Source organism: uncultured Thermanaerothrix sp., assembly GCF_938028735.1.
Classification (GTDB): Bacteria; Chloroflexota; Anaerolineae; order Anaerolineales; family Anaerolineaceae; genus Thermanaerothrix.
Genome location: NZ_CALIMF010000007.1, coordinates 1 through 97,298 on the forward strand (window position 1 = coordinate 1; position 97,298 = coordinate 97,298).

Consider the following 97,298-nt stretch of genomic DNA (forward strand, 5'->3'; position numbering starts at 1 on the left):
GCCTGTTCCACAATGATATTCAGGAGGGTGGTCGTTTCCGGATTACCAATGATGGCCACATCAATGGCGCGTAAGGCGGCCATTTGGCGCAGTTTCTCGTTGACATATAGCTCGGCTTCTTGACGTTCGGTGATGTCGGAAAACATCACCAGAATCGCCGGCTGCGCTTCCCAGGTGATACGTTCGGCATGTAGGAGTAGCCAGCGTGTGGCACCATGTGCCGTGATCGCCCGCAAGGTATAGCGTGGGGGTGGGTTCTCACCACGCAGGCGGGCGGCGTAGCGTGCCATGACCTGGTCACGATCTTCGGGATGAACCAGGGCGGCGACAGGAATACCTTCCAGGGTGACCAGAGGTTGGCCCAGGATTTCGGCTGCCATGGGGTTGGCAAAGGCAATGCGCCCCTCCTGGCCGGCAATAACCAGAATGCCCTCCGTGGCGTTTTCTACCAAGGTGCGGTAGCGGGCCTCACTCATGCGTAGCGCAGTGGTACGCTGACGCAGGCGATGCTGCAGACCAAGTAGGGTGATGAGACTGATCACTAAAAGTGCGGCCAGCAAACTGGCCATGTAGATGTAAGGTTTTAGGGTTTCCCAATTGGGGAGGAGCAGCCCAAATCCTGGGTAACCATGCAAATGCTTCAGAGAGAACGCTGTTACACTTTCTTCTAGAAATAGGAAACTCACCAGCAGATTTGTGCTGTGTAATGAGGCTGTAAAAAGGGAGAGGTTTTCCATCCAGTAACTCGTCGTCACTGCCGGGTCTGGTGTGTAGCCGCAAGGGTGTGATTATACCCCCTTTGTCTAAATTTGAATCGGAGTTTCGAACTTGCCACGCCCGCTTAAACGGCTGCTTGTCAAGCTCTTATTCCATAAATAAAATAACGTTCTTATTCTATCCCAATATCCTTCAGAGGCTCTCTGGCGAGGGTATGTTAAAATGTAAATATGGACCTGTTCGAACATGCGATGGAGCAGGAAATGACCACGGAAGCGCCTTTGGCAATGCGCATGCGCCCGCGCACTCTAGATGAAATTGTAGGACAAGATCACATCATCGGGCCAGGCCGTCTGTTACGCCGCGCCATTGAAGCAGACCACCTGATGACCTCTATTATTCTGTATGGACCGCCAGGAAGCGGTAAGACCACTCTGGCCCAAGTCATCGCCCGACATACTAAAGCCCATTTTGAGCGCATCTCGGCCGTGCTAGCGGGAGTGGCAGATCTGCGGCGGATCATCGAAGAGGCCACTGAACGGCGCAAACTCTATCGTCAACGCACCATCCTTTTTGTTGACGAGGTGCATCGCTGGAACAAGGCCCAGCAGGACGCCTTACTTCCTCATGTGGAAAGTGGTTTGATTACCTTGATTGGTGCAACCACTCAGAATCCTTATTTTGATGTGATTCCGGCACTGGTTTCGCGCTCGCGCATTTTTGAACTGCGTCCGTTGAGCGAGGCTGACCTAAATGAAGTACTGGAACGTGCGTTGAGCGATCCGGAGCGCGGATATGGGAAACGCGCTATTGTGATCGAGCCGGAAGCGCGCGCATTGTGGTTGCGCACAGCAGGGGGTGATGCGCGTAACCTGCTCAACGCGTTGGAATTAGCCGTTGAAACAACCCCCGCCGATGCAGAGGGAGTGATTCACATTACTCGTGAGATCGCCGAGGAGGCTATTCAACAGCGTGCCGTTCATTACGGGCGTGAAGGGGATGCCCACTACGATACTATTTCCGCCTTTATTAAATCGGTACGCGGCTCTGATCCAGATGCGGCGCTCTACTGGTTGGCAACCATGATTGTTGCCGGTGAGGATCCACGTTTTATCCTGCGGCGTTTAATCATCCTGGCTGGTGAAGATATTGGCCTGGCCGATCCACGGGGCTTGCTGGTAGCCGTGGCAGCCGCCTATGCCTTTGAATATATTGGAATGCCGGAGGGCATTTACCCAATTGTTGAAGCCACGCTTTACCTGGCGACTGCGCCGAAATCTAACACCGCAACTACCTTTTTCGAAGTACAGCGTCTCATTGAAGAAGAGGGCCCCGGAGCCGTGCCACGCCATCTAATGGATAGCAGTCGCGATGCCAAAGGGTTTGGACATGGGCAGGGGTACCAGTATCCCCATGGTTTCCCCGGACATTTTGTCCCTCAACAGTATCTGCCTGATCACTTGTTAGGTCGAATTTTTTACCGTCCTTCTGATCAAGGGTACGAAGCGGAAATAGCCACCCGCCTGGCGCAATGGCGGGCGGCCCAGGTTGCGGCCGTTCAATCCCATTCAGCTCCCACGGACACGGATGCCCAGGATTCTGCTATTGATTCGTCACGCCGAAAATGATGTGATGCACCGTCGCCTTGCAGGTCGGTTGCCGGGTGTGCACTTAAATCGCCGCGGGCAGCAGCAGGCGCTGGCTGTGGCTCGAATGCTGCTAGGAGCCCCGGTGCAAGCGCTTTATAGCAGTCCTTTAGAACGTGCTTTGGAAACCGCTGAGCCTTTGGCCCGTGCTTTGGGCTTGCAGATTGAAGTGCGTCCAGGATTAAACGAAGTGGATTTTGGACGCTGGCAGGGGCGTTCCTATAAGCAGTTGCAACGCACCCGGTTGTGGAAACTCCTGCAAGCGGAACCCGCGCAGGTGCATTTTCCGGGTGGGGAATCGTTGGTGGAGGCACAACAACGTGTGGTGAATGAACTAGAGAGTCTGGCGATGGAGGGAGCGGTGGCTTGTGTCACCCACGCCGATGTGATTCGCCTGGCTCTGCTCCATTATCTCAATATGTCCCTCAACGATCTGCACCGATTGGTCATTGCGCCAGCATCCCTTTCCACAATTGTTTTAGGGGAAAGACCACAAGTGATTACTATCAATCGAACCGCTGAGTTTGAGTGGCCAGTAATGCCGGCTCAGGCCGTTTCTCCTGGCAATCCTTCCGCCCGACCCTGATGCACTTGGGCAATTTGCGCTAGGAGTTGCTCGGCGCGCGCTACTCCGCGGTTGACAAAGTGTGGATGCCCCTTGGCGTCTAGAATAAAAGTGGTGGGAATGCTAAAAACGCCCCACTGATTTGCCAATTGAGGATATTCGTAGGCGTTAATCTCGATGATTTGGAGAGCCTCTCCCAAGCGTTCGCGCACGCGTTGTAGTGCCGGGCGTTGCAATGTCTTGCAAGGTACACACTCCGGTGTGGTGAAATAAAGGATGGCAGGTCGCCCAGGACGGAAACCCGGAGGTGAGGTTTGGCTACGCCCGGCGCGCCACAATAACCAGCGGTTGATCAGGGCAAATGCCATTCCTCCTGCTCCCAGGATGAGCAACGCCCAAAGCAAACGGGTCAGAATCTCGGTCTCGGGGGTCATAAGGCCTGTCGTGGGGGACGAAAGCCGGGGCGCGTGCCCGGAGGCGGGGCCTGATGGAAGCCAGGTACGCCTAGCCGATTGAGGAGATAGTAGAGGGCACAGCCCGCGCAGAAGCCAAGGAATAGGTTGAGCGCAGCCAAACCGACCACCAGCCAGGCCAAAACCCACCCCAGCGTAGGGGCGCCGAACAGGAGGGCCAGGGTAGCAGCGGCGACCACAGCGCCGCCAAATCCCTGGGCAAACCGGTGCGGTGCGGGGTTGTCTTGCAAGATTTCGGGCTTAAGCCAGCCCAGGGGCTTGAGAACCCCATGGTACAACCAGCCAAAACCAGGACGCCCAACTAAGGTACCCCCAAGCATGAAAATAGCCACAACTCCGACCAGGAGAGGCTGGTTAAGCACAAAACCCAGAACCAATAGCAAAATGATGATGGCCTGGTTGGTACGTAAAGCAGTGTGGTCAATAGGTTTCAGGGTGGACATGGTGAAACACCTCCAGCAAGAAAATCAAGCAAGCGGTTGCTTTTATTAGGTGGTTAGCAACCGCTTGCAGGACGACACGTGAAAATCCGAACTTTATGCCAGCGGTTGCTACCTCCGCGGCTTACACAAATATATATTTTTCATCTGCTTCTGGAAATTCTTCATGACAAATATTATAAAATATGTCGCCATATACGCAAGAGTGATTTGTGAACGCTTGGGCGCGGAAGGCCGACCTTGACCGATCGGGGGGGGTGTTTTATAATTCAATCACTGAATATTAGCAGGTGTTTATGCCGCTTTCTTCTGAGTCTGCGCGTGATCTGATCATCCTGGAGCAAATTGAGCAAGATCCGGATGCTACACAGGCTTCACTGGCAACGCGACTAGGCGTGGCCGTAGGGACGGTTAATTGGCATCTCAAGCGCCTAATTGCTAAGGGCTATATTAAAGTGCGGCGTGTAGAACGCCGCAAATTACGTTATCTGATCACCCCTGAAGGGATGGCCCTGCGTACTCGCCTGACCTTGGATTACATCCGCGATTCATTTCATCTCTATCGAAAGGTACGGGCTCAGGCACAGGAGATTATCGGAAAGGTGCGACAAGAAGGCTATCACGCGGTGCGTCTGGAAGGCGAAGGTGAGGTGGCAGAAGTTTGCCGCCTGACCTGTCTGGAGCAAGGGCTAACACTGGTGGATAACGGTCACGCGCCAGTGATTCGTGTACAGAATCTCACCATTCAACTCGAAATCCCGAACGAGGCCGCTGATGAATACTGATTCGTTTTGGAAGAAACGTTTTTGCGTCACAGGGGGAGGGGGCTTTCTGGGCTCATTTGTGGTTGAGAAATTGCGCCAACGTGGTGCCACCGAAATTTTTGTTCCCCGTAAACGCGATTATGATTTGGTTGACCCTCAGGCCATCCGCCGAATGCTGGAGGATGCCCATCCGGATATTATTATCCACCTGGCGGCGCATGTGGGAGGCATTGGTGCCAACCGGATGCATCCAGCGGAATTTTTCTACGACAACCTGATGATGGGCGTGCAACTCATGCATCAAGCCTGGCAGCACGGGGTGGAAAAATTTGTGGCCATTGGCACGGTTTGTGCCTACCCCAAATACACGCCGGTGCCGTTTAAAGAGGACGATCTGTGGAACGGTTATCCTGAAGAGACGAATGCCCCTTATGGTCTGGCCAAGAAGATGTTGTTGGTGCAGGCCCAAGCCTACCGGCAGCAGTACGGTTTCAATGCCATTTATCTCTTGCCGGTCAACCTCTACGGGCCACGAGATAACTTCGATTTGGAAACCTCGCATGTTATCCCGGCTTTGATCCGTAAGTGTATCGAGGCTCAGGAGCAAGGCCTGCCGGAAGTGGTGGTATGGGGAGATGGTTCGCCCACGCGTGAGTTCCTGTACGTGGAAGACGCAGCGGAAGGCATTGTCCTGGCCACGGAAAAATACAATGGTTCTGAACCTGTTAACTTGGGCTCCGGCATGGAGATCCGTATCCGCGATCTGGCCGAGATGATTCGTCGGCTAACAGGTTTTGAAGGGCGTTTAGTGTGGGATACTACTCGACCTAATGGCCAGCCGCGGCGTGCCCTAGATACGACACGGGCCGAGCGCTACTTCGGTTTTAAAGCCCAAACGCCTTTCGAAGAGGGGTTGCGTCGAACGATTGCTTGGTATCGCGAAAACCGGCAGGCAGCGCGAGGGGTGGCATCTGCCTGAAACAGGGTGAGTCTATGGCATTACGTGAACAAACTGCGGTCACTATCATTCGACCCTCGCGGGGTTGGGCAGCGCTTGACCTGCGCGATGTGTGGCTTTATCGCGAATTAGTCTACTTTCTCACCTGGCGCGACCTGAAAGTTCGCTACAAGCAGACCCTCCTGGGTGCTGCATGGGCTGTCTTGCAACCCTTTCTGACCATGGTGGTCTTTACCATTTTCTTTGGTAATTTTGCCAAAGTCTCTTCTGAGGGTTTGCCTTATCCCGTTTTTTCCTATACGGCTTTGCTTCCTTGGGGGCTGTTTGCGAAGGCGCTCAATGACGCCAGCCGCTCACTGGTGGGCAATAGCCACATGCTTACTAAAATTTACTTTCCACGGTTGATTCTCCCTCTGGCGTCGGTGCTCAGTGGTGTGGTGGACTTTGGAATTGCCTTCCTCTTTCTGCTGGGGATGATGGCTTACTATGGTATTTACCCCACCTGGGGGCTCCTGATTTTACCTGTGCTTCTATTGCTTGCGCTGATAACGGCGCTGGGGGTGGGGTTGTGGCTCTCAGCTTTGAATGTCCTCTATCGGGATGTGGGGTATGCTTTGCCTTTCTTGACCCAGTTGTGGATGTTCGTCTCACCGATCATTTACTCTATCAACACGGTTCCTGAACAATGGCGGTTGGTTTATGCGCTCAATCCCATGACGGGTGTAGTACAGGGTTTTCGTTGGGCGCTCTTGGGTAGCCAAACCGAGCAATTGGGGTTGATTATTGCCATCTCCAGCGGTATGGCGCTGATCATCCTGATCAGTGGACTGTTCTATTTTCGGCGCATGGAACGCCTGTTTGCAGATCGTGTCTAATTTGTTGGCGGAAAAATCTGTATGAGTCGTTATGCTATTCAAGTCCGAGATCTGGGTAAGCAATATCGTATTGGGACGATTGTGACCCGCTATCCCACGCTACGAGAGGCCATGGTAGATCGGGTACAGTCCCTCTTCCGCCGCAACCATCATCCGACTGAAACTATCTGGGCGTTGCGACATGTTTCCTTTGAGGTAGAGCATGGGAAGGTGCTAGGAGTGATTGGGCGTAATGGGGCGGGAAAGAGCACCTTACTCAAAATATTGTCCCGGGTTACCGAACCCACTGAAGGGGAGGCTGAAATCCACGGTCGTGTGGGTTCGTTGCTGGAGGTGGGTACGGGTTTCCACCCCGAGTTGACTGGGCGCGAGAATATCTACCTCAATGGGGCCATCTTGGGAATGAAACGGACGGAAATTGATCGTAAATTCGATGAGATTGTGGCTTTTGCCGAGGTGGAGCCCTTCATTGACACGCCAGTAAAACGTTATTCCAGTGGGATGTACTTACGCCTAGCGTTTGCCGTGGCGGCGCACCTTGAGCCTGAGATTCTGGTGGTGGATGAAGTGCTGGCAGTAGGGGATGCCGAGTTTCAGCGTAAATGCCTGGGCAAGATGGGAGAGGTGGCGCGTGAAGGACGTACTGTGCTATTTGTTAGTCATAATATGTCTGCTATTCTACGTTTGACTGAAGAGACCTTGGTGCTGGATAAGGGGCGCCTGGTCATGCGTGCCCCGACCCCAGAGGCGGTAGATTTCTATCTTTCCCAGGGATTTTCACAAACTGGAGAGCGCATCTGGCATCCAGACGAGGTTCCTGCCGCGGCGGCTCCCTTCCGCCCGATTGCTCTGCGCATCCGCAATGCGCAAGGGCAGGTTGTGGATACTATTCGTTCGGTGGAGCCCAGCACTATTGAAATTGAATACGAGTTAAGTGCACCTATCCCCGGCTTGCGAGTGGGCCTTTATTTGATGAGCACGCGCGGCGAGTATGTTTTCACCTCGTTCGATACCGACGATCCGGAGCACTTTGAACAGTTTGCGGTACGCCCAGCCGGGCGCTACATCAGCCGGTGTTTGCTGCCGGCAAACCTTTTGAATGAGGGGCGCTTTGTGGTGGGAGTGAACGCCAGCGCCTATCGGGTACGGCGTTATTTCCAGGATGAGCAGGCATTGACCTTTACGGTGGACGCTACTGGTGCGCCGGGCACGCAGTGGCCCGAGCCGCGCTTAGGTGCCGTGCGTCCCCGTTTGGAATGGCAAGTTGAGGTTGCTTGAGATGAAAACCAATGGCAAAGAACTCTTAAAAGAGGTGTTAGGGAGTCTGCCTTTTGCGGCAGAGTTGTACTGGATGGTGCGTCAAGGGGGCAATAAACCGATCCAGAGTCGTTTCGTGCTGCGCAACTTGCAGAATGCCTTGCCCCAAATGGTGGCACAGGCCCAGGCGCTACGCGAAAAGGCGTCCCGCGGGCGTGAGGTCTTCATCTTCGCCACCCTGCATTATTGGATTGAGCACGCGGCGCTCTTGGCCGTTTCGTTGGCCGCACAGGGGCATCGGGTTACTTTGGCGTTCTTGCCCTATGGGGACTGGTACACACCGATTAACCGCTTCGACTTGCGCCGCCAGAATGCTTATGCCCGCAAAGTTCTTTCGGATGCAGAGGGATTGATTAATGTGATCTCCTTTGTGTCGCTGCGCGCGCCTTATACGCACCTCCCCCACGAACTTGAGGAAGCCGTGCGCCAGGTCGCGCTTTTCGATACTCAGTACACCCTGCAGGTCGAGGAGGTGGATCTGGAGAGCGACCTTTACCGCTTGCGCCACTTACGCAATAAGGACGCCGCCCAAGCAGCCCTCGCCTGGTTGAAGCAGCATCGCCCAGATGTAGCCATCATTCCGAATGGTACGATCCAGGAACTGGGTGTTGTTTACCGGGTTGCGCGCTTTTTGAAGATCCCTACTGTGACCTACGAATTCGGTGACCAGCGTCAGCGCATCTGGCTGGCACAGAACGCCGAAGTGATGCGCCAGGAAACGGACGCGTTGTGGCGTGCTCGCAAGGATGTTCCCTTGACGGATGATGAATTAGAGCGCATGCGCGCGCTCTTAATGGCACGACGTCGCGCCACCCGTTGGGAGAACTTCGCGCGCTTGTGGCAAGGGGTGCCGGCTCAAGGAGGGATGCAGGCGCGGGCGGCGCTTGGGTTGGATGAGCGTCCAGTGGTCTTACTAGCCACGAACGTTCTGGGGGATAGCCTGACGTTAGGGCGTCAGGTCTTCAGCAAAACGATGACAGAATGGATTAGCCGCACGGTGCAATACTTTATCGGCCGTCCGGATGTCCAGTTGGTCATTCGAGTGCATCCTGGCGAAGTGCTGACGCGGGGACAGTCCATGGCCGATATCATTCACCATCTTTTACCTCGCCTTCCCGAGCACATTCGGCTCATTCGTCCTAAGGACCCCGTCAACACTTACGACCTGGTAGAAGTGGCGGATCTGGGCTTGGTTTATACCACCACGGTGGGGCTGGAGATGGCCATGCATGGGTTACCGGTCATTGTGGCTGGCCAGACGCACTATCGGCAACGTGGCTTTACCTATGATCCCGATTCTTGGGTGAGTTATTTCAAGTTGCTGGGGCAGATTTTGGAAAACCCAGTTGCTTACCGCTTGAATCGCGAGCAGATTCAGCGAGCCTGGCAGTATGCTTACCGGTTCTTCTTTGAATATCCGCAGCCCTTTCCCTGGCATCTGGTGCGTATGTGGGAAGACTACCAGGCACGCCCCTTAGCAAGTGTGTTAGAGGGCGAGGAACACGATCTCTACGCCCCAACTTTCCGCTATTTAGTTGGTGAACCCATTGAGTGGACTGTCTCGCCCCAGATGGTGGCTTACAACGCGCGTGAGGGTGCCAATGCATGAACGTGCCTGGCTCGATTAAGCAGCAGGTACAACAATTCTATGATCAGGTAGGTTGGCAGCAGGTAGCCGAGGGGGTCTATCAAAACATGCGTTATGAGGACCTGCGTCCGGTTTCAGCTGAGTATCGGCGACGCTGTCACCTGCGAGTGGGGCGTCATCTAGCGCCGCGAGGGCGCTTTCTGCTGGATGCGGGTTCGGGTCCAGTACAGTATCCAGAGTATCTAACTTATTCTCAGGGCTATACCTATCGGGTGTGTGCAGATATCTCACTGGTTGCCCTCAAAGAGGCGCGGACACGTTTGGGTGAGCACGGGTTGTACGTGGTGGCGGATGTGGCCAACCTGCCTTTCCGCGCCGAGGCATTTGAAGGGGCTGTTTCTCTGCATACCTTTCATCACCTTCCCCTAGAGGAGCAGGTGAAGGCTTACCGCGAACTCTACCGCGTGCTGAAGCCTGGCGCTAGTGGTGTGGTTGTCAATGGGTGGACGGACTCCCCTCTAATGCGCCGTTTTGAGTGGGTAATGCGTTTGGCGGAGCGCTTGAAAACTCGTTTGCAGCGTTCTTCACCTTCACCCGTTGCTCAACCCTCATCCGCGCAGGAGGGGGCAACACCCGCAGGTACCTATGTGGAAAAAATGACCCCCGAATGGCTAAAGGCACATATCGGCATACAGATGCCCCTGGAAATTCGCGTCTGGCGCAGTGTGAGCGTGCGGTTTCTCCGCGCGGTTATTCATGAGCGCCTGCTGGGGCGTTTCTGGTTGCGGTTGTTATATGCACTCGAAGAACGCTTTCCGCACTACTTCGGTGAAAAAGGGCAGTACCCCCTCATTATCTTACGTAAATCGAATAAGGAGTCTGCATGAACTGGTCGGATAAAGTGGTGTTAGTTACCGGAGGAACGGGATCCTTTGGACGTAAATTTGTTCAGGTAATGCTGGAAGAGTACCATCCCGCCAAGCTCATTGTTTTCAGCCGGGATGAACTCAAGCAACATGAGATGCGTGTGAGTGGGTTCGATCATCCCTCGCTGCGCTACTTTATTGGTGACGTGCGCGATTTACAGCGCCTGCGTCGTGCTTTTGATGGTGTGGATATTGTGGTACATGCAGCGGCGCTTAAGCAGGTGCCAGCATGCGAGTACAATCCCATGGAGGCCATTAAAACCAATATCCTGGGGAGTAGTAACGTCATCGAGGCAGCGCTGGATGCCGGGGTAGAACGTGTGGTTGCCCTAAGCACAGATAAGGCTGTCAACCCGATCAATCTGTATGGGGCTACCAAACTGGCCGCAGAGAAACTTTTTGTCCAAAGCAATGCTTATGCCGGTGGGAAGTCAACCCGCTTCAGTTGCGTGCGCTATGGGAACGTGGTGGGAAGTCGTGGCAGTGTAGTGCCGGTGTTCTTGCGCCAGCGCGAGAGCGGTGTGCTCACCATCACTGATGAGCGCATGACGCGCTTTTGGATTTCGCTGGATCAAGGGGTTCGCTTCGTCATTCACTGCCTGGAACAAATGATGGGCGGGGAGGTCTTTGTGCCCAAGATCCCGAGTATGCGGGTGATGGATCTGGCGCGGGCCATTGCTCCCGAAGCACGTTTGGAAATCATCGGAATTCGCCCGGGTGAGAAATTACATGAGGTACTGATCTCAGAGGATGAGGCCCGTTCGACAGTTGAACTTGAGCATATGTACGTGGTACAGCCGGTAGAGGCTTTCTGGTTCGGTCGTGAATGGGAGGGACGCGGTAAGCCCCTGCCGGATGGTTTTCGTTACGCCAGCAACACCAATGAAGCCTGGCTTACGATTGACGAGTTGCGGCAGATGATTGCCCCTATTGAGGCTGAGTACTTGCAAGGTAAGTTGTCATGAAACGCTGGTTGGTCACCGGGGCTAGTGGATTGCTGGGGTTAAATTTTGCCCTGCACTTTGCTTCGCGTTTTCAAATCACAGGCGTGGTTAATCACCATTCTTTGCGTCATCCACCATTTGAGATGATCTCGGCTGACCTGACTTACCCGGAGATGGTCAACCATCTGGTTGAAACAGCCAGGCCTGAAGTTGTCTTACACGCCGCTGCGTTGGCCAACCTGGATGTATGTGAGCAGCATCCCGAACTGGCTTGGCGATTGAATGCTGAAGTGCCAGCCGAACTGGCGCGCGTTTGTGCTCAAAAGGGGATACGGTTGGTGCACATCTCAACCGATGCGGTTTTTGACGGGCAGCGGGGCAATTATACCGAAGAGGATGTGCCTAATCCATTGAGTATTTATGCACAGAGCAAACTGGCCGCTGAGCGGTATGTGTTAGAGAGTCATCCCCAAGCCCTGGTGGCACGGGTCAATTTCTACGGCTGGAGCCTGCAGGGGCGCCGCAGCCTAGCCGAATTTTTCTTTTATAATTTGAGCCAAGGGCGTCGTGTCAACGGGTTTGTGGATGTGATTTTCTGCCCCCTGGAAGTAACACAGTTAAGTGAAATTCTGGTCACTCTGGTGGAGCGCGATTGTCAGGGATTGTACCACGTGGTCAGTCGCGAGTGCCTCAGCAAATATGCTTTTGGATGTGCTCTGGCTGAGCGTTTTGGGTTAGATGCCAGCCTGATTACCCCCGTTTCAGTCAACAAGAGTCAATTGCGCGCACCCCGCGCTCCGAATCTGACCCTCTCTACGGCTAAGTTGCAGGCGGTGCTGGGCGAAGTACCGGGGCAACGTGAGGGCTTAGAACGGTTTTATCAGCATTATCGCGAGGGCCGCGCCACCTATTTGCGGGGCATGGCGCTTGATGCGGAACATCTGCAGGCTTGAACCCTTACGAAAGGAGTGCTACTATGGATATTCAGATCGGTCAGCGTTGGATTGGGGATAATCATCCCACTTACTTTGTAGCGGATATTGCTGCCAACCACGATGGAAGCCTTGAGCGGGCTAAGGACCTGATTCGCTTGGCAAAAGAAGCCGGTGCGGACGCTGCCAAGTTTCAAAACTTTCATGCCCCCAAGATTGTCTCGGATTATGGCTTCCGCGCGCTGGGTTCACAGCGATCCCACCAGGCGAAATGGAAAAAATCTGTCTTTGAGGTTTATCAGGACGCTTCGATCCCGCTGGAGTGGACCTATGAACTAAAAGCAGTTTGCGATGAGGTGGGAATTGATTATTTCTCTGCCCCTTATGATTTTGAGTCGATTGATTTCCTGGAACCTTTTATGCCGGCCTACAAAATCGGTTCTGGTGAGATTGACTGGCTGGAAGCGCTCGAGCGGATCGCCAAAAAGGGGAAGCCGGTCATGTTGGCAACGGGCGCGGCCAACATTGGAGAGGTTCAGCGGGCTGTGCACACCATTCTGAAATACAACTCGCAACTGGTGTTGATGCAGTGCAATACCAACTACACGGGCAGTCGTGAGAACTTCAAATATGTCAATCTGAATGTTCTGAAGACTTACCGGGTGATGTTCCCAGAGGTGGTTTTAGGGTTGTCGGACCACACCCCCGGCCATGCGGCCGTATTGGGCGCGGTGGCGCTGGGAGCACGGGTGGTCGAGAAGCATTTCACCGATGATAATACCCGCGAGGGTCCGGACCATCCCTTCTCGTTGACCCCCGCAGCTTGGCGCGAGATGGTTGAGCGCACGCGTGAACTGGAATGGGCGCTGGGATCGGCAGATAAGGTGGTCACTGAGAACGAACGCGAGACGGTTATCCTACAACGCCGTTGTCTGCGTGCTGCCCGTGATATTAAAGCCGGCGAGGTCCTCACCCGAGAGATGATTGATGTTTTGCGACCGGCTACTCCAGGCGCCATCCTGCCCCCGGAGATTGATCGCGTGATCGGGACGCGTGCGCTGGTGGATATCCCTTACGGTAAAGAATTGCGTTGGATCGATCTGGGAAGTTAGGTGGCTCGCGTTCTCTATTTCAGCCGCGATTATACCCCGCACGATCACCGCTTCCTCTCAGCGCTGGCTTCCACTCCCCACCAGATCTACTATTTGCGCCTGGAACGGGGGCCGCGCCAGTTGGAGGAACGTCCGCTACCCGAAAGGGTGACTTACGTGCCCTGGGCAGGTGGGTTGCAGCCTTTTACCTGGACAGCCCTGCCCCGCCTTTGGCGTGATTTGCGGCGTGTTTTAAACGAGGTTAAACCCGATTTGATCCATGCTGGCCCTGTTCAATCCGCGGCTTTCTTGGCAGCACTGAGCGGTTTCCAACCCCTAGTGGTGATGTCGTGGGGGTCTGATTTACTCCAGGATGCCCATCGCAACCGTTGGTGGCGCTGGATTACGACTGCTGCGTTGCGTCGCGCGACCGTTCTGGTGGGAGATTGTCGAGCAGTCCAGGAGACGGCACAGGCTTTTGGCGTGCCCGCTGAACGCATTGTTCTCTTCCCTTGGGGGGTGGATCTCACACATTTTAGTCCGGGGGAGGATGGCGGGCTGCGTGTTCGTCGTGGCTGGCAAGATGCGTTTACGTTGCTTTCGTTGCGTTCTTGGGAACCCATTTACGGCGTGGATGTGGTGGTGCGGGCCTTTGCGGAAGTTGCGCAAGACCTGCCCGACTTACGCCTTTTTCTCTTGGGTGGAGGCTCCCAAGCGCCGCTGATCCAAAGATTGCTTTATGAGAACGATCTTTTAGATCGGGTTTACCTGGGTGGGCAGGTGGGGTATGAGCGTTTGCCATTCTTTTACCGGGCTGCGGATGTATACATCAGCGCTTCACATAGCGATGGCTCTTCGGTCTCGTTGTTGGAAGCCCTAGCGTGCGGCTTGCCTGCGCTGGTCTCGGATATTCCTGGCAACCGTGAGTGGGTAGTGCCGGGCGTGCATGGGTGGCTTTTCCCAGATGGTGATGCGCACGCGCTGGCGGAAGCCATTCGCCAGGCCTATGCCCAGCGGGAGGCCCTGGCGGAAATCCGCCGCCAGGCGCGCTTACTGGCTGAAGAACGGGCAGATTGGAGTAAAAACTTTGCCAGATTGCTCCAGGCTTATGAGCTGGCCTGGCAGATTGCTGCGAGGTGAAGATGTCGGTTGGGATGGCGCTCAACATTGTGGCTATCCTTCAGGCGCGCATGGGTTCTAGCCGCTTACCGGGTAAGGTGATGCTGGATCTAGCCGGACGGCCGGTTTTGGCTTGGGTGGTAGAGCGTACCCGAAGGGCGCATTGGGTCAATCAGGTCGTCGTGGCCACAACGTTGGACCCCGCAGATCAGCCAATTGTCGCCTTTTGCCAGGAACGGGGCTATCCCTGGTGGCGTGGTCATCCCTATGATGTGCTAGATCGCTTTTACCAAGCAGCACGTCATTTCAAGGCAGATATTATCGTGCGGGTGACGGCAGATTGCCCGTTAGTGGATCCACAATTGATTGATGCGACGATAGGGGCCCTGCTCCGCGAAAAAGCGGACTTTGCGGCTAATCGCCTGCCCCCACCGTGGCGGCGTACCTATCCCATTGGCCTGGATGTGGAGGTTTGTACCTTCGCAGCTTTGGAACAGGCCTGGCGCGAAGCCCGAGCACCGCATCACCGTGAGCATGTCATGCCGTATCTCTACGAGATCCCTGGACGTTTCCACACGGTGATTCTGGATGCTGAAGCTGATTATGGGCAGGTGCGCTGGACGGTGGATACCCCTCAGGACTTGGAAGCGGTGCGCCAATTGGTGGCGTTACTAGGTGGGCGAGATGATTTTACCTGGCGAGAGGCTCTGGCTATTTGGCAGGCTCACCCCGAACTGGCGGCGTTGAATGCGCAGATCAATCATCATACCTACAAAGATGTCGACGCTCGCTTTAATCCCGGGGCTGCACCTCACGGGGAAAATACACCATGACCTGGCTCGCCCTTTTCACCACTCCCAAACCATTCACCGATCCGCACATTGCTCGGATTCAGCGCAATGCGATTCGTTCCTGGGTAGCACTGGGAGAGGCAGTGGAGGTGATTCTGGTTGGGGATGAGGCCGGGGTAGCAGAGGTGGCGCGTGAGTTTGGGGTAAAGCATGTCCCAGAGGTGGCACGTAACGCCTATGGGACGCCGTTAATTCCGGCCATTTTTGAGCAGGCGCGCCTTCATAGCAAGTCGCCCGTGCTGGCGTATGTTAATGCGGATATTCTGCTCACTTCCAGTTTTTTACAAGGGGCGCAAGCCGTGCATCGTGTTATGCCGCAGTTTTTGATTGTGGGGCAGCGTTGGGATCTGGATGTCCAGGAGGATTTTGTCATTGGGCGGGGGTGGGAGGAAGAGCTGCGTCAGCGGGTGCAAATGCACGGACGGCGTCACCCGCCAGCCGGGAGCGATTATTTTATCTTTCCGCGTGAATGTTTTCAAAATCTACCCTCGATGGCAGTTGGCCGCGCCGGCTGGGATAACTGGATGATTTACTTCGCTCGCCGGCAGGGTTGGCCAGTAGTAGATGCCTCATCCTTCATCTACATTGTGCACCAGAATCACGATTATCGGCATCTCCCGGGGGGACAGCCCCATTATCGCCTTCCGGAGACGGAGGAAAATGTCCGTTTGGGAGGTGGACGGCGCACGATTTTTACCCTCTTGGATGCCACACATGTGCTAGATAATGAAGGTCTGCGGCGTGCGCCACTCACTTGGGGAAAATTTTGGCGTGAGGTCGAAGTTTTTCCCTTGATTACCCTGCGCTCACGGGTGCTGGGGTGGTTGGCTTTTGCTCTTTTTCATCCCCGCAAGGCCTATTACGAGGCTTATGCCTGGTTAGCGGCTGTCACGCGCCCCTTGCGGCGACGTTAGGCATCAGCGTTTCGGTGTGAGCATGGGGGAAGGGCTAAGTGTGGGACTGGGTAAGAGGGTCGGGTCAATCGCATAGATGCGCAAACGACGAAAACTGACCGAGAGCGCGGAGTCGCCCGCAGCACGTGCAAAAACACCGATCTGTCCTCTGGTGAAAACCGGGTCGCGCAGGCTGAGTTCTTCAAAGCCATTGACAAACAGGCGCAAGCGATCCTGGTACATCCAGACTCCCAGGCGTGTTTCTACCAGGGGGTTGACTTGAATCTCACCTAGGGTAATCCACTCGCTTAAGGGCAGGCTGCGACCGCCCTGGAGACGCTCCAGGCGCATTTGTGCCTGGCAGGTAATGACCCAGCGGTAAGCATTTTGCTCGTTGAGCGCGCGCAGGAGGAGCCCAAAGGCATCCTGTCCCTGGCATAGATTGGGCTGCAAGGCGATTTCAAGATAGACGTTCTCTATTTCGGGGGTGCTGCGCAGGCTGGTTAAATATCCTTTGGAAGCAATAACTGCAAGGGTCAGCTGGCTCTGCTCATAAGCCGCGCTGCCGGTAGTATTGCGGTAAGTTTGCCATGCTCCTGGCGAATCAAAATCATCGCGCAGCACCTCGTCGCCCAGCCCCAGGGCGGGGGTTGGGCTGGGCGTGATGACGCGAGTGGGTAGTAGTGTGGGGGTGGCGGTAGGAGGAAACCACACTGGTGAGGGGGTAGAGGTGGCTGGTGGGGGTAGGGGGGTAGGAGTTTCTGCAACCGAAGTTGTAGGAGGCGTACATCCAAACCCCGAGATGGCAATAATCACAACCAGAAAAGCGCCGCCCCGTCGCTTCATGAAGACACTTGGACCACCTGGCTACGCTCTGGGCCAACCGAGACGCGGCGCACGGGCACTCCGCACAAATCTTCAATGCGGCGCACGTAGTCACGCGCAGCGGAGGGTAGATCCTCCCAGTGACGCACTGAAGTCACATCTTCCATCCAGCCGGGCATTTCTTCATAAATGGGCTCAAAAGGCTCCAAGTGCGCTGGACCCAAAGGCAGATCCTGAATCGCTTGCCCGTTGTAACGATAGGCCACACATAAGCGCAAGGTAGAGAGCCCGCTGAGAATGTCCATCTTGGTGATCATTAACTCGGTTACACCATTGACGCGCACCGCGTAACGCAGGAGCACTCCATCCAACCACCCAACCCGACGCGGGCGTCCGGTGGTAGTACCGAACTCGTCCCAGGGGTTTTTACCTGTACCTCGTAGCCGTTCGGCTGTTTTACCGAAAACCTCAGTCGGGAAGGGGCCGGCGCCGACCCGCGTCTGGAAGGCTTTGGTGACCCCGATGACAGCGCGGACAGGAACAATGCCCAGCCCCAACCCCAGCAAGGCACCAGCAGCAGTGGGGGTGGAACTGGTTACATAGGGATAGGTGCCCAGATCAAGATCAAGCAGAGTGCCCTGGGCGCCTTCTGCCAGCACTTGCCTATCCAGGCGCAGGGCCTGATGAAGTTCCTTACCCACATCGGCAATGAAAGGTTGAAGTATGGTGGCATAATGAGTATATTCGCGCACTACAGCCTGCACGTCCAAAGGTTCAGTTTCGTAGATACGCGTCAGCCAGATGTTAATAGTATGGATGTGATGTTCGAGTTTGTCGCGAAACGTATCCAAGTCAAGCATGTCTTCCATGCGTAACCCATGACGCGCAGCTTTATCGGTATAGGCAGGACCAATTCCACGACCGGTGGTGCCAATCTGCCCACTGCCCCGAGCGCGCTCCTGCGCTTGGTCCAATGCCCGGTGAGCGGGGGTGATCAGATGGGCAGCAAACGAGATCCTCAAGCGCTCTGGCGTAATGTTGACCCCCGCGGCCTTTAGATGATCAATCTCTTGAATCAGCGTGGCAGGGTTAATAACCATGCCATTCCCCAACACTCCGATCGTGTGGGGATGAATAATGCCCGAAGGGATAAGGTGAAGACGAAATGTGTGACCACCCACGTTAACCGTGTGCCCAGCGTTATCCCCTCCGTTATAGCGTGCCACTAGGTCGGCCTGGGCAGCCAGCAGGTCAACAATGCGGCCTTTGCCTTCATCCCCCCATTGGGTTCCAATGACGATATCCAAAGGCATCTCACGGCCCTCCCCAAATGCGAGAAAACTATCCTTCGTGTATTGCAAATTATACCCTGCCCCTCTTAAAAAATGGGGATGGGTAGCGTATGGTATAATTTGCACACGTTTATCTATGAAACATCTTGGTTGGTTGCTTCTCAGTGGTATTTCGCTTTTTCTGATGGCGGCACTCTGGCCGTTGCCCTCTGCAAGTCCGTGGGCACAGGTGAGTTACGCTACCCCAACGGCTTTACCAGATGGACGAATTCTGTATATTGTTCAGCCGCAGGACACTTGTATCCGCATTTCATTGCTCACCGGCGTGTCCATTGATGATCTACGTCTTCTGAACGGGCTGGACGCAAATTGCACACTGCGCGAGGGGCAAAGCCTTTTGCTAGGCACAGTTGCGCCCACCCCCACACCTTTTGGGCCTACGGAGACGCCCACACCTCTTTTACCCTCCCCTACTCCTTTCCAGGGAAATGGGCGTATTTGTGTCCTGCTTTTCAACGATATCAACGGGAACGCCTTGGTAGAGGAAGGGGAAGCAGGGATTGCTGGAGGGGCCATCAGCATCACCGACCGCCTGGGAAGGATCTCGCGTGAGGGCGTAAGCCAAAGCGGGACAGAACCAGTATGTTTCGATGATCTGCCCGAGGGGGATTACAATATCAGCGTGGCAATTCCAGAGGGCTATAACCCTACCACGCGCATGAATTATGCGCTGACGTTGCGCGCTGGGGATACCTCTACCCTCGATTTCGGGGCCCAACTGAGTTCGCGCGCGCAGCCCGGCGATGTCACCGGGGTGCAGCGTTCTCCGCTTCTAGCCATTCTGGGGGCTGTACTCCTCCTCCTTGGCGTGGGATTGGGGGTGTATGCTCGCTTCGTGCTGCGCCGCTGAATGCTCCTCGCACAATCCTCTCCCAAGTGTTTGACCACTTAGTGCCTCGGGGGTGATTTGGCCTAGGAAATTCCAGAAAGCTTCTTGAGCGCGGCCAAGGGGATGGAGACGGTAGCGGCAAAAGAAGATCTCCTCGATTAATTCTACATCGCGGAGGCGCACAACGGCCACCTTGCCTTTTCCCACGTGATCCACTGCCGATTTGGGAACAAAACCCACACCAATTCCTTTCTCCACGGCGATCACAATGGCCTCGGAATTCCCTAGAGTGAGCACAATGCGCAAATCATGGATATTAAGCCCTTGCTTTGCCAAGGCATTGTGGACAACCCGATAGGCCCCCGCGCTTTCTTCGCGCATGATAAGGCACTCGCGTGGCAAATCGTCCAGCGCAACTTCGCCCTGGGCTGCCCAGGGGTGATCAAGGGGGGCAATCAGGAGCACGGGTTCACGGTAGAACGGACGAAATTCGATATGGCGGTCGAGTTCATCAAAACTGCTTGAAAAGGCAAAATCTACCTCACCTTTGCGCAGCATTTCTAGCGCTATGGCGCGAGGGGTGACATGCACGGTGGCCTGAACGCGGGGGTGCTGGGCCATGAAGCGTCCCAGGATGAGGGGGAGCAGGTATTTGCCTGGGGTGGTGCTACAGCCAATCCTCAGATGACCAATGATCTCCCCGCGCAGGCTGTGCATGAGTTCCTCCGCGCGTGAATGGACAAGCAAGATTTGTCGTGCCAATGGAACCAGGGCCATCCCGGCTTCGCTCAAGACCATCTTGCGCCCCTTACGGATAAACAAGGGGACGCCCAGACGGTTCTCAAGTTGATGAATGTGCTGGGTGATTGAGGGTTGGGAAAGGCCAAGTTTCTCAGCCGCGCGGGAGAAGTTAAGGGTTTCGGCAGCGGTCAAGAAAACTTGAAGTTGATAGGGATTCAGCATTTGCATGCCTCCGTATCAGATTTTCTCTATGATAAATTTTTTTGATTATAAACCATAATCCGTTTGGACTATTTTTGTGATTAGAGACGCTAATTTGTTTTGGAGGACATGCTTCTCAAAGCAGGGGCGAAGATGGGAATTGATTAGAGTGGGGGTATGGATTGTGTGATGTGTTTGGGTGGTTCTGCTGTCCTTAGCGCGGGGATGGTCTCGGGAGCGTGTGTCCCTGCTGTCCCGTGAAAGCCAAGGTAATACTTATCCTCTGGTGTCCATAGCCCCATGGGTAAATAACTGTAACAACGTAGCCCATCTGGCGGTCTGAATGCCTGGGTAGCAGCCCAGTTCCCCGTTAGTAAATCCTCTTAAGAAAATACAAAAAAATACAAAGATACAGAACTGATCGGGTGAGGTTATCCACTCACCCGATCAGTCTTTAAGCGGATGATCCCGGTGGGGGCAGTTCCCGCAGGAGTTTCTGTAAAGCCATTTCATAATCGGCTTTGTTGGGAGGATTAAGGGCAATGATTTCGCGAACTATGCGGATGGCCTGATGAGGTTCACCCAATTCAATATAAGCATCTGCAAGGGTGTCCAGTTCTGCTACGGCATGCTCAGTCTGTTGAATCTGTCGGTACAGATGAGCCAGGCGATAGCGTAGAAGCAATTTCTTTTGTGGATACTCCAGAATCAGATCATGCAGGAATTGCACAGCCTCATCTACACGGTTGGCGCTGATTAGGAAGTGGATGTAATTATCTATTTCGTTAAGAGCGGCTGCTTCCTGACCCAGACGGAAGTGAAGTTCAATGATGCGTTTACGCAAATCACGGTCGTCCGGCTGTAATGCTCGCATTTGCTCGTACGTGCTAACGGCTTGTCGCCAGTCGAGGCGCTGTTGGTCAATGTCCGCTATCTTTCCCAAAATGAGCAATGCCCAGCGCCGATACTCGCGTGAGGATTGGGCAATGCGAAGGGCTTCTAAGTACGTCTGGCGGGCCTGGTCTAACTCAGCCAGGTGGTAATGTGTATCGGCCAACGCTATGTTCTCTTGAACCGCCTCATCAGTGCGCCCCTGGTTGAGCAATAATTCGATCAGTTGGTGCCGAATGGAGAGTTCCATGGGGGCCATTTGAACACTGCGCTGTAGCAGGTTTACGGCCTGACCGGTGTCACCGCGCAGGTGATACAGAGAAGCCACCAGGCGGTATTTGGTGACGGCTTCCTGGGTCATTCCCTTTTGCATCATCAGGTCGCCGATCTGAACGTGCAAGGGCAGGTAAGTCGGTGCAAAACTTAGCGCACGGAAAGCTTCTTCCATGGCCGAGTAGAGCATATGTTGAGCAGCCAATTGCCGAACCTGCTCGAGGGCTTCGATCACCTGCGCACTGCGGGTTTGCAGCAACATCTCTGCCAGTGGCAGAAGAGGGGCATTCTCGCCCTTTTGTTGCTGTAATTGCTGACGCGCCTTTCTTAGGAAATCCTGCCAATTAGGTTGAGCAATTTGGCGCTCTATGCTCTCGCAAAGGCTCTGCAACTTTTGCGCATCTTTTTCATTGCGTTGAGCCTCGATGATGGACTCATAAGCCTGATTTAACTCCCCAACCCGTGGGGGTGGAACGGTTTGCCCATCCGCCAGGCGCAGAGCCTGCAGATAGGCTATCGCCGCCTCACTGAGATTGCCCAGGCGGGCGGCGATTCGCCCGATCAGAAGGAAAGCGGCCAGGGCAAAATCGGGGTGAGCCGCCGCGCGGTAAAGATACTGCAGGGCACGGGCCGGCTCCCGTTCGGATAGTAATAGCCCCAAGTTGAAGGAGAGGGCGGGGTGAACGAGTCCTAGTTTTTCCGCATGTTCCAGTTCCTGCAGTGCCTGAGCATCATCGCCATGGGTTTGTGATTCGATGGCTTGGTTAAGGTGGAGGAGCAAGCGCGTTCGATCAGCCTGACTCGTAGGCAAGAGCGTTCCCGTTCCGCGGGCCAGGGCGCTCAGTCCCCGGCGGGAAGAGGGAGAAGAGGGACTAACAGCATGTTCGGCCTGATCGAAAAGCAGGGTGGCCAGTTGAATCAACGCCTGCTGGCGTGCCTCAATAATGGGATCCAGGGCCTGGCGATCTTGATCGCCGGTCTCGGTTTTTAAAATCTCAGCCAGGCGCACCGGGCCGGTACCGCCACGTGGTCGGGTGGGTTTGGGCAGAGGTGTACCATTGCGCAAGGCTTGCAGAGCCTGTGTGGCTTCGGCACTTCCAGGAAGGAGTTCTAAAGCGTGCTGGACAGTCTGAATGGCCTTGGAAACCTGGTTATTCTGCTGTAACAGGCTAGCTACAGCTAGATAGGCTTCCACAGCCTCACTTCTGCGCCCCAAACGTTCATAGATGAGCGCCAGGCGGCTGTGAGCGGTTAGGTTTTCAGGTTGCAAGCTCAGAACGCGAGTAAGGCTGGCAATTGTCTTCTCAACATCGCGGTTCTTCAGGTACAGATCGGCGGCTTGTAAACCGAACCTGACGGCGTCTTTTAGCCGCCCCAGGCGTTCGTAGATACGGGCCATTTTCTCATGCGCCAGGGGATCCTCAGGTTGTAGAGTCGCCAGACGCTGATAGATGGAAAGAGCCTCGGTGAACCGCTGCAACTCAAACAACGCCAACCCAAGGTTGCTAAGCGCTTGGGAATCTTCTGGAAACTCATCCAAAGCACGCCGATAATGTTGAGCGGCGAGTTCCCAGTTCTGGTCCCAGGCCGCCGAATGCCCTTCGTTCATGGCTTGCTGAAAAAGTTCGCGATTGCCGGTCACGTTCCCCTCGTTCTGTAAATCAGATAGTATCGTCAAAAGGGTTCATCTCACCCCAATTCAACCCCCAGCGGGCCTCGGTGAGGAGAGGTACAACCAGTTGATAGGCATTTTCCATCACGTTCTTCACTACGCGCGCCGTGTTCTCCTTCTCTTCCTCGGGACACTCCAATACCAGTTCATCGTGCACCTGTAGTAGTAAGCGGGCGGAAAGCCCGGCTGTCTCTAGGGCTGTTGGTAGTCGCACCATGGCAATTTTCATGATATCCGCTGCTGTACCTTGGATAGGGGCATTGATGGCTTCACGTTCTTCACGTTGACGAACAGCGGGGCTGGGGGGATTCTTGAGGTTGGGGAAGTAACGTCGGCGTCCCAATAAGGTCTCCACATATCCCTGACGGGTCGCCATGGCACGGGTATTCTCAATATAGTCCTTGACGCGAGGGAACTGGTGGAAGTAAGCCCGTACAAAATTCTCTGCTTCGGCTAAGGTCAGGTCGGTGGTACGGGTAAGCCCATATGGGCTCATGCCGTAGATCAGGCCGAAGTTGATGGCTTTAGCGTGTCGGCGTTGTTCTTTGGTAACTTGGTCAAGGGGGACCCCGTAAATTGCCGCAGCCGTAGCGGCGTGAATGTCCTGTCCCGCCAGGAAAGCATTGATCATAGCCTCGTCACCTGAGATATGGGCTACGATGCGCAGTTCGATTTGAGAATAATCTACCGAAATAAGCACCATTCCAGGTGTAGCGATAAAGGCGCGCCGTACTAAACGTCCCGTTTCGGTGCGTGCAGGGATATTCTGCAGGTTAGGGTCTGAAGAAGCGAGGCGCCCGGTAACCGAGCCGGTTTGGTTGAACGAGGTATGCACTCGCCCGGTCTTAGGATTGACCTGCTTAGGTAATGCCTCTACATAAGTGGATTTGAGTTTAGAGAGTTCCCGGTACTCCAAGATCATCTCAATCACGGGGTGCGCAGAACGCATTTCTTCAAGGACCTCGGCTGAAGTGGAGTAGTGTCCACTGCTGGTGCGCTTGCGCCGATCTGGTGGTTCTAGTCGGAGGGTTTCGAAGAGGGCTTTGGATAGTTGCTGAGTTGAGTTGAGATTAAAGGGATACCCTATCACCTCAAAAATCTGGGCTTCAATTTCGGCCAGCCGCTGGGTTAATTCGCGCGACATTTGGCGCAGGAAAGGTATGTCCAGTGCAATACCGGCCTGCTCCATACGAGCCAGGACTGGCACCAGCGGCATTTCTACCTCGTTGAACAAGCGTAGGGCGTTAACTTCTCTTAAGCGCTCTTCAAGAAGGGGTTTCAGACGCAGACAAATCTCTGCATCAGCGGCTGCGTACGCGGCCACCGTTTCAATCGGTACTTCAGCCATGGAACGCTGTTTTTTGCCTTTACCAATAAGTTCCTCAATGTGGGTCATTTGGACGCCCAAGTAGGTTTCAGCCAGTCCCTTGAGGTTGAGGTTGTAGCCTTCAGGATTAAGCAGCCAGGCGGCAATCATGGTATCGAAACTGAGGGGAGAAACCCAAACTCCGTGTTCTGCCAGGGCCAGCAAATCGTACTTAAGGTTATGACCAACCTTGCGTCGTTGGGGATGGTTCAGGTAAGGCTGTAGGCGTTCGCGCACCAGCGCCCAGGGCAGTTGTGCCTCGCCGGTGGTATGTCCAATGGGGATGTAATACCCTTCACCCGGTTCAATGGCCAACGAGATCCCCACCAGTTCGGCTCGAAGAGGATCCAGACTGGTTGTTTCGGTATCTAGCGCAAACTCGTCCGCACGATCCAGACGCTCACAAAGCTCGTCTAACGCTGGGGAAGTGCTCACAATGTGGTAACGGGTTTCGGGTGGGTTGGGAATGCCCACACGGGCGAGTGGCAACCCGAAAAGAGGAAGTTGGGTCGTTGCTGGGGGTGATTTCTGTTGCAGGGCTTTGAGGCGCGGGATCAAACTACGGAATTCTAGTTCCTGGAAAAAGCGTTCTATTGCAGCAAAGTCGAGGTTAGAAGTGCGTGCCTGTTCCAAGTCAAGGGTGATCGGGACATCGGTACGAATGCGTGCTAGATCACGGCTAAGGTAAGCCGAATCACGCCCTTTTTCTAGCAATGTGCGCAAGCGAGGAGGGAGTTCATCCAAATGCGCGTAGATCTCATCCAGAGTGGGGTACTGAGTCAGCAAAGAAACGGCAGTTTTTTCACCAATTCCTGGCACGCCGGGGATGTTGTCTGACGTATCACCCACTAGCGCCTTGTAGTCCACAATTTGCCAGGGATAGATGCCCAGTAGGGCTACCACGTCTTGAGGGCCGTAGTCTTTGGCTTCAGAGAGTTTGTTGCCGGCCAGATTCACGATCACACGCTCGTTGACCAATTGTAGCAAATCGCGATCCCCGGTGAGGATTTTGACTCCCAGTCCATTTTCAACGGCCTGGTGAGCGATGCTGCCCAGAACATCATCGGCTTCGTAGCCCTCTTTTTCCAAAATTGGCAAACCAAAGGCTTCGACCATCTCGTGTAGACGATCAATTTGAGGGCGCAAATCGTCGGGCATTTTGGCCCGGGTAGCTTTGTAATCTGCAAACAAGTCATTACGGAAAGTTCGCCCGGTATCAAATGCAACCGCTAAGAATTCGGGCTGCTCTTGATCCAGCAGACGCAATAACACACTGGTAAAACCATAGATTCCTGTAGTGATCTCACCTTTGGTGGTCATCAGGTGCTGACCGCTTTTGAGGATAGCGAAGTAGGTGCGGTAAGCCAGGGCATGACCATCAATCAAATATAACGTTGGGGGCATGGGAGATTGACCTCAGGAAGCGGGGCGATTTTGAGCTATCAGGGCTTCAATTTCTGCATTGCTTGGAGGAGTCTCGTTGGCAATCGCCAGATGCGCTGGTGCCCAAAAGGAGTCGGGTGCCAGATCAGCCAGCGCCTCAGGCACCCGATGAAAGAGCCGCCAGGCGCTATGATGCCGCACAATGTGAACCATGTGGCGCGGGGTGATGGAGGAAGGGATAGCCATCGTCCATAGGAGGTAATTCGAGGTGACTACCAAACGCTTGAGCGTCCATCCCTGGCGCTGGCACCAATGCGGCATCCAGCGTGTCAATTCCATGGTTGCCTTGGGGTTCTGCAGGGCTTCTGGGAGCGTAGTGACCAGTACAGCCGTGTAGGTTAGGTAGAGAGGGGCCTCTATAGCAGGCCGATTGAGGGCAGCCGGGGATAGCGGTTGGGTGTCCTCTACGCTGAGGGGTGGTGTAGGGGCTTCAAGATCTACGGACGGTTCGGCAGGAAACCCCCCGGTAGCCGCGGCCAAAGCCTCAAAAAAGTCGGGCGGCGGCTCAAAGGCGCCCTCGTGGACTTCTCCAAGGGGTTGAATATCCATTTCACCAGGTTCGAGTGTCCAGATGGCAGACCGGGTAGTTTCTTCCTCGGCTTGGCCGGCTTCGGTGACTAAGCGATCCTCATGGGCTGGGGGCTCTAATGAGGGCTCTTCAGGGGCAAACGTTATTTCAGGCAGCCAGTCTGCTTGTAAGCCTAGCGTTTCCTCGCGGGCAGATCGCTCTGGAGTGGGGGGTGGGGCCTCAGCCAACCATTGCTCCAACAGGCTCAGATCCGGCAGGGATATCTCCTCTTCTTCTCTCTCCTCGGGTGTAGCCCAGCCTTCTGACTCCATCATCCAGCTCAGGGATTCATCCTCAGGGGTTGAGCGTTCGCCCTCAGTGATGATCTCATCAGCGGGGCTGGTGAGAGGAGGAGCGGATGCCTCGGCAAGCAAGAGTTCTGAGGTTAGCCAAGGAGAGGCCTCAAGGGCTTCCGCTAACGACCGTCCTTGTTGCCGTGCCTGACTCAAAGGTATGGAGGTGGCAAAGAATAGCAATAATAGTGTCTGTGGGGTAAGCGGGCGAGCGTAGAGCAGGAGCGGTTCTCCCTGACCCAATGGTGTCACATACCGCAGCCATTCACCGTCTTTCAAGAGGCGTTGCCAGCGCTGCTCCATCCAGGATTCCAGGTGCTTTCGAAGAGATGTTCCAAGGGTACCCGTGTGGACAAGCAAGCGCCCAGCGCTATAAATCCAAGCGGCCTGCGCACTGCTCTGTCCCATGAAAGCATCCAGGTGCTGGCGGAGCGCTTCCAATGCTTGGGGCATTTGAGGCGGGGGCGGGAGGATTTTCTCACCTCGACAGAGAGTCTCCACGGCGAGTAGTAAATCGGGCAGGTAGAAGGGTTTGGAAAGGTAAGCCCAGGCAACAATAGTGGAGGCTTCTGGGTGGTATGGGTCATTCTCCGGCGGGAAGAGCAGGATGGGTAGGTGGGGAAACTGGCGCGATATGGTTTCCAGGCCTTCACGCAGGAGGGTATCGCCCGCAGGGAGGTCTGCAATGAGCAGATCAACGGGTTCCTGGGCAATGCGGTCAAAGATCTCCGCTGGAGAAGCACACAGGGTGACCCGGTAATGACCGGTTTCCTCCAGGCCTAGACGTAGCCATTCGGCGAATTGGGTTTGAGGGCTGAAAACCAGAAGGCTCTTTACATCATTTAGCACATTTTTAAGTCTATCACGCCTGATAAGGCTGAGCAAGCGCAATGGTGGCGAAGTTCGCTTGGAGTCTTGGCAACCCCTGGCGGATATGGGATAATTCAGGGCTGGCTCGGTATTCTCCGAATGTGAGGGAAAACGGCGTGAGGTTCAAAAAAGTTTGCGTTTTGGGTTTAGGCTATATTGGCCTGCCTACCGCCAGCACGCTAGCCACCCATGGTCTGCAGGTCGTGGGGGTAGATGTCAATCCACAGATTGTGCATGGTTTACAAAACGGCAGGCTTCACCTTTATGAACCTGGATTGCGCACGTTGGTTCAGGCGGCTTTGCGTTCGGGCAATCTGGTGGTACGTAGCGAGCCAGAAACCGCAGATGCATTTATCATTGCTGTGCAGACCCCCTTTCTAGAGGATAAACGGGCAGATTTACGATATGTGCGGGCTGCCAGTGAAGCCATTGTCCCTCATTTAAGGACGGGAAACCTGGTTATCCTTGAGTCCACTTCCCCACCCCTGACGACCCTCCAGGTGGTTGCCCCCATTCTTGAGCGTTCAGGTTTACGAGCCGGGCAGGATTTCCACTTGGTTTATTCGCCGGAACGTGTCTTGCCGGGGCAGATTCTGCGCGAATTAATTGAGAATGCGCGTGTGGTTGGGGGGATTGATCGCGCCTCAGCCGAAGCAGCTCGTGACCTGTACGCCACTTTCGTACGAGGCGAGATTGTACTGACCGACTGCACCACTGCTGAGATGGTCAAGTTAATGGAGAATACCTTCCGCGATGTCAACATTGCACTAGCAAATGAATTTGCCCGGTTGGCAGATCGTCTGGGTATTGACGTGTGGGAGGCTATTGCACTGGCCAATCGCCATCCTCGGGTCAACATCTTGCGCCCAGGTCCTGGGGTGGGTGGACATTGCATTAGTGTGGATCCTTGGTTTCTGGTCGAGGCAGCCCCAGACCTGACCCGCTTGATCCGTTCCGCCCGTGAAGTCAATGACTCACAGCCTGATTTTGTGGTGGAATGGGTGGAGCGCAATCTGGGACGCTTGGAGGGGCGGCGCCTGGCCGTTTTGGGCCTGGCCTATAAGCCCGATGTGGATGATTTGCGCGAAAGTCCGGCCATTGAAGTAGTTCATCGGCTGGTCCATGCTGGGGCGCATGTGCGTGCCTACGAGCCCTTCAAACCCGAGGCTCAAATATCGGGTGTGCCAACTGTACCCACACTGCCAGAGGCGTTGGAGAAGGCCGAGGCATTGGTGTTGCTGGTAGGCCATACCAGCCTGCGCGAGATTAACCCCTACGAGATTCAGACACTGACTCCGGCCCGCCTGGCTTTCGATGCCGTAAACGGTTGGGATAAGACAGCTTGGCAAGCGGCTGGTTTTCGAGTTCTGCGATTGGGGGATGGGCGCGAGGATGCCTGAACGTTTGCGCGTGGTTTCTATCTTTGGTACGCGCCCGGAGGCGGTCAAAATGGCGCCGGTGGTGCAGGCACTGGCGGCTTGCCCCGAAATTGAGTCGCGTGTGGTTGTAACCGCCCAACACCGCCAGATGCTGGACCAGGTGCTTGCCGTTTTCAACATCCAGCCAGACTTCGATCTGAATCTGATGCAGCCCAATCAGTCCCTGGCAGCATTAACGGCGAACATCTTGGTCCATCTCGACCCGGTGCTGGAAAAGTTGCGCCCGGATTGGGTGTTGGTGCAGGGTGATACCACCACTGTGATGACCACGGCGTTAGCATGTTACTATCGCCGTATCCGCGTGGGTCACGTGGAGGCAGGCCTGCGCACTGGCGACAAATGGCAACCCTTCCCGGAGGAAATCAATCGCCGCATCGCGGGTGTGGTGGCCGACTTGCACTTTGCGCCAACTGAGCACAGCCGACGCAACTTACTGGCCGAGGGTGTGCCAGATTGGCGAATCGTGGTTACCGGGAATCCGGTTATTGATGCGCTCCATCAGATTGTGCGCCAGCCAGTACCGGGGGAGGTAAAGGCTTTGCTGGCCCGTCATGGTATCGGACCAGGTGGAAAGCGCCTGATCCTGGTGACCGCCCACCGGCGCGAAAATTTCGGTCGGCCCCTCGAAGCCATTTGCCAAGCCCTGCGCCAGATTGCTGAAACTTTTGCTGACTCGGTGCACTTAGTTTACCCGGTGCATCTTAATCCGAATGTGCAAAAGCCTGTGTATACCCTCCTTTCCAATATTTCAAACATTACCCTTATCGCCCCTTTGGACTATCTACCGATGGTGCATTTGATGCGTCAGGCCACCTTGGTGCTGACCGACTCAGGAGGTATTCAGGAAGAGGCCAGCAGCTTGGGGATTCCTACTTTGGTACTTCGGGCAGTCACCGAACGCCCGGAGGGGGTGGAAGCAGGTATCCTGAAACTGGTGGGCACGGATCCTGAAACGATAGTGAATGAAACGGCCCGCCTGTTGAGAGATGAGCGGGCCTATGCTGCCATGGCGCAAGCGGCAAATCCCTTTGGAGATGGACACGCCGCTGAGCGCATCGTGACGGCTCTACTGACCTTTCGTGAGCCCCACATGAACCTGATCAACGATGGCAACCCCAATTAGGAATGTTTGCATTTGGCCAAAACTGGAGGGCTTGGGTGGGCCAACCTCCTTCCAACGCCGTCTAATGGTGGCCTTACAAGCCCGGGGCGTGTCGGTACATCATGATCCCCAGGATCCGGACTGTCAGGCAATCCTGCTCATCGGTGGAACCCGCCACGTAGGTGTGTTGTGGCGGGCTCATCAGCGCGGTCTCCGCATCTTGCAACGCCTGGATGGGATGAACTGGATTCATCGGCGGCGTTTTCAGGGGCTCCGTTATGCTCTGCGTGCCGAGTACGCCAATCTAAATCTGGCCTTCATTCGCCGTTTTCTAGCGGATGGCGTGGTATATCAGAGCCAATTTGCCCGTGCCTGGTGGCAGCGAGTTTACGGGCGGGGAGAGAAGTGGGAGACGGTGATCTATAACGGGGTGGATTTGGATCAGTTTGCTCCCTTTGGTATGCATGAGCGCCCCGCCGAACGCTGGCGCATGCTGGTGGTTGAGGGTCATCTGCGCGGCGGGAGCGCGCTGGGCCTAGAAAGCGCGGTGCGTCTGATGCGTGCTTTGCAGGAACGGGCCAGCCGTCCGGTGGAGTTGTGGGTGGCGGGGGAGGTGCCGACAGCAGAGCGAACCCTTGTCTCTTCGCTGGCTTGCGATCTAACCTTGAACTGGGTAGGGGTGGTCTCGCCAGAACGCATTGCCTATTTGGACCGTTCGTCACATCTATTCTTTTCGGCTGAATTGCATCCCGCCTGTCCAAATGCCGTGATTGAAGCCCTCGCGTGTGGTCTGCCGGTGGTAGGTTTTGACACCGGCGCACTGGGTGAGATTGTGACTCCCGTGGCTGGGCGGGTTGTTCCATATGGTGCCGATCCCTGGCGCCTTCAGTCTCCGCAGATTGAGCCTCTCGTGGAGGCCAGCCTTGAGATCTTATCCAATTGGTCGGTCTTCTCGCGCGGTGCGCGCCAGCGTGCCGAAGCGGCCTTTGGGCTGGAGCGGATGACTTCTCAGTATCTCGAGGCGCTTCAGGTGATTTTGGGGTAATTCCCTCGCAGAATCACAGCCCGCCTAGGATCAGCCCCTGAGTGCCACGACTGATCTCCCAGGGATAGACAATATACGCATCGGTTGTGGCAGCGTAATAATCAGGACGTGCCGTACCGAAAAGACTGCGATAGGGGTTGAAGTGTAACACACAGGTGTAAGGGATTCCCCCCGCTCCAGTAATGCGATTTTTGACCGCAGTGATGGTGCGCCCAGACCCCCAGACGTCATCTACGACCAAAATGCGACGGTTACGCAAAAGGTGATCTTCTGGGAACTGTAAGAACTTGGGCCAGGCCAGCAAGCGAGATTTGTCTTTCTCTTTTTCTTTGAGGTTCTCGTACTCTAGCTCGGCGGGGAAATCCACTGAAGCCGTAAGAATAATGCTCATTTTCAGCGCTTCGGCCAGCAGGCCTCCGGGAATAATACCGCCATGGGTGATCATTACCATGGCGTCGAACTCTACTTCGAACTGAGGAATAAGATGGTCAATTAACTGCTCTACATCATTCCAGGTTAAAACCTCACGCCGCATGCCCTGGCTCCCGGTCAGTTTTTAAGGTTGGTTAGTTCCAATTATACTCGCCCCTACTACTGGGTGAAGTCCAATTGCCACCCACCGATAAAGGTTTGTCCATCTGGTGTTTTACACTGTGGGGGTTGGAGCCCCCGTACTGTTTCTCCCACATCGCCGGGTCGAACATCATATACTAGATGAGGGTCCAACAAGGCATCGGCGTAGCCAGGGCTGATCGTGGGGTAAAGCCCAGTATAGAAGACATTCTGCCCACTATTCCAAAGTAATGTAATCGGAATGCCTGGCAACGGCTGCCCGTTATTATCGGTCAGGTAAATCTGGAGCAGGCCCGCGGGGACGCCGCTTTCGCATAACTGACGTTGTTCGACTAGTTTGAACGGCGCCTGAAGGGCTGCGCGCTGAGTAGGTGAAGGCCGGGGGGTGAAAGTCGGCCAGGGGGTCACAGTGGAAGTAGGGGAAGGCGTAGGAGTCGGTGTGGCGATGGCCTGACCAAGATCGAGCGTCGGTAGAGGGGTTGTGTAAGCAGGAGTGCCAGAACCAGAGGCAGGGGTTGCCGATGATGAAGGAGAGAGGGTGGATGAAGTGAGGTCAGTCACCAACTGGGCCAACGCACGTGCGCTCTCAAGATTGTTCCCTTCTGCCAGCCATTGCTGTGCCTGGCTAGCCAGCGCTTCTGGTGCAAGGTCGCCATCAAGCAATTGCAGACGCAGGCGGGCGCGCTCGAGGTTGCCATTGGATTGGTAAGCCTGGGCGATCAGCAGGCGATAGGTGGCCTTGTATGGTTCGCCTAGCATGGCGGGAGCCGTATCTACATAGCGCAGGGGGCTGAGCACACGCGCGATGAACAACCCAAGCAGGACCCCTAGCACCAGCCCGGTGAGCAGGTACAAAGGTGGTTGGGGAGATGGCTCTTCGCTAGGATAGTTGTCCAGGTCGTCAAGGGTCATGGTGTTACCGTGGATTGAATGCGGGGGTAAGTCTGGAGAGCCTGGAAGAGACGCGCCAAGGTTTCAATGTCCTCGCGTGCATATCCCAACTGCTGGGCGGTCAGGATGGCTTCTTGCACTTTGCGTAAGGGAGATTCTCCCAGCAGGGCCAGGCGTTGTGCTGCGGCATTCACATCCCCTTCGCGCTGGTAGATCTCGGCCACCATCAATACATAATCAGCCTGGTAGTCGGCGCGTAGGGTTTCGGGAGTCATGTCCTTGGGCTGGGCGGCGAGAATGCCCCACCCTAGATAGAGTCCCAGCCCCAATCCTACCGCCAGCGTGAACAGAAAACCCAAAACGCGCCAGAGTCGCACGGCTAGGGAGTCTCCTTAAGCATAGGGATGCGTAACCCATGGCGGCGAGCCGCGGCAATGGCTTCAGGGTAACCGGCATCGGCGTGACGCACAATGCCCATGCCAGGATCGGTGGTAAGTACGCGTTCCAGCCGTCGAGCTGCTTCGGGCGTACCATCGGCCACCACTACCATTCCGGCGTGCTGGCTAAAGCCAATTCCCACACCACCTCCATGATGGAAGGCCACCCAGGTCGCGCCGGCAGCGGTGTTGACCAGGGCGTTCAAAATAGGCCAATCAGAGATGGCGTCACTTCCGTCGCGCATTCCTTCAGTCTCACGATTGGGAGAGGCGACAGAACCGGCATCCAGGTGGTCCCGGCCGATTACAATTGGGGCTTTGAGGATACCCTGAGCTACCATCTCGTTGAATTTTAGCCCGGCTTTAGCGCGCTCACCATACCCCAGCCAGCAAATGCGCGCCGGTAAGCCCTGGAAGGGGACCCTCTCGCGCGCCATGCGCAACCAACGCTGTAAGTGCTCGTCCTCAGGGAAAAGTTTCATAATGGCCTTGTCAGTGCGATAGATGTCCTCAGGATCACCTGAAAGGGCTACCCAACGGAAGGGACCTTTGCCCTCACAAAACAGGGGACGGATGTAGGCGGGTACAAAGCCAGGAAAGTTAAAAGCGTCTTTGACACCGGCCTCATAGGCGCGCTGGCGCAAATTATTCCCATAATCAAAGACCTCAGCCCCGCGGCGCTGGAATTCGAGCATGGCTTGCACATGCCGGGCCATGGAATCCATGGCTCGACGTTCGTATTCAGCCGGGTCTTTGGTACGTAGTACCGCCGCTTCTTCGACACTTAGCCCACTAGGGATGTACATGAGCACATCGTGCGCGGGTGTTTGGTCGGTAACCACGTCAGGGGTCACCCCGCGCGTGACCAATTCCGGGTAAATATCCGCCGCGTTGGCGATTAGCCCAATCGAGCGTGGGATACCTTTGTCTAGGCATTCCTCAACCCGTGTCATGGCCTCCTCAAGGTCGTTGGTCACTTCGTCAACGTACCCGATTTCCAGGCGGCGGCGGGCTCGCGCAGGATCCACTTCCACAATTAACCCTACCCCTTCATTCATCGTAATAGCAAGGGGTTGAGCACCTCCCATGCCACCCAAGCCGGCCGTCAGCACAAACTTCCCTTGCAGCGAAGGCCAGCCGCGTTTGCGCGCCACGGCGGCTAAAGTCTCATACGTGCCTTGAAGGATGCCCTGGGTACCGATGTAAATCCAAGAACCGGCAGTCATTTGCCCGAACATCATCAAACCTTTGGCGACCAGTTCGTCAAAGTGCTTCTGAGTTGCCCAGTGTGGCACAAGGTTGGAATTGGCGATCAGCACGCGCGGCGCATCGGGGTGGGTTTTGAAGATTGCCACGGGCTTGCCCGATTGCACCAACAGCGTTTCGTCATTTTCCAATTCACGCAAGCACGCCAGAATAGCCTCAAACGCTTCCCAGTTACGGGCTGCCTGACCACGCCCACCGTAGACCACCAGATCCTGAGGGCGTTCGGCGACCTCAGGGTCTAGGTTGTTCTGGATCATACGATAGGCGGCCTCGGTCTGCCACGATTTGCAGGTGAGCTGGTTGCCGCGAGGGGCACGAACAACGCGCGGTTGAGTCATAGTTTTGCCTCCAAAGTCTAGCCAGGAAATTGTTAGCGGCGAGATCGGTGGGACATTTTTCATTTTACATCAGAAATGGGTAGAGAAGACGAGGTGAACCTTGCTCTTTAGCGGCTCTCGGGGCATAATCCAAGCGATGAAAACCGCATATCCCCAAATTCTGGCTCTTTCTCATGGGCGTTTGACCTTCCCCGCCTTTCTTCCTGATGCCACCTGGGGTGTGGTGCGTGGCGTAGACGCTACAGACCTGCTATCCATTGAAACCCCAGCGCTGATGATGAATACCTTCCATCTTGTACAAAAGCCTGGGGCGATGGTGGTGGAGGCCCTAGGCGGATTGCATCGAATGAGTGGGTGGCAGCGCCCGATTTTTACCGACTCAGGAGGGTTTCAGGCCTATTCTCTGATCCAGCAACAACCCCAGCGGGGGAAAATCAGCTCACAAGGCATCCACTATCAGCCCGAGGGGCGGCGGCGCAAATTCGTTCTAACCCCCGAAAGGGTAGTGGAGTGGCAGTTGCGATTTGGTAGCGATGTGTTGTTTTGCCTGGATGTCTGTACCCATGTAGATGCGCCCATCACCGCCCAGCGCGAGGCAGTAGATTTGACGATTGCTTGGGCTCGCCGCAGCAAAGTGGCTTATCAGCAATGGCTCGACCGGCACTCGCCGGAGGGTGGCAGACGCCCGTTGATCTTTGCGGTGGTTCAAGGCGGCGGGTCTTTCGAGTTGCGTCGTCAATGCGCTGAGGCCTTGCTGGAAATTGGATTTGATGGTTTTGGTTTTGGCGGTTGGCCGTTAGATCGTCAGGGACGTTTGCTCACGGACATTTTGGCGTGGGTGCGTGAGTGTATTCCACCGGAGTATCCACTCCACGCCTTGGGGATCGGCCATCCGCAAAACCTGGTCAGCGGTTATCACCTAGGGTACGGACTTTTTGATTGTGCAATGCCGACCCGCGATGCACGTCATGGCCGCCTTTACCGCTTTACCGCCTGGCCACCGCGTCCCTCGCCAGAGGATGAATCCTGGTGGGAATTTGTGCACATGGATAGTGAGCGCTTAACCCGTCAGGAGACCCCGATTTCTCCCTTTTGTGATGCGATTTGTTGTCGCAACTACAGTGCAGGGTATCTGCGCCATCTCTATTTATTGGGAGACAGCCTCTACCAGCGCTTGGCTACCTTGCATAACCTGCGCTTTATGCAGCAATTGAGCGCGTACCTGCACCTTGAGAGAGGAATGGCGTGAACGAAGAAGGATATGTGGAAGAAGTGAGCCGTCAGGTATTGTCACACCCGCGTTATCAACACTTAGAGCCGGGATTGGTGCGGGCGCTGGTGCGGCAGGAACTGAGAAAAGGGCGCTCCCCGCGTGAAATCGTCAAAACCGTGCGTAGCAAGTTGCACCAAGTGGCTGCCTCTTATCTTGAGCGCCCCATTGACTACTCAGCCTGGCTGGAACGTTTGCGTACATTACCTCGAGATCGGCAGCATCCGCAGGTGAAGGCTTTTTGTCTGGAGATGATGCGCTTGCATGCTTCAACGCGTGAACGCTTGCCTTATCTGGAGCCTTTTTACCAGCAAGTTTTGGCTCCGGTGGGCCAGATTCATTCGTTGCTGGACTTGGCCAGTGGTTTGAATCCCTTGGCGACTCCCTGGCTACCTCTGGCCCCAGATGCCCAGGTGGTGGCCTGGGAAATTTTCGCTGATATGGTGGATTTTCTTAACCACTTCTTCACCCATCTAGGGATAAGGGGGCGGGCAGAACAACGAGATTTAAGCATGACTCTGCCCGAACAACCGTTCCAAGTGGTCTTTCTTCTGAAGACTCTTCCCTGCCTGGAACAATTGGATAAAACACTCAGTCGCCGACTCCTTGAGTCAATCCCAGCCGACTACCTTCTGGTCTCGTTTCCCACTTATAGCCTGGGTGGTCGCAGGAAGGGCATGCGGGTTAATTACGCTCAGCGCTTTGAGCAGCTGGTTGCTGATAAGCCTTGGAGCGTTTGGCGTTTCGACTTTCCGACCGAACTGGCTTTTTTGGTACGCAAAGGGGGACGCTAACGATGAAGCACAAACCCGGCGAAAATCCCTGGGTGGAGCAGTTCATTCGCCAGGTGCGTCAATCTGCCAAATATCGCCACCTGGACTTGCCGGAGACTTTGTTACAAGATGTGATCACCCGTGCCTTAGCCCGTTATGAGAAACCCGCCCAGGCCATGGTAGCTGCCCGGCGAGTGTTGCATCAGGTTGTGGCGCCCTACCTGGGGGATCCAGATTACACTTGGGCACTGCAGGCACTGGAGGTTGCTGCGGATAAGGGGATGGAGGCGATACGCCAGGTGTGTCTCGAGTTACTTCGTTCTCATGCCTCCACCCGTGAGCGTTTACCCTTCCTTAAGACCTTCTACCAACGTTTATTTGAGGTGACCGGACTACCGGAGACCATTCTGGATCTGGCCTGTGGGCTTAATCCCCTGGCCTGGCCCTGGATGGGTCTACCGCCGACCACGCGTTACCTGGCTTTTGATATTCACCGCCCTCGTGTTGCCCTGATTAACGCCTTCTTTCAACGAATAGGCGTTGAGGGTGAAGCACTTCACCAAGACATCTTGGTGCAGCCTCCTAGGATCCCGGCGGAGGTGGCGTTCTTTTTCAAGGAGATTCACCGCTTCGAGGAACGGCAGCCCGGTTGTGCGCGTCCGTTCCTGGAGGCCATACCCGCGCGCTGGGTGTTAATCTCTCTGCCTTCGCGCAGCCTAAGCCGACGCCGTGATCTCTTGCCCTTTCATCAACGGCTTATGACCAGAATTCTGAATGGCCTGGACTGGGAAGTGCAAGAACTCTACTTTGAAAATGAGGTTGTCTTTTGTGTGCGTAAAGAATGAAACCTGAACGGTCGTCTTCTCCCTTTTCTATGGAGCGTGCGCTGGAAGAAGCCCTAGCACGTTTTCGTCCCTTGCTTTCGGCTGAGGAATGGCAGGCCCTACTGGAAGAATTGAAGCGCCCGCTTGCGCCCGCATTGCGCCTGAATCCCCTAAAAGTCAACCCCGCCGAGGTACATATGTGGGCGGAGTGGTATGGCTGGCGCTTGCAACCAGTACCTTTCTGTCCGACCGGTTGGCAGGTTGTCGAATCAGCATACCCGGTTAGCCAGACAATTGAACACCGTTTGGGTTATTATTATATTCAGGACGCAGCTTCTATGCTGCCAGTAGAGTTGTTTGATTTTCCCCCTGATGCGCGTCCGTTGATTCTGGATATGGCGGCTTCGCCGGGAGGAAAAACCACACACTTAGTGGCGCGCACCAACGACCGTGGCTTGGTCATTGCTAACGATTCCTCGCATGAACGACTGACCGCTCTGCGGCTGGTCTTGCAAACCTGGGGAGGCATCAACTTGGCTATAACGGGGTTTCCGGGCGAACGATGGGGGGGATGGTACCCGGAAACGTTTGACGCCGTTTTGCTGGATGCCCCTTGTAGTATGCAATCCTTGCGACCATTGGAAAGTCATCCCATGCGCCCGATCAGCCAGGGGGAACAGCGACGGTTGGCACAGCGCCAGGTGGCACTGTTGCTCAGCGGATTGCGCGCGCTCAGAGTGGGGGGGCAAATGGTCTATGCTACTTGTACCCTGGCTCCTGAGGAAGACGAGGCTGTGCTGGAAGCGGCTCTACAGCGCCACCCTGGAACATTTGAGATTGAATCGGTGGATGACCGATTGCCTGCGCCTGCCCCGGCTTTGGAGGCTACACCCGAGCACCGTTTTCCTCCTCAGGTGCGACGTGCCGTGCGTCTCTGGCCTCATCGTTTCCACACTGCGGGATTTTTTGCCGCCCGCCTGCGTAAGGTGGCCCCAGTGCCTTCAGAATCAGGGATGACCTCCCCGCCGCAAACCCGAACGCGTCTGACTTGGTTGAGGCCGAGCGAAATGCGAGAGGTGTTGGAAGCGCTAAAGCGTGACTACGGGTTGGACATGCAACCTCTGTTCGAGGTTCAAGTAGCGGGATTGGTTCGTCGAGAGGATTACCTTTATGCCGCCCCGCGCGCCTTTGAGGCTTATTTTGGCGCTTTACCCGTTGTGTCATTAGGGCTGCCTCTTCTGGAAGCCACCCCCGAGGGCTGGGTGTTGACCCATGAAGGCGTGGCGCGTTTTGGGCGTCAGTGCCAACACGGACGGGTGATTCTGCCGGCTGAGATGGTAACCCCTTGGTTACGAGGAGAAGACGTGCCCTTGGTGATTCGTCCCCCCTGGCCAAAGACGCGGGTGGTAATTGTCACTGATGTGCATGGGCGCGTTCTGGGGCGGGGGCGTGTGCAGCGGACTCAACTGAAAAATCTGCTCCCACGGCGGGTCGTGCTGCAGCAGCCACCTTCAGTGCCCTAGAGATCGTTGAGTTCATAGAGGGTGAGCGCGGCCCCAAGGATGGCGGCGGTTTCCATGCGTAAGATGCGTGTTCCCAGAGAACACGTCAGCCAACCAGCTTGCTGCGCTCGGAGAACTTCATTCGGGCTCAGGCCCCCTTCTGGCCCAATGATCAACGCTACTTCCTCAGGAGACATGGACAGGCTGCGAATGGCCTGCCGCAAGGAACGTTGATTTTCACCTTCCCAAGCCATGAGGCAAAGGGAGGTGGTGGTTTGGGCCTGCTTTATTGCCCGTTCCAGTTCGAGAGGAGGATGAACTTCAGGGATTCGTCCCCGCCCACATTGTTCGGCGGCCTCCTGGACAATACGCCGCCAGCGGGGAAGTTTCTCGCGAGCAACAGTAATTTCTCGCACCAAGGTGCGTTGGGTAATCAGGGGAACAAAAGCGATTATCCCGACTTCAGTGCCCTTTTGTAGCACCCATTCGAATTTCTCCCGCTGAGTCAGCCCCAAGTAAAGGGTCAGGCGGGTGCGGGGTTCGCTGGTAATCGGCAAAGTCTCTAGTATCACCCCCGTAGCCGAAGAGGGTTGGAGATTTTCCAGCCGTACGCGGAAGGCCGCTCCGTTGTTATCGAGGACCACCACCTCTTGACCGGTTTTCATCCGCAAGACGGCGTAAATTTGGTGCGCGGTTTCAGGCGGGAAGCTGACCCACGAGGCGTGAATGCAATCGGGGGGGAGAAAAAATCGGTGCATGGCTAAAAAAATCAAACGAGGGCTGCGGGATTTACGCTAAATGGATTATACTTGGGGCGCGATTTTTGAGGAGCCACATCCGTGGGTGTTGCCGGGGAAAAGGATGAATCAACAACTGGTTTCAGAACGTTCTTATCGTTATCTGGATCTTATCACGGCGCTTTTTGTTACCGTGCTAATTGTGAGCAACATCGCTTCCTCGGCCAAGATTGTGGATTGGGGCATTTCTGTTTTTGGGGTTCGCCTGGCATTTGATGCTGGCACCCTGCTTTTTCCAATTAGTTATATTTTTGGCGATGTGCTGACTGAGGTCTATGGGTTTCGCCGCTCGCGTCGAGTAATCTGGACCGGCTTTGCCATGTTGGGGTTGAGCGCGCTGATTTTTGGAATGGTGCGCGGACTGCCGGGTGAGGCTACCTGGGAGCAATATGCCGGTCAGCAAGCCTATGATGCCATCCTGGGCGGCATGTTCAGCGGGGGGATCGTCATTGCTAGCCTGGTAGCCTATTTGGCAGGGGAGTTCAGTAATTCCATTGTGTTGGCGCGGATGAAGGTCTTAACCCGAGGGCGTTGGTTGTGGATGCGAACCATCGGGAGCACCTTGGTAGGCGAGGGGGTAGATACAGCCGTGTTTATTTTAGTTGCCTCGTTGACCGGTGTCTTTCCCTGGTCGCTTTTTGGCACGCTGGTGCTGACCAATTATCTCTTCAAAGTCGGGGTGGAGGTCATCATGACCCCGTTGACCTACCAAGTGGTTAACGCTCTCAAGCGGGCTGAGAGCGAGGATTATTATGATACTCACACGCGCTTTACCCCCTTTGCCCTGACATAAAGCCAGGGAATAAGCAGTCAATCCGCTTCTTCGCTTAGAGTAGAGTCAGTGGTTGTGGTGTATCCCTTACCAGCAATCACAACCACGTACTCCCCTCTCAGGGGCTCGCTTTCAAAACGGGCTTTCAATTCGGCGAGGCTACCGCGGTAAATCGTTTCGAACATCTTGGTCAGATCATTAGCGATGGCAGCTGGGCGATTGCCGTAGACTGCTAGCGCATCGGTGAGAAACTCACGCAGGCGATAGGGACTCTCGTAGAAAATCAGGGTATGGGGGCTTTCTCGATCGATCTCCAGAAAGCGGCGACGTGCACCGGGCTTACGGGGTGGGAAGCCGCGGAATGTGAAAGAATGTACGGGCAGGCCAGAGAGGATAAGAGCTGGAATGAGGGCAGTTGGGCCGGGGATGGCGGTTAATGGTATGCCGGCAGCAATAACGGCGCGCACTAGGACGTAGCCGGGGTCAGAAATGCCCGGCGTGCCCGCATCGGTGACCAGGGCCAAGGATTTACCCTCTTGGAGCAGTCGCATCAAACGCGGTAATATCTTTTTCTCGTTTTCTTCGCGGAACGAAATCTGGGGCTTGTGAATATCATAGTGCTTCAACAGAACCCCGGTACGGCGGGTGTCCTCGCTAACAACATAATCCACTAGGCGCAAAGTTTCGAGCGCACGCTGAGAAATATCTCCCAAGTTGCCGATAGGGGTGGAAACCAGATAGAGCATTCTGAACCTTCAGAAAAGCGTTGGTGTTCTTAATTGTATCCCAAACACCTGGTCTTGTATCGGACTATAATACACGCCAATAGGGGCTCTGTCATGAGGGGCCAAGCAGGAGAGAGCGATGAGCAAAGAAAGTTCTTGGAAACGCTTTTGGGAGGGAGTACGGAACGAGGTGCCATTGCTGATAGGGGTGGCACCTTTTGGTATGATTTATGGCGTCATCGCCTTGGAGGCCGGCTTGTCTCCCCTTCAGGCACAGGCGATGTCGGTGGTGGTGTTTGCTGGATCGGCGCAGTTTATGACCGTCCAGCTCCTGGCGGGGATGACCCCAGCTCTGGTGGTGATCTTGACAGGCTTTGTGGTCAATTTGCGGCACTTGCTTTACAGTGCCTCGGTGGCACCATGGCTACAGGGCCTCTCCAGTTTCTGGAAAGCCCTTTTGGCGTATCTACTTACCGATGAGGCTTATGCGGTGAGTATCGTCAATTATCGCCATAATGGTCAACGTTTGGGTGAGCATTGGTTCTTCCTCGGTGCCGGACTAGCGTTGTGGGCGACCTGGCAGACCAGTACGGCAGTGGGTATTCTGTTGGGGAGATTCGTTCCTGATACATGGGGGCTGGATTTTGCCTTACCGCTCACTTTCATTGCGCTGGTGGTGCCCAGCCTGCGCCACGCAGCGGATAGATTGACGGCTGTAGTAGCGGGCGGAATGGCCGTTTTATTAGTGGGCCTGCCTTATAAACTTGGCCTGATCCTAGCCAGTCTGGTGGCGATTGGGGTCGGCTTGGTATGGGAGAGACGGCGATGACAGTATGGTGGGTCATTCTGGCGCTGGGTGGGTTGACTTATCTCACCCGCTTGTCTTTCATTACGTTGTGGCGGCATCTACGTCTGCCTGACTGGACGCAGCGTGCCCTCTATTTCGTCCCAGTAGCCGTTCTTAGCGCTATTGTTGTGCCCGAGTTAGTGACCCTGGATCAGCATTTGAACCTTACCCTGGCAAACCCGCGTTTGTTGGCAGGGGTTGTGGCCATTGGGGTGGCATACCGCACGCGCAATGTTTTTCTCACCATTTTGGTGGGAATGGTAGCGTTTTGGTTGCTTCGTCTGGTGCTGATTGGGGGCTAACGGGGGTAATCAGGACGCAAGACGGCTTAAGAGGGGTGAAGGGCGGTCTTTATCAGGAGGGCTTATACTTGATAGTGGGGTATGTGCTGAATTCTTCCTTCGTCGAGGAGGCTTATGAAGTTATCACCTTTCAAACTTGAGCGCTTCTTTGCTCGCTATGAGTTCAATGTGCGCTATGTGTTGTGTGCTTCCGATTGCGAAACGTTCAGTGTGCGTGATCTTCTGGCCTTAGAGCCCGAAGCCGAAGCCCGCTTGCTGGACCTCCGCCTGGGATATACGGAATCATCGGGCGCGCCGAGTTTGCGCCAGGCGATCGCCAGGCTCTATACCACAATGGATCCGGATGAAATTCTGGTGCATAGTGGCGCGGAAGAGGCTATTTTTACCTTTATGGTGGCGGTACTCAGACCCGGTGATCACATTATCGTCCACAGTCCCTGTTATCAATCGCTGGCCGAGGTGGCGCGCGGACTAGGCTGCCAGGTTTCTTTCTGGCCGGCTAACGAATCCCAGGGCTGGGGACTAGATCCACAAGATCTGCGGCGCCTGATCCGCCCTTACACGCGTGCCGTGGTCATCAATGTTCCTCATAATCCTACGGGTTACCTGATGCCTCGTGAGGTGTTTGATGAAATCCATCGTCTCACTCAAAAGCATGGTCTGATTTTATTCTCCGACGAGGTTTATCGTGAACTGGAATATGATCCGGCGCAACGTTTGCCGGCCGCTTGCGATGTGAACCCACAGGCAGTGTCATTGGGGGTGATGTCAAAAGCTTACGGCCTGCCGGGGCTGCGCATTGGTTGGGTTGCCACCCATCGTCAGGATCTCTTGCAAGCGATGGCCGTGGTTAAAGACTATCTTACGATCTGTAACAGTGCTCCTGCCGAGGTATTGGCGGAAGTGGCGCTGAAGCATCGAGAGGTGTTACTGGAGCGCAATCGGGCTATTTTGAGCCAGAACCTAGAGTACTTGTCCTCATTCTTTCAGCGTTACCCTGAGCGTCTGAGTTGGGTGCCACCTCGGGCCGGTTCGGTGGCTTTTCCGCGTTTGCTCGAAGGCGACGTGGAGGCTTTTTGTGAAGCTTTGGTGGTGAAAACAGGTGTTTTACTGGCACCAGGAACGCTCTTTGACGATATGGGGAACCATTTTCGCCTTGGGCTGGGCCGACGCAACATGCCTGAGGCACTGACGCTACTGGAAGCCTTTATGGAGGAATGGCGGACACTGCCCACTCTCTAGGACATAGGCAAACAGGCTGCGGTTAGCGCCGGTTGGGCCAAGCCGGTGACCTGAAAGACGCGGGTGCAATACAGTGCGTGGAGCGACGTGTCAGAGTTGCTACCGCACTATTTGTACGGTGCTCGCTTGCTCGTGTGGTGGCGGAAGGGGATTTGGAGGCCACCTACCCAGCCCTTTTGGTTTCACCTATTGGGGCCTAATCTGGGAAAAGGGTAGATAGTTCCGGCGACGGGGCATATTTACCATTTATTGGCCGTGCCTACCCCAGTTTCATCCGCTAAAGGCCAGAGTGGATTAATCGGCTAAGGGGCGTGGGAACAGGCGATTGAGAAGGGCATAATATCACCAGAGTCTCATTACCAGAGTTTAATTACCTGGTTTTTTGGTGTCTTCACCTATGGGGCGATGCCCCTTGACAGACTATCCATCTTCCTGTAATTTTATGCAACCTGTTGCGTATAGAAAAACACCGCTAGAAAGGAGGGAGAATGCTGGTCATCATCTTATCGGGTTTCATTTTTGCTGCTCTCATCCCGTGGCTTTATCGGCGCTTCGGTCCCCGTAGCGGGTGGTTGTTTGCTCTGTTGCCCCTTAGTTGGCTGGTCTATTTAGCCGGTCAGGCGCCCTTCATTTTGGGGCAGGGCCAAGTGATTGAGGAACGCATCTCCTGGATGCCTTCGCTAGGTGTAGAACTGGCCTTTCGCCTGGATGGGCTGGGGATGTTGTTTGCACTTCTGATTACCGGGATCGGGGCCCTAGTCATTATTTACGGGGGTGGATACCTGGATGGGCATCCCTATCAGGGGCGCTTTTTTGTCCTAATCACCCTCTTCATGGTAGCCATGCTGGGCGTTGTGCTTAGCGATCACCTTTTCCTCCTTTTCATTTTCTGGGAGTTGACCAGCATTACCTCATTCCTTCTCATTGGTTTTGAGCATCAGCGTTATGGCGCCCGCGCCGCTGCCTGGCAAGCCTTACTGGTCACCGCAGGGGGAGGCCTGGCGCTTCTGGCAGGGTTGGTGCTTCTTAGCCAGGTGGCGGGGAGTGGGTTGATCAGCGTCATCAATCAGAATGGCGCAGTGGTCCGCAATAGTCCGCTTTACCCGATGGTTCTACTTTTGATCCTGATTGGTGCTTTTACCAAATCGGCTCAGTTCCCGTTCCATTTCTGGCTACCCAATGCAATGGCTGCGCCGACGCCGGTGAGCGCCTACTTACACTCGGCCACCATGGTGAAGGCGGGGGTGTTTTTGCTAGCCCGACTGACGCCGGTTCTGGCTGAAACTCCACTATGGCAGATGCTAGTAAGTGGGGTGGGGTTTCTGACCCTGCTGACCGGGGCGCTGCTGGCACTGGGACAACGGGACCTAAAGCGCTTGCTGGCCTACACTACTGTAGGAGCGCTGGGTACCATGACTTTTCTACTGGGGCTAAGTGATGCTCTAGCGGTGAAGGCGGCGGTATTGTACATCCTAGCCCATGGGCTTTATAAAGGGGCATTGTTCTTGGTGGCAGGTGCGGTTGATCACAGTACTGGTACGCGGGATATCGAACGGTTGGGAAATCTGGCATCTACTGTGCCGCAAGTTGCCTTGGCGGCGCTACTGGCTGGGATTTCTATGGCTGGTTTGCCGCCGGCGCTGGGTTTTCTGGCGAAGGAACTTTTCTTTGAGAGTCTGATGGAAAGCACCTGGCCGCTTTATCTGAGCCTGGGGGGTGCCATCTTAGCTGGTGCTATTAACTTCGTTGTGGCTGCACTGGTTGCGTTCAAGCCATTCTGGGGACGCGCCCAGGATGTTCCTCATCCTCCGCACCCAGTTTCGGTTGAATTCTGGTTGGGTCCCTTGATTCTAAGTGGTCTGGGGCTGGTGGTCGGGGTCATACCAGCGCTGACCATTCCTCTCATTCAGGGTGCCGCCCAAAGTGTTCTTCAGTTCCCTCTTAAGGTAAAACTGGCCCTCTGGCATGGGATGACGCCGGTGCTAGGGCTTAGCCTTCTGACTATGGGGTTGGGCGGATTGGGCTGGGCTATCTATCGGAGCCTCTGGCAAGGGGGCAGAATCTGGCAGAAACTAGCCCCTGTGGGCCCGGCTCATCTGTACGAGGTGGGACTTACCGGGCTGCGTCGCTTTGCGGCTTGGCAGACGCGCGTTCTACAGAATGGATACCTACGCTTTTATGTGATGACCATCGTTCTGACCACAGTACTCCTGACTGGCTTCACCCTGCTCAGCCGTCTGTCCTGGTTGGGAGTAGGTGGATGGGGCAGTATCCGCTTTTATGAGGTTGTGGTGGTGGCACTCATGATCATGGCGGCGGTTGTTATCCCACGCCTGCGTTCGCGCCTGGCGACGATTGCCACAATGGGCATGATTGGCTATGGTTTGGTGTTGATTTACTTGATTTACAGCGCACCTGATCTGGCAATGGTTCAATTTGCAATTGAGACTCTGACCGTCATCCTGTTTGTGCTGGCGGTCTATCGTTTGCCCAAGTTCACGCTTCTCACTCCCTCGCCCACGCGCTTCCTCGACCTGCTGGTTGCCATTGCTGGCGGGATGTTAATGACGGCACTGGTGCTGGTCGTGACGGCTCGGCCCATGGTTCCTCACATTTCTGATTATTTTGCCCAAAACAGCCTGACCCTGGCCAACGGACGTAACGTGGTCAATGTTATTTTGGTGGATTTCCGTGGACTGGATACCCTGGGGGAGATCACCGTGCTGGCTCTGGCTGGAATTGGGGTATATGCCCTGGTGCGTCTGACCCTGGGGCGCCTGATGGTTCATTTTGAGGGGTTAGAGGAAGAAGAGGAGGTGGAGCATGAGAGGGCGCTCTGAAATCCTGGCAACGGCGGCGCGCTACCTAATGCCATTGCTGATCGTTTTTTCCATTTTCCTGCTTTTACGAGGGCATAACGAAATTGGAGGTGGTTTCGTGGGTGGTCTGGTGGCCTCGGTAGCGATTGTCCTTTATATGCTTGCGGAAGGGGTACAGGCTGCCCGCGACCTGCTCAAAATTGAACCCCGGCTCCTGATTGCCATTGGGTTGCTTGTAGCGCTTAGTAGCGCTATGCTGGCTTGGATGGTTAACCAGCCCTTTATGACCGGTTTATGGTGGAAACACCCCCTGCCGGTGGTGGGGAAAGTGGGTACTCCCCTGGTTTTTGATCTGGGGGTTTACCTAACGGTCATGGGAACAACGTTAATGATCCTTTTCACACTGGCGGAGGATTGAGAGAATGACATTGGCTTTAGCCCTTTTGATCGGGGTGTTATTCACCATTGCCCTGTACCTGATGATGCGCCGCAACTTGGTCAAGGTGCTGATCGGCCTGATTATCTTGAGCAATGCGATTAACCTTTTCATTTTCACGTTGGGGCGCCTGGTTCGTGGACGCCCACCGCTAATACCGGCTGGCGAAACAGCTTTGCAGCCCCCATATGCCGATCCGTTACCTCAGGCTCTCATCTTGACGGCTATAGTCATTAGCTTTGGGGTTACAGCGTTTGCCATTGCACTGATGCGTCAGGCTTATCAAGTTCTGGGCACAAGCGATTTGAACGAATTGCGGGATACTGACATTCAACCACGCTATCATCCGGATTATCACCATGCTGAAAGCGAAGAGGAGGGCCATTGATGGGCGATTATTTGGTGCTGTTTCCTCTTATTGTGCCGCTTTTCTTTGCAATTCTATCGCTGTTTGCCTGGCGGGCAATCACCTGGCAGCGGGTGTTGGCTGTAGCAGGGACACTGATTCTTTTCTCCAGTGGCCTTGCCCTGCTGGACGTTGTCACGCGTGAAGGGATTCGTACCGTCCAGATTGGTAACTGGCCACCCCCCTATGGAATCTCGCTGGTGGTGGATGCTTTTAGTGCGCTCATGGTCGTCATTGCGGGGGGATTGGCTGTTCTGATCGCTATTTTCTCCCTGGGCAGCATGGATGAAGCTCGTTTGCGGTATGGCTTTTATCCACTCTTCTTTGTGCTTTTGATGGGAGTGTGTGGGGCTTTTATCACTGGGGATATCTTCAACCTCTATGTGTGGTTTGAGGTGATGTTGATGGCCTCATTTGTATTAATTGCTCTGGGGGGCGAACGTGCCCAATTGGAAGGGGCGTTGAAGTATGTGATTTTGAACCTGTTGTCCTCGGCTTTGTTTCTCTCCGCCACCGCCGTCCTTTATAGCCTCACTGGCACGCTCAACATGGCAGATTTGTCCATCCGTCTGCGCACTACAATTGCACCGGATTTGGTGACCACCGTGGCAGTCATGTACTTGATCGCTTTCAGTATCAAGGCGGCTGTATTTCCCTTGTTCTTCTGGCTGCCGGCATCTTATCACACCCCGCCAGTGACGGTAACGGCGTTGTTTTCGGGTTTGCTGACCAAGGTGGGGGTTTATGCGTTGATACGGGTTTTCACGCTGCTCTTTCTGGCAGATGTGGCTTTCACTCATACCCTTATTTTGGTGCTAGGGGGCTTTACTATGGTCACTGGTGTGCTAGGAGCGGCTGCGCAGTATGATATCCGGCGCTTGCTCTCATTCCACATTATCAGCCAGATTGGTTATTTGCTCATGGGGTTGGGCCTTTTCAGTCAACCTGCCCTGGCGGCAACGCTCTATTTCATGGCTCATGTGATCATTGCTAAGGCTGTATTGTTCCTGATCGCCGAGGTCATGTACCGCATGGGAGGCTCATTTGATCTGCGCCATCTGGGTGGGTTTTATCAGGCTTATCCTTGGCTGGCTTTAGGTTTTCTGCTGCCGGCGCTTTCACTGGCGGGTATTCCGCCACTCTCGGGCTTTTTTGGAAAACTGGCGCTGGTACAGGCAGGGTTGGCTCAGGGACAGTTTGGGATTGTCAGTGTTTCGTTGGCCGTTAGCTTGCTCACACTTTTCTCGATGACCAAGATTTGGAATGAGGGATTCTGGAAACCGGCCCCAAAGGAATTACGGCCTTTGTCCGGTTCTATGGGACAGCGTGTGGCGCTAATCCTACCCATTGCGCTGATGGGATTGATCACGTTGGGCTTAGGGCTGGGGGCGGAGCCGGTCTATGCCTTTGCTGAGCAAGCTGCAGCCCAATTGTTGGATCCTGGTGCCTACGTGGCGGCGGTTATTGGAGGATTACCATGAACCTGCTCCTGTTAAACGTGCTGCTGGCTCTGGCTTGGGCAGCCTTGATGGGACAATTCGATCTTCCCAATCTGATTTTTGGGTTTGTGTTGGGGTACTTTGCTTTGTGGCTGACCGCCCGGCACATTGGCCCCAATTATTTTCGCAAAGTACCCTTAAGCCTTGTGTTCTTGGGATTTTATCTGCGGGAACTGGTGTTAGCAAACTTGCGGGTGGCGCGAATGATCCTTTCGCGAGATCTTAAAAAGCTTCTACGTCCGGCCATTGTGGCGGTACCTTTGGACTTGCACCATCGCTCGGCAGTGGTGTTCCTTGCTAATATGCTTACCCTAACGCCGGGGACCCTTTCTGTGGATGTCTCCAATGATTTGAGGACACTCTTTCTACATACCCTTGTCCTTGAGAGCCCCGAGATTACGCGTCGCGAAATCAAAGAGGGTTACGAACGTCGCATCAAGGAGTTGTTTGAGACATGAGCCTGACACTGGTTGCATTGATGATCCTCTCGGTTCTGACCGCTGGCATGATATTGACGTTTGTTCGCCTGCTGCGCGGTCCTAGTCTACCGGATCGTATTGTTGCCCTGGACTTAATAGTGACACTTTTGATTGGCATCATTGCCACTTATGCTATTCTCAATAATCAACCTGCCTTCCTGGATGTGGCAATTATCCTGGCATTGGTTTCGTTTCTAGGAACGGTGGCTTTTGCCTATTACATTGAGCGGAGGGTATGATGGGAAGCGAGCTCCTTGTAGACGTGCTCATGGTGGGGGGAGCGGTGTTCATGTTTCTGGCAAGTTTGGGGGTTTTGCGCATGCCAGATCTCTACACACGCATGTCGGCCACCTCCAAAGCCGCCACCTTGGGGAGCGGCCTGGTCATGCTAGCCGCTGCTGTTTATTTCAACGAATTTAGCATTACCGTGCGCGTGTTGGCCATCATTGTTTTCTTGCTGCTTACTGTGCCAGTGGCAGCCCATATGATCGCCCGCGCTGCTTATTTCGATGGTGTCCCCTTGTGGGAAGGTACAGTGTTGGATGAACTGCGCGGGCACTACAGCCGCGTGGATCATCGTCTGGTAAGTGAGATTGTTCCCCCCACAGAAGCGGTTGTCCCCGAAGGAGAAGAGGGGGATGACTTTACCGCCTGAGACGCGGCTGCTTAGAAGCTGAAAAGCACATGCTCTTTTAGGAAGACTTCTACGGTTTGTAAATAATCGGTCAGGGTTTCGGCCTTGCGAAAACCGTGTCCCTCACCCGGGTAGAGACGATAAACGCAGGGCACCCCACGGCGCCGTAGCACCTCAACAATGGTTTCGGATTGATTAGGGGGCACAACACGATCCTCGGCGCCTTGGAAAACTGCCAGCGGGTTCTGTATCTGATCTGCGTAGTAAATGGGAGAGCGTTCGCGGTAGGCTTGCGCGGCCTGTGGGAGGGGGCCGATCAGGGTATCGGTATAGTGGGACTCAAACTTGTGCGTTTCCATGGCCAGGGTGAAGAGGTTGCTTACGCCGAAGAGGCAAATCCCAGCGCGGTAGCGTTCAGGATGCCGCGCCAGGACATTGAGCACGGTGTACCCGCCAGCACTGCCCCCCCGAATAATCAGCCGCCGCCCATCTGCCAGACCCTCGGCTTCTAAAAGATTGGCTAACGCGACTGCATCTTCGACGTCGCTCACTCCCCAGCGGCCGCGGAGGGCATCTTGATAGGTGCGTCCGTACCCACTGCTTCCCCGGTAATTGAGTTCCGCCCAAGCATAACCGCGCGAGGTGAAGTAGGCAATCTCGGGGTTATAACGGACGTAAGCCACCGAGGTGGGGCCGCCATGGACGTTGACAATGGCAGGGGGGTGTCCTTCCCCGCGGGCGTGCGGGTGCGTGGGGGGATAGTACCATGCGTGTACGGCTAGACCATCTTCGGCCTGCCAGGTTAGGGGCTGAGGGCGTGCCAAGTAAGAGGGGGGTAGGTGCTCGCTATCGCTGTGGGCTACAACGTGCCATCCTTGCCCATCCCAGCGAAGGATGCGGTCGGGAAGATGGGGGGCGGAAGCCAGTACGGCAATCTCCTCGCGAGAAGGGGAGACTGCAAGTTGCGCCAGCCAGGTGTAGGGGGATGTATCTATCGGATGAGAGCGCCCGCTCTCGACTTCTACCCACCATAATGTTGCTTGGCCGCCGTAATTACGTAGATAGTACACTCGCTGTCCACCGGGGCTCCACCCAACCGAGCGCATGCCCTGCACCCAAGCGGGGTAGCGCAGAAGGACCCCCTCGCCCTCTACTAGCACACGGCGCTGGCGGGTTTCCAGGTCTAGCAGAATCAACTGATCCCAATCCCCGTGGTTGGTAATATAAGTCAGAAAGCGACCATCCGGTGAAAACAATGGGTGGGTAACGGTTATTTGGCCATCTCCAGCCAAAACCTCAGTGTGTTTCACTTGAGGAGGAGTGCCTTCTAGAGTACCAATTTTTAGCCAAGTAGCTTCCCAGGGCATGTTGGGGTGATACCACTCCACCCACGCCAGCATTTGACCACTGGGATGCCAGGCGGGTTGCATGTAAAAATCTGCGCCCTGGACAAGTTTAACCGGCCACAGACTCCCCTGCAGATCAACCAGGGCAAGAAGATCTGTTTGATGATCCGTCCAGACATAGGCCACCCACTGCCCATCAGGGGAGATGACAGGAGCCGCCGCATACCCGAAAGCAGGTGTTAGGGGTTGGGGGGCTTGATGGTGTAAGCCGCAGCGATAGAGGCGCCCTTGCTTCTCCGCAAAGATAATCTGATCTTTCCAGGTGGTGAATTCGCCTCCACCATAGCCCACACCCCCGCGTACCCATTGCTCTGGGGTCAAATCACGTCTGGCACCTCCCACAGAGGCGGTTACCAGAATTCCCTGGCCGTTGGGTCGCCCCTCTAACCAGATCAGGTGCTGACCATCTCCACTCCATTGCACGTCATCCAGGCGTAGGCGGTAGGCCAGAAAGGTGCCTGTTACCGGGCTGGGCCACAATCCGAAGGGTAAAATGGGCAATTTCTCGCTCATGGTCGTACTACCTTTACAAAGGGGAAATCAGATCGGCAATCAAGCATCAAGGTGGGGCGAGAAAATTTCCAACAATCTAGGATAGGGCTGAAAGCCATTAATGCGTCCGCGCGGTTCGCCATTCTGGAAGAGGATGACCGTGGGTACACTTAGAATCTGGTAGCGGAAAGCCAGGTCGGGGTTATCGTCTACGTCTACTTTGTAACACTGCACGCGATTACCGAGCATCTCGGCTAGTTTGTGCAGTTCAGGCTCTAGCCGCCGGCAGGGGCCGCACCAAACGGCGCTGAATTCGACCAGAACAGGTAAAGGTGAGGATAAGACTTTGTCCTCAAAGTCAATTTCGTGAATAACGGGGAAAGACTCGCTCATTTCTGTTTTGCTCCCACATGAGTTAGGGGTAACACTTTCAAGTATAGTCGATTCCTCTCACCCTGAGCAGGTTTTATAGATATAATTAGAACAACTCCTTGTCGATACAACTACACCCAAAAGTTCAAAAACTGCTCAGGAAGGAGAAAAAGGCATGATTGTCACGACGAAGAAATTATTTGAGGCCGCTTATGGCAAATATGCTATCGGTGCCTACAACATCAATAACCTTGAACAGGCTATGGGGCTGTTCCGCGGGAACATCGAAAGTCAGGCTCCGTTCATTATTCAGATCAGCAAGGGGGCTCGGTCTTACACTCATAAGTCCATGCTAGAAGCTATTATTCGTGCTGCGGATGCCCTTTTCCCCGAGGCGATTTTTGCGGTGCATCTGGATCATGGGGATGAGGAAACCTGTTACGATGCAATCAACAGCGGTTTCTACTCCTCAGTGATGATTGACGCCAGTCATGAGGATTTTGAGACCAACGTAGCCATCACGCGGCGTGTGGTCGAGGCGGCACATGCCAAAGGGGTGGTGGTTGAAGCGGAGTTGGGCCAGTTAGGGGGTGTTGAGGAACATGTGGCGGTGGACGAGGCCGGGGCGAAATTGACTGATCCCGACAAGGCGAAAGAGTTCGTGGAGCGCACCGGGTGTGATTCCCTAGCCGTGGCGATCGGCACCAGCCACGGGGCGTATAAATTCTCGGGGGCCCAAACTTTGCGTTTTGATGTGTTGGCCGAGATCCAGAGACGCCTGCCCGGTTTTCCGCTGGTACTGCATGGTGCCAGTTCGATCCCGCAGGAGGAAGTGGAGCGGATCAACGCCGCTGGCGGCAACCTCAAGGGCGCCAAGGGGGTGGATGAGGATCTTTTCAAGCGCGCTGCTGAGTTGGGGGTAACCAAGGTCAATATTGATACTGATGGGCGTCTGGTGTGGGTACGTGTGCACCGCGAATATCTGAAAGAGCATCCTGAGACAGTGGATTTCCGCCCAATTGGGAAGTTGTTTATGGCGGAATACGCAAAAATGATTGCTCATAAGAATGAGAAATTGGGGAGTGCCGGGAAGTTACCGGAGATTCGCAAGTTGTTGGGGCTGGATTGATTTTTGGGTCAATGGATAGACAAAGCCCAGATGACACATGGCGGGCTGCACGGCCCGCCATGTGTTTTTACTTGCTACAATTTGGGTTGGGCTCAGGCTAGGCTAAGGGATTTGAAGGCTTCGACCTGAGAACGGATGGCGCGTTCGACCGGCAGGCGCTCAATACTGGAGGCACCGAAGAAGCCAACCACGCCAGGCATGCGTTTGAGAGCCACCCCGACATTGTCAGGTTCATCAAACGGGCCGCCATGACAGATCACCATGATGTCTTTGCGCACTTTGCGCCCGGCTTCGGCCATGCGCATGGTGCGATCAATGGCCTCATCCAGGCTCAGCGCCACTCCAGCTCCAATGCTGCCTGAAGTAGTCAAACCCACGTGGGCAACTAAAATATCCGCGCCGACTTCGGCCATGGCTTTAGCTTGGTCTTCGTCAAAGACATAGGGTGAGGTGAAAAGATCCATTTCATGGGCCAATTTGATCATGGCAATTTCTTTATCGTAGCCCATGCCGGTGGCCTCCAGGTTGGCGCGGAAGTTGCCATCAATCAAGCCTACGGTGGGGAAGTTTTGCACGCCTGAAAAACCAATCTCTTTCAGTTGCTTAAGGAAGACTGGCATCAGGCGGAAGGGATCCGTGCCGCAAACGCCGGCCAACACCGGGGTGTTCTTGACCACTGGCAGCACTTCTGAAGCCATCTCCACTACAATGGCGTTGGCGTCCCCATAAGGCATCAGACCGGCCAATGAACCGCGCCCAGCCATGCGGTAACGCCCAGAGTTATAAATGATGATGAGGTCGGCGCCGCCAGCCTCAGCGAACTTGGCCGAAATACCGGTGCCGGCGCCGCAGCCCACAATGGGACGCCCGGCCTTAACTTGGGCTTCTAAGCGATTTAGAATTTCTTGACGTGTGAAGGCCATAACACTTCCCTCCCTTCCTTGGTAGATTATTGAGAGTGTTTGCGCAGCATCTCAAGCAGAGTTTCGGCCACCTTGCCCGAGAATTCAGGATCGTTAATGTTGTAGTCCAGTTCAATATAGGGGATATCCGGGCGCAGGTTGCGCTTGATAGCATCGAAGCACGCCCGATCTGCCTCCGGATCCCAGAATGCGCCGCCAGGGCTATCCAACATGGAGACTCCCTTGAGGGGGATGAGGATTGCGACCGGACCTTTGGATTCATTGGCGGCGCGAGCGATCATTTCGCCAATTTTGATGTTCTCTTCGACATTGGTGCGCAACAGGGTGACGTTGGGGTTCCACTGATAGAGTTTGCGGTTGCGGTATTTTTCGGGCACCGTATCCATGCCCCAGAAATTGGCCATATCTACGCAGCCGGGCACCAGAACGGCCGGAATACCGGCACGTGCTGCCGCCAGGCAACGCTCCGGTCCGGCACTCAGTACGCCACCGCAGACTTCATCGGCCAGCTCGGTGGTGGTGATATCCAGTGAGCCGACGGCGTAACCATCAGTGATTAGAGACTCCATTACCCGTCCACCAGTGCCGGTTGCATGGAAGACTAAGACCTCATATCCCTCCGCTTCCAGGATACTCTTGGCGTGATTGACGGCAGGTGTGGTGTTGCCAAACATGGAGGCCACGATGATAGGTTTTGCCTCGGCTGTTGAGGGCCGTTCCATCTTGACCATCCCGGCAATGGCGCCAGCAGCATTGGCGTAAATGACGCGGCTGATACGGTTAAGGCCCGCCACATCCACGATCGAGGGCATGAAGGTGATATCTTTTGTACCAGTGTAGGCTGAAACATCCCCACCCCCAACTGTGGAGACCATGACCTTGGGCACACCGATGGGCAGTGCACGCATCGCCGTTGTGGCGATGGATGTGCCGCCGCTGCCTCCCATACTGATGATGCCATCCAATTTGCCTTCATCGTAAAGTCGGCGTACTACTATTGCCAACCCCTCGGCCATGATACGCATGGCTTCATCCTTGTGTTCGCCGGTGGCAAGGTAGGCGATATCACCTCCGCCGGCCTCGGCGACTTCGGCACGGGTGACATCGGGTGGGAAGGCAGGCTCACCCATGACCCCGAAATCAACGACCAGGGTCTTAACGCCCTCCCGCTCAATTAACTCTTTGAGGTAGGCAAAATCTGGCCCTTTAGTGTCCAGGGCACCGGCAATAACGACAGTTTTAGTCATATACACCTCCTTCCTGCTTGATGGATTTATTTGAGTTTACGAGAGGGTTTTTCGTTGCGCGCTACTCAGTTTACGGTAGCTCACCGGATGGCAGAATACGGCAATCCGGAAGTTCCCGAAGGGCAATCTCTGGGCCCGGAGGGGCGTAAATGGCGATGAGTTTTAACGTTTCCCAGCCTGTATTCAGGGTACTGTGATTAACCCCTTCGGGGATGAAAACCATCATTCCTGGACGCAGTTCCATCTTCTCATCTGCCACAGTTTGCTGCCCGTAACCCGAGATGACGTAAAGGATTTCCTCAGTGCCTGGGTGATTGTGAGTCATATGACCTTTTCCCGGGGCCAGCAATACCACCCCGGCACTGAATTTTTGCGCTCCTGTTACATTTGGTGCGCTCATCCACTTGATTAGGCCCCAGTCAAACGCTTGGGTTTCCACATCTTCAGGTGAGATAAAGAATCGGCCCATTTTGTTTTCTCCCTCACTTCCTAGGACTCTAGGATCAGGACTTTACTTCTTTGGGAAAAGTGATCCAAACATTGAAAACACCTAATAGTACGCCGAACACCGCCATCAGCGACGCCCAGACACCTGCCCATACTGTGTTCCAAGGCGTAGCAGCAATGTCTGGGTAGGATCCGCTGAAGTAAACTGCTAGGCACATTGTAATACCATTAAAGAAGGCTAAGGATCCCTCTTGGAAAACTTTTGCCCAACGCATGGAATAGACCATGAAAGCTACTCCGGCTGAGAGGATAATCCCTAGTGCTAAGTCGCCTGGGACAAGCACAGAGGGCAGGAACTGGAAGAATTGGACCAGCAGCAGAGTGATCCCAGTGACAATGGCGCCATAGGTGTAGCTTGGTAAGATAATTTTTATTGCGCTAGGTTTCGCGCCATACTGAAAATATTCGGCCCAAACAATAAAGGCCACCCATAAGGTGAAGCTCCATTTCCCTAGCCAAAGTCCAAAAGGAATTGCTACAAGGACAGTAACTCCAACGGCTAACCACAGAGGTATAGTTTCTTTGACCCTTACAGTGGTTTGTGTGCTCATAACTCCTCCTTTTTAGAAAGTTGATCTTCTGTAAAATAAAGATAATGATAAATTCTCCTCACTACATGAGGCATGCGTACTATCTTAAAGTAGTCTGGGGTTCTAGTGTCCGACTAATCTATGTGGACTAGTTCTCTTTCAATCGCGATTCTTACTGCTTCAATGCGATTTTTTACCCCCAATTTTCCCAGAATGTTGCTAATGTGGTTTTTAACAGTAAACTTGCTAATTTTTAGTCTCTCGGCGATAGCATTATTATTCAGCCCCGCTACCATCAATTCGAGAATCTCGTATTCGCGTGGTGTTAGAGGCTCTATTAAGTCTTTTCTACGAGGCATTTGCATGATCTTGAGCAGTGAGGATGCAACTTCTGGTGAAAAAGTTTGTAAACCAAGATGGGTTGAGCGAATGGCATCAGCGAGTTCTTGCGCCGAAACGTTTTTTAGCAGGTAACTTGTTGCTCCTGCTTCGAGAGCCCCTTTTATTAGGTCTTCTTCCCCAAACGAAGAAAGAGCGATCAACCGAATGTTGGGCTGGGCCCGATGAATGTGTTGGATTGCTGTGATCCCATCCATTTCGGGCATTAGCAAATCCATAAGCACGACATCGGGCTCAAGTCGAAGACATAATTCTATCGCTTCTTTGCCGGAAGAGGCCTCTCCTACTAGTTCAAACTCAGGAAATGCTTTCAAAAACGAGGTTAGCCCCTCTCGTAACATGTCATGATCGTCCACAATTAAGACCCGAATCTTCATTGTTTACTCTCCGTCTACAGCCAGCGGCCAAAAGATGTCAACCTTAGTCCCCTTGCCAGGAGCGCTTGAGATGGTTAATTTTGCTCCCACTGAAGAGGCTCTTTCCTTCATAATCTCTAATCCCATCCCATGAATTTGAGGGTTGTTAAGATCAAAACCTCGGCCATTATCCTCTATACATATTTTCAACCGAGAATTTTGAAAGAGCACATTAATCTCGGTTTTTGTGGCAAACGAGTGCTTAGCTGCATTATTGAGAGCCTCTTGTACTATTCGATATAGGGACAATTTAGTTTCTGGTTGGATCTCGAATTCTTGACCAGCGGATACAACCTTGACCTCCATCTTCTTTCTACTCATGGTTGCTTGTGCTAGTTGATACAGTAAGTCAACAAACTTGGTTTGTTGAAGGGATGACGGACGTAGTTCGATCAATAATGTGCGCATCTCAGCTAATGCACCACGAACAAGTTTTCTCAGTTGATCCAGGTTACGTTTTCCTTCCTCCGGGTCTTTACTCCACAGCACTGGGAGCACATCGGCGATAATACTCGCAGTCCAAAGGGTCTGGCTTACTGCATCATGGAGTTCTCTTGCAAGGCGTTGCCTTTCATTTATAATAGCCAATTCCTGAGCCTGTTCGTATAGTTTAGCATTATGAATGGCGATTGCAGCATGGTTTGCAAATGCCATTAAACGCTCCGCTTTTTGTTCATCGAAGAAATGAGTTTTGTCGCTGTATAAGTTGATGAAGCCAATTATTTCTCCCTTTACGATAATTGGTGCACCTAAGTAGGAACGAATCCAGTGAGTGTCTTGATAATGCTCCCATTCCTGATCTCGATCGACATCATGAATGATTAAAGGAAACTTTGTTTCTAACAATTTTGCAAGATTAGGGTATTTGGTTATCTCAAACCATTCCCCTTCGTTTACGCTTCCCGCAGGACGGGCGCGAACAAAACACCCCCGCTGGCCTTCAACAAGTATAATTGTCGCCATTTGATGGGGAACAATGTGTTGAATTTCCGTAAGGATGCGATCCAAGACCTCGCTTAAGTTGAGAGTACTGTTCAAGGTGGTGGATATCTCTCTCAGGGCTTCTGCAAAAGCACGTTGTTCGCGTTCGGCAGCGGTTCGCTCTTGAACCCGTATTTCCAATTCTTCGCGGGCTTTTCGTAATTCTTCCTCCTTCAACTTAAGTTCAGTGATGTCTTCGTAGGTTCCGAGCACCCCGACTACATTTCCTTCAGGATCATGAAGTGGCATCTTGTTGGTGACCACCCACGTAATTTTGCCATCTGCATGGGTTTGTGTCTCATAAAGTTGGTAGATTGGAGTGTCGGTCTCCATGACTTGTTTGTCAATCTTCCGGTACCATTCTGCTTCTTCCCGGGTCCACGGTAGGTCAAAATCAGTTTTACCTGAGACATCTTCTGGGTTCTCATAGCCCGCATCATTAGCAAAATTGCGGTTACACCAAACATAAACAGATTCGCGATCTTTCCAAAAGATGGCTTGGGGAATATTATCCATAATAAGGCGTAGAAGTTGAATGGCAGGATGGGCGATTCCATTCTGCCAATCGATATCTTTCATCATCAATCCCAGAGCGACGGGGTCAATGTACGAGCTAGGATGAATGGAACGCCTTTCTGATAGCGCTCTTCGGGCCATGGGTTTACCCTCACTGGTGACAGACGCAAACAGAATACTTGAAGGCTATTCTTTTGATCTTATGACTACAACTTTTATTATAGGGGGACTTAAGAGCCTATTCAACGATTAGGGTTGACCATTTGATATTTATTGGGTTCTTTCAACCCATCATGCTATAATCTTCCCAAGGAGCCCTTCATGCTTGAACCGGGTATTCTGAGCAACTTTATCCTGATCCTGACCGGCTTTGCAGCGGCGTTTATGGCCGCGCTCTGGCTTAGCCTGATTTTTTGGACCTATCGTGATATCCGTCAGCGTACGCGTGATCCCTTGGTGCATATTTTGGCGACGCTGGTGGCCGCTGTTCTTTTTTTGCCTGGGGTGCTGGTCTATCTGATCCTGCGTCCCACCTATACCCTGGAAGAGGAATACCAACGTAGCCTAGAAGAAGAGGCTCTGCTGCAGACCCTGGAGGATGTCCTTCAATGTCCGGGGTGTGGGCGTAAGGTGGCAGCCGATTGGTTAGTTTGTCCGAGCTGTTATACCCGCCTGCGCAAGCGCTGCCATCAATGTGGACGTCTGATGGAGTTGGCATGGAATATCTGTCCTTATTGCGGGACAGCAGTGCCTGGGGCGCGCCGGGAGAACATAACTCTGGACGAGGCCCTGCAGTCCTCACTGGCGGGCAATGAAGCCCCCACAATCGAACCGTCCTCTTAGGATTTTCATTAACGAATGATTGGTATGCGCTATTCACTTTTTGTCCAACCCGTTGATTACCTGGTCATTGGCCATGTGACCCAGGATCTGAGTCCCGGAGGGCCAGTCCTGGGTGGAACGGCGGCCTATGCCGCGCTCACCGCTCGGGCGATGGGACTGCGGGTGGGGGTAATAACCGCCTGTCATCCGGAAACAGATCTGAGCCCGTTGAGCGAGGTTCAGGTATTGGCCTGGCCTGCAGAACACACGACTACGTTTGAGAACCTCTCGCGTCCGGAGGGGCGGGTGCAATATTTGCACCGCCTTGCAACCTCCTTGCAATTGAACATGGTTCCTGAAGCCTGGCGGAAAACCCCTATTGTACATCTGGCGCCAGTTGCGCAGGAGGTTGATCCTAAACTGGTGCGCGCGTTCCCCGATTCGTTCATAGGGCTGACCCCCCAAGGCTGGCTACGTGCCTGGGATGCGCAGGGGCGGGTGCATTTCACCGAGTGGCCCGAAGCCCGTTATGTGTTGGAAGCTGCCAATGCCGCGGTGTTGAGCTTGGAGGATGTGGCTGGGAATGAGGCCATCATTGAAGAAATGTTGGCCTCCATCCGTGTGTTGGTTGTGACCGAGGGGGCGGCGGGTGCGCGTTTGTATTGGAATGGAGACTTACGGTACTTCCGCCCGCCGGCGGTGCAGGAAGTGGATGCCACCGGCGCTGGAGATGTGTTTGCGGCGGCATTCTTTATTCGTCTACACCAGACCCGTGATCCCTGGGAAGCCGCACGTTATGCGACTCAACTGGCGGCTATTTCGGTGACGCGCCCGGGGTTGGCAGGTGTGCCAACCGCCGCAGAAGCCCAGGAAAAACTGGTCGAAATTATTCCCTGAATAGGGGTAAATGGAAGATGGGCCGGATTTATACATTTGTCAACCAAAAAGGCGGAGTGGGAAAAACAACGTCCGCAATCTCCCTAGGGGCTTACCTGGGTTACTATGGGCAGCGCGTTTTGTTGGTGGATCTAGACCCGCAAGCCAATGCTACCTCGTCGCTTGGAATTGATAAGCGCACGGTGCGTAGCGGCACTTACGAGGCGCTTCTGGGGCTCCAACCAGCAGGAGCAAACATCCTGCATAATCCGCGCTTCAAACTCTCGATATTGCCTTCTTCGCCGGCACTGGCTGGCGCTGAAGTTGAGTTGATTGAGGTTCACAAACGCGAGTATCGTCTGAGTCAGGCCTTGCAGCCTTTGGTGGAGCGTTACGATTATATTTTGATTGATTGTCCGCCATCGTTAGGGTTGCTGACCGTGAATGGAATTGTGGCGGCGCAACATGGCGTGATTATCCCGGTGCAATGTGAATATTTGGCACTGGAGGGATTGGGGCAATTAATGCAAACTATCCAGCGTGTGCGGGCTTCAATTTTCCCAGATCTGAGCGTGCGTGGGGTTATTCTTACCATGTTTGATGGGCGCACCCGGTTGGCACTGGATGTGGTCAATGAGGTGCGGCGCTTTTTCCCTACGCAGGTGTTTCAAACCATTATCCCGCGCAGCATTCGCCTGGCTGAAGCGCCTTCCTATGGAATGCCGATCTCACTCTATGCACCGGATTCCACGGCTGCGAGGGCTTACGCAGCGCTAGCACGGGAATTGCTACAGGGGGATGGAATTGCCATTCCGATATTTGAGACGCAACAAGGAGCAGCATGACGCGTAAGGGTGGCTTAGGTAAGGGGCTGGAGGCCCTCATTCCGGGTGGCTCCGGGACGTCTCCGGAAGGCGGGATCACTTATGTGCCCATTGATCAGATTGTGCCTAATCCACTTCAGCCGCGCGCAACTCTGGATGCTGAGGGGCTGGATGAACTGGCGGCCTCAATACGCGAGCACGGGGTTCTGCAACCTCTGCTGGTCAGTCCGGAAGGAGAAGGACGATATGTGCTGATCGCTGGCGAGCGACGTTGGCGCGCGGCGCGTCAGGCAGGGCTAGAGATGGTGCCGGTACTACTTCGACCGGCTAGTGATGTACAGCGCCTAGCGCTGGCGCTTATCGAGAATCTGCAGCGCGCCGATCTTACACCCTTAGAGATGGCCGAAGCCTATCGCCAACTGCATGAGGACTTTGGTCTTTCGCATGAGGAAATTGCGCGTCAGGTGGGGAAGAGCCGTGTGGCTGTAACCAATACCCTGCGTCTCCTCAAATTGCCCCCTCCAGTGCGCGAAGCTCTGGCGGCAGGCAAGATTAGCGAGGGACATGCGCGGGCTCTTTTGGGCCTATCCACTGCCCAGGCGCAGGTAGCGGTTCTGGAAGTTGTGTTGCGTCAGAACCTTAGCGTTCGCCAAACCGAGATGTTGGTGCAGCGCTATCAAGGCCAACGTCCAACCTCAAAGGGACGGAGTGAGTCACCGCCCGAAACGCGCGATCTGGAAGCACGTTTGGAGGAGCGCCTTGGCACGCGCGTGATGCTGCGTCGGGGCAAGCGAGGAGGCAGCCTGGTTATCCGTTTTTACTCAGATGAGGAATTAGAAACTTTGCTCAAGGTGCTTTTAGGCTGAGAGGAGAGGTCATGCTGATCCTGCACAATGCCCGCATCTATACTTTAGATCCCCAACGGCCAGTTGCGACAGCGCTAGCGATTGAACAAGATCGCATAGTGGCTGTTGGTGAGGCTGCGGAGATTATGGATTGGGCGCATGCGGGCTCAAGTGTGCAAGACATGGAGGGGAAAGTTATCCTGCCTGGGTTGGTAGATGCGCATATTCACCTGCAACATTTTGCCCTCAACCTTCAACGGGTGGATTGCGAAACACCCACACGTGCGGAATGTCTGCGGCGGGTGGCAGAACGGGTTGCTCAAACACCACCAGGTCAGTGGATCCTGGGGCATGGTTGGAATCAGAATGTCTGGCCTGAAGGCTTTGGCTCTGCCCAGGACTTGGATGTACTAACCTCTATGCATCCAGTTTTTCTGACGGCGAAATCCCTGCATGCTGCATGGGTAAATTCCACGGCCTTGCGCCTGGCTGGGATTGACGAGCACACGCCTGACCCGCCAGATGGTCGTATCCAGCGCGATGAGCGTGGTCAGCCGACCGGCATTCTTTTCGAAGCGGCGGTGGAATTGGTGCAGCGTTGCATCCCTCAGCCAGGGGTTCAAGAAGTAGCACAGGCCATCCAGGAGGCCCAATCTGCTCTATGGCGCATGGGCTTGACCGGAGTACATGATTTCGACCAGCGCACTTGTTTTCTGGCCTTGCAGATCTTGCAGCGGGAAGGTCGCCTTATGCTTCGAGTGCTTAAGAGCCTTCCCGCCGACTTGTTGGATGAAGCGATTAATCTGGGGCTTGGAAGTGGCTTTGGCGATGCCTGGCTACGCATTGGTGGGGTGAAATTATTCTCGGATGGGGCATTGGGCCCTCAAACGGCGGCCATGTTTGAGCCGTATCTTGAGCGCGATGACCGGGGCTTGCTCTTTTTAGATGCTGAGCAGATTTTTGAGATGGGACGCAAGGCTGGTGAGGTGGGGTTAAGCCTGGCTGTGCATGCCATTGGGGATCGTGCAAATGCGGAGGTACTGACGGGGCTGGAGCGTTTGCGAGTCTGGGAAACTGCTTCGGGTAAGCCTCATTTGCGTCATCGGATTGAGCATGTTCAACTTCTGCGTCCGCAGGATGTGGGGCGGCTGGCACGGGCGGGCATCATCGCCTCCGTGCAGCCTATCCATGCCACATCGGATATGTACATGGCAGATCGCTACTGGGGAGAACGTGCTCGTTTCGCTTATGCCTATCGTTCGCTGCTGGCGCAGGGAACGCGCCTGGCGTTTGGCTCAGATGCACCGGTGGAAACTCCCAATCCGTTCTGGGGGATTCATGCTGCCGTGACGCGGCGACGTCAGGATGGTCAACCAGGTCCAGAAGGATGGTTCCCTCAGGAACGGTTAACCCTGGAACACGCCTTGGAAGCATACACCCTCGGCCCGGCATATGCAGCTGGACTGGAGCATAATTTGGGGCGTTTACGCGAGGGTTATTATGCTGATCTCATCGTCTTGGACGAAGATCCTTGGCAGTTGCCAGCGGACCTACTGTATCAACTTCAGCCCTGCGCGACCATGGTGGGAGGGAAATGGGTATGGGTGAAAGGGGGAACCGAGTGAATGTAACGCCTGTGCCGCTTACCCCGGAGATCCTAGTGCCTCGTCTAGGAGATTACCTGGTTGAACGGGGATGGCTCTCCCAGGAAGATCTGGAGGCGGTGCTCAGTTATCAGGCTGCCTTGCGTGACCGGGGACAGGAGGTGCCATTGTTAGGCCAGCTCCTGGTCAAATTGGGCAAAATCAGCCAAAGCCTTTTGGACCAAGCCATCACGGAATACGTGCTTCAGTTACGGGCAGCCCTGGAAGAGAGCAATCAACAGTTGGAGCAGCGGGTGCAGCAACGCACGGCAGAATTGGAGCGCGCGCTACAAAAACTGTCCGAACTCAACCAGTTGAAGGCCAATTTTGTAGCCAACATCTCACATGAACTGCGCACTCCGCTGACTCATCTGAAAGGGTATCATGAGCTCTTGCTATCAGGCGATTTAGGGGCCTTGAATGAGTCTCAACTGCATGCCCTGCGCACCATGCAAAGAGCGATCGAGCGTTTGGAGCGTTTGATTGAGGATTTGATCCTCTTCTCCACGACTGAGCGGGGCAACCTGCCGGTGATGATTCAGCCGATTGATCTGTGTACCTTGTGTCGGAGTCTGGTGGAGCAAGTAACCCCACGAGCCCGTGACCATCGCCTGAGCTTGGAACTGAGCTGTCCGGCGGAAGGCGAACTGTTTGCGTATGGAGATTGGGAGAAAATTGGCTGGGTGATCCATCAGTTGCTCGATAATGCGATTAAGTTTACCCCCGCAGGGGGACAAATTGTCCTTGCAGTGGATCTAATGAGTGAATATGTGGAAGTCAGTGTGACCGATACAGGTATTGGTATCCCGGCAAATCGTATTCAAGAACTTTTTGAGCCTTTTCATCAGTTAGATGGTTCATCCACTCGGCGCTACGGTGGTACGGGCTTGGGGCTTTCATTGGCGCAAAAAATTATTGAGGCGCATAATTCGGTGATTTCGGTAACCTCGGAATTGGGGCGTGGAAGCCGTTTTTCCTTCTTACTGCGGCGCGTTTTTCCTCAGCCTCGATTGGGAGGTGAACATGCCGACGGGTGAATTATCCCCTGGGGTCCCAATTGAGGTGGTTTTCACCCTTGGTCGCCTGTTTGGGCAGATATCTTCTTGGCGCCAGGCAATGGATGAGGTGATTCAGGTTGTGCGCCCCCATTTTGTGTTCGACAATCTGGTTGTGTATTGGCTGGATCCTGATACCCTTAATCTGGAAGTTTGTTATGCACGAGCCACTGGACGCGGGAAATCGGCTGAAGCCGACGTGGCTTGGGGGGAGGCATTGAGCAATCAAGTGATAGAGCAGCGACGGCTAGTGCTTCAGGAACCCCCGGAGACGGGGGAAGATCGATTGCAACGTCCCTATATGTTGGGACTCCCGCTGCAGGTGGGGGAGACGCTTTTAGGGGCAATGATCTTCATTCGCTTTGGGGGGCCACCTTTCGATCCGAATACTTTCCCCTTTGCGGAGTTTCTGAGTCAGCAACTTGCACAGGCTATTTTGCGGGAACGGCTCGCTCATGAGGTCTCTCGGTTGGAGATCCAATATAGCGGATTGCAAGCGCAGGAAGATTTTATTTCGGCACTGTCTCATGAATTCCGTACCCCCTTGGGCTTTATTAAGGGTTACACTACCACCTTGCTCCGCCCGGATACCCATTGGGACACGACGACGCAGCGCGAGTTTCTAAACATTATTGATCAGGAAACTGATCGCATGCAGGAGCTGATTGATAATTTGTTGGACTCAGCACGCTTACAGACTGGTCGGATAAAGATGAACTTTCAACCGGTGCGGTTAGACTCGGTGCTCAACGATGTGATTGCCCGCACGCAACTGCGTCATCCCGAATTGGAAGTGCGCCTTCAACTTGATGAACCGCTCAGTCCTCTACTTGCTGATCCACAACGGCTGGCCCAAGTATTTGAGAATTTGCTCTCCAATGCGGTGAAATATGCGCCAGGTTCTCCGGTTTCCATTTCAATAACTTCCGATGCTGAAGGTGTTCATTTGACGTTTGAGGATCGCGGTCCTGGTATTCCGGAAAAATATCGCCAGAAAATCTTTGAACGGTTTTTCCGTGTGCCGGATGTACAACCTTCTGTTCATGGAACTGGGTTGGGGTTGTTTATTTGTAAACAGATTGTTCAGGCGCACCAAGGCCAGATTTGGGTGGAGTCGCAACCAGGCCAGGGTACGGTCTTTCACATCCGTTTGCCTTGGACACCTTGAGAAAGGAGGGCGGAAACGCGGAAATGGGCACCAAAATCCTGGTGGTAGATGATGAACAGCGTTATCGTCATCTCCTACGCGTCAATCTCGAGGCCGAGGGTTATGAGGTATATGTTGCCCGGGATGGCATGGAGGCTATTGAACAGGTGGCAAGCAAGCAGCCCGACCTGGTTATTTTAGATGTCATGATGCCGGGCATGGATGGGTTCACAACCTGTGAACGCATTCGTCAGTTCTCGGATGTACCGGTCATTATTCTAACCGCGCGTGGCGAGGAACAGGACCGTGTCAAGGGGTTGAATGTAGGAGCAGATGACTATGTAGTGAAACCCTTTTCGGCTATGGAACTGGTCGCCCGGGTGCGTGCTGTCTTGCGTCGGGCGAAGACTGCGCAGCAAGGGGTAAGCAAGCGTTACTTTGTGCATAAAGATCTTAAGATTGACTTGGCACGAGCAGAGGTGTGGAAGGGGGATCGCCCGGTATTTCTTTCGGCGACCGAATATCGGTTACTCATTCATTTTGCTCAGCACGCTGGGGTGGTGCTCAGCGCTGAAGAGTTGCTGGCTGCGGTATGGGGTGATTCCTATCGCGAAGATAAGGAAATTTTGTGGGTCAGCATTGCCCGCCTGCGCCAAAAACTAGAGGATGATCCGCATAACCCCCAGCACATCATTACCCGTCCAGGTCTAGGCTATCTGATGCCGGCTGAAGAAGCAAGCACGCCGGGGTAAAATAGGGAGCATTAGCATGGTGACCCAGTTTGACGAAAAGGGCAAATTCTTCACCCGTGTTATCACCAAGCGTCCGGTAAACGTGATTATCCAGACACCGATTCACCGCATTCATGGGCAGGTGCATGTGCGTCCAGATGAACGCCTCAAGGATGAACTGGATCAAACCGGTACGTTTTTGGCGGTCACCGAGGCTACCGTTTACGACGTAACAGGGAGTGAGGTGGTGTTGCACACGCACTTCTTGGCCTTGCAGGTTCAGCAGATCGTGTGGATTACCCCATTAGAGGAAATAAGCGAGTCTTTTGAAGGGTCCAAGAGCGAGTGAATATGGTGAATGATAGAAAAATGTCACTTCCCTCTTCGCAACCTGATTTGCTTCGGCTTAAGAACCATCTGGTTAACGCTGTTGCGCGCGAGTTGGAGGGCAAGGCTTATATCCAGGGGGAACAACGTCGGGAAGTGGTGCTACAGGTGCTACAGCAGGTTTACGCCAGTTTGAGGATCAACCTGGCAACACCGGTGCGTGAGCAGCTTTTCCGAGATGTTTTGGATGAACTGCTCGGATTTGGACCGTTACAACCCTTAATAGACGATCCTGAGATAAGTGAGATCATGGTTAACGGTCCCAAAAAGGTATACATTGAGCGTCAAGGTAAAATCATTAGGACTAACATTACTTTTTCTGATGATGAGCAGGTCATCCGTTTGATTGAAAAAATTGTGTTGCCGCTAGGTCGGCGCATTGATGCGGAAAGCCCGACCGTGGATGCGCGGTTGCCTGATGGCTCGCGAGTTAATGCCGTCATTCCGCCGGTAGCCATTGATGGTCCAACAATCACTATTCGTAAGTTTCAAAAGGACAAGCTGACGGTGGACCAACTGATTGCACTGGGTTCGCTGACGCCCGGGATGGCCGAATTCATTCGTGCCTGCGTAGTTGCTCGCTTCAATATCGTTATTTCGGGTGGGACGGGCTCCGGTAAAACGACCCTACTCAATGTGCTTTCGTCCTTCATCCCCGCAAATGAGCGGATTATCACCATTGAGGACGCGGCCGAACTGAAATTGCAGCAAGAGCACGTGGTGCGTTTGGAGACTCAACCCCCTGATTCTGAGGGCAAGGGGGCCATTACCGTACGCGATTTGGTGCGTAATGCATTGCGCATGCGTCCAGATCGAATTGTGGTGGGTGAGGTGCGTGGAGGCGAGGCGCTGGACATGCTGCAAGCCATGAACACCGGGCATGATGGCTCCCTCACCACCTTGCATGCCAATTCCCCTCGCGATGCTATCTCGCGCCTCGAAACCATGTGCTTAATGGCCGGAATGGATTTGCCAATTCGGGTAATTCGCCAACAAATTGCCTCAGCCATTGACTTGATCATTCACCAGTCGCGATTGAAAGATGGAAGCCGTAAAGTCACCTCTATTACCGAAGTGGTGGGGATGGAAGGTGATACGGTGGTAATGAATGAGATCTTTCGATTTGAGCAAACCGGCATTGGCACGGATGGCCGTGTGCTAGGAGAAATTAAACCCACTGGGATTCGCCCAATGTTCACACCACGCCTGGAAGCAGCAGGTTTCAAACTGGGCCCCGAGGTGTTTGGAGCCAACCTGAGCGAGATGCTCTCGAGTCGCAGGCGGTAATGGATAAGGAGTGCGGTCTGGAGGAGCCATGGATACGCTTTTTGAACAGAGAATACGTCTGCGTGCGAAAAAGTTGGGCTTGCTTCTACGTGATGCTCGCCTAGCGCGGCACCGGTCAACAGCATTGTGTGCCCAGGCGATAGGGTGCTCGGTGGAGGAGTATGAGGCGATGGAGGCCGGACAGCTAGCCCCCTCATTGCCCCAGCTAGAGGTTTTGGCGCTTTATCTGGACATCCCGTTGGAGCATTTTTGGGGGAATCGTGTTCTTTCTGAGACAGCCCCCCCGTTGCCGCTTGAGAATTTACCCACCCTTTTGGGGTTGCGTCAGCGTATGATCGGAACCTATTTACGCTTGGCACGCCAGCAACGCAATTTGACCCAGGGTGAACTGGCGCGCCGGGTCGGGTTGGACGAGGGCACGCTCGAACAATATGAGACGGGTGCGCGCCCGATTCCTCTACCTGAGTTGGAATTAATTGCTAACGCCCTGGATCTGCGACTCGAAGACCTTTTTGATCAGCGCGGGCCGGTAGGCGAATGGCGTTTGCGTCGTCAAGCGGTGCAACAATTCTTAGAATTGCCAGAGGAGCTACAGGCGTTCATTCGCAAGCCAGTCAACCGTCCTTACCTTGAACTAGCCATGCGTCTGAGCGAACTCTCAGCGGATAAGTTACGGGCGGTTGCGGAGTCTTTGCTGGAAATTACCTATTGATTGAGGTGAACCAAAATGGGAACAGCGATGGATCCTGTGCTTTGGGAGAAGGAAGCCCAAACCGCCTATGCTCAAAGAGCGTACGAAATCGCCGCTCAGGCGTTTGAGAAGGCAGCAGGAGCTTACGATGAGGGTGGGGAGGTCCTGAAAGCAGCCGAGATGCGCAACAATGCCAGTGTGGCCTGGTTGCAGGCCGAACGTCCTGAAGCGGCTCTGCGCTGTGTAGAGGGTACGCCGGAACTCTTTGCGCAGGCCGGTGACAAAAGGCGGCAGGCGCTGGCACTGGGCAATCAGGCGGCTGCGCTGGAGGCCCTGGGACAGGCGGAGATTGCGTTGGAGATTTACCGTCGGGCTGCAGATGGCTTGAAGGCGGTGGGGGAGATGGAAAATTATGCCCGGGTCATGCGGCGAATCTCTGCCCTGCAAGTACAAACTGGGCAGCAGTTTGCAGCACTGTTCAGCATGCAGGCAGCGCTGGAGTACCAACCCAAACTCTCTCCACGTGAACGAATGTTAAAATCGCTTATTGGTACAGTTCAGCGTTTAATGGGTATTAAGTAAATGGGCAGACCGAATGTTGGTTCGGCGATGATCGTTGAACATCAACTGCGCCAAGCCACCCCTGAGGATTCAGCGCGCTTGCGACAGCTGCTTCGAGATGGACAGTATATCCACCGTCATCTGGATTGGCGTTCCCCCCTGGAATGGCTGGGGCAGCAGCCGTTTTGGTTGTTGCTGGGCGCTGAACGATTGGAAGCTGCTCTGGCCTGCCCTCCCGACCCCCCGGGGGTCGCATGGGTGCGCCTTTTTGCTTGCTCGGAGCGGGAACGCCCAAGTGAGGCCTGGCATGCACTCTTTCCTCGCGCGTTGGAAAACTTGGGGCATACTAACGTGGTAGCGGCCATTGCGTTGCGGCCCTGGTTTGCCACTTTGTTGGAGCATGAACGCTTCACCTTGTACCAACGTGTTGTCACCCTTTGGCGTGATTTGAATTTGCCCCCTGGCGAGCCCCCGACGTTACTCCGAGCAGGGGGATTGATTCGCCCGATGCACCCAGATGACCTGGAGGCTGTAGAAGAGGTGGATACAAAGGCCTTTGAGTGGCTCTGGCGCAACAGCAGTGGGGATATCTACCGTTCGTGGCAACAGGCGGCCTATGCCAGCGTGGCGGTTATCGGTGATGAAATCGTGGGCTTTCAATTCAGCACACTGAGCCCCACTAACGCGCATCTGGCCCGCCTGGCAGTTCATCCTTCCTGGCAGCGGCGCGGGATTGGGCAGGCTTTGCTTTATGATGTGATGCGCTATTTCTGCGAGCATCACATTTCACAATTAACCGTCAACACTCAGCAAGATAACCATGCCTCGCTTGCGCTTTATCGGAAAGCGGGTTTTCGTTTGACCGGTGAGGATTATCTGGTTTACCTGTACACCCATTAACGTCACCCCCAAGGAGGTTTTAATGCCAACGCCCCAGAACCCTTCAAGATCTTCAAAATCCAGAAAGATTTCTTATCGTGAATTGCAGCAACAACGTCAACGCCGCAGACGGATTACAATGGCGGTGCTCATTGGTCTGGCAGCCATCGCTATCGTTGTTGTCTTGATTTTGAGCAACCGCCCGGTAGAATTTACACGTCCAGAGCCAATCCCGCGCTCAGCGGTAAATGGCAACTCGGTTGGTGACCCCAATGCTCCGGTCAAGGTGGAGGAGTTCTCGGATTTCCGCTGTGTGCATTGTGCGGCTTTCTGGCGCGAGTCAGAGCAGCGGCTGATCAAAGATTATGTGGCCACTGGTAAAGTTTATTTCACCTACGTCCCTTTCTCTTTTATAAGTGACGAATCGTTCCTAGCGGCTGAGGCCGCCTATTGTGCGATGGATCAGGGCAAATTTTGGGAGTTCCACGATTACATCTTTGCCAACTACGATTTGCCTATAACCGAAAAACTGCTGCGTGCCTTTGCGCAGGATTTGAAACTCGACCTGGCCCAATACGATAACTGTATGGCCAGTGGTAAGTATCGGCAAAAAACACAGGAAGATGGTCAATATGCGCGTAGCAAAGGCGTGACGGGCACCCCCACCTTTGATGTTAATGGCACCCTGGTGGGGCAAACGGAGCTTTTTGCTACGATAGAGAAGGCACTGGCTGCTGGTTCACAGCCTTAAGGCTCAGTTGATGAGCCACCTCAATACAGGCCGAGGTGGCTCATCAACCAGACCAGTAGAGGCGCGACAAAGAGCGCCGGAAGCAAGTTGCCCGCACGGATGGGGCGGATTTCCAACAGTGACCCGATAGCAATTGCCATCAGGACAACCCCTCCCGAGGCGTTCATCTCAGTCATCATTGAAGCGCTGATGATCTGCTGAATTTGAGCTGCCAGTAGCGTCAAACTACCCTGGTAAACCAGGATCACCAGGGATGAGAAAAGCACACCCACCCCTAGGCTGGAAGCAAAGGCTAGTGCTGCAAACCCATCCAGCACCGATTTGATGGCCAGGGTCTGATAATTGCCACTCAAACCGTCCTGAATAGATCCCAGAATGGTCATGGGGCCCACGCAGAACACTAGCGAGGCCGTTAGAAAACCGCGGACAAAGCGTTGGCTTCCCGCAGGACTTTCCTGATGTGCGAAACGGCGCTCCAGCCACCGCCCCAGGCCTTGTAAACCCTCTTCTACCCGCCACCATTCTCCCAACAAGGCCCCAATCAGAATGCTCCCAAGAACCACCAAGGAGTTTTGGGTGGTGAGGAACATCTTTAAGGCATAAGCCAGGGTAAATAATCCCAAACCGGTCACAACGGTCTGGCGCAGATGCTCAGGTAATCGCCCGCCCAACCAAAGACCGAGCGCACCGCCAATCAACACAGTGGTCACATTGAGTAGGGTGCCAGTTCCTACCATGGTTGCCCTCGCAAAGTTTTACCTTACAGGTTTTTAGCCAGTGTGGGTCTATCTAAACCGCTTGCCTGGTAAACGTACAATTCCAGGACAAAACAGAGAGAGGAAAGACGGTTGAGATAGCGTAGCAGATCATCGTTTTCTAAGGCCTTTTGATGGAACAACCCGGCTACGCGCCGCTCAGCCCGGCGGATGATCGCTCGAGCCAGGGAAAGCACCGCCCCGGCCAGTGTGTCGCCGGGGAGGATGAACTCGCCGGGTAAGGTCACACGCTGGCCGAATGCCTCCGTTTGTGCTTCCAGCCAGGCCACCGATGCCGAGCTGATCTGACGAAAACGGGCGGCATTTTCGGGGGTGGCTGCCACCTCGGCCATGAGCAGGTAAAGATCACGCTGAATGTGGAGGAGCACCTGTCTTAGTTCTTCATCCTGAAGGAGACTGCGAGCCAGCCCTAGTGCAGCAGTTGCTTCATCTAGGGCACCCAGGGCTTCAATGCGATCCTCTTCCTTGGGGACACGTGCCTCACCAAGAAGCCCCGTGTATCCGTCATCACCGTTACGAGTATAAAAAGGCATTGCAGCGTTCCTCCACCGTGATGATTAAGGTGAAATATAAAGGAACCAGAAGGTTTCTGGGGGGAAAGCAGCCTGGATCTCGGGTTCCCATAGGAATCCATTCAAGGGACGCGCTGAACGCAGGCGTTGATCCAGCGTCGCCAAGGACGCCACATAAAGGCTAGAGGTTTCAGATACCTCGTAAAAGAGAAAGTGTAAAATGGCTCGATGACGTACCTGGTATGCCCAGGCTGTCTTGGAAGAGGGGGCTGGGGTCTCTAAGATCTCCTCCACGGCTTGCTTCCACAGGTTCAAGCGGCTTGGAATCTCCTGGGCGGCTTTCTTTTGCCAGTTAGCACGCCAGCGTTCGCGTACTTGCTGGATCTCTTGACTTAGGTTGGTCAGAGTGGCCTGTTGGGTTTCTGACCAAGGAAACGCCTTCAGACGTGCCTGGGCCAAAAGTAAATTGCCCAGCGTGAGACGGGTAAGATCTTCCGGAATGGGATGGCCGATGCGCAGATTGAGGGGCCAGAAGAGTACGGGAGAAAGCAAGTAATCTTCAAGTTCGGGGACAGCGGCCTGTAGAAAGGCCCAATCTTTATCTAGAGCGTTCACAGCGGCCTCATGAGAAATCATCCATAATTTACGACAACCCGTCAGGCGCGTAGGCCGACGGGTTGCCCTTTTTAGGAAAGGATTGAAAAGTTAGGGTGCGGTAGGAGTTGATACCATTTCAGTGCGTTGCGGGCGTGTGGCTAGAAGATGCCACTCCAGGATGGTAGCAAATCGGTCTGCAGTATCAAAGAGGGGACCGATGCGCACGCCCTGGATTTGCCGACTGATGCCGTAATTATAAACCGGATAGAACAGTGGTAGAGCGGGCAGTTCCTCAGCAAAGATAACCTGGAAATTACGGTAGAGTCGTGTGCGTTCGCCAATGTCTGGGGTAATTCGGGCCTTTTCCAAATATTCACTGGCCAGTTTATGATCCCATTGGGTGTAGTTCTGCCCGCCGGTGGCTTGCACTTGATCCCAGAATGGATAGGGATCGGGGTCGGGCGAGCGGGAGAGGTTCAAGTCCACCAGGGCGGCCTGATAGGCACGGTCAGCCAAGCGTTGTTGTACCAGAATATCGTAGGGTACTGCTTCAATCTGGACAGCGATGTTGAGTTGTGACCAATCTGCTTGGATAGCTTCGGCCAGAGCGCGGTGTTGTGGGGTATCGGGGTAAAGGAGGGTGAAGCGTAGCGCCAAACCGTTCTTATTCGTACGGACGGGTTCCCCTTCAGCCGGTAAAGTGTAACCGGCCTCGCGGAGGAGGTTCTGAGCTTCCTCTGGGTTATATCCCACATGAGGGATACCTTCGTAATATGCCCAGGTGCCGGGAAAGATGGGTCCATCTGCCAATATTGCCTGGCCTTGAAGCAAGCGATCAACTAGGTATTGGCGATTGATTGCCGTATAGAGAGCCCGACGAACGGCTTTCTCCTGGAAGAAAGGCACGTCTGGATTTTTGAGGTTGAACAGAATCAGGCTGAGTTCAGGGCGGCGTGCTGTGTACAGAGCCAGATTGGGTTCAGCCAATGCCTTAGGCAACACATCCGCGGTGACCTGGCTGATTCCCTGCACCTGTCCATCCTGAAAGGCCTGCAAGGCCGAACCTGAATCAGGGTAGTACCGGAAGATGATCTGCTCGATATAGGGCGGGTGAATGTAGTAATCTGAGTTAGCGCTTAAGACTACACCTGTGATCTGTCCATTTTCCACGATCAGACGGTCAAAACGGTAAGGGCCGCTGCCAATGGGCTGCAAGTTGAAGTCAGCATTTACAATCTCGTCAAAGGATTTGCCTTCGAGAAGATGTCGGGGTACAACCCCAAAGGTCAGATAGTCCAGGAAGGGGGCGAAGGGCTCCGGTAAACGAAACTGGATGGCTGTGTCGCTCAACGCTTTAACTTCCACAGCCTTCCAGAATTCCTGCAGGTCGGTTGGGATGGCAGATCCTCCTGCGCGGAGTTTTTCGATGGTGAAGACCACATCGGCGCTAGTCAATGGTTTTCCATCATGCCATTTGACACCGGAGCGCAGGGTGAAATTATAGACGGTGCCATCCTGCGAAATTCCCCACGACTCGGCCAGGTCAGCCCGAGGTAAACCGCGCTCATCAAAGCGCAACAAGGCGCTGTAAAGCAGCCGGTCTACATCGCGATCAGCCGGATTATAGAAATCCAAGAGGGGGTTAAGGCGCTTAAACTGACCGATGAGTGCCTCGGTATAGGCTCCTCCTCGGCGTGGTTCCGGCGTTTGAAAGGGCGAGGTTGGGGTGGGGCGTTCGCTCAGCAGCAAAATGCCAACCACCAGGCCGGTAAGGAAGATGATAAGGAGTTGCCAGCGAAAGTTTTTCATAGACATTGAAAAACAAGTGGGGGCGTTTTCCCTTTAACGGGTTACTTGCCCCCGGCTCTTAATTGGGTTCTATCCTTAGCGGACACGGTGATTTGAGGTCTACCGCAGGGCTATGGTCAGGATAGTCAGGATGAAAAAGATCACGCTCAAAGCAATGGTAATGTTGAAGAGCGTTTTTTCAAGACCGCGGCGCGCGCTAAAAACCTGCGTACTATCGGCGCCAGTCAATCCGCCTAGGCCCACACCTTTATTCTGCAGGATAACGCTAGCGGTCAATGCAAGCGAGATTATAATCAAAGCGATGTCCAGGTAAGTCGTCACGTTTTCCTCCTTTTGGAAGCAACGCCAGGATTATAACGTCTAAATTCAGGAATCGTCAACCGCCATGGAAGAAGTGATCATCAATCTCCACATGCATACGCGTTACTCCGATGGAAGTGGGCTACATCGAGATATCGTCGAGGCTGCGGCGCGAGCTGGGTTGGATGGGGTCATTGTCACCGATCACAACGTATGGGTGCAGGGGTTGGAGGGCTATCGGGAAGCCCATGGCCGTCGTGTTTTGCTGTTAGTTGGCGAAGAAGTGCACGATCGTATGCGCAACCCTCAGAAAAATCATCTGTTGGTGATTGGGGCGAATCGTGAACTGGCGCCATTGGCCACCTCGCCCCAAAATCTGATTGATGCAGCCCGTCAGGTGGGTGCCCTCACGTTTATTGCCCATCCGGTGGATCCGGCTTTGCCCATGTTTGGAGAGAGTGATATCTCGTGGGAAGATTGGGAAGTGTATGGGTTTACGGGTTTGGAACTCTGGAATGGATTTAGCGAACTTAAAAATGTCATTCGTTCGCGCTTACAGGCATTCTTTTTTGCCTTTTTCCCCCAATTTGTCGCCCATGCACCGCTCCCGGCTGCTTTACGGCGATGGGACGCCTTGCTTCGCGGCGGGGCAACCGTTGTCGCTGTAGGAGGCTCCGATGCACATGCACTGAATTTGCGCGCCGGTCCCCTGCGTAAGGTGGTCTTCCCCTATGAATTTCATTTCCGCGCCATTAACACACATCTCTTGCTCCCCGAGGGCCTCAGTGGGGATTTTGTATCCGACAAGCAACAGGTATTGACAGCCCTCCGCGCGGGTCATTGTTTTATCGGTTATGATTTGCCTGCCCCTACGCGTGGCTTCCGCTTCACGGCACAGGGGCGCTATCGTACGGCCATCATGGGGGACGCTTTGGAGGTAAATGGCGGTGTGACCCTCCAAATTCGTCTGCCCCGACCTGCGGAATGTCGCTTAATCAAGGATGGGCAGGTGGTCAAAATCTGGAGGCGTCAAGAAGTGTGTGCCTGGATCACTCAGGAGCCGGGAGTCTATCGCGTGGAGTGCTATTTGCCTTACTTGGGACAGCGCCGGGGTTGGATCTTCAGTAATCCGATTTATTTGAAAGCCGGAAGGGGGTGAGAGAATGGCGACGATCACTAATAACGTGATCCGACTGCTCAAGGCCCGTAAGATCCCCTTTGAGGTGTTTGAACTGCCTTCCCAGAAGTTAGGGGCTTTGGAGACGGCACGTCGCCTGGGCGTTTTACCCGAGCGCGTTTTTAAGACCATTGTGGTCGTACGCGAACGCGGTGGCAAGCCTATCTTGGCAGTCGTTCCGGGGACATGTGCGGTGGATTTGAAAGCTTTGGCGAGTTTCCTGGGCGAGAAACGGTTGCACTTGCCTACCCAGCGCGAAGCCGAGCAATTAACGGGTTTGCAGGCCGGTGGGATCTCTGCGCTGGCGCTGCTTAACCGCGGCTTTCAGGTCGTCGTAGATGAAAGCGCGCTGTGTGAGACCACATTTCACGTTTCAGGTGGGCAACGTGGTCTAAACATTCGCCTACCTGTGCAGGCTTTTCTGGCGCTTACCAATGCGCGTACCGCAGCAATTGGCAGGCCACTGGCCGAGGACGAGGTGGCAGAAGCCGATGCGGAGTTCTAACCCTTGATCACCGCCACTGGACGCAAGCGGGCTACTTTGCGTGCAATTCCAGCCCCGGCGACGGTCTCGACTACTTCATCCACATCTTTGTAGGCCTGTGGCGCCTCTTCGGCCAAGCCAGACATTGAACCCGCGCGCACATGGATGCCACGTCGCTCCAGTTCATCACGTAGCCGTTCGCCACGAATCTCTTTTTTGGCTTTGTGACGGCTGAGCACCCGCCCCGCGCCGTGGCAGGTAGAGCCCCATGAACGTTGCATGCTGGTCTCGGTGCCAATGAGCACCCATGAGGCTGTCCCCATGCTGCCAGGCACCAGCACTGGCTGACCCAGAGGACGGTACTCCTCGGGTAATTCAGCAAACCCGGGTCCAAAGGCGCGGGTGGCCCCTTTGCGGTGTACGCAGACCTTGAGCGGCTTACCGTTAACCAGATGGGTCTCTATCTTTCCCATGTTGTGAGCAATATCATAGACCTGGTGCAGGTGCCAATTTCGCACTTTGCCGGCAAAGACCTCCTCAAATGCGCGGCGGGCGGCATGGGCAAGTAACTGGCGATTGCAGAACGCGTAATTTGCCGCTGCGCGCATGGCAGCAAGGTAGTCGCGCCCTTCAGGCGAGTCAATCGGCGCGCACACTAATTCGCGATCGGGAAGGCGAATGCCGTACTTTTTGACTGCACTTTGCAGATCTTGCACATAGTCAGTACAAATCTGGTGACCAAAACCGCGGGAGCCGCAGTGGATCAGTAGGGCCAGATTCCCTTCGTGTAGACCCATTGCCTGAGCGGCCTCAGGATCAAATACTTGTTCGATGATATCCACTTCGAGGAAATGGTTGCCGGCCCCCAGCGTACCTAGCTGCGTGCGTCCACGCTCTTTGGCTTTGTGGCTTACTTTGGCGGGATCTGCTCCCTCCAGGCATCCGCCCTCCTCTGTGCGGCGCAGATCTTCCTCGCTAGCCAAGCCACGCTTGAGCGCCCAGCGCGCTCCCAACCGGCAGACCTGATCCAGTTCTTCGTGGCTTAACCGATATTCTCCTTCGGTACCCACGCCACTGGGGCAATAGCGGTTGAGCGCAGTCGCCAAATCGTCCAGATGAGGCTCGGCCTGCTCATAAGGAATCTGTGAGGCCAGCAAGCGCACCCCGCAGTTAATGTCGTAGCCGATAGCGCCTGGTGAGACGACACCATCCGAGACGCGTGTAGCCGCCACCCCGCCAATCGGGAAACCATATCCCTGATGCATATCTGGCATCACCACGACGGGGTCTACCACGCCAGGCAATGTAGTGGCATTGATTGCCTGCTCCAAGGAAAGGTCCTCCAAGGAGGCCTCCAGCAGACGGCGGGTGACGAAGAGGCGTACCGAGGCGCGCATGTCTTCGCGGTATGTCGCGGGGATTTCCCATTCGTAGTCATTAATCTTGCGGATATCCTGCAGGCGAACCATGGTAACACCTCCATAACTTTTAATCCTGGGTGGGGTAACGGCTGCGAGGGTGAGAAAAAGGCTGAGAGCGATTAGGGCTCACAATGCTGGCAGACAAGTGATGCAATGGAGCGGAGGTTTCCGGTGAGTAGGAATGAGACCTTGCTAAACGTCGAACGTAAGTGTGGTCTCAAGTCCTTGCGGCGTGGTACGAATGCTTAGATTGTGAAAAGTCACGGCTTTAATGGCCTTATTGAGATGACGAATTGGCCCGCCTTGTGCCTTGATCTCCAGGGAATGGTTCGTAATTGCGCACTGGAAAGTGTCAAAAGCTAGCTGTTCGGTCTCCTGGAGGTAAAGCAACTCATTTAGAAAGGCGACCAATAAACTCTCCGCATCCTCGCCCTTTATGGTGATCTGGCGCTCGACTCGAGGTGTTGAGGCGATTTCTACGCCTTCGAGCCGGTACATCCCCTGGGCGGCTTGGGTAAAGAGAGTGGGTAGGTCTGATGCCCAAACGCGCAACGCCCAATCGGCAGTGTGACGGATCTCCTCGAAACCGGATGAAGGTATCTCATTCATGAAAGTTGCCTAAGGGGCTTCCCTATTGCGCCATAGGTTGTGTCTTATAATATTATAACGTATGGGTTTTCGCCTTGAATATCTGGAAAGCCGCTTGCGCGCCTTAGTTGAAGATCACTTGGGACGCGTGCCCTGGCGTGGACGTGAAGAAGACTGGTCACGTCGCCTGTTTGAGGCTCTGCAAACGGCTTTGTTAAATCAACCCACTGGTCAACCTTTGCCGAGCCTCTGTGTGATCGAGGTGAGCCCTTCGCTCTATGCAGCCTGGCATCATCAGGAGGCCTGGCAAGTGCCTTTGGTGCAGGCTCTGAAAGATGTGGCCAGCGAGGCGGGATTCACTTTCCTTGGAAATCCTCAAATCCAGTTGCGTGCGTGTGCAGAACTAGGTGAGGGGGAGATTCGAATTCGGTGGGGATGGGGGGATGAAGCGCTGGGTGAGACGGCAGTCCTGGCATTGAGTGAGCCGACTCAGGCGCGCGAACAGCCATCCAAACGCGCTTTTCTCATTGTACAAGGCAAAGATATCTTTCCACTGGATGAGAGTGTGATCAGCATCGGGCGACATAGCGACAACCTGCTGGTCCTACCTGATCTCAGAGTCTCGCGTCATCATGCTCAGATCCGCCGTGTGGGCGAGCGTTATGTTCTCTTTGACCTAAACTCTACGGGGGGCACTTACGTCAACGGTGAGCGTGTGAGCCGGTGGGAATTGCAACCGGGGGATGTCATTTCCTTGGCGGGTGTCTCCCTCATTTATGGCGAGGAGAGTCGACCGGACACCGCTGCTGAAACCCGCCCTGTGGATGGCCAATGATTACGGGAATCGTTGTTCTCATTTTGCGCATTCTTCTGGCTGGCGTGCTTTATGCCTTCCTGGGTTGGGCATTGCTGGTTCTGTGGCGCGAGTTAAATCTGCACCTGCAACAGGTGGCTCGCGAGCAGGTGCCACCGATAACGCTGGAGGTGGTAACCCGGCAGGAAGGCGAAGGGCAGCACTATGAGTTTGGCGAACGAGAGATTCTAGTTGGTCGGCACCCTTCGTGCCAAATCGTGCTGAATGACGAGACCGTCTCAACGCGGCACGCGCGTCTGCGTTATCGTGATCGTCAGTGGTGGGTGGAAGATCTGCGTTCAACGAATGGCACATATCTAAATGAAGAACGGGTGATTACCCCAACCGTGGTGGTCTCTGGGGATACATTGCGCTGCGGTCAAGCCCTGCTGCGCATTCAAATCCAATCTCAGGAGTGAGGTATGAGCGAAAAACCCATTCTCGGTGTCATTGGTGGCTCGGGGTTGTACCGGTTTGGCGCCCTGAAGGATGTGGAAACCCTGGAAGTTGAGACGCCTTTTGGACAACCCAGTTCGCCGATTGTGCTGGGGACACTGGAAGGAAAGCGTATTGCTTTCCTAGCGCGGCATGGACTAGGTCACTTTATCCTCCCCAGTGAAGTCAACTATCGAGCCAACATCTACGCCCTGAAACAACTAGGGGTGGAATACGTCATTGGCGTGAGCGCTTGCGGCTCACTTCGCGATGACTACCGGCCGGGTCATTTTGTCGTTCCGGACCAACTCTTTGATTTCACTCGTTCCCGTCAGCGTTCATTCTTTGGTGAGGGATTGGTGGCCCATATTGGGGTGGCTGACCCGTTCTGTCCCAACCTTTCGGGATTGCTTTATCGAGCAGCGACCAGCAGTGGCGCCACGGTTCATCGCGGTGGGACGTTCATCACCATCGAGGGGCCGCGCTTTTCTACCCGCGCCGAGTCCAATCTGTACCGTGCCTGGGGCATGTCCATTATTGGGATGACGACTTGCCCGGAGGCATTTCTGGCACGTGAGGCCGAATTGTGTTATGCGGTGCTAGCCCATGTGACCGACTACGATGTTTGGCATTCCAGCGAGGAACCAGTGAGTGTGGAGATGGTCATTCGAACGTTGAGTGAAAACGTTCAGGCGGCGCAGGAAGTCATTCGCCACCTGGTAGGGTTATTGGATGGTGTGCGTACTTGTGAGTGTCCCCACGCACTTTCCAAAGCCCTGATTACCGCCCCGGAGCGCATTCCTCCGGAAACGCGACGCAAATTAAGTCTTTTGGTAGATAAGTATCTTCCCGCGTGAATCGCTTATCGAGCGTATATCTCTTTCCCAGTGCTACTAAGGAAGCCCGCCTTCTAAGTCTGGCGGCGGCTTTCCTTTTCCTGTACGCTCTAATCCTAACGCTGGCGCCGGCGGTGCGAGTGCATTCTTTCCAGACGGCGCTTAACTGGCAGCACTGGGTGGGGTTTGGAGTATGGGCCGTGGGGGCATGGTGGGTACACCGAAACCTGAAGGTGTGGCTGGGGGAGCATGATCCTTACCTCTTACCGGCGGCAGCATTATTAAGCGGTTGGGGGTTATTGACCGTGTGGCGACTGGATGCAATGCTGGGATGGCGACAGACGCTCTGGTTGGGGTTGGGTTGGCTGATTCTCGGTTTGGGGGTACGTTGGCCGAACGTGTTGTTATGGTTGCGCCGCTATAAATACCTGTGGCTGGGGTTAGGGTTGCTCTTGGTGACACTAACGCTACTCTTTGGCACCTACCCAGGTGGAGAGGGACCGGGATTGTGGCTGGGGTGTTGCGGCTTTTATTTTCAACCGGCCGAACCACTGAAGATCTTCTTGTTGATTTACCTGGCTGCGTACCTGGCCGAGCGTCTTCCCTTCTCGCTTGGGTTGGCCTCTCTGATTGCACCTACTCTGGTTGTTGTTGGAATAGCGATTGCGTTACTGGTGATCCAACGGGATTTAGGCACTGCTTCCTTAACACTGGTTCTCTATGCGCTGGTGCTTTATCTTGCGACAGGGCGGCGCAGAGTGTTGCTTCTAACCGCAGGTGGGTTACTGCTAGCAGCCTGGCTAGGGAATGCTGCGTTCACCTTGATCCACCAACGTCTTGTGGCCTGGTGGCAACCCTGGTCGCAGGCGGGTGGGGTGGGATATCAGATTATCCAATCCCTGATCGCTGTCGCTGAAGGGGGGATTTTTGGAACGGGGCCCGGATTGGGCAGCCCGAGCCTAGTGCCGGTTGCCCATTCCGATTTCATCGCCGTGGCAATTACGGAAGAGACTGGCCTCTTGGGGTTAGGGGGGCTCCTAGGATTGATCGGCGTGCTGTTCATTCGTAGTCTGATTGTGGCGATCCGCGCGCCCAATCTGTATCGGCGCTTGCTGGCCGCCGGGCTGGGGATTTATTTGGGCGGGCAGTCGGCGTTAATCGTTGGGGGAAACCTGCGCTTGTTCCCGTTAACCGGGGTGACGTTGCCGTTTGTCTCTTACGGGGGTTCCTCGCTGGTGGTTTCGTACTTGGCTCTTCTGCTCCTGCTCCATATGAGCGTTTGGGAAGAAACCACCCCCATGCCTTTACAAGGGATCGTGCCTTTCCGTATTCTCGGAGGTGGCTTTCTGGTCGTTCTGGCATTGCTGGCTGGATTGGGGGGGTGGTGGGCTCTTGCTCGGGGTGAGGTGCTGCGCAATCGCCCAGACAATCTGCGCTGGGTGGTAGCCGAGCGGTTTGTGCAGCGTGGACGTTTGCTGGATCGCCAGGAGCAGGTATTAGTGCAAAGTGAAGGACAGCCGGGGAGTTACCGCCGGGTTACTCTTTACCCACCTCTGGCATCTACCTTGGGCTTTATTCATCCCCGGTTCGGTAAAGCTGGGCTGGAGGCTGGGCTGGATGGTTATCTACGCGGGTTAGAGGGACAGCCCGCGTGGGAGATTCTCCTGGCCCGCTTGCTTTTTGCGCAACCCCCGCAAGGCCTGGATGTGCGTTTGACGTTGAGCCTAGATATCCAGCGCGTGGCCGATGTGGCTATGGAAGGGAAGCAGGGTGCGCTAGTCTTGCTAAATGCCCAGAACGGAGAGATTCTGGCAATGGTTTCACAGCCCACATATGATCCTAATCGGTTGGATAAGGGCTGGGAACAGTGGAAAACCGATCCGCGCTCCCCGCTACTTAACCGAGCCACCCAAGGGCAGTACCCGCCTGGAACAGCACTCACCCCTTTTCTCTGGGCCCTACAAGCGCTACCGATAGAGCAACAGGGGCAATCCCCGCAGAGTTTAGTTCTCCAAACTGCTACCGGACGATTGGCTTGCGCCAGTGTCCCTTCTCTGCCGGTAACCTGGTCAAGTGCGGCTCAGGCGGGCTGTCCCTGGGTGACGGTGGCGCTGGCCCAGAATCTGGGAAAAGAGCGCTTAGAAGCCCTCTGGTCGGTGCTGGGATTTGGAACCCCGCTTAATCTTCCTTTACCTGTGACGGGGGCTGCTATGCCTCCACCTGAGGCGAGCCTAGAAGACCTACTCACTGGAGAAAGCACTTGGTATCTTTCACCGCTGCAAATGGCCCAAGCATTAGCCATTTTGCAGCAGGGACAACGCCCCGAGGTTCATCTAGTCAATGCCATTAAAACCCCAGCTCAAGGTTGGATTGTCCTGCCGGTTAATTCTCCGGAAAAGGTTGAAATTGCAGGCCGCACTGTAAACCGCTTTGCAGATTGGGCGCGTAGTGATTTGCCCGTCTGGATGGCATTTGGGCGGGGGATCAATGGGGAAAAAGCGGTGGCCTGGGTATTGGCCGGCACCATGCCTAGTTGGCAGGGCTCTCCGCTGGTGGTGGTTCTGGCTCTCGAAGAGGGAACGGCGACAGAGGGGGAGCAAATCATGCGAGAGGTTCTCACTGCAGCATTACGCTGATCATAACATTTACGTGTCACTGCTGGCACCCCAGCGTGGAAAAGGCGGTAAGGGATAGATGGATGCGCTTACTTGTTCGGGGGATTGGATGCGTAGCACGCCAAAAGAGGGCAGGTCATTCGGTTTAACCCCGGCGCTGGCCGAACCGGGGTTCAAAAACAAGCGCTCTTGATACCACTCAACTATCGGGCGATGGGTGTGGCCAAAGATGATAACCCGCGCTGTGGGTGCTAATGCAAGCAAACGCCGACGATAACGTTCCGGTTGATAGCCATTAAAAAGATATTGCCACTTATCCAAGAGGTAAGTGCGCCATGAGCCATGGCCATGCGTAAGTGTAATCATTACTCCTCCCAAGGTAAAATCGCGCTTCCAAGGCAAGATATTCTGGAAAGCCCAATCACGGTTGCCTCGCACGGCGACTACCGGCGCAAGTGTGGCAAGGGTTCGCAAAACCTTAGGGGCGCAAATATCACCAGCGTGCAAGATCAGGTCGGGATTGTGCCTGCGCAAAGTTGAAAGCAACTGAGGGTGCAGGTGCTTAAAACGATCAGGCACGTGTGTATCGGCAACGATGGCAATGGTGAGCGGTAGGCGTGTTGAAAACTCTAAAGGGGGTGTCCAGGGGCCAATAGGCTGAAGGATTTGACCTTCCATAAAGAATTGTTTATTCGCGATTCAGGTGATGGTTCAAGAGGGCTTGGATAGTCTCTCGCGCAGTGGTAGGGTGAGTGAAATGAATGGCATGCAACCCCACCTGCTGCGCTCCTTCGATGTTGGGCAACATATCGTCCACAAAAATTGCCTCATAAGGTGCGACTTGGAGTTGCTTCAAGATGTGGTGGAAAATCCCCGCCTCGGGTTTGCGCATTCCCACTTCGGCAGAGAAGATGACCACATCAAAAGCATCCAAGAAGCCATAGCGTTCCTCGACTACCTGGCGTGTGCCGGTCCAAGCATTGCTCAATAAACCCGTCTTGAAGCGTGGACGCAGGCTCTTGATGAAAGCGATCAGATCAGCATCTAGTTGATCACCAGCCCAGAATTGGTGCTGTAAGTCCTGACATGCTGAGGGTGGCAACCCTAATTGGGCACAAACCCAGGCCCAGTGTTCCTGGTCTGAGATCTCACCGCGTTCAGCGCGGATAGTGCTTGTACTGCTAAAAACCAAGTTTTCAAGTTCTCTGAGCGTCAGCCCAAATTGGGCTGCTAGTCTGGCACGGGGTGTGGGGTCTTCGGTACGTAATAACACCCCTCCCATATCGAAGATTACGGCTTTGATCACTTCCGAGCACCTCTCAATATATGTGTTTGAAAGTATAACACGAACGATCTCGACTAGCCCAAAAAACGGCACCAGGGTGCGCTCCTGGTGCCGCCTGGACACTAGAAGATGATCTTAACCATTACGGTGCAACTTCCCGGTGCGCTTGGCGTAGTACTCGGCTTGCTGGAAGACCCACAATCCCAATGGGATGAGGAATACCCCCATGAGAAGCGCGGGCCAGATTTGTGGCCACAGCATGGGCACCGAAGCCCCTTCCAGGACAGCCATCCGTGCGCCGCGCAAGACGTAAGTGGCTGGGCTGTAGACTGCCAACATCCGCAAAAAGCCGGGGAGCACTTCTACCGGATAGTACACACCGGAGATCAGCAGCATTAGGGCAATAAACACATGGGTCATCTGCGAACCGCGTTCGGGGAAAAGCAACGGGAGCACAGAGGCCATTACACCAATGCCCACGAAGGAGACGCTGCCCGCCAAGAGCATCACGGTGGCGCTAAACAGGTTGGCGTGGCTCAGGTCAATATCAAAGACCAACGAGATGACCACCAGGATGACGCCAGTGAAGATCAGGCTGTAGACCAGCGAAAAAGCAGTTTGACCGGCCATGTGGGTGAGGCGCCGAATGGGGGCCATTAGGGTGTATTCGATTGTGCCTTCCCAACGTTCAATGCTGATCAGGTCGGTAATCCAATAGAAAATGGTGGAAAGAAAGCGCCACACCAGCGTCCCGATTAGCAGGTAAAGCACTAGATACTGGGTGTTAACAGACGCCGCGCCGCCGATACGCTCCATTCCCAAACCGATGAACGAGACGGCCATGCTATCGGTAATGGAGTAGACCAACCAGACTAATTCCCAGGACCAGTACCGTTTGATCAGGTTGAAATTGCGCTCCACGAACGCAAAGGAAGCGCGCATCTGATAACTTAATGTGCTCACAACTAAACCTCCTCTTCTTCAGGGTTGTGGAGTTGTTTTCCAGTTAACTCCAGGAAGACCTCCTCAAGGGTGGGCTGACGGTCGGTAGTGCCGCGTACCCGATTCTTCAGGCCCTCTGGGGTATCCAGAGCAACCACTCGCCCACTGTCCATGATGGCAATACGATCGCACAGGGTTTCGGCCTCGATCATATCGTGGGTGGTGAGCAGAATGGTTGTGCCGTGCACCTCGCGTAGTTCGCGCACCACGGCCTGCACCTCCCGTTTGGAACGCGGATCGAGACCGGTAGTCGGTTCGTCCAGGAGAAGCAAGCGCGGACGGGAGAGCAGAGCACGGGCAATGGCGACCTTCTGCTGCATTCCCCGTGACATCTCCTCCATTGGGTGATAGATATCGCGCTCTTTGAGCCCTAACCGCAGGAGAATCTCAACAACCTGCTTGCGGGTCTGTTTTGCCGAGAGGCCGTACAGGCGCGCCCCATACATAAGGTTCTCCATTGGAGAAAGTTTCTTGAAAAACGAGGCTTCTACGCTCACCCGGTTGATCAATTGCTGCACCTGCAGGGGTTGGCGTACGACATCGTAGCCGAAAACGCTGATTTTACCCTTATCCGGTAGTAAGAGGGTGGCGATCAAACGGATAAGCGTGGATTTTCCTCCACCGTTCGGCCCGAGGACCCCGAAAATTTCCCCTTCTTCGACCGTGAAGGAGACGCGATCCACCGCTACAATGATTTGGACGGATCCGTGTAGTGGATGGGCGGTGGGCTTGCCGTTGCCGCTGCCAGAACGTGGGTTGAACAGCGCCTTCCAGAAGGGCCTTTCATTTCTACCAAACTGTTTATAAACCTCATTGACAACAACTGCGTGTGACATAAAACCAACCTCCATGAACGCGGGTTTACAATAGCCTGAACCAGGGATTGCAGCGGAGGGGTAGTACCCGTGCCAGATTATGAGCAGGAACGTACCACTCTATGTGCGCATGTTGGCGGCGAAAGGCTTGCCAATCTTCAAGAAGTGCTGTCTTGCCGTGGAAAAAGCGTGGATTGGCAACCAGGATGCGCCGGATAAAGCCGCGCGCCAAATCTTGCTTCATCTGGTTGTAAGCGGGTGGCCACTCGGCTTGCCAGGAGGCAACATCTACATAGATGGCGGCCACGTGTTCGGCCAGCCAGGTATGCAGGATCAGGCATAGCCCCACCATGAGCGCTTGTTTGGCTTCACGACTGTAGGGTTGACCGGGGTGCAACATGCCACTTACGTAGAGCCCTACCCCCTCGGGCTGCGGAAGGCGCGGATCGGCGAAATAGTCGATGCGGGATGTGTTGGGCTGGGTCAGGGTTTCAAACATCATGTTTGCCTCCAAAAACAAACAGGCCGTTAGGGTTTTCCCGCGGCCATGGGCATGAGGCATGTCTTAAAGAATTCGGCCACGGGCTCGGAGTGCACCCGTGGCCGTTGTTGTCGCGCTAACCGCTTTTTATCCGCAAACAGGCACACTCCGAGAAGGTACAGTAACCTCGCCGCTGTATTCGCGCAGCGTGGTGGTGCAAGGGGTGATGTTCATTAACTCTACCATCTCTGAGTGTGTCCTTTTGTAGATCTATCGTTTTTCAGTCTATTCGGCTTGTATAGTTCTGTCAAGGGTGTTTGGTGGTCTTTCAGAATATTTTAAGGTGGATAGTGTGCTTCACTTAATCAGGATGCCGGACTGCTCACAAATTCCATGAAAACGCGATTTCCTAGCAATCGTCCGCGGGAAGTCAGGCACAAGCGTTCCCCATGCCATTTCAATAGTCCCAGGCTCACCAGGGAATTTATAGTGGGTCCAAATACCTCTTCCAGTGAGCGGTGAAAGCGTTGCTCAAAGCGTTGACGGGAGACCCCCTCGCGTGTCAGGCGCAAGCCCATCAACATGGTTTCCTGCATTTCAGTTAAAGGGTCAATTACCTGAGCCTGTTCGGTGGCTGGTGTGAGCGGAAAGGAACGTTCTATGCGTTGAGATAGGCGGTCAATGTAAGTCGTGATCCCGCGCACGTTGGCGGTGCGGGTGTGGTTGGCAAAACCGTGAGCACCAGCACCAAAGCCCAAATAAGGCTCATTGCGCCAATATTGTAAGTTGTGCCGGCACATTAGTACGTCTGTCCCCCGTTGCCGTGCCCAGTTGGAGATTTCGTATTGCAAATACCCTGCTTGACTAAGCCGCTCATCGGCCCACTCGTACATTTCAGCGGCTAGGTCATCGTTGGGTGGCGGGACCAGACCGCGCGCTACCCAATGGTAAAACGGTGTGGCGTGCTCGATGGTTAGGGCGTAGAGGGAAAGATGTTCGGGGTGTAACCCTAGAGCACGTTCCAGCGTGTCCCGCCAGCGGGCCAAGGATTGATGGGGAATCCCGTAGATCAGGTCCAAATTGATATTGTCGAAACCCGCGCGACGCGCCCAACGCACGGCCTGGCTCACATCGAAGAAATCATGTTGGCGTTCGAGCAGGCGCAGGTCATCCGGATGAGCAGATTGCATGCCCAGGCTGAGGCGATTGACTCCCAGACGTCGTACGGTTTGTAGCCATTCCAACGTGATACTGCCAGGGTTGGCCTCCAGGCTGATCTCAGCCTCAGAAAGCACATTGAAGGTCTCGTAGCAGGACTTTAGGATATTCTCAATGTCAGTAGTAGATAAAAGAGAGGGCGTACCGCCGCCAAAATAGATGGTATGCACCGTCAAACGGTAAGGTGCAATCTGACCAACATAGCGGATTTCATCACACAGGGCCTTGACATAAGCGGGAATGAATTCGTCTTGACCACTGTAAGTGTTGAAGTCACAATAGGCGCACCGGTGGCGACAAAATGGGATATGGAGGTAAAGGCTGTAATAGTTGCTCACAGCTCACCTATGGGCTTGAATCAAAAAGCCCTGCCTCAACATAATACCATTGCTCACCTCGACGGGCAAAGAAAGCGATCATAGCGGTGGCATGGAGGGGGTTTAGTTCCCCTGCGCTACAACACTTGTAGTGAGGAATTTCATCATATCCCAGCCATACTTCCTGGTCATGGTAGCGAATTCCGATCTGCCCTGTTTTTTGGAAAAAATAAAAGGGTTTTCCGCTTAGCCATTGAAAATCAAAGGCTTCTTCATACCCAAACCGCTCGTTCAGGATCTCCCCGTTCTGAATGATCAGGCCGCGGGGTTGACATTCAACGCTTTGAACTTCGCCGATGCGAACGGAAGAACAAGATAGATGGACGAGCTCTGCAACCCAGGTATCCTCTTGCGTCCACACCCCGTGTACCTGAGAGAGCACTCCCGGCTGTCCCAGAGGGAGGGTGTAAATGACCTGATTGCCCATACGCACTTCTGCCATGACCTCATTGGCAGGGTTGATTTTCGTCACTACCTCCAGGCGCTGTCCTTGCCATAGCGTCCACATGCCAAATGCATGATCTTGAGGATCGAAAAAAGTGTTGTGGTGAACAACATCCATACGCAGGCTGGCGTGACGAGCCATGATTTGATCGTAGGTGCCCGCCAGTGGTTCAAAGAAAAGGGGTTCGATAGCCGGGGGATGACGGAGAGGATGCTCTTCGATCACTAGGCCGGAAGGAAACACCCACGGTGTGGGAGTGGGTTCAATTGGCGTGGGTGTGGGTGGTGAGAAGGTAGGTAAAGATGTGAGCCCAATCCCCGGTGGGGTTGGGGGAAGGGAGGAAAACTGGGTGGCGCATCCCGATAACCCAATCAACGCTGTGATTAGAAGTAGCCAGATGAGAGAACGTTTTTTTACCATTTCCTTTTGGATCCTTCATATAAAATTGTAGCATTGGATGCAATGGAAATTAATTTTTGTTTTCATAGGGTCGCTCTGAAGAAGATAGCGGTAACGAGTACAGGTGGCGCAGAAGGTCGGCCTTGCCGTCAATCCAAGAGTGCGTTATACTATCCCCTCGCGAGGGGAAAAAATAGATTTTTACAGCGCTAAAATTAAGCACGGTTTCCTTGACGATATTAATCATTGCGGCTTATAATAAACCTTTGCGTATTCCGCTTTCACGGCAAACGGTTTGGTCAGGTATTTAAGGTCAGGAGTGAGTGATGCTTTCGATTCCAACGGTAAAATCTTACGCCCGCATCCCGGTTGTCTTTGATTTGCCCAACCTGATTGAGGTGCAGATTGAATCCTTCAAGCGCCTTAAGAGCGAAGGGTTGGCCGAGCTGTTTGATGAAATCACCCCTATTGAGTCCTATAACAAGGGGATGAAGCTCTACTTCCCCAGCCGTACTCCCGAGGCACAGCAATGGGGGTTGAAGTACTGGTTCGGCGAGCCCAAGCATAGTATCGAGGAATGCGTCGAGCGTGATTTGACCTATGCGCGTCCGCTCTATGTCTCGGTGTTGTTGGCGGGCCCGGATGTGCCCGAGCCCATCAAACAAGATATCTTCTTGGGGGATTTCCCCGAGATGACCGAGAAAGGCACTTTCATTATCAATGGTACCGAGCGGGTAGTGGTTTCCCAATTGATTCGCTCTCCGGGTGTATATTTTGAGGCGCCGGTCGACCGCGCTACGGGGCATCGCATGGCGATGGCCAAATTGATCCCGGACCGCGGTGCCTGGATGGAATTTGAAACCCGCAAGAACGACTATATTATTCTCAAATTTAATCGCAAGCGCACGGTTCCAATCACTATATTTTTGCGCGCGTTGGCAGCGGTTAATGATGGCCTACCCGATTCACCAATCAAGGAAGGCACCGACGAAGAACTAATTGCGCTCTTCCGCGATGTAGATAATAACCCAGATCGCCTTTTTATCGCTTCTTCGTTTCATCAAGAACCGCAGTGGGATCTTTCCGGGGGGTTGACCATTGCCGAGGCGGCATTGATCGAGTTCTTCAAGCGCATGCGGCCGGGCGATCCGGCAACGCTGGAAAATGCACGTCAGTTCCTGGAGGAGCAACTCTTTGATCAGCGCCACTACGACTTGGAGCGGGTAGGGCGTTACAAACTTAACCAGAAGCTGGATCTAATGGAGCACGTCCCGATTGCACACCGCACGGTGACGCGTTGGGACATTGTGGCGATTGTTCGCCGCATGATTCTGATCAACAACGAACGTGAAGACAAGGATGACATTGACCATCTGGGCAACCGCCGTGTCAAGACGGTGGGCGAGTTGATCCAAAATAAGTTGCGCATCGGCTTGCGCCGGATGGAGCGCGTGATCAAAGAGCGCATGTCCATCCGCGACCAAGATCAACTCTCTCCGGTCAGCCTGGTCAATATTCGTCCGGTCGTGGCGGCTCTACGCGAATTCTTTGGCTCTAGCCAGCTCTCGCAGTTTATGGATCAGACCAACCCGCTGGCTGAACTACGCCACAAACGCACGCTCTCGGCCCTTGGGCCGGGTGGGTTGCGACGCGAGCGCGCGGGTTTTGATGTGCGCGATGTGCATCACTCCCACTACGGACGCATTTGCCCAATTGAGACCCCTGAGGGGCCTAACATTGGGCTGATTGGGCGGTTGGCAACTTATGCACGGGTTAACGAATACGGTTTTATTGAGACGCCATACCGGCGTGTGATCAAGGTCATGTCCACAGACGATCCTAACCTAGTGGGGCGGGCAGTCAATGAAACGTTGACAGATCCGGAAACCGGCGAAGTTTTCCTCAAGCCAGGCGAGCGCATTCAGCCCGAACATTTACCGTTGATCAAGAAACTGGACCGGCGCACAATCTTTGTTGTGCCGTTTGTGTCTAACGAGGTGGAATATCTCTCGGCGGATGCGGAGGACAAGTTTGTCATTGCACAGGCTAACACTCCGCTGAACGAGTACAACGAGTTTGCCTCTAACCGGGTTACCTGCCGTTTCCACTCCGACTTCCGTGTTGTATCTCCAGATAGTGTGAACTTCATGGATGTGGCCCCGCACCAAGTGGTGGGTATTAGTGCCTCGCTTATTCCCTTCCTCGAGCATGATGATGCCAACCGTGCGTTGATGGGTTCGAACATGCAGGCACAGGCAGTGCCGTTGGTGCGCCCGGACGTGCCCATCGTTTCGACTGGCATGGAAGCCCATGCGGCAATTGACTCCGGCCAGGTACTGATCGCTGAAGAAGATGGGGAGGTGGTTTCGGTCACCGGGCGCGAGATTGTGGTGCGCGGTGTCAATGGGCTGCGTCGTTACGGACTCAAGAAGTACCAGCGCTCTAACCAATCCACTTGCATTGACCAGCGCCCGGCAGTTTTCAAGGGTCAGCGTGTGCGTAAAGGGGATGTGTTGGCCGATTCGTCTTCGACGGTCAACGGTAATTTGGCATTAGGCCAAAACGTGGTGGTGGCCTTCCTGTCTTGGGAAGGGGGTAATTTTGAGGATGCGATCCTCATTTCCGAGCGTCTGGTGCGAGATGATTATTACACCTCAGTGCACATTGAGCAGTATGAGGTGGAAGCTCGTGATACCAAACTGGGCCCGGAGGAAATCACCCGCGATATTCCGAACGTAGGTGAAGATGCAATTAAGGATCTGGACGAGCGTGGCATCATTCGCATTGGCGCAGAGGTAGGGCCCAACGACATCCTAGTAGGTAAGATTACACCCAAGGGTGAGAAAGAGCTAACCCCCGAAGAGCGCTTACTGCGCGCCATCTTTGGTGAGAAATCCCGCGATGTGAAGGACACTTCGCTCCGCATGCCCCATGGCGAGCGTGGTAAGGTGGTAGATGTGAAGGTCTTCACCCGTGAGGATAACAGTGACTTACCGGCGGGCGTCGACATGATGGTGCGCGTCTTTGTAGCCCAGCGGCGCAAAATCACTGCGGGGGATAAAATGGCAGGCCGCCATGGGAACAAAGGTGTGGTCTCGCGTGTGGTCCCCATTGAGGACATGCCGTTCCTGGAAGACGGGACGCCAGTAGATATCATCCTCAATCCGTTGGGGGTACCTGGGCGTATGAACATTGGGCAAGTTCTGGAGACTCACCTGGGCTGGGCGGCGCATCGCTTGGGCTTCCGCGCTATTACCCCGGTCTTTGACGGAGCCTCGGAGCGCGAGATCGAGGCCGAACTGGCGCGGGCGTGGCTAATGGACGAGGCCTGGAAAGATGCCATGCGGGCTGCCTGGAACTGGATTAAAGAGCAACCCGATTATGACCCTGAATACTTCCGCGACGACGATGAAGTGCGGCTGGTCTATTTGGAGCAGTGGCTGGCGGATAAAGGCTATGATGTTTCTCGTTTGGTTTACGATTATAACTATGCCCGCTATGCCAACCTGGAAGCTTGGCTGCGTGAACAAGGCTATGACCCGAATGATCTCATGGTCTACGAGAGTGTGATTGCTAATGACAAGCGTCAGCCGGAAAAAGATCAGCGCGCCATTGAGGTTTGTCTGCGTCTATGGCTGGCTCGCCAGGGTGAGGATGTATCCCAGGTGACGGATGAACGGATTCGCGAGATTGCAGAGGACTATATGGCGCGCACAGGTCTGCCAATGCCTATCATCGGTAAACAGATCCTGCGCGATGGCAAGACTGGGATGCCCTACGATCAGCCGGTGACGGTGGGCGTGATGAGCGTGATGAAGTTGCACCACCTGGTAGAGGACAAAGTTCACGCACGCTCAACAGGACCGTACTCGCTGGTTACCCAGCAGCCTCTGGGTGGTAAAGCCCAGTTTGGCGGTCAGCGTTTCGGAGAAATGGAAGTTTGGGCGTTGGAGGCGTATGGTGCGGCCTACACCCTGCAGGAGATGTTGACAGTCAAGTCTGATGACGTGCAGGGGCGTGTAGCGACCTATGAGGCCATCGTCAAGGGTGAGCCCATTGAGGAACCTGGTTTACCAGCCTCGTTCCGAGTATTGGTCAAGGAGTTGCAGAGCCTGGGACTGGCGGTAGAAGCCTATATGGACAATGGCGAGGTCATCCGCTTTGGAAAAGATGAGGAGCGTGTGCGGCCGCCGCGCCTGGAGACTGGTCTGTTGGGTTTAGGTGAAGAGCTGGAGGAAACCTCTCAACTTGACGGTTCATAACCCCCATGATATAATCAGCCGCCGTGCCTATGCCCACTGCAGTATCGTGGACACGGGCGAAGGCGAGGCCATCGGCCTGCTAGCGATGGCCTCGGTTGTTGAGATGAGCATTCAAAGTACTACGATTTTTTGGAGGCGAGGACGTGCCAACGATTAATCAACTTGTTCGTAAAGGACGCCAGGTCAAAAAGGAAAAGAGTAAAGCGCCGGCCTTGCAATATATTCTAAACACGATGCGCCAGCGGCGTATTCGCATTGATAAGGGCGCACCTCAGAAGCGCGGGGTGTGTACGGTGGTGCGCACCATGACCCCTAAAAAGCCAAACTCGGCGCTGCGCAAGATCGCCCGTGTGCGTTTGACTAACGGTATCGAGGTGACAGCCTACATTCCAGGTGAAGGGCACCAGTTGCAGGAGCACTCGGTAGTGCTGGTGCGCGGTGGCCGTGTGAAAGACTTGCCAGGTGTGCGCTACCACATTGTGCGAGGCACTCTGGATGCCACCGGTGTAGCCAAGCGGATGCAGGGGCGTTCGAAATACGGCACGAAGAAGCCCAAAGAAACGAAGAAATAGTCAGGTCCTAAGGACGGAGAGGATAAAGCATGCGGCGCGGAAAACCTGAACGACGCGAATTACCTCCAGACGTGCGCTATGGTAACGTCTTGGTGCAAAAGTTTATCAACCACGTGATGCGACGAGGTAAGAAAAGCCTGGCGATGCGGATCGTTTATGACTCTTTTGAGGTGATCCGTGAGAAGACCGGGCGCAATCCTGTGGAAGTCTTTGAGCAGGCTATTCGCAATGTGGGTCCCATTATGGAAGTGCGCCCGCGGCGTGTGGGTGGTGCTACCTATCAGGTGCCCATGGAGGTTCCGGACTATCGCCGCACGACGCTGGCTATGCGGTGGATTTTGGAAGCCGCCAAGGCGCGAGCGGGTAAGTCCATGGTGGAGAAACTTTCGGCGGAGTTGCTGGACGCTGCCAGTGGTCAGGGCGCGGCCATTCGTAAGCGCGATGAAACCCACAAGATGGCCGAGGCCAACCGCGCTTTCTCCCACTACCGCGTTTAGGCGAACGGGCGAAAGGGTGATTAGAGGTAGTCGGTTATGCCACGTAACTTTCCGTTGGAGAAGTGTCGTAATATCGGGATCATTGCCCACATTGATGCGGGCAAGACCACCACAACAGAGCGCATCCTGTTCTACACTGGGCGTACCTACCGCCTGGGGTCGGTGGATGAGGGAACAACTGTCACCGACTGGATGGAGCAGGAGCGCGAGCGTGGCATAACGATCGTTTCAGCAGCGGTTACCGCAGAGTGGAAGGGCTACCAAATTAACTTAATTGATACGCCAGGCCACATTGACTTTACCGCCGAAGTGCAGCGTTCGTTGCGCGTGCTGGATGGCGGGATAGTGGTCTTTGATGCTGTTCAGGGTGTGGAGCCGCAGAGTGAAACGGTTTGGCGCCAGGCAGATCGTTACAATGTGCCGCGGATTTGCTTTGCTAACAAAATGGATCGAGTGGGGGCCTCTTTTGAGCGCACCATCGAATCCATCCGCCAGCGCCTGGGCGCCAATCCGATTCCCATGCAGTTACCCATTGGCAGTGAAGCGGCCTTCCGAGGGGTCATTGACCTGCTCACCATGCAGGCTATTTATTGGGAAGATGAATTGGGGCGTGAGCCAGTTTACGCGCCCATTCCGGAGGATATGCGCGCACAGGCCGAAGAATGGCGTGCGGCTATCGTTGAGCGCATCGCCGAGTTTGAGGATGAGCTGATCATCAAGTACTTGGATGGGGAAGAGATTAGTGTTGAGGAGCTCAAGCGCGCATTGCGTAAGGCGGTCATTGCCAACAAAGCAACCCCGATTTTCTGTGGTTCGGCGTTGCGCAATCGAGGTATTCAGCCGTTATTGGATGCGGTTATTGATTATTTACCCTCCCCTGTAGATATTCCCCCAGTAAAGGGTACCGACCCTGATAACCCCGAAGTCATTATTGAGCGTCATCCATCGGACGATGAACCGATGTGTGCCTTGGTATTCAAGATTGTCGCCGATCCCTATGTGGGACGGCTGGCCTATTTCCGAGTTTATTCTGGCAAGGTCACTCAAGGGGAAATGGTGCTCAATTCCTCGCGACGGCGCAAGGAGCGCATTGGACGTATTGTGCGCATGTATGCTGACCGGCGTGAGGATGTGAGCGAGATTTGTGCGGGAGATATTGGTGCAGTATTAGGCTTAAAAGATACTTTCACGGGTGACACATTATGTGATCCCAAGCATCCCATTCTCCTTGAGAGTATTACCTTCCCTGAACCGGTGATTTCGGTGGCTGTTGAGCCGAAAACAACGGCTGATCAAGATCGTATGGCGGAAGCGTTGCGCCGCTTGGCTGAGGAGGATCCCACCTTCAAGGTCCGTTTTGATGAGAATACCGGCCAGACGATCATCTCGGGCATGGGGGAACTTCACTTAGATATCATCGTGGATCGCATGATGCGCGAATTTCGAGTTCAAGCGAATGTGGGACGTCCACGCGTTTCCTACCGCGAGACAATTAGCCGTCCGGTACCTGAAGTCAATTATCGCTATGTCAAGCAAACCGGCGGACGTGGGCAATACGGACATGTCATTATCTCCCTTGAGCCCCTGGAGCGGGGGAACGGAATTAAATTTATAGACAAAACGGTGGGGGGCGTCATCCCCAGGGAGTACATCCCGGCAATTGAGAAGGGCATCCTGGAGGCTGCTGAAGCGGGGGTGCTGGCGGGGTACCCAGTTACAGATGTTCAGGTCACCCTGCTGGGTGGTTCATATCACGAGGTGGACTCCAGCGATATGGCATTCAAGGTTGCGGCCTCATTTGCCTTCAAAGAAGGTGTACAGCGAGGAATGCCGGTGCTTCTTGAGCCCATCATGAAAGTGGAGGTGTTGGTACCGGAGGTCAATCTTGGGGATGTTTTAGGCCAATTGAATGCTCGGCGCGCGGAGATCCAGGGAATGGAACCGCGCCCGGGTGGGATGCAGGCCATTCGGGCTTTGGTGCCCCTGGCAGAAATGTTTGGGTACGCAACCGAACTGCGCTCGGCAACGCAAGGGCGTGGCATTTATACGATGGAATTCGATCACTATGCCCCGGTGCCCGAGTCGGTTCGCGTCAAAATCCTTGGATAAATCTAAACTGCCATTTGATCAGGAGGAATGTGATACATGGCTAAGCAAAAGTTTGAGCGGACGAAGCCGCACATGAATGTAGGGACGATGGGTCACATTGACCATGGGAAGACGACCCTGACGGCGGCGATCACGAAGTACTGCAACTTATTAGGGCGTGCGGAATACAAGGCGT

General features: G+C 54.5%; 97 protein-coding genes. 60 read left to right on the plus strand and 37 right to left on the minus strand.

Annotated features, from left to right (window positions below):
- Positions 1 to 737: PAS domain S-box protein (locus tag Q0721_RS04930; RefSeq protein WP_299026246.1), on the minus strand; the 737-nt coding region annotated here is incomplete at its 3' end.
- A gap of 210 nt (positions 738 to 947) precedes the next feature.
- Here Q0721_RS04930 and Q0721_RS04935 point away from each other — a divergent pair.
- Together Q0721_RS04935 and Q0721_RS04940 are read left to right on the plus strand one after the other, a co-directional pair.
- A complete protein-coding gene (locus tag Q0721_RS04935; RefSeq protein WP_299026251.1) occupies positions 948 to 2,345 on the plus strand; it encodes an AAA family ATPase in 1,398 nt (465 codons plus the stop codon).
- On the plus strand, positions 2,305 to 2,949 hold the full coding sequence (locus Q0721_RS04940) for a histidine phosphatase family protein (RefSeq protein WP_299026253.1): 645 nt from the start codon (positions 2,305 to 2,307) through the stop codon (positions 2,947 to 2,949). Before Q0721_RS04935 ends, Q0721_RS04940 begins: the two co-directional genes overlap by 41 nt.
- Here Q0721_RS04940 and Q0721_RS04945 read toward each other — a convergent pair.
- The gene (locus Q0721_RS04945; protein WP_299026255.1) at positions 2,910 to 3,362 is read right to left on the minus strand and encodes a thioredoxin family protein; all 453 of its coding nucleotides are present in this window, start codon (positions 3,360 to 3,362) and stop codon (positions 2,910 to 2,912) included. The genes Q0721_RS04940 and Q0721_RS04945 overlap by 40 nt on opposite strands.
- Positions 3,359 to 3,844, minus strand: coding sequence for a DUF4395 domain-containing protein (locus Q0721_RS04950; RefSeq protein ID WP_299026258.1), 486 nt, complete (start codon positions 3,842 to 3,844; stop codon positions 3,359 to 3,361). Before Q0721_RS04950 ends, Q0721_RS04945 begins: the two co-directional genes overlap by 4 nt.
- A 293-nt stretch (positions 3,845 to 4,137) precedes the next feature.
- Here Q0721_RS04950 and Q0721_RS04955 point away from each other — a divergent pair, with 293 nt between their 5' ends.
- Genes Q0721_RS04955 through Q0721_RS05010 form a run of 12 tightly spaced genes read left to right on the plus strand, consistent with a single transcriptional unit; the run spans position 4,138 to position 16,120 of the window.
- Positions 4,138 to 4,626, plus strand: a complete 489-nt coding sequence (locus Q0721_RS04955; protein ID WP_299026261.1) for a winged helix-turn-helix transcriptional regulator — start codon at positions 4,138 to 4,140, stop codon at positions 4,624 to 4,626.
- Positions 4,616 to 5,584: a GDP-L-fucose synthase gene (locus Q0721_RS04960; protein ID WP_299026264.1), complete on the plus strand. Its 969-nt coding sequence runs from the start codon at positions 4,616 to 4,618 to the stop codon at positions 5,582 to 5,584. Before Q0721_RS04955 ends, Q0721_RS04960 begins: the two co-directional genes overlap by 11 nt.
- Positions 5,585 to 5,598: 14 nt before the next feature.
- Positions 5,599 to 6,438: an ABC transporter permease gene (locus Q0721_RS04965; protein ID WP_299026267.1), complete on the plus strand. Its 840-nt coding sequence runs from the start codon at positions 5,599 to 5,601 to the stop codon at positions 6,436 to 6,438.
- Between the two features lie 21 nt (positions 6,439 to 6,459).
- On the plus strand, positions 6,460 to 7,716 hold the full coding sequence (locus Q0721_RS04970) for an ABC transporter ATP-binding protein (RefSeq protein WP_299026270.1): 1,257 nt from the start codon (positions 6,460 to 6,462) through the stop codon (positions 7,714 to 7,716).
- Between the two features lies 1 nt (position 7,717).
- Complete coding sequence (locus Q0721_RS04975) at positions 7,718 to 9,364, plus strand: hypothetical protein (protein WP_299026273.1); 1,647 nt, start codon at positions 7,718 to 7,720, stop codon at positions 9,362 to 9,364.
- Positions 9,361 to 10,230 (plus strand): class I SAM-dependent methyltransferase, encoded by an 870-nt coding sequence (locus Q0721_RS04980; RefSeq protein WP_299026276.1) that lies wholly within the window; start codon positions 9,361 to 9,363, stop codon positions 10,228 to 10,230. The genes Q0721_RS04975 and Q0721_RS04980 overlap by 4 nt, the downstream gene beginning before the upstream one ends.
- Entirely contained in the window at positions 10,227 to 11,234 is a 1,008-nt protein-coding gene (gene pseB, locus Q0721_RS04985) for a UDP-N-acetylglucosamine 4,6-dehydratase (inverting) (protein WP_299026279.1), read from the plus strand. Before Q0721_RS04980 ends, pseB begins: the two co-directional genes overlap by 4 nt.
- The gene (locus tag Q0721_RS04990) at positions 11,231 to 12,166 is read left to right on the plus strand and encodes an SDR family oxidoreductase (protein ID WP_299026282.1); all 936 of its coding nucleotides are present in this window, start codon (positions 11,231 to 11,233) and stop codon (positions 12,164 to 12,166) included. The genes pseB and Q0721_RS04990 overlap by 4 nt, the downstream gene beginning before the upstream one ends.
- A gap of 23 nt (positions 12,167 to 12,189) precedes the next feature.
- A complete protein-coding gene (locus Q0721_RS04995) occupies positions 12,190 to 13,257 on the plus strand; it encodes an N-acetylneuraminate synthase family protein (RefSeq protein WP_299026285.1) in 1,068 nt (355 codons plus the stop codon).
- Positions 13,258 to 14,376, plus strand: coding sequence for a glycosyltransferase family 4 protein (locus tag Q0721_RS05000; protein ID WP_299026287.1), 1,119 nt, complete (start codon positions 13,258 to 13,260; stop codon positions 14,374 to 14,376).
- 2 nt (positions 14,377 to 14,378) lie between these two features.
- Complete coding sequence (locus tag Q0721_RS05005; RefSeq protein ID WP_299026288.1) at positions 14,379 to 15,188, plus strand: glycosyltransferase family protein; 810 nt, start codon at positions 14,379 to 14,381, stop codon at positions 15,186 to 15,188.
- Complete coding sequence (locus tag Q0721_RS05010; RefSeq protein ID WP_299026289.1) at positions 15,185 to 16,120, plus strand: hypothetical protein; 936 nt, start codon at positions 15,185 to 15,187, stop codon at positions 16,118 to 16,120. The genes Q0721_RS05005 and Q0721_RS05010 overlap by 4 nt, the downstream gene beginning before the upstream one ends.
- A gap of 3 nt (positions 16,121 to 16,123) precedes the next feature.
- Here the strand turns inward: Q0721_RS05010 and Q0721_RS05015 are convergent, their stop codons facing one another.
- Together Q0721_RS05015 and Q0721_RS05020 are read right to left on the minus strand one after the other, a co-directional pair.
- Positions 16,124 to 16,945, minus strand: coding sequence for a hypothetical protein (locus Q0721_RS05015; protein ID WP_299026292.1), 822 nt, complete (start codon positions 16,943 to 16,945; stop codon positions 16,124 to 16,126).
- Positions 16,942 to 18,237: an adenylosuccinate synthase gene (locus tag Q0721_RS05020; protein WP_299026295.1), complete on the minus strand. Its 1,296-nt coding sequence runs from the start codon at positions 18,235 to 18,237 to the stop codon at positions 16,942 to 16,944. The genes Q0721_RS05015 and Q0721_RS05020 overlap by 4 nt, the downstream gene beginning before the upstream one ends.
- A gap of 115 nt (positions 18,238 to 18,352) precedes the next feature.
- On the opposite strand from Q0721_RS05020, the gene Q0721_RS05025 reads away from it, so the two are divergent.
- A complete protein-coding gene (locus Q0721_RS05025; RefSeq protein ID WP_299026298.1) occupies positions 18,353 to 19,126 on the plus strand; it encodes a LysM peptidoglycan-binding domain-containing protein in 774 nt (257 codons plus the stop codon).
- Here the strand turns inward: Q0721_RS05025 and Q0721_RS05030 are convergent.
- The 4 genes from Q0721_RS05030 to Q0721_RS05045 all read right to left on the minus strand — a co-directional run bounded on the left by Q0721_RS05030 (position 19,049) and on the right by Q0721_RS05045 (position 27,402).
- Complete coding sequence (locus Q0721_RS05030; RefSeq protein WP_299026301.1) at positions 19,049 to 20,068, minus strand: LysR family transcriptional regulator; 1,020 nt, start codon at positions 20,066 to 20,068, stop codon at positions 19,049 to 19,051. The genes Q0721_RS05025 and Q0721_RS05030 overlap by 78 nt on opposite strands.
- 433 nt (positions 20,069 to 20,501) lie before the next feature.
- Complete coding sequence (locus Q0721_RS05035) at positions 20,502 to 22,889, minus strand: tetratricopeptide repeat protein (protein WP_299026304.1); 2,388 nt, start codon at positions 22,887 to 22,889, stop codon at positions 20,502 to 20,504.
- Positions 22,873 to 25,653 carry a DNA polymerase I gene (gene polA / locus Q0721_RS05040; protein WP_299026307.1) on the minus strand — a complete coding sequence of 927 codons (2,781 nt, stop codon included), beginning with the start codon at positions 25,651 to 25,653 and terminating at the stop codon, positions 22,873 to 22,875. Before polA ends, Q0721_RS05035 begins: the two co-directional genes overlap by 17 nt.
- A gap of 12 nt (positions 25,654 to 25,665) precedes the next feature.
- Positions 25,666 to 27,402, minus strand: a complete 1,737-nt coding sequence (locus tag Q0721_RS05045) for a hypothetical protein (RefSeq protein ID WP_299026310.1) — start codon at positions 27,400 to 27,402, stop codon at positions 25,666 to 25,668.
- Between the two features lie 137 nt (positions 27,403 to 27,539).
- On the opposite strand from Q0721_RS05045, the gene Q0721_RS05050 reads away from it, so the two are divergent.
- Genes Q0721_RS05050 through Q0721_RS05060 form a run of 3 tightly spaced genes read left to right on the plus strand, consistent with a single transcriptional unit; the run spans position 27,540 to position 31,009 of the window.
- Positions 27,540 to 28,823 (plus strand): nucleotide sugar dehydrogenase, encoded by a 1,284-nt coding sequence (locus Q0721_RS05050; RefSeq protein WP_299026314.1) that lies wholly within the window; start codon positions 27,540 to 27,542, stop codon positions 28,821 to 28,823.
- A 4-nt stretch (positions 28,824 to 28,827) separates the two neighbouring features.
- Positions 28,828 to 29,985, plus strand: coding sequence for a UDP-N-acetylglucosamine 2-epimerase (non-hydrolyzing) (gene wecB / locus Q0721_RS05055; RefSeq protein WP_366519180.1), 1,158 nt, complete (start codon positions 28,828 to 28,830; stop codon positions 29,983 to 29,985).
- A 31-nt stretch (positions 29,986 to 30,016) separates the two neighbouring features.
- On the plus strand, positions 30,017 to 31,009 hold the full coding sequence (locus tag Q0721_RS05060; protein WP_366519179.1) for a glycosyltransferase family 4 protein: 993 nt from the start codon (positions 30,017 to 30,019) through the stop codon (positions 31,007 to 31,009).
- A 13-nt stretch (positions 31,010 to 31,022) separates the two neighbouring features.
- Here the strand turns inward: Q0721_RS05060 and Q0721_RS05065 are convergent, their stop codons facing one another.
- From Q0721_RS05065 to hutU, 4 genes are read right to left on the minus strand one after another with little or no spacing between them, the layout of a single operon-like run.
- The gene (locus tag Q0721_RS05065) at positions 31,023 to 31,544 is read right to left on the minus strand and encodes a phosphoribosyltransferase family protein (RefSeq protein WP_299026323.1); all 522 of its coding nucleotides are present in this window, start codon (positions 31,542 to 31,544) and stop codon (positions 31,023 to 31,025) included.
- A 56-nt stretch (positions 31,545 to 31,600) separates the two neighbouring features.
- On the minus strand, positions 31,601 to 32,494 hold the full coding sequence (locus Q0721_RS05070; protein ID WP_299026326.1) for a hypothetical protein: 894 nt from the start codon (positions 32,492 to 32,494) through the stop codon (positions 31,601 to 31,603).
- Positions 32,491 to 32,850 carry a hypothetical protein gene (locus Q0721_RS05075; protein ID WP_299026329.1) on the minus strand — a complete coding sequence of 120 codons (360 nt, stop codon included), beginning with the start codon at positions 32,848 to 32,850 and terminating at the stop codon, positions 32,491 to 32,493. Before Q0721_RS05075 ends, Q0721_RS05070 begins: the two co-directional genes overlap by 4 nt.
- Before the next feature lie 2 nt (positions 32,851 to 32,852).
- Positions 32,853 to 34,514 (minus strand): urocanate hydratase, encoded by a 1,662-nt coding sequence (gene hutU / locus Q0721_RS05080; protein ID WP_299026332.1) that lies wholly within the window; start codon positions 34,512 to 34,514, stop codon positions 32,853 to 32,855.
- Between the two features lie 136 nt (positions 34,515 to 34,650).
- On the opposite strand from hutU, the gene Q0721_RS05085 reads away from it, so the two are divergent.
- The 4 genes from Q0721_RS05085 to Q0721_RS05100 are packed head-to-tail and all read left to right on the plus strand — an operon-like array spanning position 34,651 to position 38,904.
- The gene (locus Q0721_RS05085) at positions 34,651 to 35,763 is read left to right on the plus strand and encodes a tRNA guanosine(34) transglycosylase Tgt (RefSeq protein ID WP_299026335.1); all 1,113 of its coding nucleotides are present in this window, start codon (positions 34,651 to 34,653) and stop codon (positions 35,761 to 35,763) included.
- Positions 35,760 to 36,578: a hypothetical protein gene (locus Q0721_RS05090; protein ID WP_299026337.1), complete on the plus strand. Its 819-nt coding sequence runs from the start codon at positions 35,760 to 35,762 to the stop codon at positions 36,576 to 36,578. Before Q0721_RS05085 ends, Q0721_RS05090 begins: the two co-directional genes overlap by 4 nt.
- A 2-nt stretch (positions 36,579 to 36,580) precedes the next feature.
- Positions 36,581 to 37,402, plus strand: a complete 822-nt coding sequence (locus Q0721_RS05095; protein WP_299026339.1) for a hypothetical protein — start codon at positions 36,581 to 36,583, stop codon at positions 37,400 to 37,402.
- The gene (locus Q0721_RS05100) at positions 37,399 to 38,904 is read left to right on the plus strand and encodes a hypothetical protein (protein ID WP_299026342.1); all 1,506 of its coding nucleotides are present in this window, start codon (positions 37,399 to 37,401) and stop codon (positions 38,902 to 38,904) included. The genes Q0721_RS05095 and Q0721_RS05100 overlap by 4 nt, the downstream gene beginning before the upstream one ends.
- Here Q0721_RS05100 and Q0721_RS05105 read toward each other — a convergent pair.
- Positions 38,901 to 39,641 (minus strand): 16S rRNA (uracil(1498)-N(3))-methyltransferase, encoded by a 741-nt coding sequence (locus Q0721_RS05105; RefSeq protein ID WP_299026345.1) that lies wholly within the window; start codon positions 39,639 to 39,641, stop codon positions 38,901 to 38,903. The genes Q0721_RS05100 and Q0721_RS05105 overlap by 4 nt on opposite strands.
- Positions 39,642 to 39,744: 103 nt before the next feature.
- Here Q0721_RS05105 and Q0721_RS05110 point away from each other — a divergent pair, with 103 nt between their 5' ends.
- Entirely contained in the window at positions 39,745 to 40,473 is a 729-nt protein-coding gene (locus tag Q0721_RS05110) for a queuosine precursor transporter (RefSeq protein WP_299026348.1), read from the plus strand.
- 17 nt (positions 40,474 to 40,490) lie between these two features.
- Here the strand turns inward: Q0721_RS05110 and rsmI are convergent, their stop codons facing one another.
- A complete protein-coding gene (gene rsmI, locus Q0721_RS05115) occupies positions 40,491 to 41,198 on the minus strand; it encodes a 16S rRNA (cytidine(1402)-2'-O)-methyltransferase (RefSeq protein WP_299026351.1) in 708 nt (235 codons plus the stop codon).
- A 118-nt stretch (positions 41,199 to 41,316) separates the two neighbouring features.
- Between rsmI and Q0721_RS05120 the strand changes: the two genes are divergently transcribed.
- From Q0721_RS05120 to mnhG, 10 genes are all read left to right on the plus strand, one after another.
- Positions 41,317 to 42,006 carry an AzlC family ABC transporter permease gene (locus Q0721_RS05120; RefSeq protein WP_299026356.1) on the plus strand — a complete coding sequence of 230 codons (690 nt, stop codon included), beginning with the start codon at positions 41,317 to 41,319 and terminating at the stop codon, positions 42,004 to 42,006.
- A complete protein-coding gene (locus Q0721_RS05125; protein ID WP_299026359.1) occupies positions 42,003 to 42,326 on the plus strand; it encodes an AzlD domain-containing protein in 324 nt (107 codons plus the stop codon). Before Q0721_RS05120 ends, Q0721_RS05125 begins: the two co-directional genes overlap by 4 nt.
- Before the next feature lie 114 nt (positions 42,327 to 42,440).
- Positions 42,441 to 43,568: an aminotransferase class I/II-fold pyridoxal phosphate-dependent enzyme gene (locus tag Q0721_RS05130; RefSeq protein WP_299026362.1), complete on the plus strand. Its 1,128-nt coding sequence runs from the start codon at positions 42,441 to 42,443 to the stop codon at positions 43,566 to 43,568.
- Between the two features lie 488 nt (positions 43,569 to 44,056).
- Entirely contained in the window at positions 44,057 to 46,408 is a 2,352-nt protein-coding gene (locus tag Q0721_RS05135; protein WP_299026365.1) for a putative monovalent cation/H+ antiporter subunit A, read from the plus strand.
- Positions 46,392 to 46,805 (plus strand): Na+/H+ antiporter subunit B, encoded by a 414-nt coding sequence (locus Q0721_RS05140; RefSeq protein WP_299026368.1) that lies wholly within the window; start codon positions 46,392 to 46,394, stop codon positions 46,803 to 46,805. The genes Q0721_RS05135 and Q0721_RS05140 overlap by 17 nt, the downstream gene beginning before the upstream one ends.
- 4 nt (positions 46,806 to 46,809) lie before the next feature.
- Entirely contained in the window at positions 46,810 to 47,211 is a 402-nt protein-coding gene (locus Q0721_RS05145; protein ID WP_299026371.1) for a Na+/H+ antiporter subunit C, read from the plus strand.
- Positions 47,211 to 48,710 (plus strand): Na+/H+ antiporter subunit D, encoded by a 1,500-nt coding sequence (locus tag Q0721_RS05150; RefSeq protein WP_299026372.1) that lies wholly within the window; start codon positions 47,211 to 47,213, stop codon positions 48,708 to 48,710. The genes Q0721_RS05145 and Q0721_RS05150 overlap by 1 nt, the downstream gene beginning before the upstream one ends.
- Positions 48,707 to 49,186, plus strand: coding sequence for a Na+/H+ antiporter subunit E (locus Q0721_RS05155; RefSeq protein WP_299026375.1), 480 nt, complete (start codon positions 48,707 to 48,709; stop codon positions 49,184 to 49,186). Before Q0721_RS05150 ends, Q0721_RS05155 begins: the two co-directional genes overlap by 4 nt.
- On the plus strand, positions 49,183 to 49,446 hold the full coding sequence (locus Q0721_RS05160; RefSeq protein ID WP_299026378.1) for a monovalent cation/H+ antiporter complex subunit F: 264 nt from the start codon (positions 49,183 to 49,185) through the stop codon (positions 49,444 to 49,446). Before Q0721_RS05155 ends, Q0721_RS05160 begins: the two co-directional genes overlap by 4 nt.
- Entirely contained in the window at positions 49,446 to 49,862 is a 417-nt protein-coding gene (mnhG, locus tag Q0721_RS05165; RefSeq protein WP_299026381.1) for a monovalent cation/H(+) antiporter subunit G, read from the plus strand. Before Q0721_RS05160 ends, mnhG begins: the two co-directional genes overlap by 1 nt.
- Before the next feature lie 11 nt (positions 49,863 to 49,873).
- Here the strand turns inward: mnhG and Q0721_RS05170 are convergent, their stop codons facing one another.
- Both Q0721_RS05170 and Q0721_RS05175 read right to left on the minus strand, forming a co-directional pair.
- Positions 49,874 to 51,760 carry a S9 family peptidase gene (locus Q0721_RS05170; RefSeq protein WP_299026384.1) on the minus strand — a complete coding sequence of 629 codons (1,887 nt, stop codon included), beginning with the start codon at positions 51,758 to 51,760 and terminating at the stop codon, positions 49,874 to 49,876.
- A 39-nt stretch (positions 51,761 to 51,799) separates the two neighbouring features.
- Positions 51,800 to 52,132 (minus strand): thioredoxin domain-containing protein, encoded by a 333-nt coding sequence (locus Q0721_RS05175; protein WP_299026387.1) that lies wholly within the window; start codon positions 52,130 to 52,132, stop codon positions 51,800 to 51,802.
- Between the two features lie 154 nt (positions 52,133 to 52,286).
- Here Q0721_RS05175 and Q0721_RS05180 point away from each other — a divergent pair, with 154 nt between their 5' ends.
- Positions 52,287 to 53,240, plus strand: a complete 954-nt coding sequence (locus tag Q0721_RS05180; RefSeq protein WP_299026390.1) for a ketose-bisphosphate aldolase — start codon at positions 52,287 to 52,289, stop codon at positions 53,238 to 53,240.
- 92 nt (positions 53,241 to 53,332) lie between these two features.
- Here the strand turns inward: Q0721_RS05180 and Q0721_RS05185 are convergent, their stop codons facing one another.
- The 6 genes from Q0721_RS05185 to Q0721_RS05210 all read right to left on the minus strand — a co-directional run bounded on the left by Q0721_RS05185 (position 53,333) and on the right by Q0721_RS05210 (position 58,825).
- Positions 53,333 to 54,163, minus strand: coding sequence for a phosphoenolpyruvate hydrolase family protein (locus Q0721_RS05185; protein ID WP_054520479.1), 831 nt, complete (start codon positions 54,161 to 54,163; stop codon positions 53,333 to 53,335).
- A gap of 26 nt (positions 54,164 to 54,189) precedes the next feature.
- The gene (locus tag Q0721_RS05190) at positions 54,190 to 55,410 is read right to left on the minus strand and encodes a Tm-1-like ATP-binding domain-containing protein (protein WP_299026406.1); all 1,221 of its coding nucleotides are present in this window, start codon (positions 55,408 to 55,410) and stop codon (positions 54,190 to 54,192) included.
- Positions 55,411 to 55,480: 70 nt separating this feature from the next.
- Positions 55,481 to 55,879, minus strand: coding sequence for a cupin domain-containing protein (locus Q0721_RS05195; protein WP_299026409.1), 399 nt, complete (start codon positions 55,877 to 55,879; stop codon positions 55,481 to 55,483).
- A 34-nt stretch (positions 55,880 to 55,913) separates the two neighbouring features.
- On the minus strand, positions 55,914 to 56,468 hold the full coding sequence (locus Q0721_RS05200; protein WP_299026412.1) for a DUF1097 family protein: 555 nt from the start codon (positions 56,466 to 56,468) through the stop codon (positions 55,914 to 55,916).
- 113 nt (positions 56,469 to 56,581) lie between these two features.
- Positions 56,582 to 57,223 (minus strand): response regulator transcription factor, encoded by a 642-nt coding sequence (locus Q0721_RS05205; RefSeq protein ID WP_299026415.1) that lies wholly within the window; start codon positions 57,221 to 57,223, stop codon positions 56,582 to 56,584.
- A 3-nt stretch (positions 57,224 to 57,226) separates the two neighbouring features.
- Positions 57,227 to 58,825, minus strand: coding sequence for a PAS domain-containing protein (locus tag Q0721_RS05210; protein ID WP_299026418.1), 1,599 nt, complete (start codon positions 58,823 to 58,825; stop codon positions 57,227 to 57,229).
- Between the two features lie 255 nt (positions 58,826 to 59,080).
- Here Q0721_RS05210 and Q0721_RS05215 point away from each other — a divergent pair, with 255 nt between their 5' ends.
- The 14 genes from Q0721_RS05215 to Q0721_RS05280 are packed head-to-tail and all read left to right on the plus strand — an operon-like array spanning position 59,081 to position 71,258.
- Positions 59,081 to 59,602 carry a zinc ribbon domain-containing protein gene (locus tag Q0721_RS05215; RefSeq protein WP_299026420.1) on the plus strand — a complete coding sequence of 174 codons (522 nt, stop codon included), beginning with the start codon at positions 59,081 to 59,083 and terminating at the stop codon, positions 59,600 to 59,602.
- A 24-nt stretch (positions 59,603 to 59,626) separates the two neighbouring features.
- The gene (locus tag Q0721_RS05220) at positions 59,627 to 60,478 is read left to right on the plus strand and encodes a PfkB family carbohydrate kinase (protein ID WP_299026423.1); all 852 of its coding nucleotides are present in this window, start codon (positions 59,627 to 59,629) and stop codon (positions 60,476 to 60,478) included.
- Between the two features lie 17 nt (positions 60,479 to 60,495).
- On the plus strand, positions 60,496 to 61,302 hold the full coding sequence (locus Q0721_RS05225) for a ParA family protein (RefSeq protein WP_299026426.1): 807 nt from the start codon (positions 60,496 to 60,498) through the stop codon (positions 61,300 to 61,302).
- On the plus strand, positions 61,299 to 62,147 hold the full coding sequence (locus Q0721_RS05230; protein ID WP_299026429.1) for a ParB/RepB/Spo0J family partition protein: 849 nt from the start codon (positions 61,299 to 61,301) through the stop codon (positions 62,145 to 62,147). Before Q0721_RS05225 ends, Q0721_RS05230 begins: the two co-directional genes overlap by 4 nt.
- 11 nt (positions 62,148 to 62,158) lie before the next feature.
- The gene (locus Q0721_RS05235; protein WP_299026431.1) at positions 62,159 to 63,751 is read left to right on the plus strand and encodes an amidohydrolase; all 1,593 of its coding nucleotides are present in this window, start codon (positions 62,159 to 62,161) and stop codon (positions 63,749 to 63,751) included.
- A complete protein-coding gene (locus tag Q0721_RS05240; RefSeq protein ID WP_299026434.1) occupies positions 63,748 to 64,806 on the plus strand; it encodes an ATP-binding protein in 1,059 nt (352 codons plus the stop codon). Before Q0721_RS05235 ends, Q0721_RS05240 begins: the two co-directional genes overlap by 4 nt.
- Complete coding sequence (locus tag Q0721_RS05245; RefSeq protein WP_299026437.1) at positions 64,793 to 65,992, plus strand: GAF domain-containing sensor histidine kinase; 1,200 nt, start codon at positions 64,793 to 64,795, stop codon at positions 65,990 to 65,992. Before Q0721_RS05240 ends, Q0721_RS05245 begins: the two co-directional genes overlap by 14 nt.
- Before the next feature lie 23 nt (positions 65,993 to 66,015).
- A complete protein-coding gene (locus Q0721_RS05250; RefSeq protein WP_299026439.1) occupies positions 66,016 to 66,723 on the plus strand; it encodes a response regulator transcription factor in 708 nt (235 codons plus the stop codon).
- 16 nt (positions 66,724 to 66,739) lie between these two features.
- Positions 66,740 to 67,051 carry a hypothetical protein gene (locus Q0721_RS05255; RefSeq protein ID WP_299026440.1) on the plus strand — a complete coding sequence of 104 codons (312 nt, stop codon included), beginning with the start codon at positions 66,740 to 66,742 and terminating at the stop codon, positions 67,049 to 67,051.
- Between the two features lie 20 nt (positions 67,052 to 67,071).
- Positions 67,072 to 68,376: a CpaF family protein gene (locus Q0721_RS05260; protein WP_299026442.1), complete on the plus strand. Its 1,305-nt coding sequence runs from the start codon at positions 67,072 to 67,074 to the stop codon at positions 68,374 to 68,376.
- A gap of 28 nt (positions 68,377 to 68,404) precedes the next feature.
- Entirely contained in the window at positions 68,405 to 69,088 is a 684-nt protein-coding gene (locus Q0721_RS05265; RefSeq protein WP_299026445.1) for a helix-turn-helix transcriptional regulator, read from the plus strand.
- 15 nt (positions 69,089 to 69,103) lie between these two features.
- A complete protein-coding gene (locus Q0721_RS05270) occupies positions 69,104 to 69,649 on the plus strand; it encodes a hypothetical protein (RefSeq protein WP_299026448.1) in 546 nt (181 codons plus the stop codon).
- The gene (locus tag Q0721_RS05275; RefSeq protein ID WP_299026451.1) at positions 69,650 to 70,528 is read left to right on the plus strand and encodes a GNAT family N-acetyltransferase; all 879 of its coding nucleotides are present in this window, start codon (positions 69,650 to 69,652) and stop codon (positions 70,526 to 70,528) included.
- A gap of 22 nt (positions 70,529 to 70,550) precedes the next feature.
- Positions 70,551 to 71,258, plus strand: a complete 708-nt coding sequence (locus Q0721_RS05280) for a thioredoxin domain-containing protein (RefSeq protein ID WP_299026454.1) — start codon at positions 70,551 to 70,553, stop codon at positions 71,256 to 71,258.
- Between the two features lie 20 nt (positions 71,259 to 71,278).
- On the opposite strand, the gene Q0721_RS05285 is transcribed toward Q0721_RS05280, so the two are convergent.
- The 5 genes from Q0721_RS05285 to secG all read right to left on the minus strand — a co-directional run bounded on the left by Q0721_RS05285 (position 71,279) and on the right by secG (position 75,273).
- A complete protein-coding gene (locus Q0721_RS05285; RefSeq protein WP_299026457.1) occupies positions 71,279 to 71,995 on the minus strand; it encodes a DUF554 domain-containing protein in 717 nt (238 codons plus the stop codon).
- 23 nt (positions 71,996 to 72,018) lie between these two features.
- Positions 72,019 to 72,567: a cob(I)yrinic acid a,c-diamide adenosyltransferase gene (locus Q0721_RS05290; RefSeq protein ID WP_299026460.1), complete on the minus strand. Its 549-nt coding sequence runs from the start codon at positions 72,565 to 72,567 to the stop codon at positions 72,019 to 72,021.
- A 24-nt stretch (positions 72,568 to 72,591) separates the two neighbouring features.
- Positions 72,592 to 73,161, minus strand: a complete 570-nt coding sequence (locus Q0721_RS05295) for a hypothetical protein (RefSeq protein ID WP_299026463.1) — start codon at positions 73,159 to 73,161, stop codon at positions 72,592 to 72,594.
- A gap of 90 nt (positions 73,162 to 73,251) precedes the next feature.
- Positions 73,252 to 74,952 (minus strand): peptide ABC transporter substrate-binding protein, encoded by a 1,701-nt coding sequence (locus Q0721_RS05300; protein WP_299026466.1) that lies wholly within the window; start codon positions 74,950 to 74,952, stop codon positions 73,252 to 73,254.
- 99 nt (positions 74,953 to 75,051) lie between these two features.
- Positions 75,052 to 75,273 carry a preprotein translocase subunit SecG gene (gene secG, locus Q0721_RS05305; protein WP_054520500.1) on the minus strand — a complete coding sequence of 74 codons (222 nt, stop codon included), beginning with the start codon at positions 75,271 to 75,273 and terminating at the stop codon, positions 75,052 to 75,054.
- Positions 75,274 to 75,337: 64 nt separating this feature from the next.
- Between secG and Q0721_RS05310 the strand changes: the two genes are divergently transcribed.
- Together Q0721_RS05310 and Q0721_RS05315 are read left to right on the plus strand one after the other, a co-directional pair.
- A complete protein-coding gene (locus Q0721_RS05310) occupies positions 75,338 to 76,411 on the plus strand; it encodes a CehA/McbA family metallohydrolase (RefSeq protein WP_299026470.1) in 1,074 nt (357 codons plus the stop codon).
- Positions 76,412 to 76,415: 4 nt separating this feature from the next.
- Positions 76,416 to 76,934, plus strand: a complete 519-nt coding sequence (locus tag Q0721_RS05315; RefSeq protein ID WP_299026473.1) for a YbaK/EbsC family protein — start codon at positions 76,416 to 76,418, stop codon at positions 76,932 to 76,934.
- Here the strand turns inward: Q0721_RS05315 and Q0721_RS05320 are convergent.
- A complete protein-coding gene (locus Q0721_RS05320; RefSeq protein ID WP_299026479.1) occupies positions 76,931 to 78,382 on the minus strand; it encodes an RtcB family protein in 1,452 nt (483 codons plus the stop codon). The genes Q0721_RS05315 and Q0721_RS05320 overlap by 4 nt on opposite strands.
- Before the next feature lie 144 nt (positions 78,383 to 78,526).
- Complete coding sequence (locus Q0721_RS05325; RefSeq protein WP_299026482.1) at positions 78,527 to 78,943, minus strand: archease; 417 nt, start codon at positions 78,941 to 78,943, stop codon at positions 78,527 to 78,529.
- 61 nt (positions 78,944 to 79,004) lie between these two features.
- Between Q0721_RS05325 and Q0721_RS05330 the strand changes: the two genes are divergently transcribed.
- From Q0721_RS05330 to Q0721_RS05345, 4 genes are read left to right on the plus strand one after another with little or no spacing between them, the layout of a single operon-like run.
- A complete protein-coding gene (locus tag Q0721_RS05330; protein ID WP_299026484.1) occupies positions 79,005 to 79,757 on the plus strand; it encodes an FHA domain-containing protein in 753 nt (250 codons plus the stop codon).
- Positions 79,754 to 80,194: an FHA domain-containing protein gene (locus Q0721_RS05335; protein WP_299026486.1), complete on the plus strand. Its 441-nt coding sequence runs from the start codon at positions 79,754 to 79,756 to the stop codon at positions 80,192 to 80,194. The genes Q0721_RS05330 and Q0721_RS05335 overlap by 4 nt, the downstream gene beginning before the upstream one ends.
- Positions 80,195 to 80,197: 3 nt before the next feature.
- Complete coding sequence (gene mtnP / locus Q0721_RS05340; RefSeq protein WP_299026488.1) at positions 80,198 to 81,067, plus strand: S-methyl-5'-thioadenosine phosphorylase; 870 nt, start codon at positions 80,198 to 80,200, stop codon at positions 81,065 to 81,067.
- Positions 81,064 to 83,682, plus strand: coding sequence for an FtsW/RodA/SpoVE family cell cycle protein (locus tag Q0721_RS05345; RefSeq protein WP_299026490.1), 2,619 nt, complete (start codon positions 81,064 to 81,066; stop codon positions 83,680 to 83,682). Before mtnP ends, Q0721_RS05345 begins: the two co-directional genes overlap by 4 nt.
- A 9-nt stretch (positions 83,683 to 83,691) precedes the next feature.
- On the opposite strand, the gene Q0721_RS05350 is transcribed toward Q0721_RS05345, so the two are convergent.
- The 7 genes from Q0721_RS05350 to Q0721_RS05380 form a co-directional block, all read right to left on the minus strand.
- Positions 83,692 to 84,339: a metallophosphoesterase family protein gene (locus tag Q0721_RS05350; protein WP_299026492.1), complete on the minus strand. Its 648-nt coding sequence runs from the start codon at positions 84,337 to 84,339 to the stop codon at positions 83,692 to 83,694.
- Positions 84,340 to 84,349: 10 nt separating this feature from the next.
- Complete coding sequence (locus Q0721_RS05355; protein ID WP_299026494.1) at positions 84,350 to 84,967, minus strand: HAD family phosphatase; 618 nt, start codon at positions 84,965 to 84,967, stop codon at positions 84,350 to 84,352.
- 114 nt (positions 84,968 to 85,081) lie between these two features.
- Positions 85,082 to 85,909, minus strand: coding sequence for an ABC transporter permease (locus tag Q0721_RS05360; RefSeq protein WP_299026497.1), 828 nt, complete (start codon positions 85,907 to 85,909; stop codon positions 85,082 to 85,084).
- Positions 85,910 to 85,911: 2 nt separating this feature from the next.
- The gene (locus tag Q0721_RS05365) at positions 85,912 to 86,784 is read right to left on the minus strand and encodes an ATP-binding cassette domain-containing protein (RefSeq protein ID WP_299026498.1); all 873 of its coding nucleotides are present in this window, start codon (positions 86,782 to 86,784) and stop codon (positions 85,912 to 85,914) included.
- A 25-nt stretch (positions 86,785 to 86,809) separates the two neighbouring features.
- Positions 86,810 to 87,265 (minus strand): hypothetical protein, encoded by a 456-nt coding sequence (locus Q0721_RS05370; protein ID WP_299026500.1) that lies wholly within the window; start codon positions 87,263 to 87,265, stop codon positions 86,810 to 86,812.
- A gap of 344 nt (positions 87,266 to 87,609) precedes the next feature.
- Positions 87,610 to 88,800 (minus strand): radical SAM family heme chaperone HemW, encoded by a 1,191-nt coding sequence (gene hemW, locus Q0721_RS05375; protein ID WP_299026502.1) that lies wholly within the window; start codon positions 88,798 to 88,800, stop codon positions 87,610 to 87,612.
- A gap of 7 nt (positions 88,801 to 88,807) precedes the next feature.
- Positions 88,808 to 89,704: a hypothetical protein gene (locus Q0721_RS05380; RefSeq protein WP_299026504.1), complete on the minus strand. Its 897-nt coding sequence runs from the start codon at positions 89,702 to 89,704 to the stop codon at positions 88,808 to 88,810.
- A gap of 305 nt (positions 89,705 to 90,009) precedes the next feature.
- On the opposite strand from Q0721_RS05380, the gene Q0721_RS05385 reads away from it, so the two are divergent.
- The 6 genes from Q0721_RS05385 to Q0721_RS05410 form a co-directional block, all read left to right on the plus strand.
- On the plus strand, positions 90,010 to 93,945 hold the full coding sequence (locus Q0721_RS05385; protein ID WP_299026506.1) for a DNA-directed RNA polymerase subunit beta: 3,936 nt from the start codon (positions 90,010 to 90,012) through the stop codon (positions 93,943 to 93,945).
- Positions 93,932 to 94,102, plus strand: a complete 171-nt coding sequence (locus tag Q0721_RS05390) for a hypothetical protein (protein WP_299026508.1) — start codon at positions 93,932 to 93,934, stop codon at positions 94,100 to 94,102. The genes Q0721_RS05385 and Q0721_RS05390 overlap by 14 nt, the downstream gene beginning before the upstream one ends.
- Entirely contained in the window at positions 94,089 to 94,517 is a 429-nt protein-coding gene (gene rpsL, locus Q0721_RS05395; protein ID WP_299026510.1) for a 30S ribosomal protein S12, read from the plus strand. Before Q0721_RS05390 ends, rpsL begins: the two co-directional genes overlap by 14 nt.
- Positions 94,518 to 94,546: 29 nt before the next feature.
- A complete protein-coding gene (gene rpsG, locus Q0721_RS05400) occupies positions 94,547 to 95,014 on the plus strand; it encodes a 30S ribosomal protein S7 (protein ID WP_054520520.1) in 468 nt (155 codons plus the stop codon).
- Between the two features lie 36 nt (positions 95,015 to 95,050).
- Positions 95,051 to 97,123, plus strand: a complete 2,073-nt coding sequence (gene fusA / locus Q0721_RS05405; RefSeq protein WP_299026513.1) for an elongation factor G — start codon at positions 95,051 to 95,053, stop codon at positions 97,121 to 97,123.
- 36 nt (positions 97,124 to 97,159) lie between these two features.
- Positions 97,160 to 97,298 (plus strand): GTP-binding protein (locus tag Q0721_RS05410; protein ID WP_299026515.1); only part of this gene is annotated, 139 nt, incomplete at its 3' end.

Excerpts from the sequence above, each read along its gene's own strand:
- Q0721_RS04935 (WP_299026251.1), top strand. The coding sequence starts at position 948 with ATGGACCTGTTCGAACATGCGATGGAGCAGGAAATGACCACGGAAGCG.
- Q0721_RS04940 (WP_299026253.1), top strand. The coding sequence starts at position 2,305 with ATGCCCAGGATTCTGCTATTGATTCGTCACGCCGAAAATGATGTGATG.
- Q0721_RS04945 (WP_299026255.1), bottom strand. The coding sequence starts at position 3,362 with ATGACCCCCGAGACCGAGATTCTGACCCGTTTGCTTTGGGCGTTGCTC.
- Q0721_RS04950 (WP_299026258.1), bottom strand. The coding sequence starts at position 3,844 with ATGTCCACCCTGAAACCTATTGACCACACTGCTTTACGTACCAACCAG.
- Q0721_RS04955 (WP_299026261.1), top strand. The coding sequence starts at position 4,138 with ATGCCGCTTTCTTCTGAGTCTGCGCGTGATCTGATCATCCTGGAGCAA.
- Q0721_RS04960 (WP_299026264.1), top strand. The coding sequence starts at position 4,616 with ATGAATACTGATTCGTTTTGGAAGAAACGTTTTTGCGTCACAGGGGGA.
- Q0721_RS04965 (WP_299026267.1), top strand. The coding sequence starts at position 5,599 with ATGGCATTACGTGAACAAACTGCGGTCACTATCATTCGACCCTCGCGG.
- Q0721_RS04970 (WP_299026270.1), top strand. The coding sequence starts at position 6,460 with ATGAGTCGTTATGCTATTCAAGTCCGAGATCTGGGTAAGCAATATCGT.
- Q0721_RS04975 (WP_299026273.1), top strand. The coding sequence starts at position 7,718 with ATGAAAACCAATGGCAAAGAACTCTTAAAAGAGGTGTTAGGGAGTCTG.
- Q0721_RS04980 (WP_299026276.1), top strand. The coding sequence starts at position 9,361 with ATGAACGTGCCTGGCTCGATTAAGCAGCAGGTACAACAATTCTATGAT.
- pseB (WP_299026279.1), top strand. The coding sequence starts at position 10,227 with ATGAACTGGTCGGATAAAGTGGTGTTAGTTACCGGAGGAACGGGATCC.
- Q0721_RS04990 (WP_299026282.1), top strand. The coding sequence starts at position 11,231 with ATGAAACGCTGGTTGGTCACCGGGGCTAGTGGATTGCTGGGGTTAAAT.
- Q0721_RS04995 (WP_299026285.1), top strand. The coding sequence starts at position 12,190 with ATGGATATTCAGATCGGTCAGCGTTGGATTGGGGATAATCATCCCACT.
- Q0721_RS05005 (WP_299026288.1), top strand. The coding sequence starts at position 14,379 with ATGTCGGTTGGGATGGCGCTCAACATTGTGGCTATCCTTCAGGCGCGC.
- Q0721_RS05010 (WP_299026289.1), top strand. The coding sequence starts at position 15,185 with ATGACCTGGCTCGCCCTTTTCACCACTCCCAAACCATTCACCGATCCG.
- Q0721_RS05015 (WP_299026292.1), bottom strand. The coding sequence starts at position 16,945 with ATGAAGCGACGGGGCGGCGCTTTTCTGGTTGTGATTATTGCCATCTCG.
- Q0721_RS05020 (WP_299026295.1), bottom strand. The coding sequence starts at position 18,237 with ATGCCTTTGGATATCGTCATTGGAACCCAATGGGGGGATGAAGGCAAA.
- Q0721_RS05025 (WP_299026298.1), top strand. The coding sequence starts at position 18,353 with ATGAAACATCTTGGTTGGTTGCTTCTCAGTGGTATTTCGCTTTTTCTG.
- Q0721_RS05030 (WP_299026301.1), bottom strand. The coding sequence starts at position 20,068 with ATGCTGAATCCCTATCAACTTCAAGTTTTCTTGACCGCTGCCGAAACC.
- polA (WP_299026307.1), bottom strand. The coding sequence starts at position 25,653 with ATGCCCCCAACGTTATATTTGATTGATGGTCATGCCCTGGCTTACCGC.
- Q0721_RS05065 (WP_299026323.1), bottom strand. The coding sequence starts at position 31,544 with ATGCGGCGTGAGGTTTTAACCTGGAATGATGTAGAGCAGTTAATTGAC.
- Q0721_RS05070 (WP_299026326.1), bottom strand. The coding sequence starts at position 32,494 with ATGACCCTTGACGACCTGGACAACTATCCTAGCGAAGAGCCATCTCCC.
- hutU (WP_299026332.1), bottom strand. The coding sequence starts at position 34,514 with ATGACTCAACCGCGCGTTGTTCGTGCCCCTCGCGGCAACCAGCTCACC.
- Q0721_RS05085 (WP_299026335.1), top strand. The coding sequence starts at position 34,651 with ATGAAAACCGCATATCCCCAAATTCTGGCTCTTTCTCATGGGCGTTTG.
- Q0721_RS05095 (WP_299026339.1), top strand. The coding sequence starts at position 36,581 with ATGAAGCACAAACCCGGCGAAAATCCCTGGGTGGAGCAGTTCATTCGC.
- Q0721_RS05100 (WP_299026342.1), top strand. The coding sequence starts at position 37,399 with ATGAAACCTGAACGGTCGTCTTCTCCCTTTTCTATGGAGCGTGCGCTG.
- Q0721_RS05105 (WP_299026345.1), bottom strand. The coding sequence starts at position 39,641 with ATGCACCGATTTTTTCTCCCCCCCGATTGCATTCACGCCTCGTGGGTC.
- Q0721_RS05110 (WP_299026348.1), top strand. The coding sequence starts at position 39,745 with ATGAATCAACAACTGGTTTCAGAACGTTCTTATCGTTATCTGGATCTT.
- rsmI (WP_299026351.1), bottom strand. The coding sequence starts at position 41,198 with ATGCTCTATCTGGTTTCCACCCCTATCGGCAACTTGGGAGATATTTCT.
- Q0721_RS05120 (WP_299026356.1), top strand. The coding sequence starts at position 41,317 with ATGAGCAAAGAAAGTTCTTGGAAACGCTTTTGGGAGGGAGTACGGAAC.
- Q0721_RS05125 (WP_299026359.1), top strand. The coding sequence starts at position 42,003 with ATGACAGTATGGTGGGTCATTCTGGCGCTGGGTGGGTTGACTTATCTC.
- Q0721_RS05130 (WP_299026362.1), top strand. The coding sequence starts at position 42,441 with ATGAAGTTATCACCTTTCAAACTTGAGCGCTTCTTTGCTCGCTATGAG.
- Q0721_RS05135 (WP_299026365.1), top strand. The coding sequence starts at position 44,057 with ATGCTGGTCATCATCTTATCGGGTTTCATTTTTGCTGCTCTCATCCCG.
- Q0721_RS05140 (WP_299026368.1), top strand. The coding sequence starts at position 46,392 with ATGAGAGGGCGCTCTGAAATCCTGGCAACGGCGGCGCGCTACCTAATG.
- Q0721_RS05145 (WP_299026371.1), top strand. The coding sequence starts at position 46,810 with ATGACATTGGCTTTAGCCCTTTTGATCGGGGTGTTATTCACCATTGCC.
- Q0721_RS05150 (WP_299026372.1), top strand. The coding sequence starts at position 47,211 with ATGGGCGATTATTTGGTGCTGTTTCCTCTTATTGTGCCGCTTTTCTTT.
- Q0721_RS05155 (WP_299026375.1), top strand. The coding sequence starts at position 48,707 with ATGAACCTGCTCCTGTTAAACGTGCTGCTGGCTCTGGCTTGGGCAGCC.
- Q0721_RS05160 (WP_299026378.1), top strand. The coding sequence starts at position 49,183 with ATGAGCCTGACACTGGTTGCATTGATGATCCTCTCGGTTCTGACCGCT.
- mnhG (WP_299026381.1), top strand. The coding sequence starts at position 49,446 with ATGGGAAGCGAGCTCCTTGTAGACGTGCTCATGGTGGGGGGAGCGGTG.
- Q0721_RS05170 (WP_299026384.1), bottom strand. The coding sequence starts at position 51,760 with ATGAGCGAGAAATTGCCCATTTTACCCTTCGGATTGTGGCCCAGCCCG.
- Q0721_RS05175 (WP_299026387.1), bottom strand. The coding sequence starts at position 52,132 with ATGAGCGAGTCTTTCCCCGTTATTCACGAAATTGACTTTGAGGACAAA.
- Q0721_RS05180 (WP_299026390.1), top strand. The coding sequence starts at position 52,287 with ATGATTGTCACGACGAAGAAATTATTTGAGGCCGCTTATGGCAAATAT.
- Q0721_RS05185 (WP_054520479.1), bottom strand. The coding sequence starts at position 54,163 with ATGGCCTTCACACGTCAAGAAATTCTAAATCGCTTAGAAGCCCAAGTT.
- Q0721_RS05190 (WP_299026406.1), bottom strand. The coding sequence starts at position 55,410 with ATGACTAAAACTGTCGTTATTGCCGGTGCCCTGGACACTAAAGGGCCA.
- Q0721_RS05195 (WP_299026409.1), bottom strand. The coding sequence starts at position 55,879 with ATGGGCCGATTCTTTATCTCACCTGAAGATGTGGAAACCCAAGCGTTT.
- Q0721_RS05200 (WP_299026412.1), bottom strand. The coding sequence starts at position 56,468 with ATGAGCACACAAACCACTGTAAGGGTCAAAGAAACTATACCTCTGTGG.
- Q0721_RS05205 (WP_299026415.1), bottom strand. The coding sequence starts at position 57,223 with ATGAAGATTCGGGTCTTAATTGTGGACGATCATGACATGTTACGAGAG.
- Q0721_RS05210 (WP_299026418.1), bottom strand. The coding sequence starts at position 58,825 with ATGATGAAAGATATCGATTGGCAGAATGGAATCGCCCATCCTGCCATT.
- Q0721_RS05215 (WP_299026420.1), top strand. The coding sequence starts at position 59,081 with ATGCTTGAACCGGGTATTCTGAGCAACTTTATCCTGATCCTGACCGGC.
- Q0721_RS05220 (WP_299026423.1), top strand. The coding sequence starts at position 59,627 with ATGCGCTATTCACTTTTTGTCCAACCCGTTGATTACCTGGTCATTGGC.
- Q0721_RS05225 (WP_299026426.1), top strand. The coding sequence starts at position 60,496 with ATGGGCCGGATTTATACATTTGTCAACCAAAAAGGCGGAGTGGGAAAA.
- Q0721_RS05230 (WP_299026429.1), top strand. The coding sequence starts at position 61,299 with ATGACGCGTAAGGGTGGCTTAGGTAAGGGGCTGGAGGCCCTCATTCCG.
- Q0721_RS05235 (WP_299026431.1), top strand. The coding sequence starts at position 62,159 with ATGCTGATCCTGCACAATGCCCGCATCTATACTTTAGATCCCCAACGG.
- Q0721_RS05245 (WP_299026437.1), top strand. The coding sequence starts at position 64,793 with ATGCCGACGGGTGAATTATCCCCTGGGGTCCCAATTGAGGTGGTTTTC.
- Q0721_RS05250 (WP_299026439.1), top strand. The coding sequence starts at position 66,016 with ATGGGCACCAAAATCCTGGTGGTAGATGATGAACAGCGTTATCGTCAT.
- Q0721_RS05255 (WP_299026440.1), top strand. The coding sequence starts at position 66,740 with ATGGTGACCCAGTTTGACGAAAAGGGCAAATTCTTCACCCGTGTTATC.
- Q0721_RS05260 (WP_299026442.1), top strand. The coding sequence starts at position 67,072 with ATGTCACTTCCCTCTTCGCAACCTGATTTGCTTCGGCTTAAGAACCAT.
- Q0721_RS05265 (WP_299026445.1), top strand. The coding sequence starts at position 68,405 with ATGGATACGCTTTTTGAACAGAGAATACGTCTGCGTGCGAAAAAGTTG.
- Q0721_RS05270 (WP_299026448.1), top strand. The coding sequence starts at position 69,104 with ATGGGAACAGCGATGGATCCTGTGCTTTGGGAGAAGGAAGCCCAAACC.
- Q0721_RS05275 (WP_299026451.1), top strand. The coding sequence starts at position 69,650 with ATGGGCAGACCGAATGTTGGTTCGGCGATGATCGTTGAACATCAACTG.
- Q0721_RS05280 (WP_299026454.1), top strand. The coding sequence starts at position 70,551 with ATGCCAACGCCCCAGAACCCTTCAAGATCTTCAAAATCCAGAAAGATT.
- Q0721_RS05285 (WP_299026457.1), bottom strand. The coding sequence starts at position 71,995 with ATGGTAGGAACTGGCACCCTACTCAATGTGACCACTGTGTTGATTGGC.
- Q0721_RS05290 (WP_299026460.1), bottom strand. The coding sequence starts at position 72,567 with ATGCCTTTTTATACTCGTAACGGTGATGACGGATACACGGGGCTTCTT.
- Q0721_RS05300 (WP_299026466.1), bottom strand. The coding sequence starts at position 74,952 with ATGAAAAACTTTCGCTGGCAACTCCTTATCATCTTCCTTACCGGCCTG.
- Q0721_RS05310 (WP_299026470.1), top strand. The coding sequence starts at position 75,338 with ATGGAAGAAGTGATCATCAATCTCCACATGCATACGCGTTACTCCGAT.
- Q0721_RS05315 (WP_299026473.1), top strand. The coding sequence starts at position 76,416 with ATGGCGACGATCACTAATAACGTGATCCGACTGCTCAAGGCCCGTAAG.
- Q0721_RS05320 (WP_299026479.1), bottom strand. The coding sequence starts at position 78,382 with ATGGTTCGCCTGCAGGATATCCGCAAGATTAATGACTACGAATGGGAA.
- Q0721_RS05325 (WP_299026482.1), bottom strand. The coding sequence starts at position 78,943 with ATGAATGAGATACCTTCATCCGGTTTCGAGGAGATCCGTCACACTGCC.
- Q0721_RS05330 (WP_299026484.1), top strand. The coding sequence starts at position 79,005 with ATGGGTTTTCGCCTTGAATATCTGGAAAGCCGCTTGCGCGCCTTAGTT.
- Q0721_RS05335 (WP_299026486.1), top strand. The coding sequence starts at position 79,754 with ATGATTACGGGAATCGTTGTTCTCATTTTGCGCATTCTTCTGGCTGGC.
- mtnP (WP_299026488.1), top strand. The coding sequence starts at position 80,198 with ATGAGCGAAAAACCCATTCTCGGTGTCATTGGTGGCTCGGGGTTGTAC.
- Q0721_RS05350 (WP_299026492.1), bottom strand. The coding sequence starts at position 84,339 with ATGGAAGGTCAAATCCTTCAGCCTATTGGCCCCTGGACACCCCCTTTA.
- Q0721_RS05365 (WP_299026498.1), bottom strand. The coding sequence starts at position 86,784 with ATGTCACACGCAGTTGTTGTCAATGAGGTTTATAAACAGTTTGGTAGA.
- Q0721_RS05370 (WP_299026500.1), bottom strand. The coding sequence starts at position 87,265 with ATGATGTTTGAAACCCTGACCCAGCCCAACACATCCCGCATCGACTAT.
- Q0721_RS05380 (WP_299026504.1), bottom strand. The coding sequence starts at position 89,704 with ATGGTAAAAAAACGTTCTCTCATCTGGCTACTTCTAATCACAGCGTTG.
- Q0721_RS05385 (WP_299026506.1), top strand. The coding sequence starts at position 90,010 with ATGCTTTCGATTCCAACGGTAAAATCTTACGCCCGCATCCCGGTTGTC.
- rpsG (WP_054520520.1), top strand. The coding sequence starts at position 94,547 with ATGCGGCGCGGAAAACCTGAACGACGCGAATTACCTCCAGACGTGCGC.
- fusA (WP_299026513.1), top strand. The coding sequence starts at position 95,051 with ATGCCACGTAACTTTCCGTTGGAGAAGTGTCGTAATATCGGGATCATT.